The 115343-nt window shown below is 71.1% G+C and carries 100 protein-coding genes, 2 rRNA genes and 1 riboswitch (2 of these 103 running past the window's edge); of the genes, 47 read left to right on the top strand and 55 right to left on the bottom strand.

Annotated elements, in window-relative coordinates; genetic code table 11:
• From HD593_RS02170 to HD593_RS02160, 3 genes are all read right to left on the bottom strand, one after another.
• Positions 1 to 526, bottom strand: the beginning of a protein-coding gene (locus HD593_RS02170; RefSeq protein ID WP_185100453.1) for a protein-L-isoaspartate O-methyltransferase family protein. It extends 545 nt beyond the left edge of the window; 526 of the gene's 1071 nt are visible here — the first part of the coding sequence; the start codon lies at positions 524 to 526; its stop codon lies beyond the left edge, outside the window.
• A 15-nt stretch (positions 527 to 541) separates the two neighbouring features.
• Positions 542 to 874, bottom strand: a complete 333-nt coding sequence (locus tag HD593_RS02165) for a hypothetical protein (protein WP_185100452.1) — start codon at positions 872 to 874, stop codon at positions 542 to 544.
• Positions 875 to 1037: 163 nt separating this feature from the next.
• The gene (locus HD593_RS02160) at positions 1038 to 3161 is read right to left on the bottom strand and encodes an alpha-galactosidase (RefSeq protein ID WP_185100451.1); all 2124 of its coding nucleotides are present in this window, start codon (positions 3159 to 3161) and stop codon (positions 1038 to 1040) included.
• Positions 3162 to 3313: 152 nt separating this feature from the next.
• Between HD593_RS02160 and HD593_RS02155 the strand changes: the two genes are divergently transcribed.
• The 4 genes from HD593_RS02155 to HD593_RS02140 all read left to right on the top strand — a co-directional run bounded on the left by HD593_RS02155 (position 3314) and on the right by HD593_RS02140 (position 7712).
• Positions 3314 to 4468, top strand: coding sequence for an ROK family transcriptional regulator (locus HD593_RS02155; RefSeq protein ID WP_185100450.1), 1155 nt, complete (start codon positions 3314 to 3316; stop codon positions 4466 to 4468).
• 90 nt (positions 4469 to 4558) lie between these two features.
• Positions 4559 to 5461, top strand: a complete 903-nt coding sequence (locus tag HD593_RS60995; protein ID WP_221524575.1) for a carbohydrate ABC transporter permease — start codon at positions 4559 to 4561, stop codon at positions 5459 to 5461.
• Positions 5461 to 6339 (top strand): carbohydrate ABC transporter permease, encoded by an 879-nt coding sequence (locus HD593_RS02145; protein WP_185100448.1) that lies wholly within the window; start codon positions 5461 to 5463, stop codon positions 6337 to 6339. The genes HD593_RS60995 and HD593_RS02145 overlap by 1 nt, the downstream gene beginning before the upstream one ends.
• A 32-nt stretch (positions 6340 to 6371) precedes the next feature.
• On the top strand, positions 6372 to 7712 hold the full coding sequence (locus HD593_RS02140; RefSeq protein ID WP_185100447.1) for an ABC transporter substrate-binding protein: 1341 nt from the start codon (positions 6372 to 6374) through the stop codon (positions 7710 to 7712).
• A 53-nt stretch (positions 7713 to 7765) separates the two neighbouring features.
• Here the strand turns inward: HD593_RS02140 and HD593_RS02135 are convergent, their stop codons facing one another.
• From HD593_RS02135 to HD593_RS02115, 5 genes are read right to left on the bottom strand one after another with little or no spacing between them, the layout of a single operon-like run.
• Entirely contained in the window at positions 7766 to 9067 is a 1302-nt protein-coding gene (locus HD593_RS02135; RefSeq protein WP_185100446.1) for a hypothetical protein, read from the bottom strand.
• A gap of 52 nt (positions 9068 to 9119) precedes the next feature.
• Positions 9120 to 10421, bottom strand: coding sequence for a glycosyltransferase (locus HD593_RS02130; protein ID WP_221524574.1), 1302 nt, complete (start codon positions 10419 to 10421; stop codon positions 9120 to 9122).
• A 4-nt stretch (positions 10422 to 10425) separates the two neighbouring features.
• Entirely contained in the window at positions 10426 to 11847 is a 1422-nt protein-coding gene (locus HD593_RS02125; protein ID WP_312903313.1) for an MFS transporter, read from the bottom strand.
• Positions 11844 to 14489 (bottom strand): MMPL family transporter, encoded by a 2646-nt coding sequence (locus HD593_RS02120; protein ID WP_221524573.1) that lies wholly within the window; start codon positions 14487 to 14489, stop codon positions 11844 to 11846. Before HD593_RS02120 ends, HD593_RS02125 begins: the two co-directional genes overlap by 4 nt.
• Entirely contained in the window at positions 14482 to 16152 is a 1671-nt protein-coding gene (locus HD593_RS02115; protein WP_185100445.1) for a fatty acyl-AMP ligase, read from the bottom strand. The genes HD593_RS02120 and HD593_RS02115 overlap by 8 nt, the downstream gene beginning before the upstream one ends.
• Positions 16153 to 16336: 184 nt before the next feature.
• Here HD593_RS02115 and HD593_RS02110 point away from each other — a divergent pair, with 184 nt between their 5' ends.
• Positions 16337 to 17593, top strand: a complete 1257-nt coding sequence (locus HD593_RS02110) for an MFS transporter (protein WP_185100444.1) — start codon at positions 16337 to 16339, stop codon at positions 17591 to 17593.
• On the opposite strand, the gene HD593_RS02105 is transcribed toward HD593_RS02110, so the two are convergent.
• The 3 genes from HD593_RS02105 to HD593_RS02095 all read right to left on the bottom strand — a co-directional run bounded on the left by HD593_RS02105 (position 17575) and on the right by HD593_RS02095 (position 19846).
• Complete coding sequence (locus HD593_RS02105; protein WP_185100443.1) at positions 17575 to 18036, bottom strand: hypothetical protein; 462 nt, start codon at positions 18034 to 18036, stop codon at positions 17575 to 17577. The two genes, HD593_RS02110 and HD593_RS02105, sit on opposite strands and share 19 nt — an antisense overlap.
• Positions 18037 to 18132: 96 nt before the next feature.
• Positions 18133 to 19248, bottom strand: coding sequence for an NAD(P)/FAD-dependent oxidoreductase (locus tag HD593_RS02100; RefSeq protein WP_185100442.1), 1116 nt, complete (start codon positions 19246 to 19248; stop codon positions 18133 to 18135).
• 40 nt (positions 19249 to 19288) lie between these two features.
• Positions 19289 to 19846 carry a hypothetical protein gene (locus HD593_RS02095; protein ID WP_185100441.1) on the bottom strand — a complete coding sequence of 186 codons (558 nt, stop codon included), beginning with the start codon at positions 19844 to 19846 and terminating at the stop codon, positions 19289 to 19291.
• A 143-nt stretch (positions 19847 to 19989) separates the two neighbouring features.
• On the opposite strand from HD593_RS02095, the gene HD593_RS02090 reads away from it, so the two are divergent.
• The 7 genes from HD593_RS02090 (at position 19990) to HD593_RS02060 (ending at position 26575) form a co-directional block, all read left to right on the top strand.
• Positions 19990 to 20619 (top strand): IclR family transcriptional regulator, encoded by a 630-nt coding sequence (locus HD593_RS02090; RefSeq protein ID WP_185100440.1) that lies wholly within the window; start codon positions 19990 to 19992, stop codon positions 20617 to 20619.
• Between the two features lie 79 nt (positions 20620 to 20698).
• Positions 20699 to 21871 (top strand): homogentisate 1,2-dioxygenase, encoded by a 1173-nt coding sequence (locus HD593_RS02085; protein ID WP_185100439.1) that lies wholly within the window; start codon positions 20699 to 20701, stop codon positions 21869 to 21871.
• Positions 21868 to 22626 carry a hypothetical protein gene (locus HD593_RS02080; protein ID WP_246546158.1) on the top strand — a complete coding sequence of 253 codons (759 nt, stop codon included), beginning with the start codon at positions 21868 to 21870 and terminating at the stop codon, positions 22624 to 22626. Before HD593_RS02085 ends, HD593_RS02080 begins: the two co-directional genes overlap by 4 nt.
• Positions 22623 to 23726 (top strand): fumarylacetoacetase, encoded by a 1104-nt coding sequence (fahA, locus tag HD593_RS02075; protein ID WP_185100438.1) that lies wholly within the window; start codon positions 22623 to 22625, stop codon positions 23724 to 23726. The genes HD593_RS02080 and fahA overlap by 4 nt, the downstream gene beginning before the upstream one ends.
• 73 nt (positions 23727 to 23799) lie before the next feature.
• Positions 23800 to 24990, top strand: coding sequence for a L,D-transpeptidase (locus HD593_RS02070; RefSeq protein WP_185100437.1), 1191 nt, complete (start codon positions 23800 to 23802; stop codon positions 24988 to 24990).
• A gap of 73 nt (positions 24991 to 25063) precedes the next feature.
• Positions 25064 to 25495, top strand: a complete 432-nt coding sequence (locus tag HD593_RS02065; protein ID WP_185100436.1) for an NfeD family protein — start codon at positions 25064 to 25066, stop codon at positions 25493 to 25495.
• Positions 25496 to 25498: 3 nt separating this feature from the next.
• Positions 25499 to 26575: an SPFH domain-containing protein gene (locus HD593_RS02060; protein WP_185100435.1), complete on the top strand. Its 1077-nt coding sequence runs from the start codon at positions 25499 to 25501 to the stop codon at positions 26573 to 26575.
• Positions 26576 to 26621: 46 nt separating this feature from the next.
• Here the strand turns inward: HD593_RS02060 and HD593_RS02055 are convergent, their stop codons facing one another.
• From HD593_RS02055 to HD593_RS02040, 4 genes are all read right to left on the bottom strand, one after another.
• Positions 26622 to 27206, bottom strand: a complete 585-nt coding sequence (locus tag HD593_RS02055) for a hypothetical protein (RefSeq protein ID WP_185100434.1) — start codon at positions 27204 to 27206, stop codon at positions 26622 to 26624.
• Positions 27203 to 27790, bottom strand: a complete 588-nt coding sequence (locus HD593_RS02050; RefSeq protein ID WP_185100433.1) for an RNA polymerase sigma factor — start codon at positions 27788 to 27790, stop codon at positions 27203 to 27205. Before HD593_RS02050 ends, HD593_RS02055 begins: the two co-directional genes overlap by 4 nt.
• 12 nt (positions 27791 to 27802) lie before the next feature.
• Positions 27803 to 28996 carry a Gfo/Idh/MocA family protein gene (locus HD593_RS02045; RefSeq protein WP_185100432.1) on the bottom strand — a complete coding sequence of 398 codons (1194 nt, stop codon included), beginning with the start codon at positions 28994 to 28996 and terminating at the stop codon, positions 27803 to 27805.
• A 101-nt stretch (positions 28997 to 29097) separates the two neighbouring features.
• The gene (locus HD593_RS02040) at positions 29098 to 30276 is read right to left on the bottom strand and encodes an ROK family protein (RefSeq protein WP_185100431.1); all 1179 of its coding nucleotides are present in this window, start codon (positions 30274 to 30276) and stop codon (positions 29098 to 29100) included.
• A gap of 160 nt (positions 30277 to 30436) precedes the next feature.
• Between HD593_RS02040 and tdh the strand changes: the two genes are divergently transcribed.
• From tdh to HD593_RS02020, 4 genes are read left to right on the top strand one after another with little or no spacing between them, the layout of a single operon-like run.
• On the top strand, positions 30437 to 31465 hold the full coding sequence (gene tdh / locus HD593_RS02035; protein WP_185100430.1) for an L-threonine 3-dehydrogenase: 1029 nt from the start codon (positions 30437 to 30439) through the stop codon (positions 31463 to 31465).
• Entirely contained in the window at positions 31465 to 32634 is a 1170-nt protein-coding gene (locus HD593_RS02030) for a glycine C-acetyltransferase (RefSeq protein WP_185100429.1), read from the top strand. The genes tdh and HD593_RS02030 overlap by 1 nt, the downstream gene beginning before the upstream one ends.
• A gap of 13 nt (positions 32635 to 32647) precedes the next feature.
• Positions 32648 to 33592 carry a LysR family transcriptional regulator gene (locus tag HD593_RS02025; RefSeq protein ID WP_185100428.1) on the top strand — a complete coding sequence of 315 codons (945 nt, stop codon included), beginning with the start codon at positions 32648 to 32650 and terminating at the stop codon, positions 33590 to 33592.
• A gap of 9 nt (positions 33593 to 33601) precedes the next feature.
• Entirely contained in the window at positions 33602 to 34753 is a 1152-nt protein-coding gene (locus HD593_RS02020; protein ID WP_185100427.1) for an MFS transporter, read from the top strand.
• A 4-nt stretch (positions 34754 to 34757) separates the two neighbouring features.
• Here HD593_RS02020 and HD593_RS02015 read toward each other — a convergent pair whose 3' ends face one another.
• The 7 genes from HD593_RS02015 to lhgO all read right to left on the bottom strand — a co-directional run bounded on the left by HD593_RS02015 (position 34758) and on the right by lhgO (position 44123).
• On the bottom strand, positions 34758 to 36236 hold the full coding sequence (locus HD593_RS02015) for a hypothetical protein (RefSeq protein WP_185100426.1): 1479 nt from the start codon (positions 36234 to 36236) through the stop codon (positions 34758 to 34760).
• Positions 36237 to 36350: 114 nt separating this feature from the next.
• Complete coding sequence (locus HD593_RS02010) at positions 36351 to 38087, bottom strand: GTPase (protein WP_185100425.1); 1737 nt, start codon at positions 38085 to 38087, stop codon at positions 36351 to 36353.
• Positions 38084 to 39904, bottom strand: a complete 1821-nt coding sequence (locus HD593_RS02005; protein ID WP_246546156.1) for a GTPase family protein — start codon at positions 39902 to 39904, stop codon at positions 38084 to 38086. The genes HD593_RS02010 and HD593_RS02005 overlap by 4 nt, the downstream gene beginning before the upstream one ends.
• Before the next feature lie 134 nt (positions 39905 to 40038).
• Positions 40039 to 40701, bottom strand: a complete 663-nt coding sequence (locus HD593_RS02000) for a response regulator transcription factor (RefSeq protein ID WP_221525532.1) — start codon at positions 40699 to 40701, stop codon at positions 40039 to 40041.
• 65 nt (positions 40702 to 40766) lie between these two features.
• On the bottom strand, positions 40767 to 42182 hold the full coding sequence (locus HD593_RS01995; RefSeq protein ID WP_185100423.1) for a sensor histidine kinase: 1416 nt from the start codon (positions 42180 to 42182) through the stop codon (positions 40767 to 40769).
• 13 nt (positions 42183 to 42195) lie between these two features.
• Positions 42196 to 42888, bottom strand: a complete 693-nt coding sequence (locus HD593_RS01990) for a response regulator transcription factor (protein ID WP_246546153.1) — start codon at positions 42886 to 42888, stop codon at positions 42196 to 42198.
• A 20-nt stretch (positions 42889 to 42908) separates the two neighbouring features.
• Positions 42909 to 44123: an L-2-hydroxyglutarate oxidase gene (gene lhgO, locus HD593_RS01985; protein WP_185100421.1), complete on the bottom strand. Its 1215-nt coding sequence runs from the start codon at positions 44121 to 44123 to the stop codon at positions 42909 to 42911.
• Positions 44124 to 44166: 43 nt separating this feature from the next.
• Here lhgO and HD593_RS01980 point away from each other — a divergent pair, with 43 nt between their 5' ends.
• On the top strand, positions 44167 to 44541 hold the full coding sequence (locus HD593_RS01980; RefSeq protein WP_185100420.1) for a hypothetical protein: 375 nt from the start codon (positions 44167 to 44169) through the stop codon (positions 44539 to 44541).
• A 4-nt stretch (positions 44542 to 44545) separates the two neighbouring features.
• On the opposite strand, the gene HD593_RS01975 is transcribed toward HD593_RS01980, so the two are convergent.
• Complete coding sequence (locus tag HD593_RS01975; protein WP_221525531.1) at positions 44546 to 45565, bottom strand: hypothetical protein; 1020 nt, start codon at positions 45563 to 45565, stop codon at positions 44546 to 44548.
• Between the two features lie 82 nt (positions 45566 to 45647).
• Here HD593_RS01975 and HD593_RS01970 point away from each other — a divergent pair, with 82 nt between their 5' ends.
• On the top strand, positions 45648 to 46169 hold the full coding sequence (locus tag HD593_RS01970; RefSeq protein ID WP_185100418.1) for a SigE family RNA polymerase sigma factor: 522 nt from the start codon (positions 45648 to 45650) through the stop codon (positions 46167 to 46169).
• The gene (locus HD593_RS01965; protein ID WP_185100417.1) at positions 46166 to 47317 is read left to right on the top strand and encodes a hypothetical protein; all 1152 of its coding nucleotides are present in this window, start codon (positions 46166 to 46168) and stop codon (positions 47315 to 47317) included. The genes HD593_RS01970 and HD593_RS01965 overlap by 4 nt, the downstream gene beginning before the upstream one ends.
• On the opposite strand, the gene HD593_RS01960 is transcribed toward HD593_RS01965, so the two are convergent.
• On the bottom strand, positions 47275 to 48567 hold the full coding sequence (locus HD593_RS01960) for an MATE family efflux transporter (RefSeq protein WP_185100416.1): 1293 nt from the start codon (positions 48565 to 48567) through the stop codon (positions 47275 to 47277). The two genes, HD593_RS01965 and HD593_RS01960, sit on opposite strands and share 43 nt — an antisense overlap.
• 86 nt (positions 48568 to 48653) lie before the next feature.
• On the opposite strand from HD593_RS01960, the gene HD593_RS01955 reads away from it, so the two are divergent.
• Positions 48654 to 49622 (top strand): aldo/keto reductase, encoded by a 969-nt coding sequence (locus HD593_RS01955; RefSeq protein WP_185100415.1) that lies wholly within the window; start codon positions 48654 to 48656, stop codon positions 49620 to 49622.
• 166 nt (positions 49623 to 49788) lie between these two features.
• Here HD593_RS01955 and thpR read toward each other — a convergent pair whose 3' ends face one another.
• The 4 genes from thpR to HD593_RS01935 all read right to left on the bottom strand — a co-directional run bounded on the left by thpR (position 49789) and on the right by HD593_RS01935 (position 53735).
• Positions 49789 to 50346 carry an RNA 2',3'-cyclic phosphodiesterase gene (gene thpR / locus HD593_RS01950; protein WP_185100414.1) on the bottom strand — a complete coding sequence of 186 codons (558 nt, stop codon included), beginning with the start codon at positions 50344 to 50346 and terminating at the stop codon, positions 49789 to 49791.
• A gap of 99 nt (positions 50347 to 50445) precedes the next feature.
• On the bottom strand, positions 50446 to 51687 hold the full coding sequence (locus tag HD593_RS01945; protein WP_185100413.1) for an MFS transporter: 1242 nt from the start codon (positions 51685 to 51687) through the stop codon (positions 50446 to 50448).
• Between the two features lie 23 nt (positions 51688 to 51710).
• A complete protein-coding gene (locus HD593_RS01940) occupies positions 51711 to 52163 on the bottom strand; it encodes a MarR family winged helix-turn-helix transcriptional regulator (protein WP_185100412.1) in 453 nt (150 codons plus the stop codon).
• 132 nt (positions 52164 to 52295) lie between these two features.
• Positions 52296 to 53735, bottom strand: a complete 1440-nt coding sequence (locus HD593_RS01935) for an NCS2 family permease (RefSeq protein WP_185100411.1) — start codon at positions 53733 to 53735, stop codon at positions 52296 to 52298.
• A gap of 83 nt (positions 53736 to 53818) precedes the next feature.
• Between HD593_RS01935 and HD593_RS01930 the strand changes: the two genes are divergently transcribed.
• Positions 53819 to 54031, top strand: coding sequence for a DUF2530 domain-containing protein (locus HD593_RS01930; protein WP_312903312.1), 213 nt, complete (start codon positions 53819 to 53821; stop codon positions 54029 to 54031).
• Positions 54032 to 54144: 113 nt separating this feature from the next.
• Positions 54145 to 55617, top strand: coding sequence for an alpha/beta hydrolase (locus HD593_RS01925; RefSeq protein ID WP_185100410.1), 1473 nt, complete (start codon positions 54145 to 54147; stop codon positions 55615 to 55617).
• A gap of 53 nt (positions 55618 to 55670) precedes the next feature.
• Here HD593_RS01925 and HD593_RS01920 read toward each other — a convergent pair whose 3' ends face one another.
• Entirely contained in the window at positions 55671 to 58706 is a 3036-nt protein-coding gene (locus HD593_RS01920; protein WP_185100409.1) for a sacsin N-terminal ATP-binding-like domain-containing protein, read from the bottom strand.
• 66 nt (positions 58707 to 58772) lie between these two features.
• The gene (locus HD593_RS01915) at positions 58773 to 59573 is read right to left on the bottom strand and encodes a DUF3027 domain-containing protein (protein ID WP_185100408.1); all 801 of its coding nucleotides are present in this window, start codon (positions 59571 to 59573) and stop codon (positions 58773 to 58775) included.
• A 114-nt stretch (positions 59574 to 59687) separates the two neighbouring features.
• Between HD593_RS01915 and HD593_RS01910 the strand changes: the two genes are divergently transcribed.
• Complete coding sequence (locus HD593_RS01910) at positions 59688 to 61352, top strand: MFS transporter (RefSeq protein ID WP_185100407.1); 1665 nt, start codon at positions 59688 to 59690, stop codon at positions 61350 to 61352.
• Positions 61353 to 61388: 36 nt separating this feature from the next.
• Here HD593_RS01910 and HD593_RS01905 read toward each other — a convergent pair whose 3' ends face one another.
• A complete protein-coding gene (locus tag HD593_RS01905; protein WP_185100406.1) occupies positions 61389 to 61784 on the bottom strand; it encodes a cold-shock protein in 396 nt (131 codons plus the stop codon).
• 93 nt (positions 61785 to 61877) lie between these two features.
• On the bottom strand, positions 61878 to 62495 hold the full coding sequence (locus HD593_RS01900; protein WP_185111602.1) for an HAD family hydrolase: 618 nt from the start codon (positions 62493 to 62495) through the stop codon (positions 61878 to 61880).
• A gap of 104 nt (positions 62496 to 62599) precedes the next feature.
• Here HD593_RS01900 and HD593_RS01895 point away from each other — a divergent pair, with 104 nt between their 5' ends.
• The gene (locus HD593_RS01895) at positions 62600 to 62986 is read left to right on the top strand and encodes a hypothetical protein (RefSeq protein WP_185100405.1); all 387 of its coding nucleotides are present in this window, start codon (positions 62600 to 62602) and stop codon (positions 62984 to 62986) included.
• Positions 62987 to 63070: 84 nt separating this feature from the next.
• The gene (locus HD593_RS01890) at positions 63071 to 63688 is read left to right on the top strand and encodes a TetR/AcrR family transcriptional regulator (RefSeq protein WP_185100404.1); all 618 of its coding nucleotides are present in this window, start codon (positions 63071 to 63073) and stop codon (positions 63686 to 63688) included.
• On the opposite strand, the gene HD593_RS01885 is transcribed toward HD593_RS01890, so the two are convergent.
• Positions 63681 to 64544, bottom strand: coding sequence for a hypothetical protein (locus tag HD593_RS01885; RefSeq protein ID WP_185100403.1), 864 nt, complete (start codon positions 64542 to 64544; stop codon positions 63681 to 63683). The genes HD593_RS01890 and HD593_RS01885 overlap by 8 nt on opposite strands.
• A gap of 45 nt (positions 64545 to 64589) precedes the next feature.
• Between HD593_RS01885 and HD593_RS01880 the strand changes: the two genes are divergently transcribed.
• Positions 64590 to 66962, top strand: coding sequence for a helicase-associated domain-containing protein (locus HD593_RS01880; protein WP_185100402.1), 2373 nt, complete (start codon positions 64590 to 64592; stop codon positions 66960 to 66962).
• A 71-nt stretch (positions 66963 to 67033) separates the two neighbouring features.
• Here HD593_RS01880 and HD593_RS01875 read toward each other — a convergent pair whose 3' ends face one another.
• Positions 67034 to 68386, bottom strand: coding sequence for a hypothetical protein (locus tag HD593_RS01875; RefSeq protein ID WP_185100401.1), 1353 nt, complete (start codon positions 68384 to 68386; stop codon positions 67034 to 67036).
• Between the two features lie 308 nt (positions 68387 to 68694).
• On the opposite strand from HD593_RS01875, the gene HD593_RS01870 reads away from it, so the two are divergent.
• The 3 genes from HD593_RS01870 (at position 68695) to HD593_RS01860 (ending at position 72385) form a co-directional block, all read left to right on the top strand.
• Positions 68695 to 70173: an AMP-binding protein gene (locus HD593_RS01870; protein ID WP_312903311.1), complete on the top strand. Its 1479-nt coding sequence runs from the start codon at positions 68695 to 68697 to the stop codon at positions 70171 to 70173.
• An 86-nt stretch (positions 70174 to 70259) separates the two neighbouring features.
• Positions 70260 to 70613, top strand: coding sequence for a hypothetical protein (locus tag HD593_RS01865; protein ID WP_185100399.1), 354 nt, complete (start codon positions 70260 to 70262; stop codon positions 70611 to 70613).
• A 125-nt stretch (positions 70614 to 70738) separates the two neighbouring features.
• Positions 70739 to 72385: a DNA repair helicase XPB gene (locus HD593_RS01860; protein ID WP_185100398.1), complete on the top strand. Its 1647-nt coding sequence runs from the start codon at positions 70739 to 70741 to the stop codon at positions 72383 to 72385.
• A gap of 204 nt (positions 72386 to 72589) precedes the next feature.
• On the opposite strand, the gene HD593_RS01855 is transcribed toward HD593_RS01860, so the two are convergent.
• Positions 72590 to 72925 carry a hypothetical protein gene (locus tag HD593_RS01855; protein WP_221524571.1) on the bottom strand — a complete coding sequence of 112 codons (336 nt, stop codon included), beginning with the start codon at positions 72923 to 72925 and terminating at the stop codon, positions 72590 to 72592.
• A gap of 121 nt (positions 72926 to 73046) precedes the next feature.
• On the opposite strand from HD593_RS01855, the gene HD593_RS01850 reads away from it, so the two are divergent.
• Both HD593_RS01850 and HD593_RS01845 read left to right on the top strand, forming a co-directional pair.
• Positions 73047 to 75047 carry a HelD family protein gene (locus HD593_RS01850; RefSeq protein WP_185100396.1) on the top strand — a complete coding sequence of 667 codons (2001 nt, stop codon included), beginning with the start codon at positions 73047 to 73049 and terminating at the stop codon, positions 75045 to 75047.
• A 65-nt stretch (positions 75048 to 75112) separates the two neighbouring features.
• Entirely contained in the window at positions 75113 to 75643 is a 531-nt protein-coding gene (locus HD593_RS01845) for a YbhB/YbcL family Raf kinase inhibitor-like protein (protein WP_185100395.1), read from the top strand.
• A 45-nt stretch (positions 75644 to 75688) separates the two neighbouring features.
• Here HD593_RS01845 and HD593_RS01840 read toward each other — a convergent pair whose 3' ends face one another.
• From HD593_RS01840 to HD593_RS01815, 6 genes are all read right to left on the bottom strand, one after another.
• Positions 75689 to 76042, bottom strand: coding sequence for a hypothetical protein (locus tag HD593_RS01840; RefSeq protein WP_185100394.1), 354 nt, complete (start codon positions 76040 to 76042; stop codon positions 75689 to 75691).
• A gap of 147 nt (positions 76043 to 76189) precedes the next feature.
• Positions 76190 to 77815, bottom strand: coding sequence for a chaperonin GroEL (gene groL, locus HD593_RS01835; RefSeq protein WP_080044720.1), 1626 nt, complete (start codon positions 77813 to 77815; stop codon positions 76190 to 76192).
• A gap of 328 nt (positions 77816 to 78143) precedes the next feature.
• Entirely contained in the window at positions 78144 to 78344 is a 201-nt protein-coding gene (locus HD593_RS01830) for a cold-shock protein (protein WP_106250594.1), read from the bottom strand.
• A gap of 244 nt (positions 78345 to 78588) precedes the next feature.
• Positions 78589 to 78864: a MoaD/ThiS family protein gene (locus HD593_RS01825; protein ID WP_043633550.1), complete on the bottom strand. Its 276-nt coding sequence runs from the start codon at positions 78862 to 78864 to the stop codon at positions 78589 to 78591.
• A gap of 24 nt (positions 78865 to 78888) precedes the next feature.
• Positions 78889 to 80124 (bottom strand): threonine synthase, encoded by a 1236-nt coding sequence (gene thrC / locus HD593_RS01820; protein WP_185100393.1) that lies wholly within the window; start codon positions 80122 to 80124, stop codon positions 78889 to 78891.
• 13 nt (positions 80125 to 80137) lie between these two features.
• Positions 80138 to 80279: riboswitch (SAM riboswitch) on the bottom strand.
• Between the two features lie 79 nt (positions 80280 to 80358).
• A complete protein-coding gene (locus HD593_RS01815; protein ID WP_185100392.1) occupies positions 80359 to 80913 on the bottom strand; it encodes an RNA polymerase sigma factor in 555 nt (184 codons plus the stop codon).
• A 31-nt stretch (positions 80914 to 80944) separates the two neighbouring features.
• On the opposite strand from HD593_RS01815, the gene HD593_RS01810 reads away from it, so the two are divergent.
• Complete coding sequence (locus HD593_RS01810; RefSeq protein WP_185100391.1) at positions 80945 to 82369, top strand: alpha,alpha-trehalose-phosphate synthase (UDP-forming); 1425 nt, start codon at positions 80945 to 80947, stop codon at positions 82367 to 82369.
• Between the two features lie 42 nt (positions 82370 to 82411).
• Complete coding sequence (locus tag HD593_RS01805; protein ID WP_185100390.1) at positions 82412 to 83635, top strand: MFS transporter; 1224 nt, start codon at positions 82412 to 82414, stop codon at positions 83633 to 83635.
• A gap of 72 nt (positions 83636 to 83707) precedes the next feature.
• Here the strand turns inward: HD593_RS01805 and HD593_RS01800 are convergent, their stop codons facing one another.
• The 3 genes from HD593_RS01800 to HD593_RS01790 form a co-directional block, all read right to left on the bottom strand.
• The gene (locus HD593_RS01800; RefSeq protein ID WP_185100389.1) at positions 83708 to 84286 is read right to left on the bottom strand and encodes a hypothetical protein; all 579 of its coding nucleotides are present in this window, start codon (positions 84284 to 84286) and stop codon (positions 83708 to 83710) included.
• 121 nt (positions 84287 to 84407) lie between these two features.
• Positions 84408 to 85178 (bottom strand): trehalose-phosphatase, encoded by a 771-nt coding sequence (gene otsB, locus HD593_RS01795; protein ID WP_185100388.1) that lies wholly within the window; start codon positions 85176 to 85178, stop codon positions 84408 to 84410.
• 39 nt (positions 85179 to 85217) lie between these two features.
• Positions 85218 to 85517: a DUF3263 domain-containing protein gene (locus HD593_RS01790; RefSeq protein WP_185100387.1), complete on the bottom strand. Its 300-nt coding sequence runs from the start codon at positions 85515 to 85517 to the stop codon at positions 85218 to 85220.
• Positions 85518 to 85634: 117 nt separating this feature from the next.
• Here HD593_RS01790 and HD593_RS01785 point away from each other — a divergent pair, with 117 nt between their 5' ends.
• The 5 genes from HD593_RS01785 to HD593_RS01765 all read left to right on the top strand — a co-directional run bounded on the left by HD593_RS01785 (position 85635) and on the right by HD593_RS01765 (position 90335).
• Positions 85635 to 86441: an SAM hydrolase/SAM-dependent halogenase family protein gene (locus HD593_RS01785; RefSeq protein ID WP_185100386.1), complete on the top strand. Its 807-nt coding sequence runs from the start codon at positions 85635 to 85637 to the stop codon at positions 86439 to 86441.
• Positions 86442 to 86538: 97 nt separating this feature from the next.
• Positions 86539 to 87144: a hypothetical protein gene (locus tag HD593_RS01780; protein WP_185100385.1), complete on the top strand. Its 606-nt coding sequence runs from the start codon at positions 86539 to 86541 to the stop codon at positions 87142 to 87144.
• A 119-nt stretch (positions 87145 to 87263) separates the two neighbouring features.
• Positions 87264 to 88592 (top strand): S8 family serine peptidase, encoded by a 1329-nt coding sequence (locus HD593_RS01775; protein WP_185100384.1) that lies wholly within the window; start codon positions 87264 to 87266, stop codon positions 88590 to 88592.
• A 154-nt stretch (positions 88593 to 88746) separates the two neighbouring features.
• A complete protein-coding gene (locus HD593_RS01770) occupies positions 88747 to 89154 on the top strand; it encodes a Zn-ribbon domain-containing OB-fold protein (protein ID WP_185100383.1) in 408 nt (135 codons plus the stop codon).
• 26 nt (positions 89155 to 89180) lie between these two features.
• On the top strand, positions 89181 to 90335 hold the full coding sequence (locus tag HD593_RS01765) for a lipid-transfer protein (RefSeq protein ID WP_221525526.1): 1155 nt from the start codon (positions 89181 to 89183) through the stop codon (positions 90333 to 90335).
• Positions 90336 to 90491: 156 nt separating this feature from the next.
• Here the strand turns inward: HD593_RS01765 and HD593_RS01760 are convergent, their stop codons facing one another.
• From HD593_RS01760 to HD593_RS01740, 5 genes are all read right to left on the bottom strand, one after another.
• A complete protein-coding gene (locus HD593_RS01760) occupies positions 90492 to 91508 on the bottom strand; it encodes an ABC transporter ATP-binding protein (protein ID WP_185100381.1) in 1017 nt (338 codons plus the stop codon).
• Positions 91492 to 92529: an ABC transporter ATP-binding protein gene (locus tag HD593_RS01755; protein ID WP_312903310.1), complete on the bottom strand. Its 1038-nt coding sequence runs from the start codon at positions 92527 to 92529 to the stop codon at positions 91492 to 91494. The genes HD593_RS01760 and HD593_RS01755 overlap by 17 nt, the downstream gene beginning before the upstream one ends.
• A gap of 11 nt (positions 92530 to 92540) precedes the next feature.
• Positions 92541 to 93518 carry an ABC transporter permease gene (locus tag HD593_RS01750; RefSeq protein ID WP_185100380.1) on the bottom strand — a complete coding sequence of 326 codons (978 nt, stop codon included), beginning with the start codon at positions 93516 to 93518 and terminating at the stop codon, positions 92541 to 92543.
• Positions 93511 to 94455 carry an ABC transporter permease gene (locus HD593_RS01745; protein ID WP_185100379.1) on the bottom strand — a complete coding sequence of 315 codons (945 nt, stop codon included), beginning with the start codon at positions 94453 to 94455 and terminating at the stop codon, positions 93511 to 93513. The genes HD593_RS01750 and HD593_RS01745 overlap by 8 nt, the downstream gene beginning before the upstream one ends.
• Positions 94456 to 94582: 127 nt before the next feature.
• Positions 94583 to 96091 (bottom strand): peptide ABC transporter substrate-binding protein, encoded by a 1509-nt coding sequence (locus HD593_RS01740; RefSeq protein WP_246546145.1) that lies wholly within the window; start codon positions 96089 to 96091, stop codon positions 94583 to 94585.
• Between the two features lie 612 nt (positions 96092 to 96703).
• Here HD593_RS01740 and HD593_RS01735 point away from each other — a divergent pair.
• The 3 genes from HD593_RS01735 (at position 96704) to HD593_RS01725 (ending at position 98975) form a co-directional block, all read left to right on the top strand.
• Positions 96704 to 97639: an ABC transporter permease gene (locus HD593_RS01735; protein WP_185100377.1), complete on the top strand. Its 936-nt coding sequence runs from the start codon at positions 96704 to 96706 to the stop codon at positions 97637 to 97639.
• Entirely contained in the window at positions 97632 to 98498 is an 867-nt protein-coding gene (locus HD593_RS01730; protein WP_185100376.1) for an ABC transporter ATP-binding protein, read from the top strand. Before HD593_RS01735 ends, HD593_RS01730 begins: the two co-directional genes overlap by 8 nt.
• A 321-nt stretch (positions 98499 to 98819) precedes the next feature.
• Entirely contained in the window at positions 98820 to 98975 is a 156-nt protein-coding gene (locus tag HD593_RS01725) for a hypothetical protein (RefSeq protein ID WP_185112763.1), read from the top strand.
• A 967-nt stretch (positions 98976 to 99942) separates the two neighbouring features.
• Here HD593_RS01725 and HD593_RS01720 read toward each other — a convergent pair.
• Together HD593_RS01720 and HD593_RS01715 are read right to left on the bottom strand one after the other, a co-directional pair.
• A complete protein-coding gene (locus tag HD593_RS01720) occupies positions 99943 to 100920 on the bottom strand; it encodes a hypothetical protein (protein WP_185100375.1) in 978 nt (325 codons plus the stop codon).
• 392 nt (positions 100921 to 101312) lie between these two features.
• Complete coding sequence (locus HD593_RS01715; RefSeq protein WP_185100374.1) at positions 101313 to 102629, bottom strand: KamA family radical SAM protein; 1317 nt, start codon at positions 102627 to 102629, stop codon at positions 101313 to 101315.
• Between the two features lie 178 nt (positions 102630 to 102807).
• Here HD593_RS01715 and HD593_RS01710 point away from each other — a divergent pair, with 178 nt between their 5' ends.
• The 5 genes from HD593_RS01710 to HD593_RS01690 all read left to right on the top strand — a co-directional run bounded on the left by HD593_RS01710 (position 102808) and on the right by HD593_RS01690 (position 110201).
• Positions 102808 to 103365: a DUF1707 SHOCT-like domain-containing protein gene (locus HD593_RS01710; protein ID WP_312903309.1), complete on the top strand. Its 558-nt coding sequence runs from the start codon at positions 102808 to 102810 to the stop codon at positions 103363 to 103365.
• Between the two features lie 154 nt (positions 103366 to 103519).
• Positions 103520 to 104569 (top strand): phosphate acyltransferase PlsX, encoded by a 1050-nt coding sequence (plsX, locus tag HD593_RS01705; protein ID WP_312903308.1) that lies wholly within the window; start codon positions 103520 to 103522, stop codon positions 104567 to 104569.
• Positions 104570 to 104631: 62 nt separating this feature from the next.
• Complete coding sequence (locus tag HD593_RS01700) at positions 104632 to 107025, top strand: HAD-IC family P-type ATPase (RefSeq protein ID WP_312903307.1); 2394 nt, start codon at positions 104632 to 104634, stop codon at positions 107023 to 107025.
• Positions 107022 to 108749: an arginine--tRNA ligase gene (gene argS / locus HD593_RS01695; RefSeq protein ID WP_185100373.1), complete on the top strand. Its 1728-nt coding sequence runs from the start codon at positions 107022 to 107024 to the stop codon at positions 108747 to 108749. The genes HD593_RS01700 and argS overlap by 4 nt, the downstream gene beginning before the upstream one ends.
• A 162-nt stretch (positions 108750 to 108911) precedes the next feature.
• Positions 108912 to 110201, top strand: coding sequence for a hypothetical protein (locus HD593_RS01690; protein WP_185100372.1), 1290 nt, complete (start codon positions 108912 to 108914; stop codon positions 110199 to 110201).
• 352 nt (positions 110202 to 110553) lie between these two features.
• Here the strand turns inward: HD593_RS01690 and HD593_RS01685 are convergent, their stop codons facing one another.
• A complete protein-coding gene (locus tag HD593_RS01685) occupies positions 110554 to 110937 on the bottom strand; it encodes a cell division protein SepF (RefSeq protein ID WP_185100371.1) in 384 nt (127 codons plus the stop codon).
• A 168-nt stretch (positions 110938 to 111105) separates the two neighbouring features.
• Here HD593_RS01685 and HD593_RS01680 point away from each other — a divergent pair, with 168 nt between their 5' ends.
• Entirely contained in the window at positions 111106 to 111873 is a 768-nt protein-coding gene (locus tag HD593_RS01680; protein WP_185100370.1) for a PhzF family phenazine biosynthesis protein, read from the top strand.
• A gap of 183 nt (positions 111874 to 112056) precedes the next feature.
• Here the strand turns inward: HD593_RS01680 and HD593_RS01675 are convergent, their stop codons facing one another.
• From HD593_RS01675 to HD593_RS01665, 3 genes are all read right to left on the bottom strand, one after another.
• Positions 112057 to 112395, bottom strand: a complete 339-nt coding sequence (locus HD593_RS01675; RefSeq protein WP_312903306.1) for a VOC family protein — start codon at positions 112393 to 112395, stop codon at positions 112057 to 112059.
• Between the two features lie 821 nt (positions 112396 to 113216).
• A 5S ribosomal RNA gene (gene rrf / locus HD593_RS01670) occupies positions 113217 to 113333 on the bottom strand.
• Positions 113334 to 113403: 70 nt separating this feature from the next.
• Positions 113404 to 115343, bottom strand: a 23S ribosomal RNA gene (locus HD593_RS01665) (it continues 1162 nt past the right edge of the window).

The raw sequence follows: 115343 nt of genomic DNA, 5'->3' as shown, positions 1-115343 counted from the left end.
CCATGGCGCGGGCCAGCGGGGCGAGGTGCACCGGGGTGACGATCACCGCCCCCGGCGCCGACTGCCGCACCCAGACGTCCGGGACGCGTACGGGCGTGACCCAGGCGATCACCCGGTCGTAACCCGCGCCGGAACGCCGACGCCGCTGATCGCTCGCGGCCGGGGCGGCGGGAGCCCAGCGGGTGCCGTCGCCCGTGACCAGCCGTACGTTGCGGCACCCGTCGTCCGCCAGCAGGCGTGCGGCCCGCCCGGTGAGCCGCGCGTCGATGTCGATGGACGTGACGTGCCCGCCCGCCCCCACCAGCCGCGACAGCACGGCGGCGGAGAACCCGGACCCGGTGCCGATCTCCAGCACCCGGTGCCCGGGCTCCACCTCCAGCCGCTCCAGCATGCCGGCGACCACGGCCGGGCCCGGGATCTGCGGCAGCGCGGCCCCGCCGGGCAGGACGGTGTAGGCGGGCCGGTCCACGCAGGCCAGGGCGCGTCGCACGGCCTCGCCGGCGATCGCGTCCCAAGCCCGCGTCATACGAGAGATCGCCTCCTACGGCACGTCGAACGTCTTGCGGTTGCCGGCCCCGATGACCTCGATCCCCTTGGTGCCGAGGATGCCGTCGAGCGGCAGCGACACCGTGTACGGGGCCGTGGCGGGCAGCCCGATGCCGGGCAGCGACCCGATCACTTCGATGCCCCAGTACTCCGGCTGCTGGATGTAGACCAGCGGGGAGAGCGAGACCGACATGTTGAGGTACGGCTTCGTACCGCTGACGATCAGGATGAACGACCTGGGCACGATGCCGGGAACGACCCGCGCCTCCTCGAAGTCGATGAGCCGTACGGACGACGGAGCCGGCAGTTCGGCGAAGTTCTCGACCATGGTGGAGCCCCCTTCATGACCAGTGAAACCCCCACGCGGGCCACCGCCGCGCGCTCCGGCCGATGACCCGTCCATGGCTCAAACTCTCATGCCCCGCCCGAGCGGCGACAGGTCCACTGCGCACTCCCACGAGACCCTAACGGCCAGGACATGCCTCGCTGATCTACAGCTTCCTGAGCACCACCAGCTCGCTGCGGTGGTCGGCCCCGATCGGCTCCCACGCGGCCGGCCGGATGCCGGCGCCCATGAGCGTGGCGCCGTGCCGGCGGGAGCCGTCGGACTCCAGCTCGTACAGCGCGTCCGGGTCGAGCCCGGTCAGCCGGAGCGTGCGCGGGCCGCGCTTGGCGTTGCCGAGCGGGTTGTAGACCAGCACCACGACCTGGTCGTCCAGCACGTACTGCACGGCCGAGCGCTCCTGCCCCGGCGTGCCGGCCAGCCGGTACTGCATGCCGTGCTGCACGGTCCTGCGTACCCGCTTGTACTGGGCGATCAGCTCGGCGGCCGTCTCCAGCTCGCCGGAGGTCCACTCCGACAGGTTCCCGCCGACGCCCAGCACGCCGGCCATCGCCACGTGGAAGCGGTAACGCAGCGGCATCGCGCGCCGGGTGGTCGGGTTGGGCGAGTCGGTGACCCAGGCGGACATCGTGCCGGCCGGGTAGAGCTGGGAGAACCCGTGCTGCACGGTCTGCCGGTCGCGGGCGTCGGTGTTGTCGGACGGCCAGACCTCGTCGGTGTAGCGCAGGATCCCGTAGTCGACGCGCCCGCCGCCGCCCGCGCACGACTCGATCCGCAGCCCGGGATGGCGCTCGCGCAGCGCCCGCATCACCCGGTAGACGCCCCGGGTGTGCTCGATCCAGACCCGGTCCTGGTCCGCGCCGCGTTCCGGCCAGCCGGCCTGGGTGAACGGGCGGTTCATGTCCCACTTGAGGTAGTCGAGGCCGAGCTCGGTGACGAGCCGGTCGAGCCAGCCGAGCGCCCACTCGCGTACGTCGTCGCGGGCGAAGTTGAGCACGAGCTGGCCGCGTTTCTCGTCGCGGCGCCGGTGCTCCAGGTGCAGCGCCCAGTCGGGATGCGCCCGGTACAGCTCGCTCTCCTTGCTCAGCCCTTCCGGCTCCACCCACAGCCCGACGCGCAGGCCCAGGTCGCGGATGCCGTCGAGCATGCCGCGCAGCCCGTCGGGGAACCGCTCACGATGCGGGAACCAGTCGCCCAGCGAGGTGGTGTCGTCGTCGCGGCGGCCGAACCAGCCGTCGTCGATCACGAACAGCTCGACGCCGAGCGAGGCGGCGGTCTTGGCCAGTTCGAGCTGGTGCGCCTCGGTGACGGCGAACGTGGTGGCCTCCCACGAGTTGTACAGCACCGGCCGTTCCTCGAAGGGGGTCGGCAGCACGTGCCCGCGGGCGTACGCGTGCCAGGCGCGGCTGGCCCCGCCGAACCCGCCGGTGCTGTAGAGCCCCAGCGCGGACGGTGTGACCAGCTCCTCGCCCGGTGCGAGCGTCCAGCGCGGGCCGTCGTGGCCGAAGCCTCCGGAGACGCAGACGCCGCCCTCGGGCCGCTGCGTGGTGGTCAGGCGCCAGCTCCCGCTCCAGGCCACGGCGACGCCCCAGACCTCGCCGTGCTCCTCGGTGGCCTCCCCTGCGTCGATCATCACCCAGGGGTTCGCCACGTGGCTGGTGATGCCCTGGCGGCTGGTGAAGACCAGCTCGCCGACCGGCAGCGGGCCGCGCTGGAGCTGCGACTCCTCCGCCCAGGCGCCGAAGACGCCGCTGTAGCGGTAGGCCGGGGCGTCGGGAATGAACCAGTTGCCGGAGTCCAGGCGGGTGACGGTGACCTCGGCCCCGGCCCTGACGGTGGTCCAGCGTTCGATGACGTCGGTGTCGTCGCGGACCCGCAGCGACAGCACGACCTCGAACGGGTGGTGGGCGTCGGCGAGCAGCACGTCCAGCCGCTCGGCGCCGCCTCCCTCGTCGTGCCGCTCGGCCCCGGTGAAGCGCAGCTCCAGCGAGCGCGTGTGGCCGAACGCGACCTGCAGCGAGGGCGAGCCCCACCGCTTGCCGCCGTCCACCGGCAGCAGCTCCTCGGCCTCGCCGGGTGTGGAGAAGCTGGAGACGTGCCGCCCGGGCAGGCCGGTGGCCTCCCGCGCGGCCTCGGCGGAGAGCCGCGGGCCCCAGTACGTCTGCCGCGGCGCGGCCTCCCCGGTGTCCGGGTCTATCTCCACGCCTACGACGTACGTGGAGGCGGGCGTGGTGAGCGCCCAATGGTGGTCGTCGAGCGGGATTACGGGCATCGGCGTCCCCCGAGCTGGTTCGATCAGGCGGCTGGAGACTAACCCGCTTTAATGCACCCGGTCAATGAAAGAGCGGCACCTTACCCAGGAACCTGTGATCCACACCACGGCTTTACTTGACAACGAGAACTAATAAGCCCAACCATGGCCCCGTGTTCTCACACCCCGCCACGGACCCTGTGCGGCTCACCGACGCCATGAGATCGGTGTTCGTCGAGCTGCTCGTGCACGGTCCCCTGTCCAGGGCGGAGGTGGCCCGGCGGCTGGCCCTGTCGCCGTCCGCGCTGACCAAGCTGACCAGGCCGCTCATCGAGGCGGGTTACCTGCTGGAGGCCACCGGCGAGGACGGCCCGGCGACCGTCGGGCGGCCCTCGCAGCCGCTGCAGGTGGACGCCTCGCGCATGTCGTTCGTCGGGATCAAGCTCACCGAGGACGAGCTGTTCGCCGTGCGCACCGACCTGTCGGCCACCGTGCACGGGGAGACGTCCAGGCCGCTCGCGGACCACGGCATCGAGCACGTGCTCGGCCGGATCGTCGAGGCGGTCGAGGAGCTGACCGTGCCGGAGCGGCCCCTGTCGGCCGTCGGCATCAGCCTGGCCGGCACCGCCACGCCGAGCGACCCCGTCGTGCACACCTCGCCGTTCCTCGGCTGGAGCCAGCTACCGCTGGCCGAGCTGGTCGAGCGGGCCGTGCACGTGCCGACCGTGCTGGACAACGACGTGCGGGCGCTGACGGCCGTGCAGCAGTGGTTCGGCGCGGGCGTGGGGCACTCGTCGTTCGCGCTGGTCACCGTCGGGGCGGGCCTCGGCTGCGGGCTCGTCATCGGCGACCGGCTGGTCACCGGGCGGTCGGGCGCCACCGGCCTGGTGGGCCACCTGCAGATCGACGACCGCGGTCCCCTGTGCGAGCGGGGCCACCGCGGCTGCGCCCGCGCGTACGCCTCCTCCCCCTCCATCCGCCGCTCGATCGCCACCACGATCGACCGGCCCGAGCTCACCTTCGACGACTGCCTGGCGCTGGCGGCCGACGGCCACCCCGTCGCCCGCCGCGTGCTCGACGAGGCCGGCGCCGCGCTCGGCCAGGTCGTCGCCACCGTCGCCAACATCACCGGGCCGGAGCTCGTCGTCCTGTCCGGCGAGTCGGTCCACATGTACGAGGTGTGCGCGGACGCGTTCCACGCCGCCCTCGCCGCCCACACGCACTGGACGGCCGGCCCCGTACGGGTCGCCGTCAAGCCCTTCGCCTTCAACGAGTGGGCCAGGGGAGCGGCCGTCACCGCTCTCCAGCATCTGCTGTTGCACCGCTGAACGAACCGCCGGCGGGCACTAGGAGGTCAGTTGACCAGTGATACCGTCCGCGCCGCCCCCCGCACCCCATCCGGAACAGTGCCCGGGACAGTGCCCAGGACTCCCAAACCCCCCTTCCGACGCCGCCTCGGTGACCTGCCCGTCGCCGTCCTGTTCGTGCTCCCCGCCGCGGCCGGCTTCGCGCTCTTCTACCTCTGGCCCGCGATCCGGGGCGCGTACCTCAGCCTGACCAGGTACAACGTGCTCACGCCGCCCCGCTTCATCGGGCTGGAGAACTACGAGAAGCTGTTCGGCGACCGCCTGTTCTGGAACGCGCTGAAGGTCACCGCCGAGTACGTGGTGCTCAACATCGTCTCCCAGACGGTGATCTCCATGCTGCTGGCCGTGCTGCTGTACCGGCTGACGAGGTCCATGCTCGTGCGCGGGATCGTGCTGCTGCCGTACCTGGTCGCGAACGTGATCGTGGCCCTGCTGTGGTTCTGGATGCTGGACTTCCAGCTCGGCGTGGTCAACAACGTCATCGAGTGGCTGGGCTTCGACCGGGTCGCGTTCTTCGGCTCCGACCTGGCCATCCCGACCATCGCGGGGATCAACACCTGGCGGCACATGGGCTACACCGCGCTGCTCATCTTCGCCGGGCTGCAGATGATCCCACCCAGCGTGTACGAGGCCGCCGCCATCGACGGGGCCTCGGAGTGGCGCACGTTCTGGCGGGTCACGCTGCCGCTGCTGCGGCCGGTGATGGCGCTGGTCATGGTGCTCAGCGTGATCGGCTCCTTCCAGGTCTTCGACACGATCGCGGTCACCACGGGGGGCGGGCCGATCAACGCCACCAGGGTCATCTACTTCTACATCTACGACCTGGCGTTCAACCGGTTCAACTTCGGCTACGCGGCCGCGCTGTCGTCCGTGCTGTTCGTGCTGCTCGCCGGGATCGCGTACCTGCAGCTACGCCTCTCCCGCGCCGGCGAGTCCGACCTGAGGGGGGCGTGATGGCCCGGATCCGCTGGGGCAGGGTGGCCGGCTGGGCCGTGCTCGGCCTGGTCATGCTGGTGACGCTGTTCCCGTTCTACTGGATGTTGCGCACGTCCTTCTCCAACACCCGCGCGCTGGCCGCGGGAGCAGCCGACCTGCTGCCCGTGGACTTCACGCTCGGCGCCTACCGCCGGGTGCTCGGCCTGTCGAGCACCGCGGAGGCGGTGGCGGAGGGCGGGTCGAGCGGCACCGTCAACTTCTGGCTGTACCTGCGCAACTCGATCGTCGTCTCCACGCTCACCACGGCCGGGCAGGTGTTCTTCGGCGCGCTGGCCGCCTACGCCTTCGCGCGGCTGCGCTGGCCCGGCAGGAACGCCGTCTTCACGCTCTTCGTCACCGCGCTCATGGTGCCGCCGATCTTCACCACGCTGCCCAACTTCGTGCTGATCAAGGAGCTGGGTCTGCTCAACACCTTCCTCGGGATCGTGCTGCCGCACCTGCTCATGACGCCGTTCGCGGTGTTCTTCCTGCGGCAGTTCTTCCTCGGCATCAACGCCAGCGTGGAGGAGGCCGCCCGCATCGACGGCGCCGGGCACGTACGCACGTTCTTCCGGATCGTGCTGCCCATGAGCCGGGGGCCCATCGCCACGCTGGCCATCCTCACCTACATCACGAGCTGGAACGACTACTTCTGGCCCCTCCTGGTCGGCAAGGCGGAGAACGTCCGGGTGCTCACGGTGGCGCTGGGCGTCTTCCGATCCCAGACGCCGCAGGGCAGCCCCGACTGGGCCGGTCTGATGGCCGCCACCCTCTTCGCCGCGTTGCCGATCATGGTGCTGTTCGCCCTGCTCGGCCGCCGCGTCATCGACTCCATCGGCTACACCGGCGTCAAGTGAGCGCCGTCCCCCCACCACGGAAGGTTGTTGTGATGAAGCGTTGTCTTGCCGTCACGGGCGCGGCGGTGCTGCTGCTGGCCGGATGCGGAGCCCAGGAGGAGCCGCAGGCCGCCGCCGGGCCGGTCTCGATCGACTACTGGCTCTGGGACACCGCCCAGCAGCCCCAGTACCAGGCCTGCGCCGACGCCTTCCACAAGGCGAACCCGAACTACACCATCAAGATCACCCAGTACGGCTGGGACGACTACTGGAACACGCTGACCACCGCCTTCGTCTCCGGCACCGCCCCCGACGTCTTCGTCGGCCACCTGTCGCGCTACCCCGAGCTCGCCGCCCAGGGCCAGATCCTGCCCCTGGACGACCAGGTCGCCAAGGACAAGGTGGACCTGTCGATCTACCAGGACGGCCTGGCCGACCTGTGGGTCGCCAAGGACGGCAAGCGGTACGGGCTGCCGAAGGACTTCGACACCGTGGCGACCATCTACAACACCGACAAGCTCAAGGACGCCGGCATCAAGCCCGAGGAGATGGCCGAGCTCACGTGGAACCCTCAGGACGGCGGCACGTACGAGAAGGTCATCGCCCGCCTCACCGTGGACAAGAACGGCAAGCGCGGCGACGAGCCCGGCTTCGACAAGACGAAGGTGGCCACCTACGGCCTCGGCCTGAACGGCAGCGGCGCGGGCTTCGGGCAGACCGAGTGGAGCCAGTACGCGATGAGCAACGGGTGGCAGTACGGCGACCAGAACCCGTGGCCCACGAAGTTCAACTACGCCGACCCCAAGTTCAAGGAGACCGTCAAGTGGTTCACCTCGCTGATCGACAAGGGGTACATGCCGACCATGGACATCGTGAACTCCGGTGTCGGGCAGATCGACGCGTACGGGGCGGGCAAGTACGCGATGGTCAGCGAGGGAAGCTGGAACACCAAGACGTACTGGAACCTGAAGGGCGTCAAGTCGGCTCTCGCGCCCACCCCGATCGGGCCGACGGGTAAGCGGGCCAGCCTCTTCAACGGCCTGGCCGACAACATCTCCGCCTCCACCGACAGCCCGGACGCGGCGTGGGCGTGGGTCAAGTTCCTCGGCTCGCCCGCGTGCCAGGAGGAGATCGTGGCCAAGGAGGCGATCGTCTTCCCGGCGATCAAGACGGCCACGGTGAAGGCGGAGCAGGCGTTCAAGGACGCGTGGATCGACGTCAAGCCGTTCACCATGCACGTCCAGGAGGGCACCACGCACCTGGCCCCGATCGCCGAGCACTGGGCCGACATCACGGCGACGATGACGGAGACCATGGACGCGATCTTCTCGTTCAAGGCGGACGTGAAGTCGCTCGACCAGGCGAACGCCACCGTGAACGGTTACTTCGGCTGAAAAGGCGAGAGCCGGGCGCCACCCGGGCGCCCGGCTCCGCCGCGGTCATGAGGTCAGGAGGTGTGCAGGTACACCTGACCGAAGACCTCCGACAGGTTCTTCAGGTCCGTCGCCAGGTCCACCTCGGGGTGGGCCGGGTCGTAGACGGTGGCCAGGCGCGGCTTGATCGTGCCGAGCTTCTTGAGCTGCTCCCACGTGGTGTTGCCGGCCCACTTCTCGCCGTACACGCGGCTGACCTGCCCCTGGTCGTTCTGCCAGCGCGACCAGAGCGTGACCGTCTCGGCGGCGTCGTCCCGCAGCGGCGCGGCGATCCGCTCGGCGATCGCCTTGGTGACCTGCTCCTCCGTCAGCGCGGACGAGCCGGCGGCGGCGAACGAGGCGTCCTCGGCGGCGATCTGCGCGTAGGCGTCCCAGGCGCGGGCCTGGACCTGGGCCCACTGGTTGCGCTGGGCGGCGGTGGCGTCGATCTTCCAGGTGGCGTACTCGGTGGCGAAGTGACCGCTGTCGAGGGCGAGCTGGTCGAGGTAGCCCTTGCTCAGCCAGGCGCCGATCCGCTCGGGGTCGAGCAGCGGGTACTTCTTGGCCAGCTCGGCCGTGCAGGCCTGGTCGGCGCCGCAGCCGAGCACCGGCACCACCGTGTGCGCGGCCAGCTTCTTGCCGGGCAGCAGCGTGCGCAGCGTGGTCGCGGTCTCGGAGACGAACTTGTCCAGCTCCTCGGCCGTGGCGAAGGTCTGGTTGTAGCCGAGCTGCGAGGTGAACCGGACACCCACGACCCCGGGCTGCGTGGCGACCAGCGCGGCGACCCTCTTGGCGGCCTCGGCGAGCTTGCCGGCCTTGTAGTCGTCGGCGAGCTCGGTGTCGATCCAGACCCGCATGGTGGTCTGGGTCTGCGCCATGGTCTGCGTGGCCTGGCCGGCCGGGGTGGCCTGGGCGGCGGTCTTCTCGGCGGCGGTGATCGAGTTCGGGTCGACGTAGCACTGCTCGCCGTTCTGGCACTCCGGCGTGCCACCGTCCTCGGCGCCCGGAACGTCAGGGGAGTCGACGTCGTGGAGCTGGCCGTCGCCCTCGGCGTCGGTCGGGCACTCGTTGCCCGCCTCGCCGCAGTCGATCATGATCGGCGGGATCGGGGCGGCGTTCTCCATGTTCTCGCCGTCGTTGCCGAGCCAGAACAGCGCGGTGTCCAGGGCCTCTTCCGGCGTGTTCAGCCAGGTGCACACCACGTACGACGGGGTGCCGGGAGGCAGCTGGTCGTTGCAGTTCCTGTCGCCGTCCTCCGCCGACGCGGCGGTGGCCCCGATGCCGAGCAGCGAGAGGGTGAGACCGATGATGAATGCCTGCCGTAGCCGCCGTCTCATGGCACCTAACTTCCAGGGGGTGATCGTGGGCATATGAACAATATCCGGACGATCAAGGACGTTCAATGAGATCTGCGGCGTTCTTCACGCCATGCTCAACACGTAGTAGCCGTCCCAGTCGTGCGGCGTTCTCCCGATATTCACCTATGACGATCAGCCGCGCCGCCAGCTCGTCCCTGGTCAGCTCCGTCACGGGCAACGGCCGGGGGCCCGCTCCCAGCGCGGCCACCCGCCTGCCCCAGAACGGCTGATCGGAGAAGAACGGGCAGACCACGTTCGGCACCCCCGCCGCCAGCGCCGTGCCCGTGGTCCCGGCGCCGCCGTGGTGCACCACCGCGGCCGTCCTCGGGAACAGCCGCTCGTGCGCCACCTCACCCACCACCCGCACGTCGTCGTCCTCCGCGACCGGCAGCCCCTGCACGACCCCCCGCATCCGCGCCCGCCGCAGCGCCCCCGCCACCTCGGCCGCCACCCGCTCCGGCTCGTCCGGCACCATGCTCCCGAACCCCACGAACACCGGCGCCGGCCCCGCCCGCAGGAAATCGTCGAGGCCGCTGCCCGTTCCCGCCTCCAGGTAGTCCTCGATGCCGCTGCCCGTTCCTGCGGGCGGCAGGCGCCAGTAGCCGGTCAGGTGCACGTGCGCCGGCCAGTCGGCCGGGCGGGGCACGACGTGCGGGCTCACCCCGCACAACACCGGGACCCGCGCGCGCCGATCTGCCGCGAACGGACTCCCGCGCAGCGGCTCCAGACCCAGGACGCTCGACCGCAGCCGGTTCACCATGCGGCCCAGCACCAGCCAGCCGAGCCGCTCGATCACGGCGTAGCTGGCCCGGTTCCCCAGCGGGCCCAGGGTCGCGCACCGCACCAGCGGGTTGGGGAACTCGCCGGTCGGCTCGCCGGGCTGGAAGTGCAGGAGCCGGTACGGGGTGCCGTACCGGTCGTGCAGGTGCCGGCCGAAGGCGCCAAGGGCGGGGGCGAGCACCAGGTCGGCGCCGGCGCAGGCGGCGTCCACCTCCTTGACCAGGGTGGTGGCCAGCGGCTCGACGACGCTCCTGAACCCCCGCACGAACCCCAGCGGGCCGCTCCCCAGCCACCGCCTCCCCTCCTCGCTCTCCACCACCGCCACCGGATCCACACTCAACGCCGCGAATCCCACCTCGAACCCTGTATCGCCGGCCGGAACGACGTTCCCGGCGCCGTGACGGGCGAGCCAGGCGTACCGACCGGGCGCGACCAGCGTGACCGCGTGGCCGCGCGTGGCCAGCTCACGGGCGAGCGCCGCGCACGGCTGCACGTCCCCTCGGGACCCGAGCCCCAGGACGGCCACCTTCACGTGCCCGCCCCCGGCCGCCATGGGCTCACGGCAGGGTCGCCAGGCTGATCAGCGCCCCGGCCAGCACCAGCCCGGCCGCCGCCAGCAGCCCGGCCGCGTACCCGGTGGCGAAATCGCCCGCGGCGTGCACGATCACCCCGACAGCGGCGATCCCAAAGAGTCCCGAAATTTCGCGACTCACGGAGAAGATCCCACCCGCCACCCCGGCCCTCGCCTCCGGCACGGCGCCCAGCACCGCCGACCCCAGCGGCATGGTCAGCGCCGAACCCACCCCGATGGCGCACACGGCGGGCAGCAGCCGCCCCCACCCGTCCCCCGCTTCCAGCGTCGCGGCCAGCGCCATCCCACCGGCCACGAGCACGAGCCCGGCCGCCACCGTCCGCCCCGCCCCCAGCCACCGCTCGACCAGCGGCGCGAGCGGCGTGACGATCACGACCAGTAAAGCCAGCGGCACGAACGCCATCCCGGAGTCCGTCGGCGTGAACCCGAGCACCCCCTGCAGAAAGATCGCCGTATAGAAGAACACCCCGTTCACCCCGAGCCCCCACAGCACCTGGGCGGCCACCCCGCCCGAGAAGCTCCGCACCCTGAACAGCCTCAGCTCCACCATCGGTTCACGGGCCCGCCGCTCGGCCACCACGAACGCCACCCCGCCGCCCGCACACCCGAGCACCGCCACCACGACGGCGGGCGACGTCCACCCGTGCGCCACGCCATGAGTCAGCGCGAACGTCCCGGCCCCCAGGAACACCACCGACGCCACCGCCCCGGCCACGTCCAGCTCCCGCCCACCGCCCGGACGGCCACCCGCACGCCCGATCCCGCCCGGCCCCTCGCCCGAGCCCTCCGGGAGTGCCACGGCCGCGCCATCGGGGAGTGCCATGGCGACCAGCGCCATGATCGCGACACCCAGTGGCACGTTGGCCAGGAACACCCAGCTCCAGTGCGCGTGCTCGCTGACGTAACCGCCCGCCACCGGCCCGAGCGCCAGCGCCGCCGCCCCGGAGGCCATCCACACGGCCACCCCCATGGAGCGCTGCCGCTCCTCCCGCCCGGCCAGCACGGCCAGCGTCGCGGGCAGGATCAACGCCGCCCCGGCCCCCTGTGCCAGCCTCGCCGCGACCAGCACCCCGACCTCCCCGGCCAAGCCCGCGCCGAGGGAGGCCGCCGTGAACGTCCCCAGCCCCGCCAGCAGCACCCGCCGAGGCCCGTGCACGTCGGCCAGCCGTCCGCCGGCCGGCATGAGGCCCGCGAACGTCAGGATGTACCCGGTCGCCACCCATTCCAGGGCGGCCAGGCCCGCGCCGAGGTCGCGCTGGATGCTGGGGATCGCGACGGTGACGACGGTGTTGTCCAGCGTGGTCATGAAGCCGGCCAGGCCCGTGACGAGGAACAGCGCCCACGCCCTGGCGGGCCGCCGCCGCGCCCCGGTGACGGTCAGGCTCACTCGTCCACCTCCACCCACGTCCACCCGCCGCCCGGCAGCCCCCGGACCACGCGGGCCCGCCTCTCCTCCACCCGCACCCACCCCGCCCGCCGCCCAGCCTGACCACCTTCGCCCGGCTCGCCCGCAAGCCTCTGGGCGGCGGGTTGCGCGGACGCGGCGGGGAGCGGCACGGGATCGGTGTCCGCCCCGAAGACGGCCGGCCGCCCATTGACGGTCACCGCAGGCGGCACGCCCTCAGCCGCCTGCGCGATCGCTCTCGTCAGCCGCCCGCCGGACGGAGTACCGGCGGCGAGGCGCGGCACAGGCGCGGGCGCGGGCGCCGGTGTGGACGCCGGTGCGGAGATGCGCGCGGATCGAGGCGCGGGCGCAGGCGCGGGCGCGGGCGCGGATCGAGGCGAGGGCGCGGCCGTGGGCAGGCGGGCGGGCGCAGGTGGCTGCACCGGAACGGGGGCGGAGGCGGGGGTGGGTTCGTGGAGGGCGATGCGGTGGTGGAACGCGCGCCACGACCGCGGCAACCACCAGTTCACCCCACCCATCAACCGCATCGAAGCAGGCACCAGCAACGCCCGCACCAGCGTCGCATCCACCACGATCGCCACGAACATCCCCACCCCGAGCAACTTCACGATCGTGATCCCGGCTGTGGAGAACGCCCCGATCACCACCAGCAGCAGCAGCGCCGCACTGCTGATCACCCCGCCCGTCTGCTGCAGCCCAGCGGCCACCGCAGCCGTGTTGTCCCCCGTACGCACCCACTCCGCCCGCACCCGCGACAGCAGGAACAGCTCGTAGTCCATGGACAGCCCGAACACCACGGCCAGGATGAGCACGGTCACGGTCGCCTCGATGGACCCGGTGGAGGTGAAGTTCAGGGCGGCGGCCAGGTGGCCGTCCTGGAAGGCCCACACGATGACGCCGAACGAGGCCCCGATGGACAGCACGTTCATCAGCAGCGCCTTGACGGGCAGCACGAGCGACCCGAACGCGGCGAACAGCAGCACCGCCGTGACCGAGCAGACCACGAGCGCCATCCACGGCAGCGTGGCGACCAGGCTGTCCTGGAGGTCCAGCTGGGCCGCCGTGGGCCCGCCGACCACGACCCGCCGCACGTTCGGCTCGGGCGGGATGGCGCGGATCGACCGTACGAGGGCTCTGGCCTCGTCCGACATCGGGTCGGAGGCGTAGCGGACGGCGAGCCGCACCGCCCCGTTGGCCTGGGAGAGGCCCGCCACCTCGACGTCCGTGACGCCGGGCAGCCGCTCCAGCCGCCGCACCAGCGGCCGGACGTCCGCGGGGCTGACGGGGGTGACGGCGCTGATCGGCGTGTGTCCCCGGCCGAGGGGCCCGGGCAGCGGCGGCGCGTCGGTGAAGGAGCGCTCGACCAGGACGTGCACGTCGATCGCGGCCATGGCGTTGCGGGCGAAGTCCCGGTCGAGGGTCTCGGCGACGCGGCGGCTCTCGGACGCGGCCGGGAGCACCCTGTGGTCCACGTTCCCGAACTTGACGTGCAGGAACGGCACCGCCAGCGCCACCAGCACGACGCTCACCGCCACCAGGTACAGCACGGGCCTGCGCATCACGCTGGACGCCACGGCGTGCCACAGCCCGCCCTCCCTGCGCGGCCCGAAGTCGGGGGTGATGCGCAGGGCGTTCACGCGCGGCCCGAGCACGCCGAGCACGGCGGGCAGCACGACCAGCGCGGCGCCCACCGCGACGAGCACCACGGCGGCGGCGCCGAGCCCGATCGAGCGCAGGAACATCTGCGGGAACAGCAGCAGCCCCAGCAGCGCCGTGGCGACGGTCAGCCCGGAGTAGGCCACGGTGCGCCCGGCCGTGGCCATGGTCCGCACCACGGCCTGCTCGTTCGTGGCCCCGCGGGCGATCTCCTCCCTGAACGCCTTGAGCACGAACAGCGAGTAGTCGATGGCCAGGCCGAGCCCGAGCATGGTGACGACGTTCAGCGAGAAGACGGACACCTCGGTGACGGAGGTGAGCAGCCGCAGCAGCACCAGCGCGCCGAGGACCGCGAGCAGCCCCACGACCAGCGGCAGCCCGGCGGCCACGAGGCTGCCGAAGACGACGACGAGCAGCACCAGCAGCACGGGCATGGAGATGGCCTCGGCGCGGGCGAGGTCGGCGGCGGTCTGGTCGTTGAGCTCGCCGAGGAGGGGGACTGAGCCGCCGACCGAGACGTAGAGGTTGTCGACGTTCCTGAGCCGGTCGGCGATGGCGGCGTAGGCGCGCTGCCGGTCGCCCTTGAGCGTGACGATCGCGTACGTCGAGTGCCCGTCCTCGGAGACCATCTTCTTGGACCCGGTCGTCCAGTACGTGGCCATCGACCGCACGTGCCGTCCCGGCAGCGCCCGCAGCGAGTCGTGCACGGTGGCCTTGTACCGGGCGTCGCGCACCTTGACCGAGGGATGCCGGTAGAGGACGACGACGTCGGGGGCGTGGCCGCCGTACCAGTCGTCGTTCCAGCGGGCGGCGGTGGTCGAGTCGGCGCGCGGGTCCTCGAAGCCGCCGTCGGCCATGCGGCCGAACAGTTCCAGGCCGAGCGGCGCGACGAGGACGGCCGCCGCCAGGGTCAGCGCCAGCAGGGTCCACCGGCTCCGGTAGACCAGACGGCCCGCCCGCTCAAACAAACAGACCCTCCTGGTACGCCTGGAGGCAGGCCCGCCGGGCGATCTTCCCGCTCGACGTCCGCGGCACGGTCCCGGCGCCGGTCAGCACGAAGTCGTGCACCGATAGATCGTGATATTTCCGGACAGCGGCCCGGACCGCCCGCCCGACCTCCTCCACGCCGGCGGACTCCCCTGCCCGCGACCGCTCGGCCACCACGACCAGCCGCTCCCCCTCGTCGCCGGCCAGGGAGAAGGCCGCGACCCGGTCCCGCCGCACCGCCGGATGCGCCTCCTGCACGGTGGCCTCGACGTCCTGCGGGTAGTGGTTGCGCCCGTCCACGATGATCAGGTCCTTGATCCGCCCGGTCACGTACAGCCGCCCGTCGTGCAGCACCCCCAGGTCCCCGGTGCGCAGCCAGGTCCCGTCCGCACCCTCCAGCGCCGCTCCGAACACCTCCGCGCTGCGCGCGGGATCCCGCCAATAGGCGCGGGCCACGTTCGGGCCCTGCACCCAGATCTCGCCCACCTCGCCGTCGGGCAGGGCCCGACCCGCGACGCCCGCGATGCGCACCCGCTGCCCGTAGGGGCGCCCGCACGACACCAGGCTCGACCCGGCGCCGGCGGGCACCGCGCGCCCGTCCCGCAGCGCGTCGCGGTCGAAGACGGTCACCACCGGCCGCTCGTCCCGCCCGGTGGCGGTGACGAAGACGGTGGCCTCGGCCAGCCCGTACGCGGGCGTGTGCGCCTCGGGCCGCAGCCCGCACCCGGCGAACGCCGCGTCGAACGCCTCGATCGCCCCGGGCCGCACCGGCTCCGCGCCGTTCAGCATGACCCGCACCCCGGACAGGTCCAGCCCGGCCTTCTCCTCGGAGGTGACGCGGGCGGCGGTGTACTCGTAGGCGAAGTTGGGCCCGGCGGTGTAGACGTCCCCGAACTCCGACAGCAGCCGCAACCAGCGCACCGGCCGCATGACGAACGCCACCGGGTCCATGAACGCCGCCTGGTTCCCGCCCATCATCGGCATCGCGACGGTGGCGACCAGGCCCATGTCGTGGAAGAGCGGCAGCCACAGCGCCGCCACCGAGGTCCTGGGCCTGGCCCGGAACAGCTCCCAGAGCTGGGTGGCGTTGGCGGTGAGGTTCCCGTGGGTGATCTCGACCCCGGCGGGCGCGCGGGTGGAGCCGGAGGTGTACTGCAGGTAGGCCAGGTCGCCGGGGCCGATCGGCTCGGCCTCCCACTCGTCGGCGAGCAGGTCGGAGACGGTGTCCACGGCGAGCACGTGCTTGGGGGCGTGGGCGGTGGCCAGAAAGTCCTCGACGCCGGGCAGCGCGGGGGTGGTGGTCAGCACGATCAGGGGGTCGGCGTCGGCGTACGCCCCGGCCAGCCGCTCGCCGTGCCGCGGCAGCCCCGGCGCGAACAGCGGTACCGCGACGAGCCTGGCGTACATCGTGCCCAGCATCGCCACCACGTAGTCCAGCCCCTGCGGCACGAGCACCGCCACGCGGTCACCCGGCCCGGCCAGCTCGCGCAGCCGCACGGCCAGCGCCCTGGCCCTGAGGTCGGCGCGCTGCCAGGTGAGCGTGTGCCGCGCGCCGCCCCCGAGGTGGTCCACGAACGTGTACGCGGGCGCCTGCGGGATCTCCCGGGCCCACCGGGCCACCTGGGCGATCAACATGTCGCGCATGCCTGGTCCCCTCGCCGTGAGCAGGACCTAGCAAATTACGGGAGAAGCAGGCGCGATTCTTGCCAGCCCCCGGCACATTCCGCGACCGGTCTTGTTGCCCGGGTGACAATAAATATCCATACGACAGCGCGGATTCCTTGCGGCAGAATAGTGGGGTTTGGCTGTTTTCAGGGGGTTTGCGAAAATGCACGGTTTTCTAGGTGATCTCGGCCTGCTCAGGGACCGCCGCTTCGCGCTCCTGCTGTCGGCGCGCACGATCTCCGTGCTGGGCGGCGCGTTCGCCCCCGTCGCGCTGGCGTTCGGCATCCTCAACCTGCCCGGCGCCGACGCCTCCACCCTGTCGGCGGTGCTCACGGCCGAGTCGCTGCCCATGATCCTGTTCATGCTGGTCGGCGGCGTGATCGCGGACCGGCTGCCGCGCCACCGGGTGATGATGGCGGGCGAGTTCCTCATGGCGACGGGCTTCTTCGCCTTGGGCGCGATGCTGCTCACCGGCTGGACCCCGCTGACGGCGCTGATCGCGGCGGCGGCGCTGGCCGGGGTGGCGACGGCGGTCACGTTCCCGGCGCTGACCGGGATCATCCCCGAGGTCGTCCCCGTGGACCGGCTGCAGACCGGCAACGCGCTGCTCGGCCTGGGCGCGAACGCCTCGCGGGTGGCGGGCGCGGTCCTCGGCGGCGGCATGGTGGTGCTGTTCGGCGGGGGCTGGGCGCTGGTGATGAGCGGCGCCATGTTCGCCGTGGCAGGCGTGCTGGTCGCCCTGCTGCGGCTGGAGCCGGGCGACCGGCAGCGGGGCGAGGCCCACTCGGTGCTGGCCGACCTGCGCGACGGGTGGCGGGAGTTCAGCTCGCGGCAGTGGATCTGGGTGGTGGTCGCGCAGTTCTCGCTGCTGGTGATGGCCGTCCAGGCCGCGCACGGCGTGCTCGGCCCGCTGCTGGCCAAGGAGAGCCTGGGCGGGCCGCTGGCCTGGTCGGGGTTCCTGGCCGGGGAGGCGGTCGGGACGATCGCCGGGGTGCTGATCTCGCTGCGGCTGCGGCCGAGCCGCCCGATCCTGGTGGGGGTGCTGCTCTGCCTGCCGACCGCGCTGCCGTACCTGCTGCTCGGGCTCGACGCGCCGCTCTGGGTGATCGTGGCGGGCGCGTTCGTGTTCGGCGTGTGCTTCGACGTGTTCGGCGTGCTCTGGCAGACCACGATGCAGCGCGAGATCCCGGCGGAGTCGTTGTCGCGGGTCAGCTCGTACGACATTCTCGGCTCGATGATGTTCGGCCCGATCGGGCTGCTGCTGGCAGGGCCCGCGGCGGGCTGGTTCGGCACCGAGGAGTCGCTGCTCGGCTGCGCGGTCATCGTGGTGATCTCCACGCTGGCCGCGCTGCTGTCACCCGGCGTGCGCAACCTGCGCGCGCCGGAGCCGCGGGCCGCCGCTCAAGCCGACCTGAAGTAGGCGTTGGCCCTGGGCTGGAACATCAGCACCAGCGCCCCGAGCACGGCCAGCACGTGCAGCACCCGGCTGGCCGTGAAGGCCCACGCCATCGCGTCGGCCCCGGCCACGGCCTCGGCGATCGAGCCGCCCGCGAGCAGCCACTCGATCGGCTCCTTCACCAGCGAGACCGTGCCGAACACGCCGAGCGTCCCGGCCAGCGTCCACCGGGCCCAGTTCACGCCGCCCTTCAGCTTCAGCGCCAGGAACACCGCCCCGGCGAACACGGCCAGCCGGAACCCGGCCTGGGGCAGCAGGCCGAGCACCGGCGTGCCGTCGTACAGCAGCTTGCCGATCATCAGCACGGCCTCGAACGCGCCGAACGCGACGGCCGACAACCAGAGCATGGCGGCGGTGTGCACGACGGGCGGGGCCGGCTCGGTCCTCACGACAGTGGTGGTGCTCATGGCGGAACCTCCGGGAGAAGTGGTGATACCGCAGTCTCCGCCGCGGGACCCGCCCGAATCATGCCCGCCGTCCCCCGAGTTCCGGTGGGGCGCGCCCTACCCCACCTGGCCGCTTGTCCGCAGGCCACGGGTAGGGACACGCTCGTGCAGCCCGAAGCGCGGGTCCGGCGCGTGCTCGCCGTCCAGCACGCCCGCCACGTACCCGGCCAGCGCCGGCGCGTGCTTGAACCCGTGCCCCGAGTCCCCGCCCAGCAGCCACACGCCGGGTGCGGACTCGGCGAGCAGCCACTCGGCGTCCGGCGTGAGCGCGTACTGGCAGACCTGGCTGAACAGCACCGGCGCCTGCGCCAGCGCGGGGAACCTGCGGCCCAGGTAGCTCGCGGCCCGCTCGACGCTGTCCGCGTCGACCGCGCGGCTGCCGTGCTCGGGCTCGTACGGCCGCCCCTCCGCGTCGGAGGTGGCCTTCATGCCCACCCCGTCCACGTCGCCGTGCCCGTAGGCGGAGGCGTCGTAGTCGACCCAGGCCGGGGTCTCCGGGACCGACCAGGCGGCCGGCACCGCGAAGTGCAGCGTGTCCTGCTTGGTGACCGTGATCGGCAGGCCGTCGAAGAGCTGGGGCAGCCAGGCGCCGCACGCCCACACCACCCGGTCGGCGCGGTGGACCTCGCCGTCGATCAGGACCGCGGGCTCGCCGGGCACGGGCAGCGCCCGCGCCCTGACCAGCCGGACCCCTGCGTACGCCGCCAGGCCGGCGGTCACCTGCGTGGCCCGCCTGGCCCTGATCACGCCCGCGTTCGGCTCCCAGAGCAGGAAGCTGAGGCCGTCGCCGCTGAAGTCGGGGAAGAACCTGGCGCCGTCGGCCGGGTCCAGCACCTCGCACGCGATGTCCAGGCCCTTCAGCACCTGGGCGCTGGCGTGCTCCCACCCGTCGGGGGTCCTGGCGAACCAGAGCATCCCGGCCTCCAGGTAGAGCTCCTCCCCCGCCCGCTCGCTCAGCCGCCGCCAGCCGTCCCTGGCCTCCCACGCGCGGCGGGCGTACCAGTCGTCGGCCCCGTGGGCGCAGCGCAGCAGCCGCGTCTCGCCCGCGCTGGCCTGCCGTACGTGCCCCGGCCTGTGCTGCTCGACCAGCGTCACCCGCCAGCCGGTTTCGGCCAGCCGCAACGCCAGCGACGACCCCCAAATGCCCGCTCCGACCACAATGACCGATTTCATGAGACCACCGTGACCGGAGAACGGGCTCCGCCACAAGACTTCAGACGATGATCAGCCGGACGACCACGCCCGCGCAGTTGCCCGCCACGCAGATGCGTACCGGCACCTCGGAGATGCCGGGCGCGGCCGGGACGCCGCCCACGTGGCCGTCGGGGCCGATGCTCACGCCCTCGGGCAGCTTGTCGTGGTCGGTCACGGTGAAGGTGGGCACCACCCCGGGAGGGCCGCCGTTGATGCCGATCTCGCCGTCGAGCGCCGTGCCCGCCCTGCCGGGGAAGGTCAGCTCGCGCGGCTCCCACGGCACGTTGGCCAGCACGACGAGCGTGACGCTCTGCTCGCGGCACGACGGCCCCGTGCAGACCTGCACGCCGGCCACGAACGTGCCGGCGCGCTGCGGCTTGCCGTACAGGCGGCCGCTCTGGTCGACCTTGACGCCGACCGCGAGGTAGGCGGGGCGGAAGGTGACGCCCTTGGCGACGGGCAGCAGCCACTGGCTCACCTCGATGCCCACGGTGACGTAGTACGTGCTCTCCACCAGGGCCTGGTCGGCGGGCGTCTCGCGGGACACCTGGACCATGGGGGTGGTGAGTGAGGGCATGGCAGGCGAAAGGGCGCACATCGCCAACCCGGCAAGCAGGAGAACCCACGTTTGCCGCATCATTACCCCCCGGCTCTTCTACGCCCATACGTACCCCCCTTCGCGGTGCCTTCACAGCGGAGCGTCACTCCATAATCGGTCGCATGGCCGCTGAATCAGCTCAGACCCTGGAGCGCGGGCTCCGCCTGCTCCGACTGCTCGCCGACGGCAAGGGCGGGCGCACCCCGACCGAGCTGAGCGCCGAGCTGTCACTGAGCCGGCCCGTGGTGTACCGGCTGCTGACGACGCTGCTGGGCGAGGGGTTCGTCCGCAGGGACGCCGAGGGGCGGGTGCACCTGGGGTTCGGGGTGCTGGCGCTGGCCCAGGCCGTGCAGCCGCTGCTGCGTGCGGCGGCGGTGCCGACGTTGCGGCGGCTGGCCGAGCAGGTGGGCGCGACCGCGCACCTGACCGTGGCCGAGGGCGACGACGGGCTGGCCGTCGCGGTGGTCGAGCCGTCCTGGACGAAGATGCACGTGGCCTACCGCGAGGGCTCGCGCCACCCGCTGGCCAAGGGCGCGGCCGGGCAGGCGATTCTCGCCCTGCGGGAGGGGCGGCACGACTACTTCGTGACGGAGGGGCAGTTGCAGGAGGGGGCACGAGGCGTCGCCGCGCCCGTCACCGGGCTGCCGTGGCTGGAGGCGTCGGTGGGGGTGGTGACGTTCGGGCCGCTGGAGGAGTCGACGGGGCCGCGCGTGGTGGCCGCCGCCGCGGAGCTGGCTGCCGCGCTGGGTTGACATCTCCTCCCCGATAGCGGACGGTAGTTACATATAGAGGACACTTCCGTCCGATAGTCGGACAGGCATGGAGGGGCCGATGCCGTACTACCGGGTCGTGGGAGAGGTGCCGCGCAAGCGGCACACACAGTTCAGGCGGCCTGACGGCGGCCTGTACGCGGAGGAGCTGATGGGCGAGGAGGGCTTCTCGTCCGACTCCTCCCTGCTCTACCACCGCCACCTGCCGACCGCGATCATCAAGGCCGAGGCGGTGACGCCGGCCGTCGAGCCGCGGCTGGAGCCCAACCTGCCGCTCTCGCCGCGCCACTTCCGCACCCAGGAGCTGACCAGCGCCGGCGACCTGGTCACCGGCCGGATGACGCTGGCCGGCAACGGCGACGTCCGATTGTCGTACGCGACCAGCGACCGGCCCAGCGAGCTCTACCGCAACTCCATGGGCGACGAGTGCGTCTACGTCCAGCGCGGGCGGGTGCGCTTCGAGTCCACGTACGGCGTGATCGAGGCCGCCGAGGGCGACTACGTGGTGATCCCGACCGGCACCATCCACCGCTGGGTCCCGCAGGGCGGCCCGGCGAACGTGCTGGCCATCGAGGCGGCCGGGCACATCAGGCCGCCGAAGCGCTACCTGTCGCAGTACGGCCAGTTCCTGGAGCACGCGCCCTACTGCGAGCGCGACCTGCGCGCCCCGTCGGAGCCGCTCGTCGTCGCCGGCGAGGAGGTCCCGGTCCTGGTACGCACGCGCGGCGGGCTGACCAGGCTCGTCTACCGCAACCACCCCTTCGACGTGGTGGGCTGGGACGGGTACCTCTACCCGTTCGCGTTCAACATCGAGGACTTCGAGCCGATCGTGAAGAAGACGCACGCGCCGCCGCCGGTGCACCAGACGTTCGAGGGGCCGGGGTTCGTGGTGTGCTCGTTCTGCCCGCGGCCGCTCGACTACCACCCGGAGGCCGTGCCGATCCCGTACAACCACCACAACGTGGACTCCGACGAGTTCATGTTCTACGTCGGCGGCGACTACTCGGCCCGCGCGGGCTCCGGCATCGACGTCGGCTCGATCTCGCTGCACCCGGCCGGCTTCACGCACGGGCCGCAGCCGGGCGCGGTGGAGGCGGTGATCGACGCGGTCTCCCGCGGCGTCACGACGACCAGCGAGGTGGCCGTCATGGTGGACACGTTCCGCCCGCTCGACCTCGGCCAGGGCGCGCTGTCCTGCGAGGACCCCGGATACGCCTGGACCTGGGCACGATGAACCTCTACACCGCACTCGTGGACGACGCGGGCCTGTTCCCGCCGACGTCCCTGCACATGGACGAGGCCCTGGCACGCAACCAGCGCGACCTGGAGCGGGGCGACGACGTCCTCACCCACCGCTTCCTCTGCCCGGCCAGCCGCCTGGAGCGGCTGCGCGGCAAGGACTACCGGCCGCGCAGGATCGGGCTGATCGCGGACACGAGCACGCTGCCCGACTGGGGCGACCTTCCGGTCGACTACGTCGAGATGAAGCTGCCGCCCGACACGTCCGTCGAGGAGCTGGCCGGGCGGCTGGAGCTGGGCGCCGGCGTGCGGCTGTTCGCCGAGGTGCCCCCGCGCAAGATGTCCGTGGACGTGCCCGACGGCGTCGGGCTGAAGGTGCGCTGCGGCGGCACGACGGCCGACGCGTTCCCGCCCGTCGAGCATCTGGGGCAGTTCATCAGGTCCTGCGTGGAGAGCGGCATCCCGTTCAAGGCGTCGGCCGGGCTGCACCACGCCGTACGCCACTTCGACCCGTCGCTCGGCGTCGACCGGCACGGCTTCCTGAACCTGCTGCTGGGCGTCTGCGAGGCCGTGGAGGGCCGCGACCCGGCGCCCGTGCTGCGCACGACCGACGTCGGCCACCTCGTACGGATGGCCACCGCCGTCCAGGAGGACACGGCGCGGCGGGCACGGCAGCTGATGGTCAGCTACGGCTCGTGCAGCACCAGCACGCCCATCGACGACCTGCGCACGCTGGGGCTGATCTCATGAGCTGGGGTGTGGACAACCTGCCGTACGGCGTCTTCTCCTGCCCGGGCCAGGCGCCCAGGGTCGGCGTCCGGTACGGCGACAAGGTGCTCGACCTGGCCGCCGCCCTGCACGACGAGGTCTTCGCCGCGCCCTCGCTCAACCCGTTCATGGCCAGGGGCCGCGCGGCCTGGCACGACACCAGGGCGCTGATCAGGAACAAGCTCACCGGCGACCGGTCCGTCACCGAGGCGCACCTGATCCCGCTGGACCAGGTGCGGCTGCACCTGCCGTTCGAGGTGGCCGACTACGTCGACTTCTACTGCTCGATCGACCACGCGAGCAACATCGGCAAGATCTTCCGCCCCGGCTCGGAGCCGCTGCAGCCGAACTGGCGGCACCTGCCCGTCGGCTACCACGGCAGGTCGGGCACGGTCGTGGTGTCGGGCACGCCGGTCAAGCGGCCGCAGGGGCAGCTCGGGGCCGGGGCGTTCGGGCCGTGCCAGAAGCTCGACATCGAGGCGGAGCTGGGCTTCGTCGTGGGCGTGCCGACCACGATGGGCTCGCCCGCGGGGGCGTTCGAGGACCACGTGTTCGGGGTGACGCTGGTCAACGACTGGAGCGCGCGGGACATTCAGGCGTGGGAGTACGTGCCGCTGGGGCCGTTCCTGGCCAAGTCGTTCGCCACGTCCGTCTCGCCCTGGGTGACGCCGCTGGAGGCGCTGCCGAGGATCCCCGGCAGGGCCCAGGAGCCGGAGCCGGCCGCGTACCTGCGCAGGCAGGGCGACTGGGGCCTCGACATCGAGCTGGAGATCCTGCTCAACGGCGAGGTGGTGTCGCGGCCGCCGTACTCGGCCATGTACTGGACGCCCGACCAGATGCTCGCGCACCTGACGGTGAACGGCGCCTCGCTGCGGACCGGGGACCTGTTCGCCAGCGGCACGATCTCGGGCCCCGAGCAGGGCCAGCGCGGCTCGCTCATCGAGCTGACCTGGAACGGCACCGATCCGATCAAGCTGCAGGGAGGCGAGACGCGCACGTTCCTCCAGGACGGCGACACGGTAACGATCCGGGCCACCGCCGCCGGGCTGACATTGGGCGAAGTTTCCGGAACCGTCGGATAGCTGACTCGGTGTGCTTGAGCAGTGACTCACCGCTACCCTGGGATCACCCCTTCCCTCGGAAAGCAGGAGTCACATGCGGCATGCCGCGACGTTTTGTGTCGCCTTTCTCCTGGTCTGCGGGTGTCTGCTCCTGGTCGGTGCTTGCGGTTCCGGCGCGGCCGGGCCTCCGGCGGCGCCGCCCGTCGTGCAGGTCTGGCCGCCGTTCGACTCCAAGCGCGCCAGGACCGACCGTGGCCTGGTGATCAGGGCGCAGGGCGGCACGCTCACCCAGGTGCTGGTCTACGAGAGCGGCGAGCCGGTGCCCGGCCGGCTCGACGACTCGCGCACGACCTGGCGCACCGACTGGACCCTGCGCCCCGGGGCCGAGTACACCGTGACCGCCACCGCCACCCGCGAGGGCGCGCCCGCCACGGTCGCGATGGGGCGCGTCCGCACCCGCACCGCCGCCAGGACGTTCCAGGTGGCCGGCACCGCGCCGCTGCCCGGCGAGACGGTCGGCGTCGGCATGCCGATCGTCATCGACTTCGACGCGCCCATCGAGGACAAGGCGGCCGTCGAGCGCGCACTGGAGGTGCGGGCGCAGGCGCCGATGGAAGGCGCCTGGCGGTGGACCACCGACACGCAGGTGGTCTACCGCACCCGGCGGCTGTGGCCGTCCAGGCAGCAGGTCACGGTCACGGCGCACCTGGCCGGCGTGCGCGCGGCCGACGGCCTCTACGGCGCCACCGACTCCACCTTCGCCTTCACCGTCGGCCGCAGGCAGACCAGCACCATCGACACCCGCACCCACCAGATGGTCGTCCTGCGTGACGGCACTGTCGCGCAGCGCATGGCCATCAGCGCCGGCATGGCCACCACCACCGAATACACCACGACCAGCGGCATTCATCTGACCATGGACAAGGGAAACCCGGTACGCATGGTCTCGCCCGGCCGGCAGAAGGGCGATCCCGGTTTTTACGATCTGATGATCGACCACGCCGTGCGCATTTCCAACAGCGGCGAATACGTGCACGCCAAGGACAACGTGTGGGCCCAGGGCCGGTCGAACGTCAGTCACGGCTGCGTCAACGCCCGGCCCGACCAGGCGGCCTGGTTCTACGCCTCCTCGTTGCGCGGCGACCCGGTCACGATCACCGGCACCGATCGCGAGCTGGAATGGGACAACGGGTGGGGTTTCTGGCAACTGCCGTGGGAGAAATGGCGGCAGGGAAGTGCCCTGCGCGAAATCGACGCCACAGGTGGAAGGGTGCCGCAGCGCTGATATCAGGATTACGGTAGAGGAAGGAGGAACCACACGCGGACCCCGGCCCGTTGTCCTATCAGGAGGGCCAGACATGGATGAATGGATCATCTGGGTAATCCTCGCAGTCGTCCTCGGCGTGGCCGAAATATTCACGCTCACGGCGTCACTCGGCCTGCTGGGCGCCGCCGCTCTGCTGACCGCCGCCACCGCGGCACTCGGCCTGCCCGTGCCGCTGCAGTTAATCTTCTTCGCGGTGTCCTCCGCGGCCGGCCTGCTGGTGCTCAGGCCGATCGCGATGCGTCATATCAACCAGCCGCCGCTGCAGCGGTTCGGTGTGGAAGCGCTCGTCGGTAAACCCGCGTACGTCGTGGCCGAAGTGACGGGCCGCGACGGCCGCGTGCGCATCGGGGGCGAGGAATGGTCGGCGCGCGCCTACGACGAGACGCTCGTGATCCCCACAGGGGCGACGGTCGACATCATCGAGATCGAGGGGGCGACAGCCCTCGTATATCCCCGGGAGTGACCCATGGATCCGCTGTTGCTGGTCGGATTGTTCGTCATACTTTTCGCCGCGATCACCCTGCTGAAAGCGGTGCGGATCATCCCGCAGGCCCGCGCCCGCAACGTCGAGCGCCTCGGCCGCTACCACCGGACGCTCAAGCCCGGGCTCAACTTCGTCATCCCGTACATCGACCGCGTCTACCCCATGATCGATCTGCGTGAACAGGTCGTCTCCTTCCGTCCCCAGCCCGTCATCACCGAGGACAACCTGGTCGTCGAGATCGACACCGTCCTGTACTTCCAGGTGACCGACCCGCGGGCGGCGGCGTACGAGATCGCCAACTACATCACCGGCGTCGAGCAGCTCACCGTCACCACCCTGCGCAACGTCGTCGGCTCCATGGACCTGGAGAAGACCCTCACCTCCCGCGACACCATCAACAGCCAGCTGCGCGGCGTGCTCGACGAGGCCACCGGCAAGTGGGGGCTGCGCGTCAACCGCGTCGAGATCAAGGCCATCGACCCGCCGAAGACCATCAAGGACGCGATGGAGAAGCAGATGCGGGCCGAACGTGACAAGCGCGCGGCGATCCTGAACGCCGAGGGCCAGCGGCAGTCGCAGATCCTCACGGCGGAGGGCGACAAGCAGAGCCGCATCCTGCGTGCCGAGGGCCAGCGCACGGCCGCGATCCTGGAGGCCGAGGGCCAGTCGCGCGCCATCGACCAGGTCTTCCAGGCGGTCCACCGCAACGACCCCGACCCGAAGCTGCTGGCCTACCAGTACCTCCAGGTGCTGCCGCAGCTCGCGCAGGGCGACGGCAACACGTTCTGGGTGATCCCCAGCGAGGTCACCTCCGCCCTGCAGGGCGTCTCCAAGGCGTTTACGGAGGCCCTGCCGCGGTCGGCGGCCACGCGGGACGAGGTGCCCGACACCTCGGCGGCCGACGAGGAGGCGGCCAAGGCCTCCGAGGCCGCGGCCGAGGCGGTGGCCGACGCCCAGGACGCGGAGAGCCCGAACGGCCCCCGGCAGATCACCCAGAAGGTCGAGGAGCCGTCACCGTTCCCCGACCTGGACAAGAAGCACTCCGAGGCCGAGCGCTGACCCCTTGGCCGGTGCCCGCCGCAGGGGTGGGCACCGGCGGGAGCGGTCAGTGCGACAGCGGCGCCTCGGTGGTGTCCACCAACACGCACTCGGCGATCGGTCCCTCGCCCACCTTGGCCCAGATGCCCGCCACGACGCCCCCGTTCTCGTGCTCCGAGACGCTGAACTCCAGGACCCCCGTCTGGCCGGGCCCGATCACGCGGGGGTCGATGACGAAGCCCGGCCCGGTGCCCTCAGGCGTGGGGAACACGTCCAGCGAGGCCTCCTCGGTGCTGAGGAAGTGGCTGCTGCGGGGCTGCGGCGCGCACTTCTTGCCCCGGGGGATGTAGTCCACGACCACGTTCGCCCCCAGGGCGCGCAGGTCCGCCTCCAGCTTGTCCGGGTCCTTGGCCTCCCTGATGTCGATGTGGATCAGCCCGTCGGGCAGCCTGGACACCGCGTACGCGGGCGTGCCGCCCAGGAACAGCGGCACCGCCACCGCCGCGGCGACCGCCAGCCCGAGCGCGGGCGCCAGGACGGTGAGGCGGGGCAGGCGGCGCCTGCGCGGGGCCTGGTCGATCTCGGTCATCACGAACTCCTTGAGCAGTCGGTGACGGCCCTCGGGAAGATCGCGTTCAGCCGGCATGTTCATCGGATCTCCTCCCTCGCCGGGCCTTGGTCACCTACTACCTGTCGGCTGCGCGGAGGAGGTTCCCCCGCATCGGCGAGCTTCTTCCTGGCCCGCGAGAGCCGCGAGCGCACCGTGCCCACCGGGACGCCGAGCGCCTCGGCCGCCTGGGCGTAGTCGAGGCCCGACCAGACGCACAGCGCGAACACGTCCTGCTCCTGGCGGCGCAGCCGACCGTACGCCGCGCGGACGGCGGCCAGGCGTTCGGCGTCGTCGATGCGGCCCACGACCTCGTCGGCGAAGTCCGGCACCGCCTCGCCCCTGGGCATCCTGGCCAGCGCGTCGTCGTGCCGGCGGGCGGCCCGGCGCACGTTGCGGTGCACGTTGGTGGCGATGCCCAGCAGCCAGGGCCGCAGCGAGCCGCCCTCGGGGTCGATCCTCGCCCGTAACCGCCAGGCCTCCAGGAAGGTCAGCGCCATCACGTCCTCGGCGGTGGACCAGTTGCCGGTAAGGCGGAAGGCATGGTTGTAGACGGCCCTGGCGCACTCGTCGAAGAGCTCCCCGAAGGCCGCTTGGTCGCCGGCACGGATGCGGGCGCGCGTCGACATATCCACATACGTTTACTGTCCGGACGCGCTCCCCGGTTCCGTCTGGCCGCGGTCGAAGTACGCCGCCAGGTCCGCGTCCAGGGCCGGCACGTCGTACGGCATGCCGCCGTCCCGCAGGGACATCGTCGCCATGTACCCGGCCGCCACGCTCATCCTGGCCGCCACCGGCGAGGTGTCCGTCACCCCGCCTTCCCTGACGAACCTGAGGAACTCGGTCACGATCTCCATGTCCGCGCCCCCGTGCGAGCCCGACGCCGCCGGCACCCTGTACGCGATGTCGCAGTCGTCCCGGTACCCGGTGGGCCCGGTGTTCCACACCTTGACCGTGTCGCCCGGCCCGTCGCCGAAGTTCTCCAGGCGGCCCTCGGTGCCGATCACCGTGTAGTTGCGCACGTAGTCGGGCGAGAAGTGGCACTGCTGGTAGGCCGCGATGACGCCGTTGTCCAGGCGCATGTTCATCACCGACACGTCCTCGACGTCCACGACGTGGTGCAGGTTCCGCCGCGTGGTGGGCGGCCACTCGTACTCCTGGAGCCAGCCGTCGGGGCGCGGGGTGCCGGGCGCGCGGCGGGGCAGGTCGCCGTAGAGCATGAGGTCGCCCAGGGCGTTCACCCTGGTCGTGTAGCCGCCGGCGAGCCAGTGGATCACGTCGAGGTCGTGCGCGGCCTTCTGCAGGAGCAGGCCGGTGGTGCGGGTGCGGTCGGCGTGCCAGTCCTTGAAGTAGTAGTCGCCCCCGTACGAGACGAAGTGGCGGACCCAGACCGTCTTCGGCTCGCCGATGACGCCCCTGGCGATGATGTCGCGCATCAGCCTGACCACGCCCATGTGCCGCATGTTGTGGCCGACGTACAGCCTGGTGCCGCTCTCGCGGGCGGCACGGAGGATGTTGTCGCAGCCCTCCACCGTGATGGCCATCGGCTTCTCCAGGTAGACGGCCTTGCCGGCGCGCAGGCAGTCGATGGCCAGGCGCTCGTGCGTGTCGTCGGGCGTGTTCACCACGACGGCGTCGAGGTCGGGCCGGTCGAGCAGCTCCCGGTAGTCCTCGGTGAGCAGTTCGGCCTCGAACGTGCCCGCCTGCCTCTTGAGCACCGCCGGGTCGGAGTCGCACAGCGCGGCCACCACCGCGCCCTTGCCGGGCCGGTGCGCCGCCAGGGCGAGGCTGGTCCGCAGGCCGAGGCCGATGACTCCGAGGCGCAGGTCTTCCACGGGGGTTCCTTCCGACAGCGCTGATTTATCCAAGAAGTCAGCTTAAATCATGCGGTTCTACGCAAACATGACAGATATGCCCACTTTTCTGGCAGATCTTCTCAGGACACCTGCGTAAAGAGCTGCCGCTCGGCCTGCTCCAGCGCCAGCCTGACCGCGCCCAGCGCGATGCACTCGCCGCCCAGGCCCGAGGCCACGACGGCCGGTGGGTAGAGGCAGACCTCCGCGAACCGCTCCCTGATGGGCTCGATGAGCAAGTCACCGGCCTTGGACAGGCTGCCGCCGATCACCACCAGCTCCGGGTCCAGCGGGGTGACCACGGTGATCAGGCCCTCGCCGAGATGGCGGGCGAAGTCCCGTACGGCCCGCCCGGCCTGCTCGTCACCCGCGCGGGCCCGCTCGATGGCGAACTCGGCCGCCTCGCGCTGGGAACGCATCTCGCCCGGCTCGACCGAGATCGCGTACTCGGTCACGTGCCGGTAGGCCCGCCAGTGGTCGCCGGGCTGCCGGCCGATCTCGCCCGAGGCCGCGTGCGCGCCGCGATGCGGCCTGCCGCCGATGAGCAGCCCCAGCCCCAGCCTGCTGCCGGTGAAGAGGTAGACCACGTCCTGGCGGCCCCGCGCCTGCCCGCGCCAGTGCTCGGCCAGCACGGCCAGCCGCATGTCGTTCTCCACCAGCACCGGCGCCTGGAGCCGGCGGGACAGCTCGGCCCGCAGGTCGAGCCCCGTCCACCCCGCTAGCGCGACGCTCTTGACGACCCTGCCCGAGCCGTCCACCGTACCGGTGGTGCCGACGCCCACGGCGGCCACGTCCGGCACCGTCAGCCCTGCCTCGGCCACCACCGCGCCGACCAGGTCGGCGATGGCGTCGAGCCGGTCGCCCGCGGGCGTCGAGGGATGGCCGGGCACGTGGCGCGCGGCCACGACGGCGCCGTCGAGATCGGTGACCATGGCCCGCAGTCTGGACGCGCCCACGCCGACGCCCACCACGTGCCCGGCCGCGGCACGGAACCTGAACCGCCTGGCCGGCCGCCCGCGCCGGCGGTCGCCCTGCTCCCCGCCCTGCCCCCCGCCCTGCCCCCCGCCCTGCTCCTCACCGCACTCCTCCGCCCAGCCCTCGGCGAGCAGGTCCTCCATGACGACCTCGGCGGTCGGCCTGGACACGCGGGCCGCCCTCGCCAGCTCCGACAGCGTGGCAACCCCGCTCTCGCGCAGGCCGCGCAGGATCGCCGCCGAGTTGAGCCTCCGCAGGAGAGAGACGTCACCGCTCCGCTGTCGCACCCGACCTCCCACTGGTTAATTCAAGAAGTTTGTCTAATTCTGCCAGGTACGGCGGTCGCGTGAAGCAGAGCTGTGGGGGCACTTAAGAACTCCTCGATGGACACGTCCCGTGCCGGGCGGGCACAGTGCACTAGGTTCGTAATGGCGAGAGTGGGGGGCCATGAAAGCGCTGGTCAAAGAGCGGGCCGAGGCCGGCCTGTGGCTGGTGGACGTGCCCGAGCCCGAGGTCGGCCCCGGCGAGGTGAAGATCCGGGTGCTGCGGACGGGGATCTGCGGCACGGACCTACATATCCGGAAATATGACGACTGGGCGCGGCACACGCTGGAGCTCCCGCTCATCGTCGGGCACGAGTTCTCCGGCCACGTGGTCGAGGTGGCGCCGGGCGTCGAGGACATCGCCGTCGGCGACCTCGTCAGCGGCGAGGGCCACATCGTCTGCGGCAAGTGCCGCAACTGCATGGCCGGCCGCAGGCACCTGTGCGCCAACACGATCGGGCTCGGCGTCAACAGGGACGGCGCCTTCGCCGAGTACGTCACGCTGCCCGCCTCGAACGTCTGGGTGCACCGCGTCCCCGTCCACCCCGACGTGGCGGCCATCTTCGACCCGTTCGGCAACGCCGTGCACACCGCGCTGTCGTTCCCCCTGGTCGGCGAGGACGTGCTGATCACCGGCGCCGGCCCGATCGGCCTGATGGCGGCGGCCGTGGCCACGCACGTCGGCGCGCGCAACGTGATGATCACCGACGTCAGCGACGAGCGTCTCGACCTGGCCGGCAAGCTCGGCGTCTCCCTGGCTGTGAACGTCGCCCGCTCCTCGATCGCCGAGGGCATGCGCCAGCTCCACCTGCGCGAGGGCTTCGACGTCGGGCTGGAGATGTCCGGCAACCCGGTCGCCGTGCGCGACATGATCGCGAGCATGGCCCACGGCGGCAGGATCGCCATGCTGGGGCTGCCCGCCGAGGAGTTCGCCGTCGACTGGTCCACCATCGTCACCTCCATGATCACGATCAAGGGCGTGTACGGCCGGGAGATGTACGAGACCTGGTACAACATGTCCGTCCTGCTGGAGAAGGGCCTCGACCTCTCCCCCGTGATCACCGACCGGTTCTCGTACCGGGACTTCGACGCCGCCTTCGACACGGCGGCAAGTGGCCGTACCGGCAAGGTCATCCTGGATTGGAGCCTGTGATGTTCACGAACGTGCGCCAGCAACTGCGTACGACGCTCGACGAGATCACCGAGGCGGGCCTGCTCAAGCCCGAGCGCGTGATCTCCACCCCGCAGAGCTCCCAGGTGAGCGTGGCCGGCCGCGAGGTGCTCAACTTCTGCGCCAACAACTACCTGGGCCTGGCCGACGACCCCACCGTGGTCGAGGCCGCCAAGCAGGCGCTGGACCGGTGGGGGTTCGGCATGGCCTCCGTACGCTTCATCTGCGGCACCCAGGAGGTGCACAAGGAGCTGGAGTCCCGCCTGTCCGACTTCCTCGGCATGGAGGACACCGTCCTCTACAGCTCCTGCTTCGACGCGAACGGCGGCGTGTTCGAGACCCTGCTCGACGCCCAGGACGCGGTCATCTCCGACGCACTCAACCACGCCAGCATCATCGACGGCATCCGCCTGTCCAAGGCCCAGCGCTTCCGGTACGCCAACCGCGACATGTCCGAGCTGGAGGCCCGCCTGAAGGAGGCGTCGGAGGCCCGGCGGCGGCTGATCGTGACCGACGGCGTGTTCTCCATGGACGGATATCTCGCGCCGTTGCGGGAGATCTGCGACCTGGCCGAGCAGTACGACGCCATGGTCATGGTCGACGACTCCCACGCCGTCGGCTTCGTCGGCGCGACCGGCCGCGGCACGCCCGAGTTGCACGGCGTCACCGACAGGATCGACATCATCACCGGCACGCTCGGCAAGGCCCTGGGCGGGGCCAGCGGCGGCTACGTCTCGGCCCGCAAGGAGATCTGCGAGCTGCTGCGGCAGCGCTCGCGCCCGTACCTCTTCTCCAACTCCCTGGCCCCCGTCATCGCCTCGGCGTCGCTGCGCATCCTCGACCTGCTGGAGACCTCGAACGAGGCCCGCGAGCGGCTGCGCGCCAACACCGCCCGCTTCCGCAGCGAGATGACCAGGAACGGGTTCGACATCCTGCCCGGCGACCACCCGATCGTGCCCGTCATGATCGGCGACGCGTCCGAGGCCGCCGCCATGGCGGAACGCCTGCTCGACCTGGGCATCTACGTGATCGGCTTCTCCTACCCCGTGGTGCCGCACGGGCAGGCCAGGATCCGCGTGCAGCTCTCGGCGGCCCACTCGGAGGAGGACGTGGAGCGCGCCGTCCAGGCGTTCGTCCAGGCGAGAAGCTGAGTATCGTGACTGCGTGATTGACACGCGGCGGCTGCGTACGCTGCGCGCGGTGGCCGACCACGGCACGGTCACCGCCGCGGCGGCCGCGCTGCACCTGACGCCTTCCGCGGTGTCCCAGCAGCTCGCGGCCCTGGAGCACGAGGTGGGGCACCGCCTGCTCACCCGTGACGGGCGCGGCGTGCACCTCACCGCCGTGGGCAAGATCATGCTGGATCACGCCAACCAGGTCCTCGCCCAGCTCGAACGCGCCGAGGCGGAGGTGGCCGCGTACACGACGGGCGAGGCCGGCGAGGTCACCGTGGCCTGCTTCGCCACCGCGATCAGCGCCGTGCTCTCCCCCGCCATCGCCGCCCTGCGCGAGACGTCGCCCGGCGTGCGCGTCCGCGTGCAGGACGCCGAGGGCGACCACAGCCTGGCGATGCTGCTGGACGGCCAGGCGGACCTGGCCATCACGGTGGAGTACCGCGGCGCGCCCGACGCCGCCGACCCCCGGCTGTCACGCCGCCCCCTGTACGCCGAGCCGTTCGACCTGGTGCTCCCCGGCGACCACCCCCTGGCAGGCTCGGCCACGCTGGTGTCGCTGGCCGCCGAGACCTGGATCGGCCCCTACCCGGGCAACCCGGTGCACGACGTGATCACCTTCGCCTGCCAGCAGGCGGGCTTCACGCCGGGCCTCGTGCACTGCTCCGACGACTTCCGCGCCGTGGTCGCCCTGGTCGGGGCGGGGGCCGGGGTGGCACTGGTGCCGCGGCTCGCGCTGCGCGACATGGCGCTGCCCGGGGTGGCGGTGCGGCAGACGCCGGGGCCCGAGCGGCGCGTCTTCGCCGCCGTACGCCGGGGCTCCGACGCCCACCCCCTCCTACGCCCGCTCCTCGCGGCCCTGCGCGAGGTGGCCGAATCCCTCGGAACGGGCTCGCCGGAAGCACGCCGGGGCGCTGCTCGTGATCAAGCCGTCTAGCCTGAAGCGATGTCGTTTCGCGTGATGCTCCGGCTGCCCGGCGTGGCGGCGCAGGCCGTGCTCGGATTCCTGGCCCAGCTCACGCAGCAGGTGGCGCCCGTCGGGATCGTGCTCGTGGTGCAGGGCGCGAGCGGTTCGCTGGCCCTGGCCGGGGTGACGGCGGCGGCGTTCTCCGTCGGGGCCGGCATGGGCAGGCCCGTGCAGGGTCGGCTCATGGACCGCCACGGGGCCAGGACGGTGCTGGCCGGCACCGCCCTCCTGCACGTGGCGGCCCTGCTGGCGCTGCTGGCGTGCGCGCGGCCCGGCTTACCGTGGTGGCCCATGGTGGTGCTGGCCTGGGTCGCGGGCCTCGGGCTGCCGCCGGTCTCCGTCAGCATGCGGATCGAGTGGGGCCGCAGGGTCGACGCCCGGGACCGTACCGCCGCCTACAGCCTGGTCTACCTGGTGCAGGAGCTCGCCATGCTCACCGGGCCCCTGGTGTTCGGGCTGCTGATCGCGGTGGCCTCGGCGTCGCTCGCGCTGGGCCTGGTCGCGGGGGCTGCCGGGGCCGGCACGCTGGTCTTCGCGCGGGCGCTGCTGGCGGGCGCGGACGGGCACGCGCGCGAGCGGGGGCGGGTCTTCGCCGACCGCCGGATGCTGGTGCTGATGGCCGTGGTGCTGCTGCACGGCGGCACCTTCGGGGCGCTGCAGGTGGGGCTGCCCGCGCTGGCGACCGCCCGCGGCATCCCCGCCGCCACGGGAGTGCTGGTGGCGGCGCTGTCGCTGGGCGGCATCGCGGGAGCCACCGCCTACGGGGCCCGCTCGTGGCGCTCCTCCGCCCAGGTGCGGCTGATGGGGCTGATGCTGCTGCTCGGGCTCGCGCTCGCACCGCTGGCGCTGGTAGGGCCGCTGCCGCTGTTCTGCGTGGTGCTGTTCGCCGGCGGGCTGGTGCTCAATCCGGCGCTGACGACGTCGTCGCTGCTGGTGGACGAGTACGCGCCCACCGCCCAGGCGGAGGCGTTCGGCTGGGTCTCGACGGGGCTCGGGATGGGTGGCGCGGCGGGATCGGCTGTAGCGGGCGTGGTCGGCGAACGCTTCGGCCACGGCGCCCCCTTCCTCGCGGGCGCCGCGTTCGCGCTGGCCGGGGCCGTGTCGGCGGCCCTGCTGCTGAGGCGCGCCTGACGGATCACCAGGTGAGCCCGCCGGGATAGGTGTCGCCTCGCCAGACGACCCTGTGGGGGAAGGCGCCGCCGGCCGCCGGGGTGAGGCCGACGCGGAGCACCTCGTGATCCTTGCCCCCGCACGGCCTGTTACCGGCCGCCTCACCGTTCTCGTTGTCCTTGCCGACCAGGAGATGCCGGCCAGAACGGTCCACCGCCATCGACAGGATCTCGCCGCAGCTCAGGCTGAGCACCGTGGCCACCTTCCGGTCCCCGTCGTAGAGGACCAGCTCGGACGGCTGCTCGTAGCTGCCCGGGTGCACCCGCAGGGTCCGGCCGTCCGGCAGCGGGTGCGGGAGGGTGAAGCTGCCGCTGTTGCGGGGCGCCCGGACCAGCACCGCCGCGGCCGGCGGGTTCGAGGCGGGCAGCCGTACGTCGAGGCCGCCCTCCCAGGATTTCACCAGCTCCGGCTTCGGCGGGTACGTGACCCCGGTGAAGTGGAGGTCGTCGGGCAGCACCAGCGTGTGGGCGTCCCGCCAGTAGAACCCGGACGGGGACGCCTGCCATTCGGCGGCCGGGCCGAGGACGCCGACGTAGGCCGTCCGGTTGTGATCGCGGTCCTCGGTGGAGCGGCTGTAGGCGACGCGGCCCCCGGGCGACACCGCGATCCGGCCGACGTCCCCGTTCAGCCTGCCGGACAGCGCCCGGCCCAGCTTCGCCCGGCCGTCGGCGTCCACCGTCAGGCGGTGGATGCGCGAGACGGAGCCGCGCGGCGACCAGTCGTCCCGGCCCTGCCGCAGGGTCACGCTCACGACGTACTCGCCCGGCTGCGGGGTGGCGGCCACCGCCCTGATCTGGGTGATGCGCCCACGCTGCTCCGGCAGGTACTGGTGGGCGACGCGGCCCGTGTCCAGGTTCACCGTCTCCAGGTGGAGGCCGGGGAGCAGCGCGTACCGGGGGGTGCCGTCGGCCGCGACCGGTGGCGCCGCCGGCCGCCCGGGCAGGAGCCGCACGGCCTGCACGACCAGCACGATCACGCCGAGCGCCGCGACCAGCCGCAGCACCTCGCCGCGGCCCGGACGCCCGCGGGTCCCGGCGCCCGCCAGCATGATCAGCGCCAGTGCGGAGACCACCCAGGCCAGGGCCATCGGCAGGGCGCGGAACGGCCCCGGGTCCGGCGGGCAGCCGGGCGACGGCTCAACGGGCGGCCCGAGCAGCTCTCCGGCGACGGCCAGCGCCTCGGGCAACACCACGAGCCCGAACCCGGCGACCACGGCCAGCACGTGCACGCGGGTGTGGTCGCGCCTGGCCACGTACAGGGCGATCACCGCCAGGAGGAACGGCCCCGCCAGGTACAGCACCGCCGCGACCAGCTCGGCCGCCTCGGCGGCCGCTCGGCGGATGGAACGCGCCGAGTTCGAGATCGGTGACCCGGCGCACGCGAACCGCCGCGCGGGCGCCAGCACGTCCCAGCCGATCTGCCATAACGCGTACGAGGCCGCCACCCACCACCAGAGAACCGGACGAGGGGACCGCGGCCCGAGAGTCGACACGGAGAGCACGGCGGCCCGCCCTTTCTTACCCGGATGATCACGAACCCTACCGGGTCGGGCGAGTGCTCAAGCGGAGCCGCGGGCCAGGTCCAGGGCCTCGGTGAAGCGCGCGTACGTGTCCAGCTCCGCCTCCACGGGCTCCAGCACGAGCTCCCTGCCGACCTGGCCGATCGACGCGCGCAGCGCCCTGGCCGTACGGCGGGCCCTGCGCCGGCCGCCTGCCCAGGCCGCCAGCCTCGACAGCAGCGCGATCAGCACCCCCGCCAGCGCGCCGCCCACCAGCAGCACCGTCGGCCACGGCACCACCCCGGCGGTCGGCAGCGGCGGCTGGGGCAGCCGCAGGTAGTCCATCGCGAACAGCGCGCCCAGCCATCCGGCACCGGCCAGCATGGCCGCGAACACCAGCCACTGCAGCCCGTTCACGGCCCGCCACCACCGGGGCCGCCGCGTGCCGACGGCCGACGTCGTGGCCACCGCCCGGTCCACCGCGTCCGCCAGCTCCCTGGCGCGTGACCTGGCCGCCTGCCGCACCGCCACTGCCCACGCCCCCGGCAGCCCGGCCGCCGCCACCTCGCCGACGTCCCTGACCGCCGTCTCGACCTGCGCCCGCTGCACGGCGGACGCCGCCGGCACGGACGTACGCCCGACGATCTCCCCGCCCGGCCGGCCCTTGGGCGCCAGGCCGCCGAGGCGCAGCCTGCGCAGCGGGTCGGGGCGGAACCTCCTGATCCACCTGGTGACCGGCCAGCCGGTGGCGACGACGGCCCGGTGCCGGTGCCCCTTCGCCACGGCCTCCACGACCACGGGCACTCCGGCCGCCGCGCACAACGTACCGGTGAGCGCCCGCTCCGCCCCCGCCATCCGCTTGGCGCCCCCTTGCGCCTCGGCGGCCGGTTCCACCTCTCCGGGCTCGGCCCGCCCGAGTGCCACCGCCCCGCCGCCGTCGCCCTCCACAGCCTGTGGAGGGTCGGCCGTGGCGAGGTGGCCGGCGGCGGTGGTGATGTCGGCGGCCAGGCGGGCCGACCAGGACCTGCGTTCCGAGACCCGCTCGGCGAGCAGCGCCCTGAGGTCGTCCAGGCCCCGCCCCGTACGGGCCGAGACGGCGAGCACCGAGATCCCCGGCAGCCCGTCGTCGTCCAGGAGGCGGCGCAGGTCGCGCAGGCAGCGGTCCACCGCGTCGGCCGGCAGCCGGTCGACCTGGTTGAGCAGCACGACCATCACGTCCCGGTGCCCGGCCAGCGGGCGCAGGTAGCGCTCGTGGAGCGCGGCGTCGGCGTACTTCTGCGGGTCCACCACCCACACCAGCAGGTCGACCTGCTCCACCAGCCTGTCCACCTCCAGGCGGTGGGACAGCCGGATGGAGTCGTGGTCGGGCAGGTCCAGCAGGACGAGCCCGGACAGGCCCGGGTCGGCGGCGGAGTCCGCGGCGGGGCCGGTGGCGGGGCCGGTGGCGGAGTGGCGGCGCGGGATGTCCAGCCAGTCCAGCAGCGGCCCGGCGCCCTCGCCGTCCCACAGCGCGGCCTGGGCGGTCGAGGTCGTGGGCCTGGTGACGCCCACGTCCGCCAGGTCCTCGCCCGCCAGCGCGTTGTAGAGGGAGGACTTGCCGCTGCCGGTGGCTCCGGCCAGTGCTGCCACGGTGTGGTCGAGGGAGAGCTCGCGGCGTACGCCGGCGCGTTCGGCGACGGTCCGCGCGCCGGACACGGCCCGCTCGGACAGCCGCCCCTCGCCCAGCGTGGCCGCCTCCAGCAGGGCGGCCAGCCGGGAGTCGAGCGAGGGCCCCTCCTTGCGCCGCAGCAGCTTCACGACCTCTCCTCCGGCGTCTCCCCGCCCTCCGGCGCGTCCTTCACCCGCGGCACGTCGCGCACGTCCGGCGCTCCCGGCACGTCCTCGGCCCCCAGCACTGGCAGTTCCGCCGTCACCGCGGCGGGCAGCTCGGCGCGGTGGTCGCGGATGCGTCCGGCCGCCGCGCGCAGCGTGTCCGCCGTGTCCCGGGGCGGCTCCATCGGCTCCAGCCGGCCGGTGAACCTGGCCGCCTCCTCGTCCAGCAGCCCGCGCACCCGTTCCCGCAGGTCCTCCCTGGCCCGCGCGGTCAGCGACCGCACCGCCTGGTCGCCGAACACCGCCTCCAGCAGCTTCTGCGACAACACGCTCGTCCCGCCCGCGATCCCCACCTCGATCCCCGTCAGCCCGCCCGTGGAGGCGAACACGGCCAGCATGAGCAGCAGCCCCGCCCCGTTCACCCCGAACGAGGCCACCCTGGCCGTGGTGCGCCGCTCGGCGCCCTCCTCGCGGACGAGGTCGAGCACGTACTCCTGCCATCCCCGCACCGCCGACTCGGCCCGCTTGGCGAGGTCGGCCGAGGCGCGGCCGAGCCTGGCCGACTCGACGGCGCCCAGCCGGCCGAGGAGACCGGGGCCGCCCGGCGCGGCCGACCAGCCCTCCAGGGCCCGCTCGGCGGACCCGTCGGCGGCGCCCCTGATCAGCGCCTCGACGCCGCTCTCCAGGGCGTCCCTGAGCTGGACCTCCGGCATCCGTCCCGTGAAGAAGCCGACGACGCGGTCGCGCAGCCGGCCGACGCGGCTCTCCAGCGAGCGCATGAGGTCGCCGGTGCCGATGAAGTCCTGCCAGCGGGCCAGCACCTCGCCGCGCAGCAGCGAGCCGTCCCGCATGCCCTCGTCGAAGTCGGCCATGCCGCCCGCGTACGCGCCCGCCACGATGGAGCGCAGCCCGTCGAAGGCGGCCTGCTGGCGTTCGACGGCGGCGGCCAGCGAGGGCACCCGCGTGGCCAGGCTGTCGAGCGCGCCGGACAACGTCTGGCGCACGACCCGCGCCCGTTCGGCGGCGTCGGCGGCCAGGCCCGTGAGCCAGGAGGAGATGTCCTCGACGGAGGCGGCGGGCAGCCTGGCCTTCTCGTCGGGCAGCGCCGCCTCGGGGACGGTGAACAGCCGGGTGCCTTCGAGGCCGTTCTCGGTGAGGAGGCGGGCCAGGTCGCGGGAGACGGGCTCGACGGCCTCCGGAGGCACCCGGTCGAGGACGACGGCCAGGGCGGTGCTGCGTTCGCGGGCGGAGCGCAGGAAGCTCCACGGCACCTCGTCGGCGTACCTGGCGGCGGTGGTGACGAACAGCCACAGGTCGGCGGCGGCCAGGAGCTGGGCGGCCAGCTCGCGGTTGGCGGTCACCACGGAGTCGATGTCGGGCGCGTCGAGCAGCGCCAGCCCCGCTCCCAGCGCGGGCGAGGTCACCACGCGCAGCGCCCCCGGGCCCTCGCCGGTGCCGCGGGACAGGCCGGGCAGCACGTTCTGGCCCATGAACCAGGAGCGGTCGGCGGGGCTGACCACGAGCGTGGGCACCAGCGTGGTGGGGCGCAGCACGCCCGGCTCGGCCACGTCGGCGCCGACCAGCGAGTTGACCAGCGTGGACTTGCCGGCGCCGGTCGAGCCGCCGACGACGGCGAGCAGCGGGGCGTCCAGGGCGCGCAGGCGGGGCAGCAGGTAGTCGTCGAGCTGGCCGGTCAGCTCGCGCAGCGCGCGCCGGTCGGTGTCCGCCTCGCCGACCGCCAGCGGGAACAGCTCCCTGTCCAGCGGCCGCCGCAGCGACTCCAGCGCGTGCAGCAGGTCCATGGGACCACGCTAACCCCGTTTCGGGCACGCCCTGGTGACTGACCCGCCTTCCCCTCTCCCTCCGTACTTCGGTACAGGTCCTTTGGGGGAGAGGGGGCGGGAGGCAGGCCCCCGCCCCAAGACGCGGGCGGGGGTCAGTTGCCGGAGGTGGGGGGCTCGCGGAGGACGTAGCCGACGCTGCGGAGCGTGTGGATGAGCCTGGGCTCGACGTCGTCCACCTTGCGCCGCAGATACGACACGTACGACTCCACCACCCCCGCGTCCCCGCCGAAGTCGTAGTTCCACACGTGATCGAGGATCTGCGCCTTCGAGAGCACCCGCCCGGCGTTGACCATGAAGTAGTGCAGCAGCTTGAACTCGGTGGGCGACAACCGCACCTGACGCCCCCCGCGCGACACCTCGCGCGCCTCCTCGTCCAGCTCCAGATCGGCCACCTTCAGCTTGCTGGCGGGCACGGCCTCCCCCCGCGTACGCCGCAGCACCGCCCGGATCCGAGCCTGCACCTCCTCCAGGCTGAACGGCTTGGTCACGTAGTCGTCCCCCACCCGCAACCCCGCGATCTTGTCCTCGGTGGCGTCGCGGGCGGTCAGGAACAGCACGGGCGCGTCGATCCGCCTGGCCACCTCGAACCCGTCGAGGTCGGGCAGCATCACGTCGAGCACCACCAGGTCGGGCGAGGTCCGGACGGCCACCTCCACGGCCTCCTCACCGTCGGCGGCCGTCAGCACCTCGAACCCGGAGAAGCGCAGGCTAGCGGCGAGCAGATCCCTGATGCTGGGCTCGTCGTCCACCACCATGATCAGCGCCTCGGGTTTCGTCACCTACTTAGAGTGACAAAACGACCTGAGGGTTAGCTGAAGGGTCACTCCAAGGCGAGTGGGAGTTCGACGCGGAAGGTGGAGCCGCCTTCCGGGGAGCTGTCCACGGTGACGGTGCCGTCGTGGGCGCGCACGAGCGCCTGCACGATGGCCAGGCCGAGCCCGCTGCCGCGGTCCTCGGCCGAGCGGCGGCGGGACCTGGCGGAGTCGGCCCGGTAGAAGCGCTCGAAGACGTGCTCGACCTGCTCGGGCGTGAGGCCGGGGCCGTGGTCGACGACCTCGACGAACAGCTTGTCGCCGCTCGCCCCGGCCCTGACGATGATCGGGGAGCCGGGCTCGGTGTGCACGATGGCGTTGGTGACGAGGTTGGTGACGACCTGGCGCAGGCGTACCTCGTCGCCGGAGACGATCAGGGCCGCGCCGCCGACCACGTCCAGCTTGACCAGCCGGTCGGGAGCGAGGATGCGGGCGTCCTGCACGGCGTCGGCGGCCAGCGCCAGCATGTCCACCGGCCGCATCTTCAGCGGGCGCTGCTGGTCCACCCTGGCGAGCAGGAGCAGGTCGTCCACCAGCACGCTCATCCGGCCCGCCGCCTTCTCCACGCGCTGCATCAGCTCGACGGGGTCGGCGCCGGGGTTCTGCCTGGCGTACTCGGCGAAGCCGCGGATGGAGGTGAGCGGGGTGCGCAGCTCGTGGGAGGCGTCGCCGACGAACTGCCGCATGCGGTCCTCGGAGCGGCGGGCCGCCGCCTCGGACGCGGACCTGGCGGCGAACGCGGCCTCGATCTGGGCCAGCATCCCGTTGAGCGATCTGGCCAGCCCTCCCACCTCGGTACGGGGGTCGCCGTCGGGCACCCGGCGGCCCAGCTCGCCCCCGGCGATGGTCTCGGCGGTGCGCTCGATCTCGCGCAGCGGCCGCATGCTGTGCCGGACGATCGTGACCCCGGCCACGGCCAGGATGAGCAGGATGCCGCCACCGCCCAGCAGCTCGATGAGCACGAGCCGGGTGGTGATCGCGTCCACCTCCTCCAGGCTCACCGCGACCACGAGCGTGCGCCGCTGGGGGGCGACGCTGGCCAGCACCCGCCACTCGCCGTCCCCGCTGATGGCGGGCGCCGTGTACGGCTCGGACCCGGGCGAGCGCGGCAGCACGGGCATCGGCTTCTTGTCCACGTCGCGGTCGGTCAGCATCGGCACGTACGGGCCGCCGGGCTCCTTGACCAGGGCGATCGCGTCGGACTCGATGAGGATCGGGTGCTCGGCGGTCTCCCTGTCCTTGCGCCAGTCGCTCCTGACCTTCTTGTCCATGCGCGCGCTGAGCAGGTGGAGCTGGCTGTCCACGCGGTCGAGCAGGTAGCCGTGCAGCACCGAGACGCTGACCACGCCGATGAAGAACATGCCGAGGCCCAGCAGCGCCAGCATCGACGCGATCAGCTTGATCCTCAGCGGCAGGCCGCGCATCAGGAGCCCGTCCTCAGGAGCTCGGTGGCAGGCGCAGGACGTATCCGACACCGCGCAGGGTGTGGATGAGCCGCGGACTCCGGTTGTCGATCTTCCGGCGGAGCACGGACACGTACGACTCGACGATGCCCACCTCGCCCCGGAAGTCGTAGTCCCACACGTGGTCGAGGATCTGCGGCTTGGACAGGACCCGCCCGGCGTTCGTCATGAAGTAACGCAGCAGCTTGAACTCGGTCGGCGACAGCGCGACCGCGTTGCCTCCGCGCCACACCTCGTGGCTCTCCTCGTCCAGCTCGATGTCGGCGAACGTCAGCCGGGGCGGCGCCGCCTGCGTCTCCCCCGCCGTACGGCGCAGCACGGCGTGGATCCTGGCGACCACCTCCTCCAGGCTGAACGGCTTGGTCACGTAGTCGTCGCCGCCGATCGTGAGACCGCGGATCTTGTCCTCGGTCTCGTCACGGGCGGTGAGGAACACCACCGGCGTGTGCAGCCCGCCGCCGCGCAGCCGCCTGACGATCTCGAAGCCGTCCAGGTCGGGCAGCATGACGTCGAGCACGACGAGGTCGGGGCGGTGTCGTTGCACGGCCGCCACGGCGTCGAGGCCGCTCTTGGCCGTGGTCACGTCGAAACCCGCGAACCTCAGGCTCGCGGCGAGGAGTTCGAGGATGTTGGGGTCGTCCTCGACTATCAGCAGGCGTGATTCCATCACATCCAAGGATGCACTCATCAGACGAGTGCTGGGACAATTCCGGCAATATGCCGGGCAATGGCCAGACTCGAGGTGGCGGCGGGGGAAGGGGCATTCCTCACCAGAACTACCTTTCCCCGGACATCCACCACGAAGTCATCCACCAGGCTTCCGTCCCTGGCGACGGCCTGCGCGCGGACGCCGCCGGGAGCCCGCTCCAGGTCGGCGGCGGTGAGCTCGGGCACGTAGCGCCGGGCGCCCATGAGGAACGCCCCCTTGGCCACGGATCCATAGACTTCCTTAAGTCCGGTACGCCAGTGGGTCCTGGCCATGCGCAGCGTTCCCGGCCAACCCAGAATTTGCCGAACATTACGGAAATTCGACCATCGGTAGCCCTCGTACGCCGTGGCCAGCACCGCGTTCGGCCCCACCAGCACGCCGCCGCCGATCCGCCGGGTCAGGTGCACCCCCAGGAACGGGTAGCGCGGGTCGGGCACGGGATAGATCAGCCCCCGCACCAGGCCCCTGGCGGCGCCCTTGAGCGCGTAGTACTCGCCCCTGAACGGCACGATCCGCACGTCACCGCCCGCCCCGGCCATCCCGGCCACCGCGTCGCTGCCGAGCCCCGCGCACACCACCAGGCGGTCGAAGGCGAACCTGCGCCTGCCCGCCAGCACCTCGACCTTGCCCGCCCGTTCCCTGAGTGCCCTGACGGGGTGCCCGAGGCGTACGGACCCGCCCAGCTCGGCCACGTCCAGCGCGAGCCGGCGCGCGACGGCGGGGAAGTCGCAGATCGCCGTGTGCGGCGAGTGGATGGCGGCCACGCCGACCGCGTGCGGCTCGATCTCGCGCAGCGTGAGCGCGTCCAGCTCGGCGATGCCCGGCACGCCGTTGGCGCGCGCCCGCTCGGCCAGCGCCGCCAGCCGCGGCCGCTCGGCCCGGCTCGCGGCCACGACCAGCTTGCCGACCTCCTCGTACGGCAGCGCGTGCGCCGCGCAGTACTCCTTGAGCAGCGCCACGCCCTCCCGGCAGAGCCTGGCCTTGAGCGAGCCCGGCGGATAGTAGATCCCCGCGTGCACGACGCCGCTGTTGTGCCCGGTCTGGTGGGCGCCGACGCGCCCCTCCTTCTCCAGCACGGTCACCTCGGCCCCTCTGGCCGTGGCCAGCTCCCGCGCCACCGCGAGCCCGACGATGCCGGCGCCCACGACTCCGATCTTCTCCGTCACACGATGATTTTCCGCTCTACCGGCCATCCCCGCCATATCCGGGCGAATCGAACATGAGTACGATGCCCGTATGTACGTCCCACCAGAATGGCCCGCGGAGGTCCGGCCCCCCAGCGTGCCCGACTGGGAGACCTCGGCAGTGGCCTGGCTGCTCGACGCGGTGCCGCCGGACTACCGGGCGTACGAGGTGCTCAGACGGCATCCCGTGGCGCTGGCCGCGATGGCCCGCCACCACGTCAGGTCGGCCGTCGAGGCGGCCCGCGCCGGCTACCGGGCGGCCGCGGTGGACCTCAAGGGCCACCTGCCGCCGCACGCCATCGAGGCGGTGCTCGACACCTACAGGGAGGAGGGGCCGCGGCTGGTGCGGCTGTCACGCTCGATCGAGGTGGTCGAGCGGGCCCTGAGGGGCGACATCTTCACCGCCACCATGCGCCGCGAGCCCTGAGCGCTCAGCGCGTGCGGCGGGCCAGGAAGGTGATCACGCCGATCGCGGCCGCCGCCGCGGCGAGCCAGATGAGCACGTCCCTGATCGTCAGCCCCCCGCCGTCGCTCTCCTCGGCGCGCGCCACCGGGCTGGGCTCCTTCTTCTGCTCCTCCTCGGCCCTCAGCGGGCTCGGCGTGGGCGTGCTCCCGGCCGGGAGCGGCACCCGGTAGACCGGGCTGCGCGGCCCCTCGCTGCCGGCGAGCAGCGACCGCCCGTCGGCGGTGTACGCGATCGACTCGGCCTGCTCCAGCTCCGGCATCGTCACCCTGCCGATGGTCTCGCCGGAGGGCCGGTAGAGGGTGGCGGAGAAGTAGGTGCGCACGACGTAGGAGGAGCCGTCGGGGGCGTAGGCGGCGTCGGTGGCCATGAGGGGCGCGCTGGCGATCTTCCGCAGCACGTTCACCCGGTCCGTACGCAGCTTCTGCGGCGCCGCGTACACCGAGCCGGCGAACTCCTTGGACACCACGTACAGCCGCCCGGTCTTCGGATGCACCATGAGGCCCTCGGCGTTGCGCGCGCCGTCGGCGTACCGGAACCGGTAGCGGGTGGCGGGCAGCGTGGCGTCGGCGATGGTCTGCGGCTCGATCACCTTGTAGACCGACACGTTCGGCCAGGCGCCGTCGAGGTTGTCGCCGATGTCGGCGAACCAGAGCACCCCGCGCCCCGTCACCGGGTCCTTCGTGGCCGCCATGGCCTCCCAGTCGCGCGCCTGCGCGCCCCGCACCTGGAACGTGGCCCGCGTGCGCCCCTCGCCGTCCACCGCGTAGAACGCCGGGGCGGCCGCACTGTCGTTGTGCGTGTAGTAGAGGCCGTCGTGCGTCGGCGACACGGCCAGCCCGCTCGACTCCGTGATCCGCTGGTCCTTGAAGGTGAACAGCTTCTCCGCCCCGTCGTCGGGCGCCGCGAACGCCGGCCCGGCAGGCAGCAGGCACACGGCCGCCACGACGACGAGAATCCTGGTCACGAAGTCCCCCACGCCAGCCATCATGCCCCACCCGCGCACGCGCCGGACCGGCCTTCCAACGCGGTCGCCCCGGGTCGCGTTGTTAGGGGGTGAAAGGAGAGGCATGGATCCATACGAGGGCTTCAGGGAGTTCGTACGGGGGCGCCAGCGATCGCTGATGCGTACCGCGTACCTGCTCACCGGTGACGCCCCGCAGGCCGAGGACCTGCTGCAGACCGTGCTGATGCGAGCGGCCAGGCACTGGAGGCGGCTCGCCGACGGCAACCCTGAGGCGTACGTGCGCCGTGCCCTCGTCAACGAGCACACCTCCTGGCGCAGGCGCAGGCGGGCCGAGACGCCCACGGCCCATCCACCGGACGTCGGGCCGGGCCGGGACCCGGGCGACCAGAGCCTGACGCGCATGGCGCTGCAGCGCGCCCTGATGCGCCTGACGCCGCGCCAGCGGGCCGTCCTGGTGCTGCGTTACTACGAGGACCGCAGCGTCGAGGAGACCGCCGACCTGCTCGGCTGCTCGCAGGGCACGGTCAAGAGCCAGACCAGCCACGCGCTCGGCCGCCTGCGCACCCTCGCCCCCGAGCTGGCCGAGCTGCTGCACGACGTCGATCCCGAGGAGGTACCCCGATGACCAGGTTCACCGACGAGCTCCGCCTGCTCGCCGAGCAGGCTCCCGACGTGGACCTCGCCGAGCGGGCCGTGCGGGGGGCACGGCGGCGCAGGGCGGCGTCGTTCGGGTCGGTGGTGGCCGCGCTGGTCGCGCTGGCGCTCGGCGTGCCGTTGCTCACCGCCTCCCCCGGCGGCGACACGATCAGCGGCACGGTGACCGACGTGCTGCCCGGGCAGGGCGTGGACCGGGCCGCGTACGCGTACTACGACTTCTGCGGCAGGCAGTGGGACTACCGGAAGAACACCCACACCTTCGCCGGCCAGGAGTGCGCGCAGTGGCGGCTGGTGACCCGCGGGGGCGAGAGCTTCAGGATGCCGGACGCGGTGAGCGTGTTCACCGAGCAGACCGCCGGCAACTACATGAACACCGGCGCCCCGCTGGTGATCTCCTCCGACGGGCGGAAGGTGGCGTACTACCGCGAGTCGGACCAGCGCTACGCGGTCCGCGACCTGGAGACGGGCGCGGTCCTGCTGACGCCGCAGACGTTCCCGCGGGACACCATGGTCAAGGGCGCCGGCCTGGTACGGCTCTCGCCGGACGGCCGTTTCCTGGCCATGACCGGCCGGGGCTGGCCGATCGTCGTCGTGGACATGGAGAGCGGCCAGGTGACCGACGTGCCACCGGGCTGGTACATCCAGCGCATCGGGAACGGCGGCAGCCCCGTCGTCCTCGGCGACGACCGGGGCAGGCTGGGGCTGCTGAAGGGAGGCGAGGTGCAGGTGGTCCCCTCGCCGGCTGACGACCTGCGACGCTTTGGCGAGCCGTCGGCCGACGGCCGGGTCCTGCCCTTCCTGGACGGCGCGACGCAGGGGATGAACTCGCGCCCGCCCGACACGATCGTCACCCTGGACGTCACCACCGGGCGGGAGCTGACGAGGGCGAAGCTGCGCGACGCGCCCGAGGGCTTCGAGGTCTCCCGCATCGGCGGCTGGCTCAGCGCGAACGAGGTGATGGTCACCGGCAACCCGCCGTTCGAGCGCGGGAAGGACGGGACTCCGACGCTGGGCGAGACGACGTACGCGGTGGACGTGAACAGCGGCCGGGTACGGAAGCTGGAGTCCTACACCTACCGGGCCTGGGCGGGGGACCTCGTGCTGCCCGGGTTCTGACCCACCCTGGCGCTGTGGCGGTGGAACCCGGTGCCCTGGAGCACCACCAGGAGCCCGTTGGCCACCGCCATGGCCGCCCACAGCCCGTCGATGCCCCACGTCCTGGCGACGGGGACGGCGGCCACGACCAGCAGGCCGTACCCGATGACGAAGTAGAGCAGGCTGGACGCGGAGCGCTTGAGCGCGGTCAGGCCGGTGCCCTGCACGGCCTGGGCCGCGTCGAGCGTCGCCGACAGCAACATCAGCGGCAGCAGGCCGAGCGCCCGCTCCCGCACCGCGCCGTCGTCGGTGAAGAGCCCGAGCACGTTGTCGCCGAGCCCGAGCAGCAGACCGGCCACCACGAGCGTCCCTGTTACAGCGAGCAGAGCCGCGCTCCGGTGGGCCCGCCGCGCGCCGGCCGGGTCGGCCGCGCGGGCCACCTCGGGCACCGCGGCCTGCGCGACGGACAGGGAGGCCAGCATGATCATGCCGGTGAGCGTGCTCAGCACCGCGTGCGCGGCGGTGTCGCGCGTGCCCGTGGTGCTCGCGGCGAAGGTCACCACGCTCAGCACGCCGAACTTGATGAGCACGGTCCCGGCCAGCGGGATGCTGACCCTCGCCAGCTTCATGATCTCGCGGGTCCTGGGCCGCCCCTGCCCGATGGGCCGCCCCAGCGCCTTCCGCAGGCTGAGCGTGGCCACGCCCGCCGCCCCCGCGCCGGAGAGCACCCAGGCGATGCCCACCCCGGTCAGCCCGAGGCCCGGCACCAGCAGCGCGGTGAGCCCGGCCACGCCCACCCCGAAGACCAGCGTGGGCCAGAGCACGTACCCGCTGCGCCCCAGCGCGACGAGGATGGTGCTCGCCCCGCCGGTGGAGGCGAAGACCAGCAGATACGCCGCCAGGAACCACGGCAGCACGCCCATCTCCCGCACCACCTCGTCCGGCACCCCGGTGAGCCGGGCGAGCGGCGGCACGCAGAGCACCACGAGGGCGCCGAGCAAACCCGTGGCCAGGCTGAGCCAGCGCGCGTCCCGCACGACCGGCACGGCCGCCGCGGGCTCCTCCCTGAACGGCGCCACGAACGGCCCGAGCCCGCGTAACGCGCCCTGCACGGCGGCGGCCGCGGCACTGAGCACGGCGCTGATCACGGCGAACGCCGCCAGCGTGACCGTGTCGTGGTTGCCCAGCACCGAGGTGACCACCAGCGACCCGGCCGTGCCCGCGACCATCGCGAGGAAGAGCGGCATGGCGGCACGCAGCAGCGCGATCACGAGGGGAGGAGATCCGGCCGGGGCTGCGAGATCATGGAGCGAGTCTATGGCCTGGAGTGCACTCCAGGTCCTTAGGGTTGTTCGTCATGGACTACGTCAATCTCGGACGCAGCGGTCTCCTGGTGAGCCCGCTCTGCCTCGGCACCATGAACTTCGGCCCGCGCACCACGGAGGAAGACTCCTTCGCGATCATGGACCGGGCTCACGAGCTGGGGCTGAACTTCTTCGACACGGCGAACGTCTATGGCGGCCAGAAGGGCGAGGGCATCACCGAGCAGATCGTCGGCCGGTGGTTCGCCCAGGGCGGCGGCCGCCGGGAGAAGACGGTCCTGGCCACCAAGGTCTACGGCGACATGGGCGACTGGCCCAACGAGCGGGGCCTGTCCGCGCTCAACATCCGCCGGGCCTGCGACGCCTCGCTGAAGCGCCTCCAGACCGACTACATCGACGTCTACCAGGCCCACCACGTGCACAGGACGACTCCGTTCGAGGAGTTCTGGGAGGCCATGGAGGTCCTGCGGCAGCAGGGCAAGATCCTCTACGTCGGCTCGTCCAACTTCGCGGGCTGGCACCTGGCCAAGGCCCAGGAGACCGCGGCCCGCCGCGGCTTCTTCGGCCTGGTCAGCGAGCAGACCCACTACAACTTGCTCACGCGCGCGCCGGAGCTCGAAGTGCTGCCCGCCGCCGAGGACTACGGCCTCGGCGTCATCCCGTGGAGCCCGCTGGCCGGTGGCCTGCTCGGCGGTGTCCTGCGCAAGCTCGACAAGGGCCGCTCGGGCGCCGACCACATGCTCAAGCAGCTGGAGCGGCACCGCGACAAGATCGAGCAGTACGAGAAGTTCAGCGACGAGTTGGGCGCGGACCCGGCGGACGTCGCCCTGGCCTGGCTGCTCAAGCAGCGCGCGGTCGTGTCGCCGATCATCGGCCCGCGCACGATGCAGCAGCTCGAAGGCAGCCTGCGCGCCCTGGAGATCGACCTCGACGAGGCCGCGCTGGCCCGTCTCGACGAGATCTTCCCCGGCCACCGCACCGCCCCGGAGGACTACGCCTGGTAGCCGCTCCACCGTACGGCGGGCCGTTGCCGTGGCGTCACGCGTCCGGCAGCGGCCCTCACGGCGTGCGCGGCATCAGCTCAGCAGGGCGCCGACGACGACGATGAGCAGCAGCAGGCCGAGCACGATGGGCAGCAGCCAGGGGCGAGGACGATCCACGACCTGGAGCCTAGCCCTGCTCGGCGGGTGCCAGCGCCCATTCGGCGAGTGACTCGTACCTCACCTGCGCTCCCGTGTGGCTGCGGACGAGCCGGACGCGCTCGGCCCGCCACGGCGACCCGCTGAACCCCGACAGCGATTCCACCAGCTCCCGCAGGTCCGTCTCGGCCTTGGCCCTGGCGAGCGTGAGGTGGGGGTGGAACCGCTTCTCGTCGGTCTGCGCCGCTCCCGCCCGGCGCGCGCCCGCCTTGACGGAGTCGGCGAGCCTGGTCATGGAGTCGCCGGTGACGCCCACCCAGAGGACCCGGGCCCGCCGTACGGAGGAGAAGGCGCCGAACCCGTCGAAGGCCAGGTTCAGCACGGGGTAGCGGCGTACGGCACGGGCCAGGCGGACCTCCAGCTCGGGCAGCACCTGCTCGGGCACCTCGCCGAAGAACCCGAGCGTGATGTGCCAGGTCTCCCGGTCGGGCCAGCGCAGCCCCGGCACCTGCCCGACGTGCGGCGCGATGGCACGCGCGATCTCGTCCAGCACGTCGTCGGGCGGCACCAGCGCCGCGAAGAGCCTCATGCCTCACGATTCTCCTCCCGCCCGCCCTCGCCCCTCACACCGCCCGTACGCCAGAGGCGGGCACCCGCCTGCCGCGAGTGCCCGCCCGGATGCAATGACTCATGCCACGGCGAGCGCCGGCCTGCCCACGCGCGAGCTGATCAGCCGCGTCATCAGGACGGCCAGCCCCGTCCCGACCAGGACCAGCGCACCGGACAGGATGACTCCCGTCCGCGGCCCGCCCAGCTCGGACAGCCACCCGATCAGCGGCGCCCCCAGCGGCGCCCCACCGGTGAAGACCAGCATGTAGATCCCCATGACCCGGCCCCGCATCTCGGGCGAGGTGGCGATCTGGACGCTGGCGTTGGCGACGGTGTTGATGGTGATCAGCGCGATCCCGGTGGGGATCAGCAGCAGCAGGTAGGCGGGGTAGAACGGCGCCACCCCGGTGGCGATCTGGAACAGCCCGAACCCGATCGCCCCGGCGAAGAGCACCTTGCGCGACAGCCGCGCCCGCCGCGCCGCGAGCAGCGCCCCGCCGAGCGCGCCCACCGCGAACATGCTGGACGCCAGCCCGAACGAGGACGCCCCGGCCCCGAACACCTCCCGCGCCATGAGCGCGATCGACATCGAGAACGACTGCGAGAACATCGACACGAAGGCGATCAGCAGCACCGGCATGAGCAGCTCCTCGTGCCGCAGCACGTACCGGAGCCCCTCGCGGAGCTGGCCCTTGGCCCGGGGGACGGGCTCGGCGACGTTCAGCTCGGCCTTGCGCATGAAGATCAGGCTGGAGATCACCCCGCCGAACGTCAGCGCGTTGATCAGGAAGATCGGCCCCGTGCCGCCCAGCACGTAGATCAGCACGCCGGCGAGCGCCGGGCCGACCACGCGGGCCAGGTTGAAGATGGAGCTGTTGAGTGCGATCGCGTTGGGCAGGTCCGCGCGGCCGACCATCTCGACCACGAACGCCTGCCGCGTCGGCACCTCCACGCAGGAGATCATGCCGAGCAGGAACGCCATCACGTACACGTGCCAGACCTGGGCGGTCCCCGTCATGGTGAGGATGCCGATGGTGAGCGCGAGCCCGGCCATGAGCGTCTGGGCGCCGATGAGGATGGGCCGCTTGGGGTAGCGGTCGGCGAGCACCCCGCCGAACATCCCGAACAGCAACATCGGCAGGAACTGCAGCGCGGTCGCCGTGCCGAGCGCCGCCGCGCTGCCGTGGGCGTTGCCGGGGCCGGCGGTCAGGTCGAGCACCAGCCAGTCCTGGGCGGTGCGCTGCAGCCAGGTGCCGATGTTGGAGACGGTGCCGCCCGCCGCGAACATGCGGTAGTTACGAACCCTGAGTGACCGGAACATCCCGGTCCTGGGTTCTTCGGGCTCTATATCTTGCTGAGCTTCTCCAGGATCGGCGCCGCCTGCCTGAGGATCGACCTCTCCTCCGGAGACAACTCCTTCAACCGCTGCGTCAACCACGCCTCCTTGCGGCGGCGCTCCTCCTTCAGCAGCTTCTCGGCGGCCTCGGTCACCGACACGGTCACCTGGCGCCGATCGGTCGGATGCGGGGTGCGGGCGACCAGGCCGCGCTCCTCGAGGGCGGCGATCACGCGCGTCATCGAGGGTGGTTGCACCTTCTCTAGCTCGGCCAATTCGCCGGGGGTTATCCCGGAATGCCGTTCCACCGCGGCGAGGGTCGCGAACTGGGTGGGCGTCAGCGTGTGCGCTGCCGCCTGGCGTCGTAGGCGTCGGTTCAGCCTTGCCAATGAAACGCGCAGGGCTGAAGCCAGACCTGCGTCGCTGCGCAGGTCCATCTTGGGCTGGGTTTTGGTTAGCATGAGTCATTACCTTTGCTAACTATACGGCAAGGCAAGATATTTCCGGACACAACTGTCGTTCCACCCCTTGATACCCCGAAGCCGCCCCGCGCGTGCGGGACGGCTCCGAAGGTGTGACGATCGGGTACGGCCTCAGAGGCCGAGCAGCGCCCGGATCGGGCCGATGGCGAAGTAGAGCGCGAACAGCGCGGCCACGCCCCACAGCAGCGGGTGCACGTCGCGGGCCTTGCCGCGCACCACCTTGATCAGCACGTAGCTGATGAACCCGGCGCCGATCCCGTTCGAGATCGAGTACGTGAACGACATGATCACGATGGTGAGGAAGGCCGGGATCGCGATGTCGAAGTCGTTCCAGTCGACGTCCTTGATGGCGGTCATCATCAGGAAGCCCACGATGACCAGCGCCGGCGCGGCGGCCTCGTACGGCACGATGGTGACGAGCGGCGCGAAGAAGATGGCCACGAGGAACAGCAACCCCGTGACCACGCTGGCGAGGCCAGTGCGAGCGCCCTCGCCGACCCCCGCGGCCGACTCGATGTAGGTGGTGTTGGAGGAGACGGAGCCGGCGCCGCCGGCGGCGGCCCCGAGCGAGTCGACGAGCAGGATCTCCCTGGTCCGCGGCAGCGTCCCGTCCTCCTGCACCAGGTTCGCCTGGCGGCCGACGCCCACGATGGTGCCCATCGTGTCGAAGAAGTCGGTGATGAGCAGGGTGAAGACGAGCAGGGCGGCCAGCAGCACGTCCACCCGGATGAACCCGCCGAACGGGTCGAACTCGGTGAACAGGACGAGCGGGTTGTTGAAGCCGAAGATCTGCTCGGGCACGACGGGCCGGTTGAGCTGCCAGGTGTAGGGGTTGTCCGGCGAGGACGGGCCGAGCTTGGCGATCGCCTCGACGATGATGGCCAGGATCGTGGTGCCGACGATCCCGATCAGGATGGCGCCCTTGACCTTGCGCGCCACCATCGCCGCCGTGGCCAGCAGCCCGATGATGAACACGAAGATCGGCCAGGAGGTCAGGGTGCCGCCGATGCCGAGCTCCAGCGGCGTGCCGGCGGCCTTGCGCACGAAACCGGCGTCCACGAACCCGATCAGCGCGATGAACAGGCCGATGCCCACGCTGATGGCGGTCTTCAACTGGGCGGGGATGGCGTGGAAGATCGCCGTCCTGAGCCCCGTCAGCACCAGCACGGCGATGATGACGCCTTCGAGGAAGACCAGGCCCATGGCCTCCTCCCAGGTCATCACCGTGGCGATCTGGAAGGTGACGAAGGCGTTCAGGCCGAGCCCGGCCGCCATCGCGAACGGCACCCTGCCGATGACCCCCATGAGGATCGTCAGCACGCCGGCCACGAACGCCGTGCCCGCGGCGACGAGCGCCACGGGAGCGGTCGCGCTGTCGGCGATGAACTGGCCCTCCACGTCCTTGCCGCTGGCCAGGATCAACGGGTTGAGCACGACGATGTACGCCATCGTGAAGAACGTGGCGATGCCACCGCGTACCTCTCGGGAGACGGTGGAACCTCGTGCGGAGATTGCGAAGAAACGGTCTATCGCATTACGTGTGTCACTCACGACGCGAAGAGTGACAGTAGTGGTGAACTGCGAAAAGAGCCAGTGATGAGATCGAGACCCGATTGGAAGCTAGGCTGGACAACGTGAAGCAGCAGTGGCACCCCGACCCCGAGCCGATCAAGACCAACGACACCGCCGCCATCGCCGTCGGCACCGGCGCCTGGGCGGTCGCCCTGGTCGCGCTGCTGATCTTCCGTCCCGCTCCCGAGAACACCTGGTGGATCTGGACCTGCCTGACGGGTGTGGGGTTCGGCTTCTTCGGCATGTGGCTCGTACGCAGGCCCAGGGGCGACTGACGTCCCCGCGCGGCAGGTGACATTCGTCATCTCCGACTGTTCCCCGAAGTCACCTCTAAGTGGTGTTTTCGCCCACTACATCGGCATATGCCCGTCAACCCATGCTTGGTTGCATGAAGAAGCCCATCGCAACCTTCCTCCTGGGCGCCGTGGTGCTCACCGCCTGCAGCACCGGCGGCACTTCAGCACCGCCCGCCGGGAGCAGCACGGCGGGCACGGGCACGGTGGCGTGGAGCGCGTGCACCGACCTCGTCGGCCCCGACGGCAAGCAGCTCACCCCCGGCCCCGGCGTCGAGTGCGGCAGGCTCCCGGTCCCCCTGGACTACGCCAAGCCCGACGGCGAGAAGATCGACCTCGCGCTCATCCGGGTCAAGGCCACCGGCGACCGCCTCGGCTCGCTGGTGTTCAACTTCGGCGGCCCCGGCGCGTCGGGCGTGGACTCGCTGGCCATGTCCGCCTCCGCGTTCAGCAAGCTCGGCACCCGCTACGACCTGGTCAGCTTCGACCCGCGCGGCGTCGACCGCAGCGCCGGCGTCACCTGCGGGAACGAGTTCGCCGAGATGATGGCCTCGGACGCGGACGCCGACCAGGACGCGCTGGCCAAGGAGTTCGTCCAGGCGTGCCGGCAGGAGTCGGGCAAGGTGCTGCCGCACGTGGGCACCGTCAACGCCGCCAAGGACCTCGACCTGCTCAGGGCCGCGCTCGGCGACAAGCAGCTCAACTACCTCGGCTTCTCGTACGGCACCCACCTCGGCGCCGTCTACGCCACCCACTTCCCCAAGAACGTCGGCCGCTTCGTCCTGGACAGCGCCTTCGACCCCTCGGTGACCTACGAGGAACGCGCCGTGATCCAGGCGACGGGCTTCGACCAGGCGCTCGACGCGTTCGCCGAGGACTGCGTGGCGCAGAGCTGCGAGCTGGGCGCCACCCCGGCCGCCGTCGTCAAGACGATCGAGGACTTCGTCGAGGGGCTCAAGACCGAGCCGATCAAGGTGGGGGACCGCGAGCTCACGTACTGGCTGGGCCAGCTCGCCGTCATCACCCCGCTGTACGCCAAGCAGAGCTGGCCCGTGCTGGAGCAGGCGACCGCCGCCGCGCTCAAGGGCAACGCCACCATCCTGCTTGCCCTGGCCGACTCCTACACCGGGCGGCGCGCCGACGGCACGTACAACACGATGATGACCAGCCTGCAGGCGATCAACTGCGCGGACTACGCCGAGCGCCCCACCTCCGCGCAGATGGCGAAGATCAACGAGCGGGTGAAGAAGATCTTCCCGGTGCTGTCCTTCGACGGGGTCACCAGCGGGGGGTGCGAGTTCTGGCCGGTCCGCGGGGACGACGAGGCCAGGCGCATCGACGCCACCGGCTCGGCGCCCATCGTGGTCGTCGGCGGCAAGGGCGACCCGGCCACGCCGTTCCGGTGGGCGACGAGCCTGACGGAGAAGCTGAGGACCGGGGTCCTGGTCACCTACGAGGGCGAGGGTCACGGCGCCTACCTGACCGGCGACAACTGCGTCATGAAGACCGTGGACGCGTACGTGATCGACGGCAAGGTGCCGGCCGCGGGCACCACCTGCGGCGCCTGACCAGGAACCGGATCCGGGGAGGGCCCACGGGGGCGCCTCCCCGGCGTGCGGCGTCAGGACAGGTCGGCCTCGGCCAGCAGCAGCGGCACCGCCTCCGGGTCGCGCAGCAGGGCGGCCACCGCGAGCCTGTCGTTCCACTGCCCGGTCGCCCAGGCCAGCCCTCTGGCCAGCCCGTCGACCCCGGTGCAGTGCACGGCCCCCTCGAAGAAGCGCCAGGCGCACTCCACGCCGTCGACCAGCAGCTTCTCGTGCTCGACGTACGTCCCGGGCGCGGCCGGCAGCAGCGACCGCACCTCGGCGGGCACCTGCCGCGTCACCCCTTCCGAGGTGACCGCACCGGAGGTCAGCTCGCCGGCGAGCGGCAGGTCGAGCAGCTCGGACAGGGCCTCGGCCAGGTCGTACGGGGCCAGCACCAGCGGCCGGTCGGTGACGAGCTGCAACAGGTCGGGCGCCTCCACCACCACGGCGTCCTCGGCCGAGGCCACCACGATCTCCCCGCCGAGCACCGCCCGCAGGCTCGGCGGCGGCGCCACCCGCGACGGGTCCACGGCGGCCAGCGAGATCCACAGGGCCCGCAGCTGGGCCCGGTCGACCTCGATCGACTCGTCGGCCATCAGGTCGAGCAGCTCCTCGGGGCCGCCGTGCGAGGCCAGCAGCTCCGGCAGCGTCGTACGGACGCCGATCATCGACAGCGCAGCCTCGTCGAGCCCCGCCGGGGCGTCGGAGTACAGGCCCTGCAGCAGCGGGTCGGCCCCGGGCAGCCGCAGCTCCAGCGGCTTGCGCCCGCCCAGCACGGGATGGTTCGCCAGCCACCACGCCGTGTAGGACGGCACCTCGACGCCCTCGACGCGCAGCGGGTGCAGCGCGGCCCGCAGCGGCGGCGTGGTCAGCAGCTCCAGCGCGGCCGGCCAGTCGGCCACCAGCTCCAGGTCGCGCACCGCGAGGAACTCCGGCACCAGCGGCGGCACGTCCAGCTCGGGCAGCAGGTCGAGCACGTGGTCCAGCCAGTCGGCCTCGCCGTCGAGGTCGTGGTCGCACTCGTCGGGGTCGAGCAGCACGTCGGGCTCGTGCACCACGGCGAACCCGTCGAGCACCCCCGCCGCCGCCAGCACGCGCGGCCCGTAGGTCTCCTCCAGCTCGGCCGCGGCCACCCCGAGATGCGTGCCGGACTCCAGGACCGCCGCCAGCGCCCCGTCGGCCAGCATCAGCTCGCCCGCCGGGTACAGCTCGCCGTCGGTGCCGCGCAGCGCCAGCTCGGCCAGCCACGGCGCCTCGCCCGGCCCCAGCCCGGACGCCTCCACCAGTGACAGCACGGCCCGCGCCACCGGCTCGGGGTCGGGGCTGTCGAGCGACTGCGCGACGGCGGCCTTGGTCAGCGGGTCGTCCAGCACCGTGCGGGGCGTCGCCTCGGCGGCGCCCAGCCGCAGCAGCGCCGGGTGCGCCGCCTCCGGGTGCACGATGCGCAGCCCGAGAGGGGTCAGGTCGAGCTCGGCGCCGCCGTCGGTCAGGATGAGCGTGCCGCGCGGCCCGCGTACGAGCCGGCCGTCGGCCAGCGGCACCGGCAGCGCGCCCAGCGACTCGGGGTCGTCGGCAGGCAGCACCTCGTACAGCGAGCGCCACCACGACGGCTCGCGCGCCTCCACGGTCTCGCCCGACAGCAGGTCGACGATGTCGGCCAGCTCCACCCTGCGCACCCCGAGCGCGGCCATGGCGGGATGGCGGGCCGGCCAGCCGGCGGGCAGCAGCCCCGGCACGAAGGCGGCGACGGTGGCGAGCAGCTCGGCCGAGGCGGAGGCCACGACGGCCGCCTCGCGGCCCGTCACCACCCAGCCGTCGCCGTCGGGCTCCGGCGCCGGGTGCTCGACCTGCCACTGCGCGTCGGGCTCGTAGACCTTCTCGTCGGCGAACGACGGCGTCTGCACGGCCGGCGCGGGCGCCGACAGCGCGGGCAACAGCGGCGTGCCGGGCAGCCGCTCCAGCACGGCACGGCGGACGCGCGCGTCGAGCTCGCCCTTGCCCATGAGGGACGGCACGAGGTCGAGCAGCCTGGACGTGCGCGGCAGCTCGCGCAGCAGCCGCACGTAGGCGTCGGCGACCCGCTCGACCAGGAAGTCGGCCAGCGGCCCCTTGGCCACGTGGCGCCGGTCGGTGGCCATCGGGAACGAGGCGATCAGCAGCGCCGGCAGGTCGATGGGCTCGTCGCTGGGCGTCGGGGCGTGCACCACGGGCGGCACGGCGGCGGGCAGCGGCCCCGGCTCGCCGGTGCCGGTGACCGGCACCGCCCAGCGCAGCGACCAGTACGGGCGGGCCCGCTCCTCGGTGGGCCGGTCGGCGAAGAGCCTGCCCACCTCCTCGGGCGTGAACTCGCCGGACTCCGACACGACGTGCCAGCCGTCGGCGACCACCGTGCGCGCGGAGCCGTCGACGTCGATCTCGATGCTCTCCAGCGCGGGCATGCCGAGCAGCAGCGCCGGGCTCGCCTCGGCCAGCATCCGGCGCACGGCCTCGACGGCGGCCTGGTCGCGCAGCGGCAGCCGGACCACCGTGTCGAAGCCCTCGGGAATGTCGATCATCGGCGGCTCGTCGAAGGGCAGCCGCAGCAGCGGCACGTGCCCGCCGCGCTCGGCCAGCTCGCCCGCGAGCGCGGGGATGTCGGCGACCAGGGCCGCGGTCTCCGTGCGGGACCAGCGCACCGCGGGCGCCCCGCGCGAGCCGATGGAGGGCGCGTCGCAGACGGACACCACCGCCGCGAACCCGACCCCGAACCGGCCCGCCGCGCCCGCCTCGTCACGCTTGCCCGAGGCGCGCAGCGTGGACAGGCTCTCCACGCCGGTGGCGTCGAGCGGGGCACCGGTGTTGGCGGCCGTCAGCACCTCGCCGCGCAGCGTCAGCCGCAGCACCCCTGGCACGCCCGCCCGCAGTGCCGCGTCGGCGGCGTTCTGCGCCAGCTCGACGATCAGCCGATCGCGGTAGCCGCCGAGCGCGAAGTCCTCCTCCGCGTTGGCGTCTTCGCGGAACCGGGCGGGCGAGGCCGTCCACGCCGCGAGGACGGCGGCTCGCATCCGGTCAGTGCCGTAGGTGTCGCTCATCGATCACGATCCTGATTGGAGGGTAGGGGGCCACCGTAGGTTAGCGGCCATCACCGACACTCACGGTCAGGAATGGCCGAGCTCCTCGGAAGCCGAATCGTCCACCGAACCTGCTTCCTCCTCCATGAGGTCGTAACCCAGATCGTCGAGGATCGGGATGGCCTGCTCCACGGGCGGCGGCAGCACGGCGGCCTCCGAGTGGGCGCCGCAGCCGTGGTCGGCGGTCACGACCTTGCCGTCGTCAGGTGCGTACTCGTTGGTGCAGACCCCGAGCATCTGCCGCAAGCCACCCGCCAGCAGCCAGTAGAAGCCGCAGGTGGAACATTGCGCGGGAGCGGCGTGTGCGATCGGCGTGTGCGGCCCGTGCTCGCCCGAGTGCCAGCGTCTGGCCGCCCGGTCCTTGCCGATGGCCGAGAGCACACGGGCTCGGCCCAGGCCGTACTCGAAAACCGCCTGGTGGTCGGCGTCTTCTTCGGCATCGGTGAAACCCGGTGCGAGTCTGTCGTCGTCGTCCGCGGTCGGCAGCAGGTCGCCCACGCCGAGGTCGCCGGGGCGCAGGCGCTCGCTCCACGGCAGCCACTCGGGCGCGAGCAACGCGCCCGAGCCCGGCAGCAGAACGGCCTCGCTGACCGTGACCTTCTTCGCGCGCGAGGCACGCGTCACGGTGACGGCCCAGCGCCAGCCGCGATAGGCCCGATCGAGGCAGGCGAAGTAGTGGGTGACGATCCGGTCGCCTTCGCTCTCGTAACCGAGATGCTCGCCGGGCTCGCCCGGCCGCGCAAGCTCCTCGGCCGCGGCACGCGCCAGATCGACCGCGGCGACACAGGCCTGGTCGGGAGCGGAGACGCGGGCCCTGGTGCGGCTCATCGGGCCGCCTCCGCCGAAAGGTGCTGTTCGCTCACACTTCATTCTCACCCATCACGGGACCTGCGAGGGCCCACACGGCTGAGATCGCGCCAGGATCGGGTAAGACTGGTAGTCGTGGAGGGAGGCTGGAACCGGGCACGCCAGATCTCCCGGCGCGTGGCGCGCGGCGCCGCCGACGCCGGTCGCGCCACCGTGCGCGCCACCAAGGCCACGGCGAACGGCACCGCGCGAGCGAGCAAGGCCACCGCCAAGGGCGCGCGAAAGGTCGGCAAGGCCACGCGCAGGCTCACGTACGCGGGCGGCGCGGGCCGTACCGGGCTCGGCCGGCTGATCGAGCTGTCGGCCGGCAACAGCGCCTGCGACGCGCTCGTCACGGTGGCACTGGCCAGCACCGTGTTCTTCGGCGTGCCGGTGGGCGAGGCCCGCGGCTCCGTCGCCCTCTACCTCGTCATCACGATGTTGCCGTTCGGGCTGCTCGCGCCGTTCGTGGGGCCGATACTCGACCGGTTCAGGTCGGGCAGGCGCTACGTGATGGCGGGCACGCTGTTCGGGCGCGGCCTGCTGTGCTTCGCCATGGCGGCGGCCGTCGGCCCTGGCGACCTGCCGACGCTGTTCATCGGGGCGCTGGGCGTGCTGGTGTTGTCGAAGGCGTACAACGTGTCGCGGGCGGCGATCATGCCGAGCGTGCTGCCCGCCGACATCACGCTGGTGTCGGCGAACGCGCGGGTGGCGCTGTTCACGCTGGTCTCGGCCGGGGTGGCGGTGCCGGTCGGCGCGGGCCTGACCGCGTGGCTGGGCAGCGCGATGATCCTGCGCGTCGCCATGGTGGGCTTCCTGCTGCTCGGCGTCGTCGCGGTACGCCTGCCGCGCCACGTCGACTCCCCCGACACCGAGGAGGAGGGCGCCGCGCCGCGCTGGCGCACCCTGCTGAAGGTGGGGCCCGCGGTGGCCGAGGCGGTCTGGGCGAACGTGGCCATCCGCGTCTTCTCCGGGTTCCTGCTGTTCTTCCTGCTCTTCCTGGTGCAGGACCAGGCCGTGCCGTGGCTGGCGGCCGCGGAGCCGTGGGCGCGCGACCCGTTCTTCGACATCCCCAAGACGATCGCGCTGCTCGCGGGCGCGGCCGGGCTGGGCGGCCTGGCGGGCGCCGCGGTGGCGAACTGGACGCGCAACCACGCCCCGCAGCTCATCGTGCTGGCCACGCTGGCTCTCACCGTGGTGACGGCCATCGTCACCGCCGTCTTCTTCGGGCTGTGGACGGCGCTGGCGATCTCGCTGGTCGCGGCCTTCGCGCAGGAGCTGGGCAAGCTGGCGCTCGACGCGATCGTGCAGCGGGAGATCGGTGAGGAGGTGCGGTCGTCCACCTTCGGCGTGGTGGAGGCCGTGCTGCAGCTCGCCTGGGTGTTCGGCGGGCTGGTGGGGCTGGTGCTGTCGCTCACCGAGAGCAGCCTGGCGGGGCTGGTGACGCTGGCGGTCCTGCTGACCGCGGCGCTGGGGTGGCTGCTGGTCCTGCGGAGGAGGCGGGTCCGCGCGACCAAGGCCGAGCTGCGCCGCCGGCGCGCCGAGGCCCCCGCCCCGTCCGGCGCCCCGTCCGGGGCCGCGACGGCCCACGCCGAGCCCGGCCCTCACCGCGAAACCGCTGCCCCCGAAGAGGATTCGGCCTACGACGAGCCCACCCCGTACGACCAGACCGTCCCTTACGACGAGCTGCGGGGCGGCGAGGAGCCGCCCCGGAAAGAGAAGATCGACCCCACCAAACCCCTCACCAACCCGAACGGCTGACCCGCCCGGGGGAGGGCGGGTCGAGGCGCGGGGAGGTCAGGCGTCGAGGTCGTCGGCGACCGCCCGGAGCACCTGGGCGATCTTCTTGGCGTGTACCGCGTCCGGATGCTTGCCCCGCTGGTACGAGGTCGAGACCCCGTCGAGCAGCTTGATCAGGTCCTCGACGATGACCACCATCTCGTCCGGCTTCTTCCGCTTGCCCTTGGGCTTGGTCTTGGCCAGCGTCGGCGGCTGCTCCAGGATCCTGACGGAGAGCGCCTGCTGGCCCCTGCGGCCCTCGGCCACGCCGAACTCGACCTTCTGGCCGGGCTTGAGCGGGCCTGCGCCGGCGGGCAGCGCGGATGAATGCACGAAGACCTCACCGCCGTCGTCGCGGGTGAGGAAGCCGAAACCCTTGTCGGCGTCGTACCACTTGACCTTGCCACTCGGCACAGGAGGACCTCGTTCAAACAGTCGAAAAGAAGGATGGATGGATGTAGGTTATGCCCCGCGAAGCGCCGGGGCGACCGGGTAAATGCGGGACAATTACCGAAGTGCGTCATGCTCGCGCCAACCGGCGAACCAGGCGGCGAATTCGGTCAGGTCGCCCAGTGCCACATCTGCTCCGTGATCACGCAGCTCTCCCACCGTGTAAGGGCCGGTAGCGACTGTCACGCTCACGGCGCCGCCCGCGCGTGCCGCCTGGATGTCCGCGACATGGTCACCAACATAAGCCGCCGCGCCGAAGCGCGCGAGTGCCGATCCCTTGTCGGCGCCGAAAACCGAGCCGACCACTTCGTCCACGTCCAGCCCGAGTACGGCGACCGTGCCGCGGGCGTCGCGGACGTTCTTGCCCGTCACCACGATGACCCCGCCACCGGCCCGGCGTACGGCCTCGATGGCCTCGTGCGCGCCGGCCATGGCCGTGTGCACCGGAACCCCCATTTCCGGATATATCTCTCGATAGAGGTCGGCGGCGGCCGGCACCTCCTCCGAGGGCAGCCAGTTGGCCAGTTCCACCTCCAGCGGCGGCCCCAACCGGCTCACGATCGCCGCGCTGTCAAATGGCACGCCCAATCGCACGGCCAGCTCGTCGTAAACGGCCGCGATGCCCGCCCGCGTGTCGGCCAATGTCATGTCAAGGTCGAATCCCACCGAAGTCATCACACGTTGCAGGATGCCAAACGAGCCCCTACCCCGCGTAACGGCCCTTGTTCCGCGGCAACAGAAATGGGAAGAAAGGAGTTACTTATCGGAGAGGAGCGGCCGTGACCGACACCCCTGAGCCCGGCGACCGGCTCGTCGCCTCCTCCGCTCCGCCCCGCCCCCACCGCCCGGCCCACCCGGGCGGGCGCCCCGTGACGGTCAGGCAGCGCGCCGCCACGACACTGGCCGGCCTGGTACGGCTGGCCTCCAGGGTCGCCGCGCTGGCCCTGCTGCTCCACGCGCTCTTCACGGTCTTCCGCGCCAATCCCGGCAACGTGTGGTACCAGTTCGTCGAACTCCTGGCGGCGTGGCTGTCGCTGGGCCTGGCCAACCTCTTCCAGCTCGCCGACCCGCGCTGGACGGCGCTGGTCAACTACGGGCTCGCCGCGCTCGTCTGGCTGATCGCCGGCTCCGCGCTGGCGGGCCTGATCCGGCGCGCGGGCTCGTGAGTGCAAAGTCCGATTCGCGCAGCGTGCCGCTGAACCGCCGCCCGCCGAAGCGATTACTCTCCTTACGGAGGTATCAGCGTAGATATGAGCAGATCGACCCGTGAGCGGATCATCGATGAGTCCCTGCGGCTGTTCGCCGAGCGGGGTTACTCCGCCACTTCCGTGGCCGAGATCGAGGCCGCCTCAGGGCTGTCTCCCGGTGCCGGCGGGCTCTACCGGCACTTCAAGTCCAAGTACGAGGTGCTGGCCGCCGCCATCAACGAGCACGCCAGCCGTACGCGGCTGCAGGTGGCCGAGAGCCTGGCCGCGCTGAGCACCATGGAGGCGTCCGTCGATCTGGAGGAGCGCCTGTCGCACGTGTGCCGCGCCGGGCTGGCCAAGGTGCGCGAGGAGTCGGAGCTGACGCGGGTCTTCTTCCGCGACCTGAGCCAGTTCCCCGAGCTGGTCGCGGTGGTGCGCGAGGGGCTGATGCAGCCGATGTTCGACGCCATCGTGACCTGGTTCCAGGCGCAGCCGGAGTATCGCGACGTCAAGCTCGACTGGCCGGGCATCGCGACCGTGCTGGGCGGCTCCGTGGTGCACTACCGGCTCTTCCAGGAGACCGTGGGCGAGCTGCCGGGGCACGCGGAGAAGGACCAGTTCGTGGCCGCCTGGGTACGCCTGGCGGTCGGCCTGCTGCCCAGCCCGGCGCCGGTCAGCTGACGTCGAGCAGCCGGTAGGCCAGCCAGACCACGCCCACACCCGTACCGATCATGAACATCGTGCCGCTGACGTCGAAGAACTGCTCGACGAACGCCTGCATCCCGGCCTCGATGCCCACCCGCAGGCCGCCGATGAGCACCCCGCCCACCGAGTAACCGAGCAGCGGCGCGCCGATCCCGAGGAACTTGTCGCGCACCTTCCAGCTCTCGCTGAACAGCACCAGCGCCGCGCCCACCGCCCACACCACCACGGGCACCTCGAAGATCGCCAGCGGCGGCAGGTCGATCGGCACCAGCAGCGCCGCCACCACCAGGATCACCATGGCCGACACGTCGCGGGGCTGCTCCTTGACGATGGTCCTGGCGTCCCTGCCGCCGGTGGCCATCGGGTTCGCGCTGGACATGGCCGCCCTGCGCAGCCCCGCGAGCGGCAGCCCGTGGCCCTGCCGCTGCTGGTCGAGCCGCTCCTGGGCGATCCTCCGGTACGCGCGGACGCCGGGCGGCGCGTCACGGTCGTCCACGATGGCGGGGAACGTCCGCGTACCCCCCGGGCCCTCCCCCGACACCGCCACCTCCGGGGTGGCCGGCACGCCCGCGGGGGCCAGGTCGCGCTTGGTGGGGACCCCCTGCTCGGCCAGCCTCCTGGCCTCGCGCTCGACCAGCGCGGCCGGATCGCCGAACCGCGCCAGCACCTTCGCCACCTCGCGCGCGCTCTGGCTGCCGTGCCGCTCGACCTCGATCCTGGCCCGCAGCCGCTTGGCGAAGTCGAGCCGCTGGTCGGCCCTGAGCACGCCGTGGGCGGCGTCGGCCGCCTTCGAGACGTAGTTCAGCACCAGTTGGTCCGCGCGCTCTATCACGTCTAGCAATGCTGCCCCAATCAGGGGGGACATACCATGGCAACGATGGAGTTCACGGAGTGGATCAGGGGGCGCACCGACGAACAGCTGCGGGCGCTCGTCTCCGCGCGCCCCGAGCTGATCACTCCGGTGCCCGCGCATCTGGAGGGTCTCGCCTCGCGGGCCGCCAGTCCTTCGGCGATCGGCAGGGTGCTGGACCGGCTCGACCGGTTCACGCTGGCCGTCGTGGAGACGCTGGCGGTGCGCGACGAGCCGATCGCGAAGGACGTGCTGCACGACCTCATGAGCAGGGCGCTGGGGTCCGGCGACCCCACGCACCCGCGGGCGGCCGAGGGCGGCGATCCCGGCGAGCCGGAGCCCGCGCTGTCCACGGCGCTCGACAGGCTGCGCGACCTCGCGCTGGTCTACGGGCCCGACGACGCGCTGGAGCTGGGCCCCGGCGTACGCAAGGTGCTCGACGACCCGGCCGGGCTCGGCCCGAGGGCGGCCGACGCGTTCCGGCACCACGCGCCCGAGCAGCTGGAGGAGATGGCCGACGACGTCGCCCCCGGCACGGCGGGCTCCGGCAAGGAGCGCCTGGCGGCGGCGCTGGCCGAGCCCGCGGCGCTGGTCGCGGCCGTCTCGCCCGAGGCGAGGGGCGCGCTCGACCAGCTCGTCTGGGGCCCGCCGACCGGCCGCGTACCCAACGCCAGGCGCGAGGTGCGGATCGAGTCGGCCCGCTCCCCCATCGAGGAGCTGCTCGCCCGCGGCCTGCTGGCCGCCACGGGCGAGGAGAGCGTGACGCTGCCCCGCGAGGTCGGCCTCTTTTTGCGTGGCGGCCGGGTGCACCGCGACCTGCTGGCCGTGCCGCCGCCGCTGCACGGCGCCACGCGCGATCCGTCCCTGGCCGACCGCACGGCGGCGGGGCAGGCGTTCTCGTTCGTCAGGGCCGTGGAGGAGCTGTGCGAGCGGTGGAGCGTCGAGCCGCCGGGCGTGCTGCGTACCGGCGGGCTCGGCGTACGCGACCTGAAGCGGGCGGCGGGCGAGCTGGACCTGCCGGAGTGGGTGACGGCGCTGGTGGTGGAGGTGGCGCACGCGGCCGGGCTGATCGCGGCCGGCGGCGGCGTGGACGGCGAGTGGCTGCCGACCTCCGGCTACGACCTGTGGCGGGTCAGGTCCACCGCCGACCGGTGGACGGCGCTGGCGGCCACGTGGCTGCACATGGACCGGGTGCCCGGCCTGGTAGGCGAGCGCGACGACCGCGACAGGCCGCTCAACGCCCTGCACACCGACCTGCGGCGCTCCTCCGCGCCGGGCGTCAGGGCGGCCACGCTGGGCGTGCTCGCCGCGGCGCCCGGCCTGGCTCCCGAACGCGACTCCGTGCTGGAACGGCTGGCCTGGGAGCAGCCTCGCCGCCGCGGCCCGCTGCGCGAGCAGCTCGTGGACTTCACCCTGCGGGAGGCCGAGCAGGTCGGCGTGACGGGGCTGGGCGCGCTGTCCGGGCACGGGCGGGCGCTGGTCGAGGGCGGCGAGGCGGCCGGGCTGCTGGCGCCGCTGCTGCCCGAGCCCGTCGATCACGTGCTGCTGCAGGCCGACCTCACCGCCGTCGCGCCGGGGCCGCTCACGAGCGAGCTGAACCGCTGGATGACGCTCACCGCCGACGTCGAGTCCAAGGGCGGGGCCACGGTCTACCGGTTCAGCGAGAGCTCGATCAGGCGGGCGCTCGACGCGGGGCACGGCGGCGAGGAGCTGGTCGCGATGCTGGGCAGGCACTCGGCCACGCCGGTGCCGCAGGCGCTGTCGTACCTGGTGACCGACGTGGCCAGGCGGCACGGGCGGATCCGGGTGGGCACCGCGAGCGCCTACATCCGCTGCGACGATCCCGCGCTGCTCGACCAGATCACCGCCGACCGCCGCTCGGCGGCGCTGCGGCTGCGGCGGCTCGCGCCGACCGTCATCGCCTCCCGCTCGTCCAGGGCGGCACTGGTCGACTCGCTGCGGGCCATGGGGTACGCGCCGGTCGCCGAGTCGCTCGACGGCGACGTGATCATCTCGCAGCTGGAGAGCCGGCGTACCGAGGGGGTCGCCCTCGCCCGCGCCGTGGCCTCGCCGAACGGCCTCGATCCCGAGGTCGCTGCGGCGGCCGTACGCGCGCTGCGGGCGGGCGACGCCGCCCACCTGGCCCGGCGGGAGCCCGTGGACGCCCCGGGCGGCCAGGTGCCGCGCGGGCCCGCCACGGCCACCATCTCGGCGCTGCAGGAGGCGATCAAGCAGGGGGTGCGGGTGTGGATCGGGTACCTCGACTCGCAGGGCAACGCGACCTCCCGCATCCTGGAGCCGGCGCGGATGGAGGGCGGCTACCTGACGGCGTACGACGAGACGCGAGCGGCCGTCCACCGCTTCGCCCTGCACCGCATCACCGGCGTCGCCGGCCTCTGACCACCCCGCCCGGGGCCACCGGCACTCTGAGCGCCCGCCTGCCGTCGGGGCTACGGCCGGCGGGCGCTGGGTCAGTGGCGGGGCAGGGTCTTGAGTGACTGGGCGGCCACCGCTGCCACGGGGCCGCCCTGGGACGCCAGGTGGCGCAGCAGCCGGGCGCAGTCGGCGGGGTAGCGCACGGACAGCCCGCCGCCCAGCGCGACGGCCGCCGCCGTCGCCCTGAGGTCCTGCGGGTCGGCGGCCCAGCCCAGCGCGATCCCGAGCGCCTCGGGCGCGAGGGTGTCGTCGGCGCACAGGTACGACAGCACGTTGGCCGCCGCCACCCGCTCCGCAGCGCTCCCCCGGGCCCAGACCTCCAGGAACTCCTGCCGGACCTCCTTCATCGAGTGTCCGGCCAGCAGCGCCACGCCCTCCGCCGCCCGTACCTGGACGGCCGGCCCCTGCCCGGGCAGCGACCTGACCCACTCGCGCAGCGGCTGCCACAACCAGAACCCGTACCGCCCGGCCAGCTCGCCCAGCACCCGCGCCCGCTGCCCGGCCGCGCGGAAGGCGACGAGCCCGTCCTCGACGCCGATCAGCGAGCCGGTGAGCGGGCGGCGGCCGATCTCGTGGCAGAGCCGTTCGAGCCGGGAGAGCTGCTCGTCGAAGGCGGCCTCGGCCAGCCGGTGCGTGAACGCCAGCGCCGCCACGGCCAGCACCTCGCGCATGGGCGGCTTGGTGTCGAACCAGGCCGCCACCTCCTCACCGGCCGCCTCGCCCCCGGGCGCGAGCCGCGCGGCGAGGCGGACGACCTCGGCGGGCGTCGGCAGCGCCAGCGCCACCTCCCTGGCCCGGGCCAGCTCCTCCGGGGACACCCCGGCACGCAGGCCGTACGTGCTCAGGCACAGGTCGAACAGCTCCCCAGGCTCGGGCGCGGCCCACGCGTGCTCCACCTCGACCGCCTGCGACGGCTCGCCGCTCCTGGTGATCACCAGGTACGAGCCCAGCTCGGCCAGCTTGCGCGCCAGGTTCACCAGCTCGGTACGGTCGGTGCCGGCCACGATCCAGTCGTGCAGCAGGTACGCCCGGCCAGGCTCGTACTCGGTGCCGGTCAGCAGGTCGTGCGCGCCGGCGGCCGGGGACAGCACGGTGATCGTGCTCTCGGCCAGCGACATGCGCGACAGCAGCGCGAGCGCCCCGAGCCGCCGCCCCGTCTCCTGCTCTCCGACGAGAACCAGCAGGTGGCGGCCGGCCAGCCGGCGCACGGCCTCGGGGAAGCAGCCGGGCTCCAGGTACGAGCGGAGCAGCGTGTCGGCCTCCCATCTGGTCAGGTCTCTGGTGGCCGGACCGGCCACGGCGCGGAGGTGCTCGGTGACGGCTATGAGGCTCCCTGTGAGCGTCATGTTGTCGAGGTCGATCTCGCCTGGTTCAGGCGTTTCGGTCACGAAGCCACCTCGGAAGTTAACGGGAAACTTTTCTACAGGAATTATGGCGAGACAACGAGTTTCTTCGCTTTATCCATGAGCGTTACCGAGCGTCACCATTCCACTCCTGAACTGCGAAGACAGGTGGGCCAGGACCGTCTTGCGACGCCCGGTACCCCACCTTTACACGATCTAGACGAACTTGAAAACACGAATGGTGATAGAGGCAGCTTTATGCCCATTTACGGGCTACAAGAACACCGTCCACAATGACTAGTCAAGAGGCCCCGGGCTTGACTGGGCCTGCTCACAAGCATCAGGTTGTGCATGTGACCGAGCAAACGCTGGGCAGGCTGGCGGAGGAGTCGTGGAGCCGGTTCGACGACCACGACTCGGTGTACTACGAAGGCGTCTGGCACCGCAGTCACGCGCTCGCCGCGCGGGCGCGCCGGATGTGCGGCGGCTTCGCCGAAGCAGGCATCCGGCCGGGCGACCGGGTGGCCGTCATGATGGCCAACTCCCCCGAGGTGCCGATCGTCTACCAGGCCCTGTGGGCGGCGGGCGCGGTGGTGACGCCGGTGGTGTTCCTGGTGGGGCCGGAGGAGCTGCGCCACGTCCTGCTCGACAGCGGCGCGCGCGCGATCGTCACCTCGCCCGAGCTGGCGGACACCGTCCGCGCCGCGAACGTCGACCTCCCCATGTACGTGGACACGTCCGAGCTGGAGCGGGCGGCCGAACGCGGCCCCGTCGCCCGCGACCCCGACGACCTGGCCGCGCTGCTCTACACCGGCGGCACCACCGGCAGGGCCAAGGGCGTCATGCTCAGCCACCACGGCCTGTGGCACGTGGCCAAGGACGCCTTCGAGCTGTCCCACCAGAAGGGCAAGGACCGCGCGCTGGTGCCCGTGCCGCTGTCGCACGCGTACGGACTGATCATCACGATCGCCTCGCTGCACGCGACCGAGCCGCAGCAGGCGGTGCTGATGCGCTGGTTCGAGCCGGGGGCGTTCCTGGAGCTGGCGGCCGGGCAGCGCGTGCACTACGCCACCGTGGTGCCCTCCATGATCCACCTCCTGCTCGCCGAGCCGCTGGAGCAACATCCGCTGCCCGACCTGGCCTACCTCACCTGTGGCGCGGCACCGCTCGGCAGGCAGACGCTGGAGGAGTTCGAGCGCAGGATGCCCGGGGTGCAGATCCTGGAGGGGTACGGCCTGACCGAGACCAGCGCGGTCACCACGTTCAACCCGCCGGGCAGGCGGCGGGCGGGCAGCGTCGGGCTGCCGCTGGCCGGCTACACGATCACCATCCGCGACGGCGACGGCGAGCCGATGGAGACCGGGGACGTCGGCGAGATCTGCGTCACCGGCGACTCGCTGATGCTCGGCTACTGGGGCGAGCACGAGCCCGACCCCGAGGGCACCGCGCTGGCCGGCAAGGAGCTGCGGACCGGGGACATCGGGTGCGTGGACGACGACGGCTACCTCTACATCGTGGACAGGAAGAAGGACCTGATCATCCGCGGCGGCTTCAACGTGTTCCCGCGCGACGTCGAGGACGCGCTCAACGGGCACCCCGACGTCGTGGCGTCGGGTGTCGTGGGCCGTCCCGACCCCCGCCTCGGAGAGGAGGTCGTCGCGTTCGTGCAGCTCAAGCCCGGTGCCGAGGTGCCGGCCGAGGAGCTGATCGAGTGGGCCCGCGACCGGGTGGGGCGGGTGAAGTACCCGCGCGAGGTGCGCTTCGTCGAGTCCGTCCCGCTGACGAGCGTGCTCAAGCTCGACCGGAAGGCCCTGCGGAGCCTGCTCGGCTGAGCTCTCCTTGGATCTAGGGTGAACTCGTGCTCTCGGTCAGACGCGTGTCAATTCCGTGATAAGTGTTGACCTGTCTGGAGGTGAACATGAGTCAGGGTGACCCGTCGGGATATCCGTACCAGCCTTATGGCGCGCCCTACGGCGAGCAGCCGCCCCCGCCGTACGGCTACGGCTATCCGCCGCCTCCCCCGCGCAGCAGCGGGCCGAGCGCCAACGCGATCGTCTCCCTCGTGCTCAACCTCTTCGCGCTGGTCTCCTGCTGCAACGTCCTGGGCATCCCCGGGGCGATCCTGGCGGGCCTGGCCATCGGCAAGTCCAGCACGGAGCCGGAGACGGCGCGCACCATGGTCATCTGGAGCTGGGTCCTGTTCGGGCTGGGCTTCGTGCTCACCATCGGCACGTTCATCGCACTCGGGGTCAGCGGCGCCTTCGACGAGTGACCAGGCGATCCTGAGGACTAATCCTGGCCCTGCCGTTGTTGGAGACTCGGAGCGGGGGAGCCGGGATCAGGAGACGATGGTCCTGTTGCGCCAGGCCCCCGTCCGAAACCCCACGGAGATAGCCAGTGAGCGATGGACCGCTGATCGTCCAGTCGGACAAGACGCTGCTGCTCGAGGTCGACCACGAGCGGGCCGACGCCTGCCGTAAGGCGATCGCGCCGTTCGCCGAGCTCGAGCGCGCTCCAGAACACGTGCACACCTATCGCGTCACCCCGCTGGCGCTGTGGAACGCGCGCGCCGCCGGCCACGACGCCGAGCAGGTCATCGACGCGCTCATCAGCTACAGCCGCTACCCGGTGCCGCACGCGCTGCTGGTGGACGTCGCCGAGACCATGGCCCGCTACGGGCGGCTGCGCCTGGAGAAGGACCCGGTCCACGGCCTGATCCTGACCTCCACCGACCGGGCCGTGCTCGAAGAGGTGCTGCGCTCGAAGAAGATCCAGCCGATGCTGGGCGAGCGGGTCGGCGACGACACGGTCGTGGTGCACCCCAGCGACCGGGGCAACGTCAAGCAGGCCCTGCTCAAGCTGGGCTGGCCGGCCGAGGACCTGGCCGGGTACGTCGACGGCGAGGCCCACCCGATCAAGCTGCGCCAGGACGGCTGGGAGCTGCGGCCGTACCAGCGGGAGGCGGCCGAGGCGTTCTGGAACGGCGGCTCCGGCGTGGTCGTGCTGCCCTGCGGCGCGGGCAAGACCATCGTCGGCGCGGCCGCCATGGCCCACGCCGAGGCCACCACGCTCATCCTGGTCACGAACACGGTCTCGGCCCACCAGTGGAAGACCGAGCTGCTCAAGCGCACGTCGCTGACCGAGGACGAGATCGGCGAGTACTCCGGCACCAAGAAGGAGATCCGCCCGGTCACCATCGCCACCTACCAGGTGATGACGACCCGGCGCAAAGGCGTCTACAGCCACCTGGAGCTGTTCGACGCCCGCGACTGGGGGCTGATCGTCTACGACGAGGTGCACCTGCTGCCCGCGCCGATCTTCCGGATGACCGCCGACCTCCAGGCCCGCCGGCGTGTCGGGCTGACCGCGACGCTGGTGCGCGAGGACGGGCGCGAGGGCGACGTGTTCTCGCTGATCGGCCCCAAGCGGTACGACGCGCCCTGGAAGGAGATGGAGAACCAGGGCTGGATCGCGCCGGCCGACTGCGTCGAGGTCCGGGTGACGCTGACGGACGAGGAGCGGCTGGCGTACGCGATGGCCGAGTCCGAGGAGCGTTACCGCTTCTGCGCCACCACGCCGTCCAAGACGCAGGTGACCGAGGCCCTGGTCCGCCGCCACCTGGGCGAGCAGGTGCTGGTCATCGGCCAGTACATCGACCAGCTCGACGAACTCGGCGAGCACCTGAACGCCCCGGTCATCAAGGGCGAGACCAGGGTGAAGGAGCGCGAGCGGCTCTACCAGGCCTTCCGCGACAAGGAGATCCAGGTGCTGGTGGTGTCGAAGGTGGCCAACTTCTCCATCGACCTGCCGGAGGCGACGGTCGCGATCCAGGTGTCGGGCACGTTCGGCTCGCGCCAGGAGGAGGCGCAGCGGCTGGGGCGGGTGCTGCGGCCCAAGTCCGACGGCGGGGGCGCGCGGTTCTACACGGTGGTCAGCCGCGACACGGTGGACCAGGAGTTCGCGGCGCACCGGCAGCGGTTCCTGGCCGAGCAGGGGTACGCGTACCAGATCATCGACGCCGATGACGTGCTGGGCGGGGTGTGAGGATGTGATGCCCGGCCGCTCGTCCTGAGCGGCCAGGCATTCAGCGTGGCGTCACGTCCACGAGACTCCGCGGGCCGACATTCGAACCACCCCCCTCACCTGCGTACTATCACGCCGCCTGCGACATACCCCCATGATCCGGCAAACCCACCTGATATGCCCGAATTTTTCGGGTATTCCCAGGTTCGTTACAGCTTGCGTGGGTCAGCGCACCAGCAGGCCGCCCAGGAAGAGCACGCCCTCCGCCGCGATCCAGGCCAGCACCCCGGCGCCCATCAGGCGCGCGAACGCCCGCGAATCCTGCCTCGACCAGGGAAGCAGCCAGGCGGCCGCCGTGCAGCAGGCGGCCAGCGTGGCGAACAGCGCGGACACGGTGGAGACCGTGCCGAGCCGCTGCGAGCACGCGTCGGCGGCCTCGCCCCCCGCGCAGAACGCCTCCATCCCCCACCCCGCGAACACCGACAGCGCCCACAGCGCCGCCAGCAGGAAGCTCGCGATCGTGGGGATGATCGGCGAGAAACGGATCTGCACCCGCGCCATCTCCTATCCCTACCCTGCCCCTCGCCGGTAAATGCTTTGGAAGCACGCGGAAGTCGCCACTAGACTGGCCGATTCGCTGCCTTTGACCACCTCCGTTGACCAACCAGGGAGGCGCTTTCGCATGCCCACACACAAGCTGGCCCCGGACATACCCACCGACGTGCTGGCCGCCGAGCAGGCGCACCTCGCGGAATCCAGGGCCGCCCTCAAGGCCATGCGCGCCCACGCGCAGTCGCTGTCCGCCGACGCGGCGGGCGACTGGGTGTCGCAGCAGATCCTCCAGTCGCTGCTCGACCAGCGCGTGGCCGCGCTCGCCGACCACCCGGACACCCCGCTGTTCTTCGGCCGCCTCGACCGCACACTTGGCGACGATCTGCCCGGCACGATCTACGTCGGCCGCCGCCACGTGCACGACGGCGGCAGCAAGCCGCTGGTCATCGACTGGCGGGCGCCGGTCTCCCGCGCGTTCTACCAGGCCAGCCCGGCCGACCCGATGGGCATCGTACGCCGCCGCCGCTTCGGCTACCACGGCGGCGAGCTCACCGCGTTCGAGGACGAGCCGCTCGGCGAGGGCGGCGAGATCGGCCCCTCGAAGATCCTCACCGAGGAGATCGAACGCCCGCGCACCGGCCCCATGCGCGACATCGTTGCCACCATCCAGCCCGACCAGGACGAGATCGTCCGCTCCACCCTGGCCCAGACCGTGTGCGTCCAGGGCGCGCCGGGCACCGGGAAGACCGCCGTCGGCCTGCACCGGGCGGCCTACCTGCTGTTCACCCACCGCGAGCGGCTGGCCAGGTCCGGCGTCATGATCGTCGGCCCCAACCGGGCCTTCCTGTCCTACATCTCCTCCGTGCTGCCCGCCCTCGGCGAGGTCAAGGTCGACCAGACCACGGTGGCGGGCCTGCTCGGCGAGCACTCGGCGCCCGAGGACCCGCTCGTCGCGGCGGTGAAGGGCGACGCCAGGATGGCGGCGGTGCTCGAACGCGCCCTGTGGATGCACATCGTGAAGCCGTCCGAAGGCGTGGTGTTCACGAAGGGCGCCTACCGCTACCGGGTGGCGGACTACGAGGTGCGCGAGATCGTGGCCTCCCTGCGGGGCACCACCCGCTACAACCCGGGCCGGGCCGCGCTGGCGCAGCGCCTGGCCCACATGGTGCTGGTCAGAATGGAGCAGCGCGGCGAGTCGCCCGACGACCGGGTGCAGGACGCGGTGGCCAGGTCGAAGCCGGTCAAGCAGCTCGTGGACGCGGTGTGGCCCAAGCTGACGCCCGAGCAGGTGCTGTTCCGCCTCCTGTCCGACCCCGAGTTCCTCGCCAGGGCCGCCAAGAGCGACCTGTCGGCCGAGGAGCAGGAGACGCTGATCTGGCGCAAGCCGTACCGGAGCTGGAAGTCGGCGAAGTGGACGGCGGCGGACGCCGCGCTCCTCGACGAGCTGCGCGACCTCATGGAGCGCACACCCTCGCTCGGCCACCTCGTCGTGGACGAGGCCCAGGACCTGTCCGAGATGCAGCTCAGGGCGCTCGGCCGGCGCTGCCGCAACGGCTCGGCCACCGTGCTCGGCGACCTCGCCCAGGGCACCACGCCCTGGTCGACCCGCTCGTGGGAGTCGGTGCTCGAGCACCTCGGGCAGCGCGAGGGCGAGGTGACGGAGCTGACGCTCGGCTTCCGCGTGCCCCGCGAGGTTCTCGACTACGCCGCCCGGCTGCTCCCCTCCATCGCCCCCGACCTGGCCGCCCCGCGCTCGCTGCGCCCCGGCGCCGGCTCGCTCACCGTCCGGCAGGGGCTCGCGGTGGCGCAGGCCGCCGAGGAGGCGCTCGCCAAGGAGGGCTCCATCGGCGTCATCGTGCCCGACGCGCTGGTCGGCGAGGTCTCCGCGGCGCTGGGAAGCCTGCCGCACGCCGTGCTCGACCCCGACTCCGCCGAGGAGCACCGCCTCCTGATCGTCCCCGCGACGCTGGCCAAGGGTCTGGAGTACGACCACGTCATCGTGGTCGAGCCGGCGGACATCGTCTCGGCCGAGCCGCGCGGGCTGGCCAGGCTGTACGTCGTGCTGACCCGGGCCGTGACCTCACTGACGGTCCTGTACGACAAGGCGCTCCCGGCACAGCTCGTGGCCTGACGGGCGGCGGGCGCGGCCGCTTCTAGGATGGCTGGGCAAGCAGCTACTCAACCTAGGAGGATGCCGTGCCCGCACCCCTTCCCCACGAGTTCCTGCCGCCGGCGCCCGCGCTCGCGGTCGAGAGCGACGACATCCAGGACGGCCAGACGCTCGCCGAGCTCCACGTCTTCAACGACTGGGGCATGAGCGGCCAGAACCAGTCGCCCCACCTGCGCTGGTCCGGTGCCCCCGAGGGCACCCGCGGCTACGCCGTCACCTGCTACGACCCCGACGCCCCCACGGGCAGCGGCTTCTGGCACTGGGTCCTGTTCGACCTCCCGGCCTCGGTGACCGAGCTCCCGGCGGGCGCGGGCACGGCCCCCGACTTCAAGGGCCTGCCCGACGGCGCCGTCCACGCCCGCAACGACTACGGCACCAAGGCCTACGGCGGCGCGGCCCCGCCCCCCGGCGACCCGCACCGCTACGTGTTCACGGTGCACGCGCTGGGCGTCGACAAGCTGGGGGTCGACAGCGACGCCAGCCCGGCCGTGGTGGGCTTCAACATCACCGCCAACACCCTGGCCCGAGGTAGCGTCATCGGCTACTACGGCGTCTGAGCAGCCCGTCACCGGGCGCCTGGCTCGGCGTCAGGCGCCCGGGGCTCAGCGGCCCAGAGCGGCCGCCGGGCAGCCCACGAGCCCCGGCAGGATCTGGTCGACCAGCGGGATGCCGAGCCCCGGCCCGGGCGCGCAGATCGGCATGTGCAGCTCGCGCGGGAGCAGGATGTCGGGCATCGACTCGCCGTCGAGGTGCACCCGGGCCCCGGTGTCGCCGGCCTGCTTGGATTCGAGGTCGGTGTCGTCCTCCGCGTACGCCGCGGCCTCGTCGGCCGCGTCCTCCGCGTCGTAGGCGGGAACGGTCACCACGGTCAGGTCGTCGTCGGCGTGCGCGGGAACGGCCAGGGTGGTCGCGGCGGCCAGCGTCAGGGCGGCGATGCCGAATAGGCGGGAAAGCACAATCTGCTCCTTCGGTCGAGGTGTGAGCGCCACCACCTTCCCTCACTCCAAGTAACCGATCAATTGTGAAACGTAATAGCAGATAAACAAAACAAGAGCGGCCCGGAAAAACCCGGGCCGCTCTTCGTCCGCGCGGCGAGAAAAGACCTAGAAGTCCATGTCGCCGCCGCCCGGCATGGCCGGGGCGGCGGGGGTCTTCTCGGGCTTCTCGGCGATGACGGCCTCGGTCGTCAGGAACAGCGCCGCGATGGAGGCGGCGTTCTGCAGCGCCGAGCGCGTCACCTTGGCCGGGTCGATGATGCCCGACTCGAACATGTTGACGTACTCGCCGGAGGCCGCGTTCAGGCCCTCACCCGGGGTGAGGTTGCGCACCTTCTCGACCACGACGCCGCCCTCGAGACCGGCGTTGACCGCGATCTGCTTGAGCGGCTCCTCCAGCGCCTTCTTCACGATGGCGGCACCGGTGGCCTCGTCGCCGTTCAGCTCCAGCTTGTCGAACGCCTTCGCGCCCGCCTGCAGCAGCGCCACGCCACCGCCGGGCACGATGCCCTCCTCGACGGCCGCCTTGGCGTTACGCACGGCGTCCTCGATGCGGTGCTTGCGCTCCTTCAGCTCGACCTCGGTCGCGGCACCGGCCTTGATGACCGCCACGCCACCGGCGAGCTTGGCCAGGCGCTCCTGGAGCTTCTCACGGTCGTAGTCGGAGTCGGTCCGCTCGATCTCGGCGCGGATCTCGTTGACCCGGCCGGAGATCTGCTCGGCGTCACCGGCACCGTCGACGATCGTGGTCTCGTCCTTGGTCACGACCACCTTGCGGGCGCGGCCCAGCAGGTCGAGGGTGGCGGTCTCCAGCTTGAGGCCGACCTCCTCGGCGATGACCTGACCACCGGTCAGGATCGCGATGTCGTTCAGCATCGCCTTGCGGCGGTCACCGAAGCCCGGCGCCTTGACGGCGACGGAGCGGAACAGGCCGCGGATCTTGTTCACGACCAGGGTCGCCAGGGCCTCGCCCTCGACGTCCTCGGCGATGATCAGCAGCGGCTTGCCCGACTGGACGACCTTGTCGAGCAGCGGCAGCAGGTCCTTGTTGGCGGAGACCTTGCTGTTGACGATCAGGATGTACGGGTCCTCGAGCACGGCCTCCATGCGGTCCGAGTCGGTGACGAAGTACATCGACGTCATGCCCTTGTCGAAGCGCATGCCCTCGGTGAGCTCGAGCTCCAGGCCGAAGGTGTTGCTCTCCTCGACGGTGATGACGCCTTCCTTGCCGACCTTGTCCATCGCCTCGGCGATAAGCGAGCCGATCTCGGCGTCGGCGGCGGAGATGGAGGCCGTGGAAGCGATCTGCTCCTTGGTCTCCACGTCCTTGGCCAGCTTGGAGAGCTCCTCGCTGACGCGCTCGACGGCCGCCTCGATGCCCTTCTTCAGGGCCATCGGGTTGGCGCCGGCGGCGACGTTGCGCAGGCCCTCACGCACCAGCGCCTGGGCGAGCACGGTGGCGGTCGTGGTGCCGTCGCCCGCGACGTCGTCCGTCTTCTTGGCGACTTCCTTGACCAGCTCGGCGCCGATCTTCTCCCACGGGTCCTCGAGCTCGATCTCCTTGGCGATGGACACACCGTCGTTGGTGATCGTGGGAGCGCCCCACTTCTTCTCCAGCACGACGTTGCGGCCCTTGGGGCCGAGGGTCACCTTGACGGCGTCGGCGAGCTGGTTCATACCGCGCTCGAGACCGCGCCGGGCGTCCTCGTCAAACGCGATCATCTTGGCTGCCATAAGGCTAGACCTCCCACATGCAGGGTGGCTTGTCGTGGACCGAGCCGACGCCCGCGACGGCATGGGTCAGCATCTCCGTTCGGCAGACCCCATCGTCTCGATCCGGTGTTGGCACTCTGCTGCACAGAGTGCCAACGAACTGTTTAGCACTCTACCCTGCCGAGTGCAAGCGAACGCCACCCCGCCCGGCATTCCCGCCCAGGTCAATCAGTCGGTACGGCGAGCCGCGCGGAGCGGCTCGCCGTACGCGAGTCGGCGAAAGAGAGGTGACGGCTCGCGCGGACTGCGTTGCCGCGCGATCCCGCCCGGTGCATACCAGCTTGGACGTTCAGACCGTGCGGACGGACTCCGCCTGCGGCCCCTTCTGGCCCTGCGTGATCTCGAACTCGACACGCTGCCCCTGTTCGAGAGAGCGGTACCCGTCCATCATGATCGCTGAGTAATGGACGAATACATCCTTACCACCGTCTACCGCGATGAAGCCGTAGCCCTTGTCCGCGTTGAACCACTTGACGGTGCCCTGCGCCACTTCCGACTCCTCTTACTGGTCTCCCAGATCTCGCCCATTCCTCCGCGGGACCTGTAATCGTATGACTTAACGGAAAAGCAGCCAGACGATCGCCCTCGACCATACCTGTGGCACGGGGTTTGGCAACAGAGTCAATCCGCAAACTGCCTATTTCTTCGCAGTACAGGTGGTTCAACGTTGAATTGCCAGGGAAAAGGAGAAGGCGCCCACTAGGGGCGCCTTCAAGTGGGTAGGTCTCCGGGGCTCAGCCGCCGGCGACCGCCGGGATGATGGAGATCTGAGTGCCCTCAGGGGCCGGCGTGTCGAGGCCTTCGGCGAAACGGACGTCCTCTTCCCCAACGTAAACGTTGACGAAACGACGAATCTTGCCCGATTCATCCAGAATTCTCGCGCCGATCCCCGGGTAGTCGGAGTCGAGCTTGGCGAGCACGTCACGAAGAGTCGCGCCTTCGCCACTGACCTCCGCGTTCCCCCCGGTGTACGTGCGCAGAATGGTGGGAATCCGCACAGAAACGCTCATGGTTCTAATCGCCTTTCCTGGTTGTCAGACAGTCGCGCGGAACGCGTCGAGAGAGGGCTTGATCACGGCGGTGGGCTCGACGGCCTCACCGGTGAGCACGTCGAGCGTCTTGAGCCCGTCGCCGGTGTTGAGCACCACGGTCTCCGCCTCGGGGTCGAGCACCCCGCTCTCGGTGAGCTTCTTCAGCACGCCGACGGTGACCCCGCCGGCGGTCTCGGCGAAAATGCCTTCCGTCGAGGCCAGCAGCTTCATCGCGGCCACGATCTCGGCGTCCGTGACGTCCTCGACGCCGCCTCCGGTACGCCGGGCGATGTCCAGCACGTACGGCCCGTCGGCGGGGTTGCCGATGGCCAGCGACTTGGCGATGGTGTCGGGCTTGACCGGCTGCACGACGTCGTGCCCCGCCTTGTAGGCCGTGGACACGGGCGAGCACCCGAGGGCCTGGGCCCCGAAGACCTTGTACGGGGTGTCCTCCACCAGGCCCAGCCTCACCAGCTCCTTGAAGCCCTTGTCGATCTTCGTGAGCTGGGAGCCGGAGGCGATGGGGATGATGATCTGCTCGGGCAGCCGCCAGCCGAGCTGCTCGGCGATCTCGTACGCGAGCGTCTTGGAGCCCTCGGCGTAGTAGGGCCGCAGGTTCACGTTGACGAAGCCCCACTTGTCGCCCATGGGGTCGCCGATCAGCTCCGAGCAGAACCGGTTGACCTCGTCGTACGTGCCGTCGATGCCGATCAGCCGCCCGCCGAACACGCGGGCCATGGCGATCTTGGCCTTCTCCAGGTTGGCCGGGATGAACACGCACGCGTCGAGCCCGGCCCGCGCGGCGGCCGCGGTGACGGCGCCGGCCAGGTTGCCCGTGGAGGAGCAGGAAAGGGTGTGGAAACCGAAGTTGCGGGCCGCCTCGACGGCCATGGCCACGACCCGGTCCTTGAAGGAGTGGGTGGGGTTGCCCGAGTCATCCTTCACGTAAAGGGACTTGATGCCGAGCGCGCGCCCCAGGTTTCCGGCCTTGACCAATTTCGTCCAACCGGGGTTCATATTGGGCTTACTGGCCACGTCCGCGGGAACGGGCAGCAGCGAGCGGTAACGCCAGATGTTCGCGGGACCCGATTCGATCTCCGCGCGGGACACGTCACCGAAGTCGTAGGCCGCCTCCAGCGGCCCGAAACACTCCTGGCACGCGAAGCTCGGGCCCAGCGGGTAACGGGCGCCGCACTCGCGGCAGGACAGAGCGACGGCAGGACCAAAGTCGAGCGACATGAAGCGAGGCCTTCCCTCATCTTCGCCCACGGCCACCTTGACCGCGAACCGGAATTGGCACCTTGTCCCGGTCGGCCTCGCCAGGTCGCGAGTCGAAAGCCGGGAGGGTTGCCGGGGCTTCGCAGGGCCGGTCCCTCCACCCCTCTGGATGAGCAATATGAAGTTGTTGAAATGGACTCTACCCGCTTAAGTGCCCGAAATGACCACTCGTCTCAACATGCGAGACAAGCAGTCTCAGCGATAGTCCTCACCGAGCACGCCCTGCACGTATTTGCGGGCCTGATGAATCCGGGATTTCGCCGTGCCCAGCGGGATGTTGAGCTGCTCGGCCACCTCGTTGTAGTCGAGCTGGACGATGTCGCGCAGCACCAGTGCCTGCGCCAGGTCGGGCTTGTCGGCCTCCAGCGCCTCCATCGCGTCGAGCAGGTCGAGCCGCGACCCCGCGATCACGCTGACCCGCCGCGCGTCGGGCTTCTGCATGGGCAGCTCGTCGGAGGTCTGCTCGGCCGCCCTGCGCTTCAGCGACCGGTACGTGGTGCGCGCGCAGTTGGCCGTCACGATGTGCAGCCACGTGCTGAACCTCGCCCGACCCTCGAAGCGCCCGATGTTGCGCGCCACCGCCAGCAACGTATCCTGCGAGGCCTCCTCCGCGTCCTGGTGATAGGGGAGGATCCGGGCGCAGTGTCGCATCACATCCGGCTCAATCCGCGCGAGGAGCTCGCCAAGTGCGCGATGATCTCCCGCAGCAGCGGAGCGGGCGAGTTCCTCGGTTAGCTCATCAAGCGCCATAGCTGGGATCCTATGATCGAAGGGAGCCGAGATGAACAGCGTCCTGCTGGCCTCGAACAGAGGGCCTGTCTCCTTCACCGTCTCCGACGACGGCGAGCTGACGATGAGACGCGGCGGCGGCGGCCTCGTCTCGGGATTGTCGGGCGTGGCCAAGGACGACGGCGTGCTCTGGGTCTGCGCCGCGCTGTCCGACGGCGACCGCAGCGCCGTCCGGCTGGCCACCGGAGGCCGCATCGACCACGCCGGCTACGACACCGGCCCGCTGCGGATGCTGGACATCCCGCCCGCCACCTTCCACCGCGCCTACAACGCCGTGGCCAACTCCACCCTGTGGTTCGTCAACCACCTGCTCTACGACATCCCCAACTCGCCCAACTTCGGCACCAGGTTCGAGCGCGAGTGGGAGTCGTACCGCGACTACAACGGCGCGTTCGCGCTGGCGCTGGCCGAGGAGGCCGGGCACGGCGCCCGCGTGATGGTGCAGGACTACCACCTGACGCTCACCCCCGCCATGCTCCGCGCCGAGCGGCCCGACCTGCGCATCGCGCACTTCAGCCACACCCCGTGGGCGCCGCCCGAGTACTTCTCGCTGCTGCCGGACGACGTGGCGGGCGAGGTCCTGGAAGGCATCCTGGGGGCCGATCACGCCGGGTTCCTCACCGACAGGTGGGCTCAGGCGTTCATGGACTGCTGCGAGCGGCTCCTGGGCGCGGAGGCCGACCGGGTGGGGCGCAGCGTCACGTACGAGGGCAGGACCACCCGCATCGGCGTGCACAGCCTCGGCGTCGACGGCGACGCGCTATGGCAGCGGGCCTGCGAGCCCGATGTCGAGTCGCACATGACCGCGCTGCGGGAGCAGGTCGGCGACCGCAAGCTGATCGTCCGCATCGACCGCACCGAGCTGTCGAAGAACATCGTGCGCGGGCTGATCGCCTACCGTGAGTTCCTCGCCGCGCACCCCGAGTGGCACGGGCGGGTCGTGCACCTCGCCTTCGCCTACCCCAGCCGCCACGACCTGCCCGAATACCGCGAGTACACCGCGTCCGTGCAGCGCTGCGCCCAGCAGATCGAGGACGAGTACGCCACCGAGGACTGGGACCCGCTGATACTCAACGTCAACGACGACTACCCGCGTTCGCTGGCCGCGTACCGGATGGCCGACGTGCTGCTGGTCAACCCCATCCGCGACGGCATGAACCTGGTCGCCAAGGAGGGCCCGATCCTGTCGCCGCGGTGCGCGCTGGTGCTCTCCCGCGAGGCCGGCGCCGCCGCCGAGCTCGGCGCGCACGCCCTCGTGGTCAACCCCTACGACATCAGCGGCACCGCCGCCGCGCTGCACGGCGCGCTCGTCATGCCGGAGGACGAGCGCCGCATGCGCCGCGACAAGCTGCACGCCGCCGCCACCGCCCTGCCACCGCAGAAGTGGCTCGCGGCCCAGCTCGAAGCCCTCACCTAACATGGGAGGGCAAGGTCAGTCCGATCACCGGGAGGCTGCCGGGTGAGCACGGCCTTATCGCCCGTCCGTCTGATCAGAGACCGCCCTACCTGGCTCATCTACCTCCAGCTCAGCACCTTCGCCACCTTCGTGTACGGCCTCAGCGCCGCCGTGCCGCTGCTGCGCGCCGACCAGGGCACCTCGGCCACCGTCGCGGGCCTGCACGGCACCTCCATGGCCGCGGGCACGATCGCCGCCGGGCTGCTGCTCCCCCTGCTCACCCGTACGTACGGGCGGCGCGCGACGAGCTGGATCGGGATGGCGGGAATGAGCGCCGGCATGCTCACGATCTTCGCCACCGACGCGCTGCCGCTCACCCTGCTGGGGTACGGCGTGGCCGGTGGGTTCGGGTCGGTGATGCTCTACACCGCCATGGCGGCGCTCAGCGACCATCACGGGGCTGCCGGGGCGGCCGCGTTGAGCGAGGCGAACGCGGTGGCCGTGGTGGCGGGGATGGGGATGACGTTCGGGCTCAGCCTGATCGGGCAGAGCACGGTCGGCTGGCGGGTCGCGCTGCTGGCCACGCCGGTCATGACCGTACTGCTCGCACTGGCCATGGGCCGGGTCTGGCCCGGCCCCCGCCCCACCGCCCCGCCCGACTCCGCGACCGGCCCGCACGACGCTGCGACCGGCGCGGGCCCGAGTGGCCTGACTGAAGAAGCCACCGGTGCCGCGGCTCGGGTCGGGTGGCGGTTCCAGTTGGCGGGGCTGGTGTTGTTCTGCTGCGTGGCGCTGGAGTTCACGTTCAACCTGTGGGCGGCGGAGCTGCTCGCTCTCAGCACCGGGCTGTCCACGGTCGCGGCGGCGACCGGGCTGACGGCGTTCATCGCGGGCATGGCGGCGGGCAGGTTCGCGGGGGCGCAGCTCGCGCTGCGGCTGCCCCGGGCGCCGCTGTTCGCGGGGGCGCTGGGGCTGACGCTGGCCGGCTGGCTGGTGTTCTGGACGAGCGGCCAGCCGGTGCTGTCCTACGCCGGGCTGGTGATCTGCGGGCTCGGCGTAGCCCTGCACTTCCCGCTCGCGCTGGACGCGCTGATCGCCGGCGCGGGCGGCCGGGCCGACCTGGCGGCGGCGGCCTCACCCATCTGGGCGGGCGCCGCCATGGCGATCGGGCCGCTGGTGCTCGGCGCGCTGGCCGACGGCTTCGGCACCCGGAGCGCGTTCCTGATGGTGCCGGTGCTCATCGGCCTCGCGGTCGCCGGGGTGCTCGTGCCCGGCCGGCGCGGATGAGCGGGAAGTCCCCGGGCCGGGCACAGGTGAGCGGACGTGCCCGGGCCGGGTGCATGTGAGCCGGGGGCTGTGCTACCGCCAGTCGGCGTGCTTGAGCGTGTCGGCCAGGCCCGGCGTGTTCCACTGGTCCACGACGAGGATCTTCGACTTCGGCAGGTACCACTCGCGCTGCGTGAAGCGCTTGTACACCTTGGTGCTGGAGTAGGAGACGCACTTGGACTGCCATGCGTTGTAGGCCGCCTTGTGCCCGGGCCCGACCTGGCGCAGCCCCCGGCTGACCTTGGGCCCGATCACCTCGCCCCACTTGTCGTTGAAGGGGCAGGGCTGCACGTCGCTGGCCGTGTAGAACGGCCGCTTGCCGGTGTAGGCGCCGAAGCCCTCCGCGCCGATCTTGATGTACTTCGGTCCGAGGATGTAGAACGAGTCGCACTCCGGCGTGCTCCACCCCTGGGCCTTGCCGCACTTGCCGGTGACCACCTGGACGGCGTCGGCGCCGAACCGGTGGACCACCCACTGGATCGGGACGTAGAGCGTCATGCCCCTGAACGTGAGCTGCTGGGCGGGAGCGGCACCGGCAGGCAGCGAGGAGGTGAGGAGGGTGGCCGCGGCCACCCCGGTGGCGGCCACGACGGCGAGGTAACGCTTGTGCATGCGACCGACCCTAGGGACCGCGACTTGCAGATCAGTCACCAACGACTGAAACCGCGCGGAGGAACCCGCTCAGGGACGGCTGAAAGCGGAGTCAGGGACGGCTGAAAGCGGCGGAACCCGCTCAGGAACGGCTGAAGGCGGAGGCCAGCTCGGCGAGCAGCGCCACCACTCCCTCGGGCCCGTCCACCACGATGTCGGCCCGCTCGGCCAGCGCCGTCACCTCGGTGGACCCGCTGCACACGGTCACACCCGGCAGCCCGGAAGCGCGTACAGCGTCGAACGCGGCCAGATCCCCCAGATCGTCGCCCACGAACATGACGGACCTCGCCTCCCGCTCCGCCAGGAACAGGCTCAGCGCGTGCCCCTTGTCCATGCCGGGCGGCCGCAGCTCCAGCACCATCCGCCCCGGTTCGAGCACCAGGTCGTGCTTCTCTGCCAGCTTGGCCAGGGGCTCGCGCAGCTTGGCCAGCGCCCCCTCGGGGTCGGGGCTGCGCCTGGTGTGCACGGCCACCGCCCGGCCCTTGTCCTCGACGGTCACGTCGCTCAGGCCGAGCGAGTCGAGCAGCAGCGGCAGCTCCGCCTCGGCCCTGGGCACTCCCGGCGGGGGCGGGGGCGCGGAGATCCGCCCGCCCTCCCAGCGTTCGAAGCCGTAGTGCCCGAGCACGACCAGCCCCGGCACGTCGGCCAGGCCGGGTCCGAGCTCCAGTGCGGTGGCCGCGGGACGCCCGGTCACGATGGCCACCGCGAGGACATGCGCGCCCAGGTCGGCGAGTACACCAGGCGCTTGCGGGTGGATCACGGCCTTGGCGGGGTCGGGCACGATCGGCGACAGGGTGCCGTCGAAGTCCAGCCCGATCACGGCGCCTGCCGGATCGCTCAGGATCGCTTCCATTCCAGGGATGTTCTTCACGCGCCTGCCGTACCCAGCAGGTCAGGGACGCATGCCAAGCCTTCTGGCAGCGCGGTCACGCTGTCGCGTGGACCGTAACCTGCGCAGCCTCTTGACCAGCATGGGGTCGTGCTCGAGTGCCTCCGGCCGGTCGATCAGCACGCCGAGCAACTGGTAGTAGCGGGTGGCGGAGAACCCGAAGGTCTCCTTGATGGCGTGCTCCTTCGCGCCCGCGTAGCGCCACCATTGGCGCTCGAAGGCGAGGAGCTCGAGTTCGCGGTCGGAGAGTGGTTGGCGGGACGGTTCCTGGGCAGCATTGTCACCGCTGAGCGGTGCTCCCATGGTGTCCTCCTCGAAAGGGGCGGATGACGATCACGTCGCCCGCACGCGGCCCGTGGCCATCGTAATGTGCGGAGTGCGGCTGTTCACGGCGGATTGAGAGACGTACAGTCACGAAATGTGACCCCAGTCATCACGCTCCTCACGGACTACGGGCTCGAGGATGGTTATGTGGCGGCCTGTCACGGAGTGATCGCCGGGATCGCCCCCGAGGCGCGGGTGATCGACGTGTGCCACCTGATCCCCGCCGGTGACGTACGGCGAGGCGCGGCGGTTCTCGCCCAGACCATCCCGTACCTCCCCCAGGGCATCCACATCGGCGCGGTCGATCCGGGCGCGGGCGGCGCCAGGCGGGCGGTGGCCGTGGAGGCGGGCGGCCGGGTGTTCATCGGCCCCGACAACGGGCTGCTGTCGTGGGCCCTGCACGCCAGCGGCGGCGCGCGGGCGGCGTACGAGATCAGCAACGCCGATCACTTCCTGCACCCTGTCTCCCCGACCTTTCACGGGCGCGACGTGTTCTCGCCGGTCGCGGGGCGGCTGTGCGGGGGGCTGAGGCCGGCCGACCTGGGGCCCGAGGTGCCGCTGGCCAGGCTCGTCACGCTGCCCGAGCCTACCTCGCTGCTGCGCGAGGGCTCGGTGGAGGGCGAGGTCGTCTCGGTGGACCGCTACGGCAACACGCAGCTCTCGATCGCGGCCGGCGACCTTCAGGCGCTGGGTGTCCGGGTGGGCGACACTCTCGGGGTCTGGCTGGGGCGGCGGCAGCTCGCGCTGCCGTACCGGGAGACGTACGCGGCGGTGCCGCCCGGGGAACTGGTGGCGTTCGCGGACTCGGCCGGGCTGATCGCGATCGCGGTCAACTCCGGTGACGCGGCGCAGCGGCTGGGGCTCCCACCCGGGGCACATGTGCGACTTTCACCCACTCCATAGGCTTCTAGCGGCGGAAAGCCGCAGATCCGCAATTACTCCGCGTATCGGTCTGTTTACCGAAGCGTCGGATTGAGCGCGCACCCGCATGTCAGAATGCATGGACAGATCGGAGGTCCCTCCCCTCCCGTTCGAGGTCGCCGTGTACCACCTGTCCGTTGTGCTGCTCTCCCTCGTCTCCCTGGTCCTGCCCGCCCCGGCGCCGCCCGTCTCCGAACGCTGGCACGCCTGGCCGGTCGTCCGCGTGTTCCCCGCCGCGGTGCCCGGCCACAGCCCTTCGGGGGCCAGGGTCACGTACGTGCTGACCGGGGTCGCCCCCGAGGCGCCCTGCCGGGTCGCCTTCCAGCCCGCCGCGGTACGCCCCGGCTGCCGCACCGCCTTACGCGCCACGTACGCCGACAGCACGCAGACCTTCGTCGTCACCGTGGGCATCGCCGTGCTCGACACGCCCCTGCCCGGCCGGAACGGCTCGGGCCGGCCCGCCACCGTGCGCCCCGCGGCGTTCCCCGGCGGGCCGGCCGAGCGGTTCGGCGACCGGCAGTACTTCACCGGCGTGGTCGTCGGGTCCGCGGGGCGGTACATGGTGGCGACGGCCGCGGGGTACGCGGACGGGCGGGCGTACCAGCCGGGCGACCGCATCGTGCCGCGACTGCGCGACGCCGCACGGCGGCTCGCTACGGCGCTGCACGAGGCCCTGGTCCGATGAGGACCCCTGACGGCGCGTCTGGGCCCACGACGAGTCCCGGCGGCGGCGCCGGATCCGCGACGGGTTCCGGCGGCGGTGCCGGGCGTGGCGCCGGCCGGCGGAGAAGGCGGGCTCTGCCTGTGCTCCTGCTGGCAGGGCTGGTGTCCTGCGCCGCCGGGTCCGGCGCGTGGGCGGACGACGGGGATGAGGGCGCGGAGGCGGACAACGTGGCCGAGGCGGCGCGCGCCGGGCAGTGGCAGCTCGCCGCGCTGCGGCTGCCCGAGGCATGGCGGTCGAGCAGGGGCGAGGGCGTGGTGGTGGCCGTGCTCGACACCGGCGTGAACGCCCGCCACCCCGACCTCCAGGGCGCCGTCATCCCCGGCCCGGACCTGACCGGCGCCACCACCGGCGCAGCCCCGAGCACCACAACCACCCGCACAGCACCGAACACCACAACCACCCGCACTGCCGCGAGCAGCACGACCACCCGCACGACGCCGACCGCGGGAACCACCACCCGTACTGGCGCGAATGCGGACGCCGCCGCCACAGACCTGGACGCGGGCGCGGCGGGTGCCGACAAGGGGGCGTGGGGGCCGCATGGGACCGCCATGGCCAGCCTGATCGCGGGGCGCGGGCACGGCGACGGCCGCAAGGGCGGGATCCTGGGGGTGGCGCCCGCCGCCAAGGTGCTGTCGGTCAGGGTGACGCTGGAGAACGGCGACCCGCGCCGCGAGAAGCAGCGCTCGGGCTCGGGCTGGCGGGACGCGCTGGCCATGGGCATCAGGTACGCGGCCGACCACGGCGCCGACGTGATCAGCATGTCGCTCGGCGGCGGCAGCGGCGCGTGGGAGGGTTCGGCGGCGGAGGAGGAGGCCGTCCAGTACGCGATCGCCAAGGGCGCCGTGCTGGTCGCCTCGTCGGGCAACGACGGCGCGGCCGGCAACAGGAAGAACTTCCCCGCCGCCTACCCCGGGGTGATCGCGGTGGGCGCGGTGGACCGGCGGATGAAGGTGGCCGCCTTCTCCAACAGGCAGGACTACGTGTCGGTGGTCGCCCCCGGCACGGAGATCGTCACCGCCGACGGCAGCGACTCGTACGTGGTCGGCGACGGCACCAGCTCGGCCGCCGCCATGGTCGCCGGCATCGCGGCCCTGATCAGGTCGGCGCATCCGGACCTGTCGCCGTACCACGTGCGGATGGCCATCGAGCTGGGCACCAGGCGGCGGCCCGCCGACGGCTACAGCCCCGCCTACGGGCACGGCGTGGCCAACGCGCTGCTCGCCCTGCGCGAGGCCGACCGGCTCGACGTGCCGGCGACCGCCCCGCCCCGGCCCGGGCCGTACTTCGGCGCCGGGCCCGCGCCCGGTTCCAGGATGCCGGTGGTGGCGGGCATGGTGCTGCTGGCCGTGGTGATGTCGGCCCGGGTGGTGCTGCGACACGGCGGCCACCGGCGCGACAAGAGCTGATCACCGCAAGAGCCGACCGACGCAGGCCGGCACGCCACCACGTCCGAACGGATCACCCGACGCCGGCACGCCGCAACGTCGGAGTCGGCCCGCTCACGGTGGCGCGCCGTCGCGAGGGATTCAACCTAGCAAGCGCTTGTGTGATACTCCGGCTATGACGTACGCCATCGACGGCTGGTTCGCCATCTCCCCCGAGGACGGCGTCCACCTCCTCGGCACCAGCTGCACCGCCTGCGGCACGATCACCTTCCCGCCCCGCCCCGGCTCATGCCCGAACCCGCGCTGCGCGAGCACCGACACCCAGGTGCGGCCGCTGCCACGCCGCGGCCGCGTCTGGTCGTACACGAACGCCTGCTACCCACCCCCGGCCCCGTACGTGGCGGCGGACCCGTACGTTCCGGTCACGCTGGCCGCGGTCGAGCTGGACGAGGTAGGCATCGTGGTGCTCGGCCAGGTCAAGGGCCTGACGGCAGACCAGTTGCAGGTGGGCATGGAGCTGGAGCTGACCTCGGGACCGCTGGCCGACGGGCCGCTGGTGTGGATGTGGGGGCGGGCCTCGTGAGCGCGGTGGCGGTGCTGGGCACGGGCATGCACCCGTGGGGCAAGTGGGGCCGGCCCTTCCTGGAGTACGGCGTCGCGGCCGCCCGCGCGGCCCTGCGGGACGCCGGCCTGGAGTGGACCGACGTGCAGTACGTCGTCGGCGCCGACACGATCAGGAACGGCTACCCCGGCTTCGTCTCCGGCGCCTCCTACGCCAGGGAGCTGGGCTGGTCCGGCGCCAGGGTCGCCTCCTGCTACGCGGCGTGCGCGTCGGGCGCGCAGGCGCTGGACATCGCCAGGGCCCGGATCCTGGCCGGCCTGTGCGACGTCGCCCTCGTGATCGGCGCCGACGCCACCCCCAAGGGCTTCTTCAAGCCGGTGGGCGGCGACCGTCCCGACGACCCCGACTGGCTGCGGTTCCGCCTCCTCGGCGCCACGAACCCCGCCTACTTCGCCCTCTACGCCCGCCGCCGCATGGCCCTGTACGGCTCGACCTCAGCCGACTTCGCCGCCGTCAAGGTCAAGAACGCGCTGGCCGGCTCGCTCAACCCGATGGCCCGCTACCGCAAGCCCGTCACCGCCGAGGAGGTGCTGGCCTCGCCCATGGTGGCCGACCCACTGCGCCTCATGGACATCTGCGCCACCTCGGACGGGGGCGCCGCGGTGGTGCTCGCCTCGGAGGAGTACGCCCGCCGCCGCGGCACGGGCTTCGTCCGCCTGGCCGCCGTGTCCACGGTCACCCCCCTCTTCCCGAACACGGTGCTGGAGCTGCCGGACTTCGCCACGGACTCCTGCGCCGCCGTCCCCGCGCCTGAGAGGCCCTTCAGAGCCGCGATCACGCACGCGGCGTACGAGGAGGCCGGGGTGGGCCCGGATGACCTCTCATTGGCGGAGGTGTACGACTTGTCCACGGCGCTGGAGCTGGACTGGATGGAGGACCTCGGCCTGTGCCCGCCGGGCGAGGCGGAGAAGCTGCTGCGCGACGGCCGGACGGCCCTGGGCGGCCGCGTCCCGGTGAACCCGTCGGGTGGCCTGGCGTCGTTCGGCGAGGCCATCCCTGCGCAGGCCATCGCCCAGCTCGTGGAGCTGGCCACGCAGCTGAGAGGGCGCGCGGGCGCCCGCCAGACGGCGAACGCCCGCGTCGGCCTGGCCGCCAACCAGGGCCTGTTCGGCCACGGCTCGGCGATCATCGCCACGGTCTAGCAGGCCACGGAGACGGCCCACCATGCGCCGTAACGGCGGCCGGCCACTGACGGGTTCAGCCGCCGTCTCCCTGGAGGGCCCTCAGCCACGTACGGCGTCTGGGGTGCCCATGGCACTGCCGTAACGGATGAGGGCCCTTGAACGGAGCGGCACAGTTCAGCTCACGTGCACCACATCATGGGTTTCGGCGAAGTGGCAGGCGCTCTCGTGGCTCGTGCCCGGGCGGATCTGGAGGAGCGGTTCCTCCTCCGCGCAGATCTCCTGGGCCTTCCAGCAGCGCGTGCGGAAGCGGCACCCGCTGGGCGGGTTCGCCGGGGACGGCGGGTCGCCCTGGAGGATGATCCGCTCCCGCTGCTCCCGCCCGTCCGGGTCGGGCACCGGCACCGCCGACAGCAGCGCCTGCGTGTACGGGTGCGCGGGACGGTCGTAGATCTCCGTGTCCTTGCCCAGCTCCACGAACTTGCCCAGGTACATCACGCCGACCCGGTCGGAGATGTGGCGCACCACCGACAGGTCGTGGGCGATGAAGATGTAGGCCAGGTTGAACTCGTTCTGCAGCCGCTCCAGCAGGTTGATCACCTGCGCCTGGATCGACACGTCGAGCGCGGAGACCGGCTCGTCACAGACGATGATCTCCGGCTGCAGCGCCAGCCCCCGGGCGATGCCGATGCGCTGCCGCTGGCCGCCGGAGAACTGGTGCGGGTAGCGGTTGATGTGGTCGGGGTTGAGCCCGACCACCTCCAGCAGCTCCTGCACCTTCTTGCGCCGGTCGCCCTTGGGGGCGACCTCCGTGTGGATCTCGTACGGCTCGCCGATGATGTCGCCGACGGTCATCCGCGGGTTCAGCGAGGTGTACGGGTCCTGCATCACCATCTGCACGTTGCGGCGCATGCGCTTGAGCTCGCCGCCCCTGGCCTTGGCGATGTCGCGGCCGTTGATCATCACGGAGCCCGAGGTCGGCCGTTCGAGCGCCATCAGCACCTTGGCGAGCGTGGACTTGCCGCAGCCCGACTCGCCCACGATGCCCAGCGTCTCGCCCCTGTTCAGGTCGAACGAGACGCCGTCGACGGCCTTGATCGCGCCGATCTGCTTCTTGAAGAGGATGCCCTGGGTCAGCGGGAAGTGCTTGACCAGATCACGCACTTCCAGGATGCGCTCACTGCTGTTCGCCATCGAGGACCTCCCTCCAGTAGTGGCAGGCGCTGCCGCGCGTGCCGCTGATCTCGTAGAGCGGGGGGACGTCGGTCACGCAGTTGTCCTGCCGGTACGGGCACCGGGGATGGAACGCGCACCCCGTCGGCAGGTCCAGCAGGTTCGGCGGGAGACCCTTGATCGCGTACAGGTCCTGGCCCTTCTGGTCGACCCTGGGGATCGAGTCCAGCAGGCCCTTCGTGTACGGATGCGCGGGCGCCCGGTAGATGTCGTGCACGGGGGCCCGCTCGACGATGCGCCCCGCGTACATGACCGCGATCTTGTCGGCCACGTCGGCCACGACCCCGAGGTCGTGGGTGATGAGGATCAGGCCCATCTGGCTCTCGCGCTGCAGCTCGGCCAGCAGTTCCATGATCTGCGCCTGGACGGTCACGTCCAGCGCCGTGGTCGGCTCGTCCGCGATCAGCACTTCGGGGTCCAGCGCGATCGACATGGCGATCATGATGCGCTGGCGCATGCCCCCGGAGAACTGGTGCGGATAGTCGTGCACGCGCTGCCTGGCGGCCGGGATGCGGACCCGGTCCATGAGCTCGACGGCCTTCTTCATGGCGTCGGTCTTCGACATGCCCCGGTGGACCCGGAACATCTCGCTGATCTGCCAGCCCACGGTGAAGACCGGGTTGAGCGCGGACAGCGCGTCCTGGAAGATCATCGCGATCCGCTGGCCGCGCACCTGCGTGCGGGCCTCCTCCGAGAGCTTGAGCAGGTCGGTGCCCCTGAAGCGGATCTCCCCCTTGGGGATGACCGCGGGAGGCATGTCCAGGATGCCCATGATGGCCTGCGCCGTCACGGACTTGCCCGACCCCGACTCGCCCAGCACCGCCAGCGTCTCGCCGGGCCCGACCGTGTAGCTCACGCCGTTGACGGCGCGGACGATCCCTGCTCGCGTACGGAACTCCACGTGCAGGTTGTCGACCGCGAGCAGCGGCTCGTCGCCCAGCCCTCCCTCGGCGGGCAACAGGTTTGTGGAGGTTTTCTTCACTGAGTCACCTTCTACCTGAGCTTCGGGTCGAGCGCGTCGCGCACGGCGTCGCCCATCATGATGAACGCGAGCACGGTGACGCTCAGGAACACCGCGGGGAACACCAGGGGCAGTGGCGCCTCGAGGAACCTGTTGCGCGCGTCGGCGATCATCAGGCCCCATGAGATGTCCGGCGATTGCACGCCGACGCCCAGGAACGACAGCGCGGCCTCGGCCGCGATGAAGGTGCCCAGGTTGATGGTGGCGACCACGATGACCGGGGCCAGCGAGTTCGGCAGCAGGTGGCGGAACATGATCCGGCCCGCTCCCGCGCCCAGTGCCCTGGCCGCGACCACGAAGTCCTGACTCTTCGCCGTGATCACGGCGGCCCGCATGATGCGGAACACCATCGGCCAGCCGAGCACCGTCAGGGCCACGATGACCAGGAAGATGCTGTTGGCCCTGCCGCGGAACGTGGCCGCGATCAGCAGCGCGCCGAGGATCGAGGGGATGGCGAAGAAGATCTCCGTGACCCGCGAGGCGAGGGTGTCGACCACGCCGCCGCGGAAGCCGGCAACGATGCCGAGCAGGCCGCCGATGATCGTGGTCATGAGCGTCGTGAAGACGCCGATCACGATGGAGTTGCGGGCTCCGTAGATGGTCCTGGCGAAGACGTCACAGCCCAGGTTGTCGCGCCCGAACAGGTGGCCGGGACTCGGCCCCTGCCGCGCCGTGGACAGGTCGCAGGTCCTGGCGTTGTACGGGTCGATCGAGCTGAACAGCGACGGCCAGAGCGACATCACCAGCAGGATCAGGATGATCACCACCGAGATGATGAACATCGGCCGGCGCCTGAGGTCGTACCAGGCGTCGGTCCACAGGCTGGCGGGCTTGCCGCCCTTGGGCTTCCTGCCCTGACGCTCGGGCGCCGGGGCGGGCACCGTGTCGGGGACCAGCGTCTGCGTCTCCGGGAGTCCCGGCCCCCCGACCGGCGGGGTTGGGTTACTCATAGCGGATCCTCGGGTCGAGCACGGCGTACAACAGGTCGACGACCAGGTTGGCCAGGATGTAGATCAGCACGAGCACCGTGATGGTACCCACCACGACCGGCTGTTCTCGCAAGTAGACCGATGTGAAGAGCTGATTGCCGATTCCCGGCAGGTTGAAGATCGTCTCGGTGATCACCGCGCCGCCCATCAGGTTGCCGAGGTCGGCGCCCAGATAGGTGATGAGCGGGATCAGCGCGTTGCGCAGGCCGTGCCTGCCGATGACGCGCCGCCTGGACAGGCCCTTGGCCGTGGCCGTCCGGATGTAGTCGGCCCTGAGGGTCTCCACCAGGCTGGTCCTGGTGAGCCTGGTCAGGTACGCGACCGACACGCCGGCGAGCACGAACCCTGGCAGCAGGTAGCTGCGCAGGCCCGCGAACACGCCCGCCACGGGGAAGATGTCCAGCCCGGTCCACTGCTTGAGCTTCACGCCCAGGACCAGCTGCAGCACGAAGCCCGTCACCAGCGTGGGGATCGAGATCAGCAGCAGCGTCGAGGCCAGGATCATGGTGTCGGTGGCCCTGCCGCGGCGCAGCGCCGCCCACAGGCCGAGGCCGACGCCGAGGATGGCCTCCATGATCAGAGCGGTCAGGGCCAGGTTCAGCGTGACCTGGAACTTGCCCGCCAGGATCTCGGAGACCGGGACCTGGGCGAAGTTCACGCCGAAGTCGCCGCGGAAGAGCACGCCGCTGATGTAGTACCAGTACTGCAGCAGCAGCGGATCGTTGAGGTGGTACTGCTCGCGCAGGACCTCGGCCACGGCCGGGTCCGGGCGCTTGTCCCCGAACAGTGCCGCGACGGGATCACCGGGCAGTGCGAAGACGATGCAGAAGATGAGTAGCGTGGCGCCGATCAGGACGGGTATCGCCTGGATCAGTCGCCTGATTACATATCGGCCCATTTCAAGCCCTCCGGTACACACTTGGAGGCAGCCCCCGGAGTCCGTGATTTACCCGGCCCGAGTGACTGCCTCCAAGCTCAGTCCTCCGACGGGCGGACGGCAAGTACCGTCCGCCAGACGAATGACGTCAGCCCTTCTCGACGTCAGCCCAGTTGATCTGGTTGAGCAGGTTGAGCTTGACGTTCTTGACCTTGGTGGAGTGCCCGAAGTTGCTGCGGTAGAAGTACACCGGGATGTACGGAAGCTCCTTCAGCAGGATGTCATCCGCCTGCTGGTAGAACTTCAGACCCTCGGCCGCGTCCGTGGCCTGGTCGCCCTTGGCCACCAGGTCGTCGAACTCCTTGTTGGAGTAGCCGCCGTAGTTGGAGCCGGTGCCGATGGCGCCGGTGCCGAAGATCGGCGTCAGGTAGTTCTCGGCCGCCGGGTAGTCGATGGACCAGCCCATGCGGAACAGGCCCTTGTACTCCTTGGCGTCCAGGGCGTCCAGGATGCCCTGGAACTTCTCGAACGGCTTCGGCGTGACCTCGATGCCGAGGTTGGCGCGAAGGTTGTTGGCGACGGCCTCGATCCACTCCTTGTGACCACCGTCGGCGTTGTAGCCGAGCTCGATGGTCTTGGGGCCGCCGGCGCTCTCGTACAGCTTCTTGGCCTCGGCCGGGTTGTACGTGCACGCCGTGCAGGCGCCCTGGCGGTAGCCGGGGATGGCCGGGTTGATGAAGTCGTCGGCCGGGGAGCGGGTGCCGGAGAAGACCGTGTCGGAGATGGTCTTCCGGTCGATGGCCATCGAGATGGCCTTGCGGACGTCGACGTTCTCGAATTCCTTGTTGTACTTCAGCGGGACGCCGATGTAGCCGATGGAGGCGTCGGGCTCGTCGAAGTACCGGTCACCCAGCACCTGCTTGGCCGTGGAGATGGCCGTAGCGGGCAGGGAGTCGTGGATGTCGAGGTTCTCGGCCTGGAGGTCGTTCCACGCGGTCTCGGAGCTCGTGTAGACCTTGAACTGGAGCTTCGTCCAGCCGGTCGGCTTCTTGCCGGGGAACTTGTCGTACACCGACATCTCGATGGTCTGGTCGGTGCCCTTCTTGTAGGGCTTGTCGACCTTGAACAGACCCTGGCCGATCGGCTTCTCGCCGAAGGTCGGGCTGAGCTTGCCGTCGGAGCCGATCGCCGAGGCGGGCAGCGGGTAGAACGCGGTGTAGCCCAGCATCGTCTTGAACTGGGAGAACGGCGCGGTGAGCGTGACCTCGAGCGTCGTGTCGTCGACGACCTTGAGGCCCTTCATCTCCTTGGCCGTCGGGGTCTTGCCCTCACCCGGGTGCACGTCGTTGTAGCCGTCGACGCGCCCGAAGAAGTAGGACGAGCTCATGGCGTTGTCCTGGAGGGCGGCGAAGTTCCACGCGCGCACGTAGTCCTCGGCCTTCACCGGGGTGCCGTCATGCCACGTGTAGCTGGACTTCAGCTTGATCGTCCAGACCTTGCTGTCCGTCGTGGTGATGGACTCGGCGGCCTCCTCGACCGGCTGCTTGTTCTCGTCGTAACGCACGAGCGGCGAGAACACCGCGGCGAGCACCTCGGCACCTTCGGTCTCCGTGGTGTCCTGCGGGTACAGCATCTTCTGGGGCTCACCGACCTCCATGCGGACCGGCGTTTCACCGCCCGCGGCAGTGCCACCGTTGTCCGAGGCACCGCCGCCACACGCGGCAACCGCGAGGGCGAGCAGCGCGGTACCGGCGACGATCCGTGCGCCCTTAGTAACACGCATGGTGAAGTAAATCCTCCCTCTACAGGTGGGCGCCTAGCGCTGAGCTGCGGTGATCAAGAGCAGCCTGACGGGGAGTTCCTGGTATCCCCCCGGATTTGGCTGACATGGTCAAACCAGCCGACGCCCTGCCAGTCGATCGCGACTATCCCTCACTACTTGCCACCAGCGAGTCTCTGGCGCGTTGCAGTTCGGTCACACGTGTGCCAATCCAGCGTCACAGACATTTGACCCCATGAGGAGCAATCAGTACAAATCCGCCCCAACGAGGAGGGCCTGGACGTGAACAGTCGATGAAAAATACCCCCTACACGCCAGTGCTCGCGCCTCTGCCACCACGCCCCGGCTCGCTGGGCTACCGTTGAGCAGGTCTTGACGACGCCTTGGAACCCCGGCGTCCGGAGACTCCGTCCAACAGTCTGTCCAACTGTCTGCCGTCAACCCGTACGACAGGCACCCCACCGACCGGGATCCAATAGAGTCCTTGCCATGAGCCAGCCGGAATCCGCTGTCGCGGACGCCCAGGCGGGCGGCCGGAGCGGGCAGGAGCCGCTGGCCAAGCTCGCCAAGAGATATGGGCTTCGCCGTGCCATCGCGCGGCCGAGGTTCCCTGTCTACCTGCGCATGCTGTGGCAGCGCCGACACTTCATCCTGACGTACGCGACCTCGCGCAACGTCACGAAATACTCCAGCTCCGCGCTCGGCCAGCTGTGGCAGGTGCTCACGCCCCTGCTCAACGCCGCCATCTACTTCGTGATGTTCGGCGTCATCCTGGGCGGCGGCAAGGATGTCGAGAACTACCCGGCGTTCCTGCTGACCGGGATGTTCATCTTCACCTTCACCCAGCGCACGGTCACCGCGGGCGCGAAGTCGATCTCCGGCAACCTGTCGATGATCAGGGCCCTGCACTTCCCGAGGGCCTCGCTCCCGCTGGCGTACACGATCCAGGAGCTCCAGCAACTCGCCATCTCCATGGGCGTGCTGCTGGTCCTCGTGGTGGCCACGGGTGAGTGGCCCACCTGGTACTGGCTCATGATCCCGGTGGTGCTGCTGCTCCAGACGCTGTTCAACATCGGGGCCGGCCTGGTGATGGCCAGGCTGGGCGCCCAGATGCGCGACCTCAACCAGTTGCTGCCGTTCATCACCCGCACCTGGCTCTACGCCTCCGGCGTCTTCTTCGTGATCCAGGCCAAGGTCGTGGGGTCCGCGGGGCTGCCCCAGTGGGTGGCCGACGTGATGTACCTGAACCCGGCGGCCTCCTACATCGAGTGGATGCGCGAGATTCTCATCCCGAGCTACAACACCTCCTACGGACACCACCCCCCGACGATGGTCTTGGTGTCTTGCGTATTCTGGGCGGTGTTCGCACTCGGCTTCGGCTTCTGGTACTTCTGGCGGTCCGAGGAGAGGTACGGGCGTGGCTGAACTGACCAAGGAGCTGTCACAGGTGAAGGGCGACAAGCCCGCCGACCCCGGCAAGGATGTGAGAGTGCATCCCAACCCGGAGCCTCCGGGCAAGCGGCCCCTCGATGTCCCCACAGGCACTCCCACCGTCATCGTCGACGATCTGCACATCGTCTACCGCGTCTACGGGGCCGCCTCCGACGCCGAGAAGGGCAACGCGGTCAACGCCCTCACGCGCATACTCAAGCGCCAGGGCCGGCCGCAGATGAAGGAGGTCCACGCCGTCAAGGGCGTGACCTTCGTGGCCTACCACGGCGACGCCATCGGCATCGTGGGGCGCAACGGGTCGGGCAAGTCCACGCTGCTGCGTGCCATCGCGGGCCTGCTGCCCCCGCACAAGGGCGCCGTCTACACCGACGGCCAGCCCTCGCTGCTGGGCGTCAACGCGGCCCTCATGCGCGAGCTGACCGGCGAGCGCAACATCGTCCTCGGCTGCTACGCGATGGGCATGACGCCCGCCGAGGTCAAGGAGAAGTACCAGGAGATCGTCGACTTCTCCGGCATCGACGAGTTCGTGCAGCTCCCGATGTCCACCTACTCCTCCGGCATGGGCGCCCGCCTGCGCTTCGCCATCTCCTCCGCCAAGACCCACGACGTCCTGCTCATCGACGAGGCGCTGGCGACGGGCGACCGGGAATTCCGCAAGAAGAGCGAGGAGCGCATCCGGCAGATCCGCGAGTCGGCGGGCACGGTGTTCCTGGTCGCCCACGACCTGCGGGTGATCGAGCAGACGTGCAACCGGGTGATCTGGCTCCACAAGGGGAAGATCAAGATGGACGGCGACCCGAAGGAAGTCATCGCCGCCTACAACAAGGGCTGACCCTCTATGATCGGCCCGGCCGTGCTCAGGCCGGGCCACATGTGCCCGCCTCACTTCGGCTGAGGCTCTTTTCTTCTTTACGCGCTGCCGTGGCCCGCCACCCACCGCACTCCGGCTGACGGCCCTCCAGGGAAACGGCCTCTGACCCTTCAGTGGTGACCCGCCGTTACGCGAGCCCATGTTGCCCATCTCCGCGGTATTCGATCTTGCGTGCGAAACGGCGGCGACTGGAGGGGCAAATGACTGACACCGAGCCGGCCGTTCCGATAAGATTCGAACGTCATTTCGATCCGAGGAACGGTGATGGAGTGGGGGCGCGCGATGGGAGAGCTTGCGACCGCGATTGACCACCTGGCCACCGAGGACGTGTCAGAGATTCCGCGGCTGCAGCTCGCCGAGCAGCTTCTCGAGTTGCACTGGCAGATGGCAAGACTGCAGGCCCAGATAGCCCGCCGCACGGGCGTCCGGCTGCCCTGAGATCCGCGCAGGGCGGCTGAGGGGCCGCCGAGGGTGCTGGGGGGCGCCTGCGACGATCTACGGCTTCTACGGCCTTTTCCGGCCCCGGGAGGCGGCTGTCACGATCTTCGGGGCGGGGCTTGGAGCCCCGCCACCGGCCTGGGCCGGTGGCGGGGTGGGGCGGCGCGGGCGCCGCTGCCCTGCAGTGGCGGCGCCTCGCGTGCCCCGTGGCGTGGGCGCGTCCGCCCAGGCCCGACGTGAGCCCGCCCGTTCTTGGCGGCGGGCTCGCAACCTACGCGCGCCAGTCCCACGAGCGCCCGGCACCTGAGGGCGCCTCGTGGCCTGCCGCGTCAGTGCGACGGCATCCCGATCCGGAGGACCGGTCCAGCACTCCGGCCAAGGGGCCTTGATCAAGGGAAGGCGGGCCTCCCGGTCACCCGGCCCGGGGCGCGAACGGTCCCGGGCCTCTGACGACAGGGGCCTGGGGGCAAGCGATCCCCAGACCTCTGACGAAAGGGAGCCCAGGGGCGTCCGATCCCCGGTCCTTCGGCGGGAGGCCGGTTCCCAGACCTCTCGGTAACGCAGCCCGGGGCCGGCGATGCCCGGATCTCCAGTGGGAGGGCCCAGATCAGGGGATCGCGGAGCGGCCCCGGTCGAGGGAGCTTGCCGTCAGGGGACTGCTGGGGCGAGCGAGCGTGCCGCCCGGTCACCGCCAGGGCCGGTGCCCGGGTGTCGGCACCTGGGACACCCGCGAACCGTCCTGCCGGTTCCCCGGCCGGCCGCGCTCGTCAGCGCTCCATCGCGGCCCTGTCGCGAACCTGGGGGTCGCGCCTAGGAGCCGCGCCCGGCCACGAGCCCGGATGCCGCGGCCCAGGTCACCCGCCCAGAAGTCGCGCCTAGCCACGAATCAGGGAAGTGCCTGGCCACGAACCCAGGAGTGTCCAGCCGCGTTGCTAGGAGTGCCTAGTCGCGAGCCCAGAGAAGGCGACTAGTCGCGGGCCGCGGTGCCCCGCACCGAGCTCGTCAGCGCGTCGGTGGTCCAGCCGAGGGCGGTGATCAGGTCGCTGTAGGCGCCGGCGGCCTGCATGCCGCGGCCCTCCACGAGGGCCGAGGTGTCCTGGACGAGCGGGGCGAGCTCGTCCATGGCGGCGGCCTGGGAGGTGGCGGGCAGCGCCTCGGCGACCGGAGCCATCTCGGCGGGCGTCACCTGCCCGAGCGCCGGGGACAGCTGGCGGCCCGCGCCGTGCGGCAGGGCGAGCCACGTGGCCCGGGTGACGCCGCCCAGCAGGGCGTCGGCGGACAGCGCGCCGAGGCCCTGGGAGCTGCTCGACATGGTCTTGGCCGTGCCGCCGCTCGTCGAGCCCGGCAGCAGGCTCGTGCCCGCCAGCGTGCCGACCGTGCGCTCGACGGACGAGCCGACCGTGCCGGTCACCGCGCCGGTCACGGCGTCACCCGGGGCGGCGGCCGCGTTCTGGCCCTGCTTGCCGGCCTTGACGGAAGGCGTGGCCGGCTGGGCCATGCGCGCCGAGCCCAGGAGGGGCAGGGACTCGGTCAGGCCGCCCCCGCCGAGCGGGATGCTGCTGACGCTGCTGACGATGGGCATCAGCTCGGGCACCGGGCCGCCGCGGGCGGTGACGTCCTCGGCCGCGTTGCCCGTGGTGCCGGTCTCCGCCTGCTTCTCGGCGGCGATGTCGCGCTCGACCTCGGACATCTGGCCGCCCTGCTGGGCGCCGGACTTGGCGGCACCGCCGCCGAGCGCGCCGAGCAGGCCCCCGCCGCCGCCGATGAGGCTGCTCAGCAGCCCGCCGAGCGGGTCGGTCCCCGCAATGGTGCCTCCGCCCAGGCCGTCGACAGGTGCGTGCTTGGCGGCGTTGTATTGAACTTCCGCTTGGGCCGGCACGGCCATCGCCGCCGCCGCCAAGCCGAATGCTGTGACGGCCAGCGCCGTCTTGACTACTCGATTCATGATTGCCTTCCCGGCTCGTGATCGATCGCTCTCGAATGCGGTGGAAATGCGAATCGATAACCCCCGTATGCCGTTGCGGACGCGCTATGGGCACCACACGAAGCGTGTCGCTACGGCTGAGCTACGGAAGCAGTTCTATCACTCGGCTTGATCGACCGCAGGCGCATGAATGCCCATGTAGCAGGGGTTTGCAGCCCGGTTACCGAGTAAAGGGGGAGTGTTGAGCGGAGAGACAAACCGGGAAATAGGCGGGTCTTGTTTCCGATATTGCGCGCTTCTTGCACCGGAACGCAAGAGGGCCCCGACGGCCCGTGAACAAAGGGTCGCGAAAACAAATGTTCACAGGCCGCGGGGCCACTTTTTCCGGTCGCGGTGGACGCGCGCGGCCGGGATCAGACGGTCAGCAGGGCGTCGGCCGACTCGAACGGAAAACGTTCGGCGAGGGCCGGGCGCAGATCCGTCAGCCAGACGGCGGACGGGTCGTAGCGCGCGAAGAACGGCCGCCCCACCAGCGATGGGTCGCGGGCCTGGATGAAGTGGAGCATGAACACCTGCTCCCCGGCGATTTCCGTGACGCCGTCCACGCACACCTTGCCCGGCGTGGCCGACATGGAGGGCCCCCGCACCGTGCGGCAGAGCCCGGAGACGCTCGCGTAGGCGTCCCTGAAGACCTCGTACGCCCGCGCCAGCGGGACGGCGAAGTAGTCCTGCGGCCCGGTGTCGCGTTCGACGAACATGTAGTAGGGGATCAGCCCCATCCTGAGCTGGCGCCGCCACATCGCCGACCACACGGCCGGGTCGTCGTTGATGGACCTGATCAGCGGCGCCTGGGTCCTGATCGTGGCCCCGCTGCCGAGAATGCGCTTGACGGCCGATTCGACCAGTGGCGACTCCAGCTCGCGCGGGTGTGAGAAATGCGCCATGAAGGCGAGGTTCTTGCCCGACTCGACCACCCGCTCGAACAGGCGGAGCGTGTCGTCGGCGTCGGGGTCGGTGGTGAAGCGCTGCGGCCAGTAGGCCAGCGCCTTGGTCCCGATCCTGATGGACTCGAGCTGGTCGAGCTCCAGGAGCGGCTCGATATATCGTTTGATCACCGGCTCGCCCATGATCATGGCGTCGCCGCCGGTGATCAGCACGCTGGTGACTTCGGGATGCCTGCGGATGTAGGCGACCATCTGGTCGATGTCGTCGGAGGCGAACTTCAGGTCGGCGTCGCCGACGAACTGCGCCCACCGGAAGCAGTAGGTGCAGTAGGCGTGACAGGTCTGCCCCTGCTTAGGGAAGATCAGCACGGTTTCCGGGTACTTGTGCTGCATGCCGGGGACGGGCTCGTCGCCGATCCTCGGGACGTTGAGCTCCTTCTGGCCCGCGGGGTGCGGGTTGAGCTGTGCGCGTACGCGGTTCGCCTCGGCCTGGATCTCGGCGTTCGGCGCTTCCGCCTTCAGCAGGTCGGCCAGCCTGGCCACGTCCGCCGCTGGCAGCATGTCCTCCTGTGGGAAGACGAGCCGGTATATGGGGTCGTCGGGCGCGGCCGACCAATCTATGAGTTCATCCACGACGTAGGCGTTCGTCCGGAAGGGCAGCACCGTGGCGACGGCGCGCACCTTGAGGCGCTCGTCGTCCGCCAGCCCCGCACGCTGCAGGAGCTGGTCGAGGTGCTTGGACGTGAACGCCCGGAAGCGTCGCGTGCCTGCTTGGTTCAAGATCACTAGGCCGTTCCCATCTTTTTTGTTCGATCGGGTGTAAACCTCACGACCCTGTCGCGCGTCTACGGTTCTTAATACCCGGACGCGGCCACCTGCGTTCACGGTTCCGCTGGGCTCCAAGTTTTCCTTGAGGTTTGTGGACACTCGCGACATATCGCGTATAGGCGTACACTGACCTGTCGTGACCGACGATCCGGACCTGCGCGCCTCAGACGCCGACCGCGACCGCGTGGCCGCCGTGCTGTCGGAGGCACTCGCCACAGGAAGACTCACCACCGTCGAGCACGCCGACCGCCTCGACGTCGCCTACACGGCCAAGACGGTCGGCGAGCTCGTCCCCCTCACCCGGGACCTGCCCGAGGTGTCCGCATCCAGAAGGCCCGCCGCCATCGAACGGCAGGTCATCCACTCCAAATTCAGCAAGGTCGTGCGCAAGGGGCGATGGGTCGCCTCACGGCACACCGCGCTGTCGGCCTGGTTCGGGGCGCTCATCATCGACCTCTCCGACGCCGTGCTGCCGGGGCGCGAGATCTCGATCCACGCCGACGCCATGTTCAGCAAGGTCATCGTGCGGGTGCCGGAGAACGCACAGGTGGTCGACGAGGGCAGCTCGCTGTTCGGCAAGCGGAACGTGACGGCGGGATCCACGGGGGACGGGCCCTTGATCAGGGTCCTGGGGACGTCGAGGTTCTCCAAGGTGATCGTCACCCGGGGCAAGGACGACTGGAACCTGCACTAGCAGCCGGGCGACCAGGACTGGAACGGCCGTGGGCGGGAACCAAGAGGTCCTACCCGCCGGTTAACCTGACACCTGCCTTGCCTGCGATGCGGACATCCGAGCCCGCGTGACGGCCAAGCCGTGGCGGCGGGCTCGATGCCGTACGAGGTGAGCAGTGTCCGAGAGCAGGCCAGTCGCGCTCGACGCCATGGGCGGCGACCACGCGCCGCACGAGATCGTGGCGGGGGCGGTGCACGCGGTGCGCGAGCGCGGCCTGCCCGTCGTGCTCGTCGGCTCCCCGCGGGTGCTCTACGAGGCGCTGGCCGACCACGACGCCACCAAGGAGATCCCGATCGTCCGGGCCGAGGAGGCGCTGGAGATGGACGAGGGCGCGCTGGCCAGCCTGCGCCGCCCCCGCTCCAGCATCGCGATCGCCTGCCACCTCGTACGCCGCGGCGACGCCTGCGCGGTCGTGTCCGCGGGATCGACGGCGGGCATCGTGACCACCGGCAGGCTACGGCTCAAGGGCCAGCAGGGCGTGCTCAGGCCCGCCATCGCCGTCGACCTGCCCACGCTGCCCGCCCCGGCCGTGCTCCTCGACGCGGGCGCGAACGCCGAGGTCAAGCCGGAGATGCTGGTGCAGTTCGCGCACCTCGGAGCCACCTACGCCGAGCTCGCCCACGGCATCGAGGACCCCAAGGTCGGCCTGCTCACGATCGGCAGCGAGGCCGAGAAGGGCGACAAGCTGGTCAGGCGCGCGCACGAGCTGCTGCAGGGCTCCCCCGGCATCACCTTCGCCGGCAACGTCGAGGGCCACGACCTGCTGACCGGCAAGGTGGACGTCATCACCACCGACGGGTTCACCGGCAACGTGGCGCTGAAGACCATGGAGGGCGCGGTCCGCTACGCGTTCGCCGAGCTCAGGCAGGCCATCAGCGAGAGCAGGCTGGCCCGGCTGGGCGCCGCCATGCAGCGCTCGCGCCTGCGCGAGCTGCACCGCCGCCTCGACGCCGAGGCCCACGGCGGCGCCGTGCTGCTCGGCCTGAACGGCACGGTCGTCATCGCCCACGGCGCCTCCAGGGCCCAGGGCATCAGCGCGGCGTGCCGGCTCGCCGCGGACCTGTCGGCCGCCGGCGTGGTGAACGCGATCGGCGAGCGCATGGCCGCCACCAGCCGCTCCCACAGGCTGTGGTGGTCGAGCCACGGTGGAGATCGCCTGGAGTGAGCCCCCTGTAGCCGGTGTGAGCCCTTAGGGTGTGAGACCGATCCACAGAAACGGGGGCCAATGTGGACGGGCTCATCTCGGTGGCACATGGGCTCACCTCTGAGCAGGTGGCGAGCGCGAAGGCGAACCACATCCCGCGCCGATCCAGCCGCTCCCTGAGCGCGATCCTCAGGGCGAACGTGTTCACCCTGTTCAACCTCGTCATCGGCGTGCTCTGGGCCCTGATCCTCATCTTCGGCGAGTGGCAGGACGGCCTGTTCGGGCTGGTCATCGTGGCCAACGCGCTGATCGGCATCATCCAGGAGCTGCGGGCCAAGCGCACGCTCGACCGCCTGGCGGTGGTCAACGAGGCTCCCGTACGCGTGCGCCGCGACGGCGAGGAACGCGAGATCCACCCCCGTGACGTGGTCCTCGGCGATCTGATCCTGCTCGGCCCCGGCGACCGCCTCCTCGTGGACGGCGAGATCGCCCGCTCCGACGGCCTGGAGATCGACGAGTCGCTGCTCACCGGCGAGGCCGACCCCGTGCACAAGCAGCCCGGCGACCAGGTGCTGTCGGGCAGCTTCGCGGTGGCCGGCTCCGGCGCGTTCGTGGCCACGCGGGTCGGCACCGACGCGTACGCGGCCAAGCTGGCCGAGGAGGCCAGCAAGTTCCACCTGGCCCACTCCGAGCTGCGCGCGGGCGTGGCGAACTTCATCAAGTACATCACCTGGCTGGTCATCCCGATCGGCGCCCTGCTCATCTACAGCCAGCTGCACAACTCCGCCGACCTGCGCACCGCCGTCACCGGCGCGGTCGCGGGCATCGTCACCATGATCCCCGAGGGCCTGGTGCTGATGACCTCCATCGCGTTCGCCGTCGGCGTCGTACGCCTGGGCCGGCGCCAGTGCCTGGTCCAGGAGCTGCCCGCGATCGAGGGCCTGGCCAGGGTGGACGTGCTCTGCCTGGACAAGACGGGCACGCTCACCGCGGGCGGGATGGACCTCGACGAGGTGCTGCCCGTCAGCGGCGACGACCACCGGCTCGCCGGCGCCACCCCGGTGCCGGCGAGCCCGCAACCCGCCGGCGGCACATCGGTGCCGGCGTTCCCGCTACCCGCCGGCGAGGCCCTGGCCGCGCTCGCCAACCTCGACGACCATCCGAACGCCACCGCCGAGGCCATCAGGGCCCGCTACCCCGCCGCCCCCGTCGGGTGGACCGCCCGCTCGGCCGTGCCGTTCTCCTCGGCGCGCAAGTGGAGCGGGGCCGACTTCGGCGAGCACGGCGCCTGGGTGCTGGGCGCGCCCGACGTGCTGCTGCGGGGCGGCGCCTGCCTCGACAGGGCCACCGAGCTGGCCGCCACCGGCACGCGCGTGCTGGCGCTGTGCCGTACCGGCTCCCTGGCCGGCACCGAGCGCGGCGAGGCGGAGGTGGAGCCCGTCGCGCTCGTCACGCTCAAGCAGCGCATCAGGCCCGACGCCCGCGAGACCCTCGGGTACTTCGCCGAGCAGGGCGTCACCGTGAAGATCATCTCCGGTGACAACCCGCTGGCGGTCTCCGCCATCGCCACCGGGCTCGGCATCCCCGGCGGCGAGCGGTCGGTCGACGCGCGTACCCTCCCGCACGACGACCCGGCCAGGCTCGGCGAGCTGCTCGACACCCACACCGTCTTCGGCCGGGTCAGCCCGCGGCAGAAGCGCGAGTTCGTGACCGCGCTCCAGGCCCGCGGCCACACCGTGGCCATGACCGGCGACGGCGTCAACGACGTGCTCGCGCTGAAGGACGCCGACCTCGGCATCGCGATGGGCGCCGGCAGCCCCGCCACGAAGGCGGTCGCCCAGGTGGTGCTGCTCGACAACAAGTTCGCCACGCTGCCGTACGTCGTGGGCGAGGGCCGGCGGGTGCTGGCCAACATCGAACGGGTCTCCAACCTGTTCCTCACCAAGACGTTCTACGCGATCGTGCTGTCGCTGATGGTCGGGCTCGCCGGGATGGAGTTCCCGTTCGCGCCGCGCCACTCGACCCTGACGAACGCGCTGGTCATCGGCATCCCGGCGTTCTTCCTGGCCCTGGCGCCCACGCTGGAGCGCTCCGAGCCCGGCTTCGTGCCGCGGGTGCTGCGCTTCGCCGTACCGGCGGGGGTGTTGTGCGCGGCGGCGGTGCTGGTGTCGTTCTGGGCCGCGCACAGCGGCACCTCCACCCTCCTCGAAGACCAGACGGCCGCCGTGATCACCCTGTTCCTCACCACCTGGTGGGTGCTGGTGCTCATCGCCAGGCCGCTCAACTGGTGGCGGGTGGTGCTGGTGGGGGCCATGCCGGTGCTGTTCGCGGCCGGCATGGCGGTGCCGTTCGTCAGGGAGTTCTTCGCCCTCGAACCCGGCGATCTCAGCAACGATCTGACCGCCGTCGGCATCTCGATCATGGCGGCGCTAATGATAAGCGTCGCGGTCAAGCTCGCCGGTACCCTTAGACCATGACCGACCCGCAGATAGTGCTCACCGAGCGCGTCCAGCAGGCGCTGGCCCGCGCGTTCGGTCCGGAGCACGCCGACGCAGATCCGCTGATCCGGCCCTCCCAGTTCGCCGATTTCCAGGCGAACGTCGCGATGAGCCTGGCCAAGCGCCTGCGACGGTCCCCGCGGGAGGTCGCCGAAGCGATCACTGCGGAGCTGTCCGACTTCCCCGGCACGATCGAGGTCAGCGGCCCGGGCTTCCTCAACATCACGCTCGGCAACGCGTGGATCGAGGCCGAGGCCCAGCAGATGCTGGCCGACCCGCGCCTCGGCGTCGGCACGATCACCCCGTCGCAGACCGTCGTGATCGACTACTCCGCGCCCAACGCGGCCAAGGAGATGCACGTCGGCCACCTGCGCACCACGATCGTCGGCGACTCGCTGGCCCGCCTGCACGAGCACCTGGGCAACACCGTCATCAGGCAGAACCACCTGGGCGACTGGGGCACCCCGTTCGGCATGCTCATCGAGCACCTGCTCGACATCGGCGAGCAGGCCGCGGTCGAGCAGCTCGAAGCCGGCCAGGGCACCGAGTTCTACCAGGCGGCGCGGGCCAAGTTCGACGGCGACGAGGCGTTCAAGACGCGCGCGCGGGCGCGGGTGAGCACCCTGCAGTCGGGCGACCCCGACACGCTGCGGCTCTGGCACGTGTTCATGGACGCCACCGTGCGCTTCTTCAACAAGGTCTACGACCTGCTCGGCGTCACGCTCACCGACGCCGACATCGCCGGCGAGAGCATGTACAACCCCATGCTCCAGAAGACCTGCGACGACCTGGAGTCCTCGGGCACGGCGGTGATCAGCGAGGGCGCGCTGTGCGTGTTCCCGCCGGGCTTCACCGGCTCCGACGACAAGCCGCTGCCGCTCATCATCAGGAAGAGCGACGGCGGCTACGGCTACGCCACCACCGACATGGCCGCCATCCGCTACCGCGTCAACGACCTCAAGACCGACCGCATCCTCTACGTGGTCGGCAACGAGCAGGCGCTGCACTTCCAGATGGTGTTCGCCGCGGCGAAGCAGGCGGGCTGGCTGCCCGAGACCACCTCGGCCGAGCACGTACGCATCGGCATGATGCTGGGCAAGGACGGCCGCCGCTTCAAGACCCGCTCCGGCGAGTCCGTCAAGCTGATGGACCTGCTGCAGGAGGCCGTCGACCGGGCCGCCAAGCTGATCGAGGACCGCGGCTACGACGAGGCGACCCAGCGGGAGATCGCCCACGCCGTCGGCATGGCCGCCGTGAAGTACGCCGACCTGTCGGTCAGCCACGACAGCGAGTACGTCTTCGACCTCGACCGCATGGTGGCCACGACCGGCAACACCGGCCCCTACATGCAGTACGCGACGGCCCGGATCCGCTCCATCTTCCGCAGGGCGGGCATCTCCCCGGCCGACGCGACCGCATCCATCGTGCTCGCGGCTCCGGCCGAGCGCGCGCTGGGTCTCCACCTGCTGGGGTTCGGCGAGCTCGTCGCCCAGGTCACCGCCGACTCCGAGCCGCACCGGCTGTGCGCGTTCCTCTTCCAGACGGCCAGCCTGCTGAGCACGTTCTACGAGGAGTGCCCGGTGATCAAGGAGGGCGTCGACCCCGAGACCAGGGACCACCGGCTGGCCCTGTGCGCGCTGACGTTGCGGGTGCTGGAGACGGGGCTCGACCTTCTGGGCGTCCCTGTCCCCGAGCGCATGTAACAGGCAGTTGGCTCAAAGTCTCCCGTTCCGTCGTGGGCGCGCCTCCACCGGGTTGGCGCGCCCTTACGGCTAGGCTTTACGCGGTCATGAACTGAGGCCGAAATGGGGGAGTTCTCTGCCTTGAGCACGGACCTGACTGCGAGCCCCCCAGCAGCGACCGAATTGCATCGCTACGCCGAGGCGCTGCTGGCGCACCTCGCCGCCAAGGGCACCGCGCCTCCGGCCGCCCCGAGCTATCGCGACGTACCGGGCTACTGGTTGCCCCCGGCCCTCGAAGCGCTGGTCGCCATCCTGGCCGGCGACGACCCGCTGGAGCCGCTGAGCCGGGCCGCCGGCCGCGACCAGCAGCAGACCGCGCTCTTCCTCTGCCTGGCGCTGGCGGTGTCCGGGCAGGGCAGCCGCATCCACGCCTCCTGGCTGGGCACCGCGTTCGGCGAGCTGTCGCTCGACCGCCCCGTCTCCCACGGCCAGCGCTCACTCTGGCTGGCCGCCGCCAGGGGCGCGTACGGGCCCGCCGGCAAGATCTTCGTGCTGCGCAAGCTCGACGCGCTGGCCGTCCAGGAGCACGCCGATCCGCAGCAGTGGGTGCAGGCCCTCGTGCCCGGCGAGCCCTCGGTCGTCGTGCCGCCGTCCCTGGCCGACTTCCCGGAGATGGCCGAGATCCCCGAGCTGGCCAGGCCCGCCGTGGCGGCCGCCCGGCTGGCCAGGCTGCGCGGGCGGTGCGCGGAGATCACCTCGGCGCGGCAGTCCGAGCACGACTCCGCCCCGCTCGACAACAGCCCCGCCACCCCGGCCGCCGCCTGGGCCGAGGACGAGCCGCTCGCCGTCCTGCGTACCCTGATCGGCCAGGGCGGTCCTGCTGGGCCGATGGCCTCGCTCAGCACGTACCTGCTCGACGACCTGCGCCCCGGCGCCGACCCGCACCTGGCCGCGATCGCCCTGCACGTGGCCGCGCCGATCCTGCGCGGGGTGGCCGAGGAACTCGAGGCCGACAGCCGCCTCGAACCCCCCGCCACGCTCACGGTCCCGCTGCTCGGCCACCGCATCCACCTGCGCCCCGAGGGCCCCGACCAGGCCTCGCTCGCCGCCGCCGAGGAATCGATCCTCACGGAGGGCATGATCCCGCGCGGCCGCCCGTGGGCCGCCCTCGTGCTCGTCGTCGCCGGCGTCGCCTGCCTCGTCGCCGCCGCCCTCGGCACCCGCATGCTCGCCGCCGCCGCGGTCGCCATGATCGGCCTCGCCGGCTGGCAGCTCTGGCAGCGCCGCAAGCTCGTCGAGGCCGACGTCCGGTACGTCACCGGGCAGGTGAACGAGCTGAAGGAGCTGGCGGAGGGGGCGGTCTGGGCGCTGCACGCGTACGCGCGGGAGGCGGAGACGCGGGCGACGCAGGCGGCCGAGGACGCGGCCGAACTGACCCGCCTCATCCGCCGCGGCCCCCGCGCCGCCCACTGACCCCGCTGCACCCCGTCCGGCTGGCCTGCCCGCACGTGCTGCCCGCACGACAGCCTGACCCGTGCGTACGCGCTGCCCGCGCGACAGCCTGACCCGTGCGCGCACGCGCTGCCCGCCGCACCGCAGGCGGGGCGCGGCGCTGCAAGGGCGTGACTGCGACTTGGCGCGACAGACCATCCACACTGGACGCGCCGGGCGACGGGCCGGCACAGCACGTCTGAACGCGCCCGTCTCCCCAGCCCCGCACCAGAGGGCCAGAACGACAGCCCGTCCTGAAGCACAAGGCGGCACAAACGACGAGGAACCCGCCCGGGCCGGGCAGGTTCCTCGTGCTCAGCTCGTCTCTACGCGCTCAGGTGGTCTCGATCTCCACGTGAGCCGGGGCAAGGAGGAACACGCGCTCGGCGATCCGCTCGATCCGCCCCTCACAACCGAAGGCCAGCCCGGCGGCGAAGTCCACCATCCGCGTCGCCTCAGGCATCGACATGCCCGTAACGTCCATGATCACCGTCTGACCTTCTCGGAAGTGCTGGCCGATCAACGGTGCGTCGTTGTACTTGAGCGGCTGAACCATAACGATGCGCGAGGAGTCCACGTTCGCACGCCACCGCCTGGCGGCCCGCTCCGTGGCGGGGACGTACTCGTCCTCGTACTGCTCGTCGTCGTCATAGCCCTCGTCGTAGTGATCGACCCCGCTCAGGCCAAGGTAGCTCACCACCTTGCGCACTGCCCCCATCGGCTTGTCCTTTCCTCAGGAACTCACCGTAATCGGCACGTCCCTACACATTGGACGGTAACCGACGATTCCGCATTCGCCACGCGACACGCCCAGCCCTAATTCCATTTTGTACGGCTTGCAGCCTGCTTGCAGCTGGATATCCGACCCCCGTATACCATCAGCCACATGCGCCTCTTCACGGTCGACGCCTTCACTGACACAGCTTTCCAGGGTAATCCCGCGGCTGTCTGCCTGTTGGACACTCCGGTTACAGAGCACTGGATGCAGAGCGTAGCGACCGAGATGAACCTCTCCGAGACCGCCTTCCTGCTCGGGGATTCGCTCCGCTGGTTCACGCCGGCGGTGGAGGTCACACTCTGTGGTCATGCCACGCTCGCCACGGCGCACATCCTCTATTCGACGGGTGCGGCGGACGGGCAGCTCGAATTCAACACGGCCAGCGGGACGCTCACCGTGAATCGACGTCCGGACGGCATGATCACAATGGATTTTCCCGCCAAGGAGGTGTCCCCCGCAGAGGCTCCTCCCGGCCTGGAGAAAGCCCTCGGCGCCACCCCGGTGCGGGTCGGCAAAAGCCAGCTCGACCTGCTGGTGGAGCTCGAGTCAGAGGAAACGGTAAGCGGCCTTACCCCAGACATCACCGCGCTAAACACAGTTGACGCAAGAGGAATCATCGTCACAGCACCCGGCACCGAAACCGACTTCGTCTCCCGCTTCTTCGCCCCCAGGGTGGGCGTGCCCGAGGACCCGGTGACGGGCTCGGCGCACTGCGCCCTGGCCCCGTACTGGTCGGCCCGCTTCGGCCGTCCATCGTTGGTGGGCGCTCAGCTCTCCGCCCGGGGCGGCCTCGTCCACGTGACGCACGCCGGCGACCGCGTCCACCTCGCGGGCCGGGCCGTCACGATGATGTCGGGCACCCTGCACATCAGCTGAGGCCTGTGTCAAAAGTGGATCTTGCTTGTGAGGCACCCGTACTGGTAGCGGCCATCAACGAGTGGCTGTGACCAGCACATCTGACGCCATGCCCGCTCCGAGGCGGACAGCAGCTGATGAACCGCTCGCCCAAGCCTGAGCGCTGCGGCGTCTGACGGCGGATTCCTGTCAACGCCGGTGACGTCAGGAAGACGTCAGGCAGAAGGGGTGGCCGGCCGGGTCCAGGAGTACCCGCCAGCGTCCGTCGCCGGGCTGATGGTCCGGTTTGGTCGCGCCGAGCTCCAGGGCCAGCTCTTCCATCGCATCGAGGTCGTCAGCGCGGAAATCCAGGTGCAACTGTTGTGGCACGTCCTGACCCGGCCACTGCGGAGCCCGGTATCCGTCAACCCTCTGGAATCCAAGATCACAGCCGGTGTCGTCCGTCAGAGCGACGAACTCGTCCGTGCTGAAGAGGACCCGCATCCCGGTCAGTGCGCCGTAGAAGTCCGCCAGCGTCGGCGGGTCGGCACAGTCCAGAGTCACCCCTCGCAGTACAGCGCGTGGCATCATTCGCTCCTTCGCGTCCGCGCGTCTGTCTCCGTGAGCCGCCGCTGCACGCGATCACCGGCCACAGCCACACCGTACTCGCCCCATCCACTGCTGAAGTAGCGGTTTACTCCTGCCACCAAGCAGCCCCGGAGATCGGGTGCGGGTTGAGGACCAGAGCGGAACTTGGGAAGGTCAGGTAGAGGTAGCGCTAGCCGCGGTCGGTCATCCCGCAACACTGCCCCACGGCCGACATCCCCCGCCTGTAGCGAAGCTGGGGGCACAACAGAGCCCAGAGCGCCGTCGGCCAGCAGACCCCCGGCCCCAAGCGCTGGCGGCGCAGCACAGCCCCACCTCCAGGCGCTGGCGGCACAGCGGGACCATCGAGTGCGCTGCCAAGACCCAGCCAGTACTCCTCAGCTCCGCGGAGAGGAAGCTACTGAACGCCATGAGCCAGCTGGACGGCTTCGCAGCGCACCGCTGCGTCCGTCTTCGGTGAGATCGCGGGCAACAGCCATGCCACCGGTCCCGCTCCCCTCTCGTAGGCCGAGACCGGTGGTGAGCGGAAGAACGCAGTGAGCGACAGGCCGCGGGAAGCCGAGAACTGCGGTGGCCGTCGCTTTCAAGCAGCAATCCCGTTCGCGGCGGATACCGGCTGCGGGTCGCGGTCATGGGAACTGTCGACCTGCCGCCCCTGATCGGTCAAGCAGGGCACCCATCACACTCCCAGGCTCCACAGCCAAGGTCCGTCCTGCAAACCCGCCCTGCAACGCAGAAAGGGCCCCGACGCTCGGCGTCGGGGCCCTCCCATAAAGATTGTCCGGCGGTGACCTACTCTCCCACACCCTCCCGAGTGCAGTACCATCGGCGCAGAGAAGCTTAACTTCCGGGTTCGGAATGTAACCGGGTGTTTCCTTCCCGCCATAACCGCCGTAACCCTGCGAAACAGCACAGCTTGCTGTCTCAGAACTGCATAGTGGACGCGAGCAAAAGAAAGTCTGCTTTGTGGTCAAGTCCTCGGCCTATTAGTACCGGTCAGCTCCACACGTTACCGCGCTTCCACCTCCGGCCTATCAACCCGGTCGTCTACCGGGAGCCTTACCCCCTCACAGGGTGGGAGACCTCATCTCAAGGCGAGCTTCCCGCTTAGATGCTTTCAGCGGTTATCCCTTCCGAACGTAGCCAACCAGCCGTGCACCTGGCGGTACAACTGGCACACCAGAGGTTCGTCCGTCCCGGTCCTCTCGTACTAGGGACAGCCCCTTTCAAGTCTCCTACGCGCGCAGCGGATAGGGACCGAACTGTCTCGCGACGTTCTAAACCCAGCTCGCGTACCGCTTTAATGGGCGAACAGCCCAACCCTTGGGACCTACTCCAGCCCCAGGATGCGACGAGCCGACATCGAGGTGCCAAACCATCCCGTCGATATGGACTCTTGGGGAAGATCAGCCTGTTATCCCCGGGGTACCTTTTAGCCGTTGAGCGACACCGCTTCCACACGCCGATGCCGGATCACTAGTCCCAGCTTTCGCTCCTGCTCGACCCGTCAGTCTCACAGTCAAGCTCCCTTGTGCACTTACACTCAACACCTGATTGCCAACCAGGCTGAGGGAACCTTTGGGCGCCTCCGTTACTCTTTGGGAGGCAACCGCCCCAGTTAAACTACCCACCAGACACTGTCCCCGATCCGGATCACGGACCAGAGTTAGACGTTCAAAACGACCAGAGTGGTATTTCACCAATGACTCCACCCGAACTAGCGTCCGAGCTTCCCAGTCTCCCACCTATCCTACACAAGACGCTCCAAACGCCAATGTCAAGCTGTAGTGAAGGTCCCGGGGTCTTTCCGTCCTGCTGCGCGTAACGAGCATCTTTACTCGTAGTGCAATTTCGCCGGGTCTGCGGTTGAGACAGCGGGGAAGTCGTTACGCCATTCGTGCAGGTCGGAACTTACCCGACAAGGAATTTCGCTACCTTAGGATGGTTATAGTTACCACCGCCGTTTACCGGCGCTTAAGTTCTCACCTTCGCCCAGAAAACTGGACTAAGCGGTCCCCTTAACGTTCCGGCACCGGGCAGGCGTCAGTCCGTATACATCGTCTTACGACTTCGCACGGACCTGTGTTTTTAGTAAACAGTCGCTTCCCCCTGGCCACTGCGACCCCCACCAGCTCCGAGTGCAAGACTCATCACCAGCAGAGGTCCCCCTTCTCCCGAAGTTACGGGGGCAATTTGCCGAGTTCCTTAACCACAGTTCACCCGATCGCCTTAGTATTCTCTACCTGACCACCTGAGTCGGTTTAGGGTACGGGCCGCCACAACACTCACTAGAGGCTTTTCTCGGCAGCATAGGATCATCCACTTCACCACAATCGGCTCGGCATCACATCTCAGGCACATGGAACGCGGATTTGCCTACGTTCCGCCCTACATGCTTACCCCAGGACAACCATCGCCTGGGCTGGACTACCTTCCTGCGTCACCCCATCGCTTACCTACTACCCAATCAGGCCGAGCGTTCACCCTGACGGTCGTCCCGAAGGACAACCCGAGCTAAGGACTCTTAGTATCAAGGGGTTCAGTATGGGCGCATTGAAGCGGGTACGGGAATATCAACCCGTTGTCCATCGACTACGCCTGTCGGCCTCGCCTTAGGTCCCGACTTACCCTGGGCGGATTAGCCTGGCCCAGGAACCCTTGGTCATCCGGCGCGAGGGTTTCTCACCCTCGATTCGCTACTCATGCCTGCATTCTCACTCGCACAGCCTCCACAACTAGATCACTCTGCTGCTTCGCCGGCTGCACGACGCTCCCCTACCCACCCAGACCCAAAGGTCTGAGTGCCACGACTTCGGCGGTGTACTTGAGCCCCGCTACATTGTCGGCGCAGAATCACTTGACCAGTGAGCTATTACGCACTCTTTCAAGGGTGGCTGCTTCTAAGC

Origin of the sequence: Nonomuraea rubra, assembly GCF_014207985.1 — a bacterium.
GTDB lineage: Bacteria > Actinomycetota > Actinomycetes > Streptosporangiales > Streptosporangiaceae > Nonomuraea > Nonomuraea rubra.
This window is presented reverse-complemented; position numbering and strand designations above follow the sequence as displayed.

Excerpts from the sequence above, each read along its gene's own strand:
- HD593_RS01855 (WP_221524571.1), bottom strand. The coding sequence starts at position 72,925 with ATGGCGCGGGTGCAGATCCGTTTCTCGCCGATCATCCCCACGATCGCG.
- groL (WP_080044720.1), bottom strand. The coding sequence starts at position 77,815 with ATGGCAGCCAAGATGATCGCGTTTGACGAGGACGCCCGGCGCGGTCTC.
- HD593_RS01890 (WP_185100404.1), top strand. The coding sequence starts at position 63,071 with ATGAGCAGATCGACCCGTGAGCGGATCATCGATGAGTCCCTGCGGCTG.
- HD593_RS01850 (WP_185100396.1), top strand. The coding sequence starts at position 73,047 with ATGCCCACACACAAGCTGGCCCCGGACATACCCACCGACGTGCTGGCC.
- HD593_RS01760 (WP_185100381.1), bottom strand. The coding sequence starts at position 91,508 with ATGGCGAACAGCAGTGAGCGCATCCTGGAAGTGCGTGATCTGGTCAAG.
- HD593_RS01980 (WP_185100420.1), top strand. The coding sequence starts at position 44,167 with ATGTACGTCCCACCAGAATGGCCCGCGGAGGTCCGGCCCCCCAGCGTG.
- HD593_RS02145 (WP_185100448.1), top strand. The coding sequence starts at position 5,461 with ATGGCCCGGATCCGCTGGGGCAGGGTGGCCGGCTGGGCCGTGCTCGGC.
- HD593_RS01920 (WP_185100409.1), bottom strand. The coding sequence starts at position 58,706 with ATGAGCGACACCTACGGCACTGACCGGATGCGAGCCGCCGTCCTCGCG.
- HD593_RS02085 (WP_185100439.1), top strand. The coding sequence starts at position 20,699 with ATGCCGTACTACCGGGTCGTGGGAGAGGTGCCGCGCAAGCGGCACACA.
- HD593_RS01915 (WP_185100408.1), bottom strand. The coding sequence starts at position 59,573 with ATGAGCCGCACCAGGGCCCGCGTCTCCGCTCCCGACCAGGCCTGTGTC.
- HD593_RS02135 (WP_185100446.1), bottom strand. The coding sequence starts at position 9,067 with ATGAGACGGCGGCTACGGCAGGCATTCATCATCGGTCTCACCCTCTCG.
- lhgO (WP_185100421.1), bottom strand. The coding sequence starts at position 44,123 with ATGGCCGGTAGAGCGGAAAATCATCGTGTGACGGAGAAGATCGGAGTC.
- HD593_RS01765 (WP_221525526.1), top strand. The coding sequence starts at position 89,181 with ATGCACCCGTGGGGCAAGTGGGGCCGGCCCTTCCTGGAGTACGGCGTC.
- HD593_RS01685 (WP_185100371.1), bottom strand. The coding sequence starts at position 110,937 with ATGGGGGCAGTGCGCAAGGTGGTGAGCTACCTTGGCCTGAGCGGGGTC.
- HD593_RS01810 (WP_185100391.1), top strand. The coding sequence starts at position 80,945 with ATGAACAGCGTCCTGCTGGCCTCGAACAGAGGGCCTGTCTCCTTCACC.
- HD593_RS02100 (WP_185100442.1), bottom strand. The coding sequence starts at position 19,248 with ATGAAATCGGTCATTGTGGTCGGAGCGGGCATTTGGGGGTCGTCGCTG.
- HD593_RS02160 (WP_185100451.1), bottom strand. The coding sequence starts at position 3,161 with ATGCCCGTAATCCCGCTCGACGACCACCATTGGGCGCTCACCACGCCC.
- HD593_RS02065 (WP_185100436.1), top strand. The coding sequence starts at position 25,064 with ATGGATGAATGGATCATCTGGGTAATCCTCGCAGTCGTCCTCGGCGTG.
- thrC (WP_185100393.1), bottom strand. The coding sequence starts at position 80,124 with ATGTCGCTCGACTTTGGTCCTGCCGTCGCTCTGTCCTGCCGCGAGTGC.
- HD593_RS01990 (WP_246546153.1), bottom strand. The coding sequence starts at position 42,888 with ATGGAATCACGCCTGCTGATAGTCGAGGACGACCCCAACATCCTCGAA.
- HD593_RS01925 (WP_185100410.1), top strand. The coding sequence starts at position 54,145 with ATGAAGAAGCCCATCGCAACCTTCCTCCTGGGCGCCGTGGTGCTCACC.
- HD593_RS01725 (WP_185112763.1), top strand. The coding sequence starts at position 98,820 with ATGGGAGAGCTTGCGACCGCGATTGACCACCTGGCCACCGAGGACGTG.
- HD593_RS01745 (WP_185100379.1), bottom strand. The coding sequence starts at position 94,455 with ATGGGCCGATATGTAATCAGGCGACTGATCCAGGCGATACCCGTCCTG.
- tdh (WP_185100430.1), top strand. The coding sequence starts at position 30,437 with ATGAAAGCGCTGGTCAAAGAGCGGGCCGAGGCCGGCCTGTGGCTGGTG.
- HD593_RS01970 (WP_185100418.1), top strand. The coding sequence starts at position 45,648 with ATGGATCCATACGAGGGCTTCAGGGAGTTCGTACGGGGGCGCCAGCGA.
- HD593_RS01790 (WP_185100387.1), bottom strand. The coding sequence starts at position 85,517 with ATGGGAGCACCGCTCAGCGGTGACAATGCTGCCCAGGAACCGTCCCGC.
- HD593_RS01965 (WP_185100417.1), top strand. The coding sequence starts at position 46,166 with ATGACCAGGTTCACCGACGAGCTCCGCCTGCTCGCCGAGCAGGCTCCC.
- HD593_RS01995 (WP_185100423.1), bottom strand. The coding sequence starts at position 42,182 with ATGCGCGGCCTGCCGCTGAGGATCAAGCTGATCGCGTCGATGCTGGCG.
- HD593_RS02130 (WP_221524574.1), bottom strand. The coding sequence starts at position 10,421 with ATGGCGGCCGGGGGCGGGCACGTGAAGGTGGCCGTCCTGGGGCTCGGG.
- HD593_RS02080 (WP_246546158.1), top strand. The coding sequence starts at position 21,868 with ATGAACCTCTACACCGCACTCGTGGACGACGCGGGCCTGTTCCCGCCG.
- HD593_RS01770 (WP_185100383.1), top strand. The coding sequence starts at position 88,747 with ATGACGTACGCCATCGACGGCTGGTTCGCCATCTCCCCCGAGGACGGC.
- HD593_RS01800 (WP_185100389.1), bottom strand. The coding sequence starts at position 84,286 with ATGCACAAGCGTTACCTCGCCGTCGTGGCCGCCACCGGGGTGGCCGCG.
- HD593_RS02105 (WP_185100443.1), bottom strand. The coding sequence starts at position 18,036 with ATGAGCACCACCACTGTCGTGAGGACCGAGCCGGCCCCGCCCGTCGTG.
- HD593_RS01740 (WP_246546145.1), bottom strand. The coding sequence starts at position 96,091 with ATGGAGGTCGGTGAGCCCCAGAAGATGCTGTACCCGCAGGACACCACG.
- HD593_RS02000 (WP_221525532.1), bottom strand. The coding sequence starts at position 40,701 with ATGGTGGTGGACGACGAGCCCAGCATCAGGGATCTGCTCGCCGCTAGC.
- HD593_RS01955 (WP_185100415.1), top strand. The coding sequence starts at position 48,654 with ATGGACTACGTCAATCTCGGACGCAGCGGTCTCCTGGTGAGCCCGCTC.
- HD593_RS02060 (WP_185100435.1), top strand. The coding sequence starts at position 25,499 with ATGGATCCGCTGTTGCTGGTCGGATTGTTCGTCATACTTTTCGCCGCG.
- HD593_RS02050 (WP_185100433.1), bottom strand. The coding sequence starts at position 27,790 with ATGTCGACGCGCGCCCGCATCCGTGCCGGCGACCAAGCGGCCTTCGGG.
- HD593_RS01735 (WP_185100377.1), top strand. The coding sequence starts at position 96,704 with ATGAGCCAGCCGGAATCCGCTGTCGCGGACGCCCAGGCGGGCGGCCGG.
- thpR (WP_185100414.1), bottom strand. The coding sequence starts at position 50,346 with ATGAGGCTCTTCGCGGCGCTGGTGCCGCCCGACGACGTGCTGGACGAG.
- HD593_RS02020 (WP_185100427.1), top strand. The coding sequence starts at position 33,602 with ATGTCGTTTCGCGTGATGCTCCGGCTGCCCGGCGTGGCGGCGCAGGCC.
- HD593_RS01945 (WP_185100413.1), bottom strand. The coding sequence starts at position 51,687 with ATGTTCCGGTCACTCAGGGTTCGTAACTACCGCATGTTCGCGGCGGGC.
- HD593_RS02095 (WP_185100441.1), bottom strand. The coding sequence starts at position 19,846 with ATGCCCTCACTCACCACCCCCATGGTCCAGGTGTCCCGCGAGACGCCC.
- otsB (WP_185100388.1), bottom strand. The coding sequence starts at position 85,178 with ATGGAAGCGATCCTGAGCGATCCGGCAGGCGCCGTGATCGGGCTGGAC.
- HD593_RS01865 (WP_185100399.1), top strand. The coding sequence starts at position 70,260 with ATGAGTCAGGGTGACCCGTCGGGATATCCGTACCAGCCTTATGGCGCG.
- HD593_RS01880 (WP_185100402.1), top strand. The coding sequence starts at position 64,590 with ATGGAGTTCACGGAGTGGATCAGGGGGCGCACCGACGAACAGCTGCGG.
- HD593_RS01815 (WP_185100392.1), bottom strand. The coding sequence starts at position 80,913 with ATGGCGCTTGATGAGCTAACCGAGGAACTCGCCCGCTCCGCTGCTGCG.
- HD593_RS01750 (WP_185100380.1), bottom strand. The coding sequence starts at position 93,518 with ATGAGTAACCCAACCCCGCCGGTCGGGGGGCCGGGACTCCCGGAGACG.
- HD593_RS02055 (WP_185100434.1), bottom strand. The coding sequence starts at position 27,206 with ATGAACATGCCGGCTGAACGCGATCTTCCCGAGGGCCGTCACCGACTG.
- HD593_RS01825 (WP_043633550.1), bottom strand. The coding sequence starts at position 78,864 with ATGAGCGTTTCTGTGCGGATTCCCACCATTCTGCGCACGTACACCGGG.
- HD593_RS01940 (WP_185100412.1), bottom strand. The coding sequence starts at position 52,163 with ATGCTAACCAAAACCCAGCCCAAGATGGACCTGCGCAGCGACGCAGGT.
- HD593_RS02005 (WP_246546156.1), bottom strand. The coding sequence starts at position 39,904 with ATGGACCTGCTGCACGCGCTGGAGTCGCTGCGGCGGCCGCTGGACAGG.
- HD593_RS01720 (WP_185100375.1), bottom strand. The coding sequence starts at position 100,920 with ATGAATCGAGTAGTCAAGACGGCGCTGGCCGTCACAGCATTCGGCTTG.
- HD593_RS02165 (WP_185100452.1), bottom strand. The coding sequence starts at position 874 with ATGGTCGAGAACTTCGCCGAACTGCCGGCTCCGTCGTCCGTACGGCTC.
- HD593_RS02110 (WP_185100444.1), top strand. The coding sequence starts at position 16,337 with ATGCACGGTTTTCTAGGTGATCTCGGCCTGCTCAGGGACCGCCGCTTC.
- HD593_RS02070 (WP_185100437.1), top strand. The coding sequence starts at position 23,800 with ATGCGGCATGCCGCGACGTTTTGTGTCGCCTTTCTCCTGGTCTGCGGG.
- HD593_RS01680 (WP_185100370.1), top strand. The coding sequence starts at position 111,106 with ATGCGCCTCTTCACGGTCGACGCCTTCACTGACACAGCTTTCCAGGGT.
- HD593_RS02115 (WP_185100445.1), bottom strand. The coding sequence starts at position 16,152 with ATGCGCGACATGTTGATCGCCCAGGTGGCCCGGTGGGCCCGGGAGATC.
- HD593_RS02090 (WP_185100440.1), top strand. The coding sequence starts at position 19,990 with ATGGCCGCTGAATCAGCTCAGACCCTGGAGCGCGGGCTCCGCCTGCTC.
- HD593_RS01780 (WP_185100385.1), top strand. The coding sequence starts at position 86,539 with ATGGACAGATCGGAGGTCCCTCCCCTCCCGTTCGAGGTCGCCGTGTAC.
- HD593_RS02140 (WP_185100447.1), top strand. The coding sequence starts at position 6,372 with ATGAAGCGTTGTCTTGCCGTCACGGGCGCGGCGGTGCTGCTGCTGGCC.
- HD593_RS01975 (WP_221525531.1), bottom strand. The coding sequence starts at position 45,565 with ATGGCTGGCGTGGGGGACTTCGTGACCAGGATTCTCGTCGTCGTGGCG.
- argS (WP_185100373.1), top strand. The coding sequence starts at position 107,022 with ATGACCGACCCGCAGATAGTGCTCACCGAGCGCGTCCAGCAGGCGCTG.
- fahA (WP_185100438.1), top strand. The coding sequence starts at position 22,623 with ATGAGCTGGGGTGTGGACAACCTGCCGTACGGCGTCTTCTCCTGCCCG.
- HD593_RS01900 (WP_185111602.1), bottom strand. The coding sequence starts at position 62,495 with ATGACTTCGGTGGGATTCGACCTTGACATGACATTGGCCGACACGCGG.
- HD593_RS02030 (WP_185100429.1), top strand. The coding sequence starts at position 31,465 with ATGTTCACGAACGTGCGCCAGCAACTGCGTACGACGCTCGACGAGATC.